The organism is Paraburkholderia gardini (assembly GCF_907164575.1).
In the GTDB taxonomy this organism is placed as follows: Bacteria; Pseudomonadota; Gammaproteobacteria; order Burkholderiales; family Burkholderiaceae; genus Paraburkholderia; species Paraburkholderia gardini.
The window spans coordinates 57,672-149,877 of record NZ_CAJQYY010000016.1; the positions used below are offsets into that span (position 1 = coordinate 57,672).

The window sequence follows — 92,206 nt, forward strand, 5'->3', positions numbered from 1 at the left end:
CAGGGAACGCATCGCGGAACGCTTCAAGCAGCGGATAGAACAGCAACGTCCCATATTGGGGCGGCTTGAATACCACCGTGTTGCCCATCAGAAGCGCCGGGATCAGCGTGGCGAACGTCTCGTTCAGCGGATAGTTGTAAGGCCCCATGCACAGCACGACGCCAAGCGGCGTGCGACGGATCTGGCCGATGGTGCCTTCCGCGATGACAAAGCGCGAATTGCTGTTGTCCTGCTCCTTGAGCGCCTCGATGGTGGCCGCCATGTATTCGACGGTGCGGTCGAATTCCTTGCGCGAATCGGCAAGGCTCTTGCCGATTTCCCACATGATGAGGTTAACAATCAGCTGACGCTGCGCAACCATCCGTTTGATGAAATCCTGCATGCACGCGATGCGCTGCGCGACGGCCATCGTCGGCCATTCGCCGCGACCGGAATCGTACGCCTTGACCGCTGCATCCAGCGCGGCCTCGCTTTCGGTGTCGCCCATTACCGGGTAGCTGCCGATCTCGACCTGTTGCACCGAGCCGTCCGGCTGTTTCACGCAAATCGGTGACAGTACGGTCTTGCATGTGCCGTCCCATTTGACGAACTCACCGTCGACGAGCGAAATGCGCTGATGGATCGGCGCCGCGAGACGAAACTCCTCAGGAATATCGCCGGACACGGGGAAGCGTTGCTTCAGCGTTTCGAAATCGATGGTGGACATGGCCTTACTCTCCGTTCGTTCGCGTGAACGGCCATTATCACGTCAAAGATTGATTATTTGCTGTCTCGACAGGCAGGAAATGACGGCCTCTCTCTGCTGCAGAAGTGTCGAAGCACGAGCCGGGCCCGCGTAACCGACGCAATGTTATGATCGGCAACACATTTCGCCTAAGAGCGCGCTTTCTGCATCGTTACATGGATACCCACACTCTCAAGCCGGCCGAATCGCCCACCTCCGATCTCGGACGGCGCGTCCGTGCCGCGCGGGTCGCACACGACCTGACGCTGGAGAACGCGAGTCGCCTGTGCGGCGTCTCGCGCTCGACACTGTCGAAAGTCGAAAACGGCCTGATGTCGCCGACGTTCGACGTGCTGCAGAAAATCGTGAACGGCCTGAAGATCGATCTGGGTGAACTGTTCGGCTCGACGCCGAAAGTCAGCGCGAGCGGGCGGCGCGCACTCACGCGCAAGGATGCGGGGCAACGTCACGCATATCGCGGCTATCAGATGGAACTGCTCGCCACCGATCTCGCGCACAAGGCGATGCTGCCTTTTCGTATCCGCATTTCCGCGCACACGCTGGACGCGTTCGACGACTGGGGTCGTCACGAAGGCGAGGAATTCCTGTATGTGATCAGCGGTAGCGTGTGCCTTTATTCCGAACTGTATGCACCCACGCATCTGAACGCTGGCGACAGTCTTTACTTCGATAGCCGCACAGGGCACGCAGCGGTGTCGACCAGCGAGGAAGATGCCGAAGTGCTATGGATGGCAACGGGATCGGATGTCCCGCAACCGCCCATCGAAGCCGCGGCAAGGAAATAAGGCGCCGCGCTTTAAGCCACCTTAAGGGTCCTGGCGCGCTTCGGCAAGCGCCTTAAGATTGCCTTCACCGAAACCGTGATGGCCACGCCGCTGCACGATTTCAAAGAAAATCTCACCCGCGTTGCGCCGGACAAAGGTCTGGAAGAAAAGCAGCGGCACGCCATCGGCACCGATCTCGCCATCGACGAGAATGCGGCCGCGCCGCAGCCGTCCGATATCGAGCCCATGGCCAGGAAGCCGCGCGTCGACCTGCTCGTAGTAGCGCGGCGGCGGCTCGACGAACGTCAGACCGTTCGCGCTCAGCGCCTCGACACACCCGAAAATATCGTCGGTGGCGAGCGCGATGTGCTGCACGCCTTCACCCGGATGATCGGGCAGGTAGTCGTGCATCAGGTTCGTACGCGGTGTGCCTTCCTCATAGAGCGGAATGCGGATCGCGCCGCATGGCGACACCATCACGCGCGAATCCGCCGAAACGTGCCAGTTCGCGTGCAATTCGTGAATCTCGCGGAAGTTGAGCAGCCCGCGATAGAAGTCGAGCCATTCCTGCATGCGGCCTGCGCCGACGGTCTGCGTCAGATGGTCGACCGCGACGAGCCCGGTTCCCGCGTGGCTCAGATCGGCATGCGCGGTGTCGACGTCGACGGGACGAAAGTCGATATCGAAGATCGAGATATCGCCAAGGCCGCCCTGCTGGCCACCCCGACCGCGCCAGCGGTCGACGAAATAAATGTGTGAATCGCCGATGCCCTGAATGGCGGGAATCCACAGTTCGTTTCTGCCGACGCTCTCGCCTTCGAATTCCCACGCACCGAACTCGATCGCGCGATCGAACGCCTGCTGCGCGTTCGCCACGCGAATGCCGATCGCGCACACGCCCGTGCCGTATTCCTCCGCGTAGCGCGAAGCGAACGAATCCGGCTCGGCGTTCAGCAGGAAATTCATCTCGCCCTGCCAGAACAGCGTGACATCCTTGCTGACGTGGCGGGCAATGGCCTTGAAGCCGAGTTGCGTGAACGTGCGGCCAAGCGCCTGCGGATCGCGCGCGGCGAATTCCACGAACTCGAGGCCGGCCGTGCCGAGCGGATTGTGTTCGACGTCGGCGATGGCGCGCCTGGCAGCGGTCGGACTGGGCAGATCGCTGGACATGGTTTTCTCCTTGACTGATACGGTAACGCCTGACTCTCGTGCGCGCCGGTGACCCATCACGCCCGGCGCCTTGTGAACCGTGTTTGTACACCGTTCGCGTGATCTCCCGCAACCCGCATTTTGTACCGGACGGTTCACGCCCGTCCAGATTCGCCAACGCCGTGCTGTTATGACAATCAAAAGCGATCAGCGCGCCGGACCGCCGCGTTTCCGCGCCCGCGGCGGCGTGGCGGCTGGCGCGATGCGCTGCCGCGTGACGGCGCGCACGGCGTCGATCAGCGCGCGCGCAACCGGCGAAGGCTGCGTATCCGTGCGCAGGACCAGTCCGACCGGCTCTTCTGTTCCCGTGAACGGCAACGCGAGGCGCACCAGCTCACCGCGCGACAGATCGTATTCGACCGCGCTGACGGGCACGAACCAGACCGCGTCGTTCTGGAGCGTCAACGCCCGCCCGACGGACACCGACAGCACCTCCACAAACGATTTTAGCGGCGGCACGCCCCACGCCGCGAGCAGGCTTTCCGCCGATTGCCGGATCAGCGTGCCGTACTGCGGCAACACGACCGGAAAGCCGTCGAGCAGCCCGGCGGGCGGCGCCGTGCGCGTCGCGAGCGGATGACCGGCGCGCACGACCGCGATCAGCGGCTCGCGATACAACTGCTCGAAGCTCAGACCGACCATCCGCTCCGGATCGGCGAGGCGCCCGATCGCGCATTCGATCGCACCCGCCTTCAGCCGAGCAAGCAAATCCGCGTTCGATGCCGTCATGAGCCGTACCACGACCTGCGGCCACTGCATCGCAAAGCGTTTCAGAACCGGTGGCACGAGTGCGTTTGCAACGGTCGGAAGAATACCGACGTCGAGCGTGGCGGGCGCCGCGCCCTCCTCGCGCGCCAGCAAATCAACGCCCTGACGCAGCGCGCTGACGCAGGCGCTCGCGTGCGGCATGAAAAGCTGCCCTTCGCGCGTGGGCACCGCGCCATGCCGGCCCCGCTCGAAGAGCCGTACGCCGAGAATCGATTCCAGTTCGGCGACCGTCTTCGAGACGGCGGGCTGCGTAATCGACAGGCTCTCCGCGGCCTTCTGCACGCCGCCAGACTGCGCGACGGCAAGAAAGCACTGGAGATGACGGAATTTGACGCGGCTGTCCGCGAGACTGCGTTGCATAACGACAGGTTATACGAAAGACGAGAAAACGTCATTTTGCATAACCGCTCAGGTTAGATAAAGTCGCAAACATCCCTAGTCATTAAATCAACATCAGGAGACACCCGATGGACGAGTCCCTCCTTTTAGCGCCGCGCGACTTCGCGTCCCATCCGGCGTATGTTTATCCCGGTTATGGATCTTCCGTTAAGCGTGGGCCGACCCGCCCGCTGATTCCGTTGAAGGAACGGCTACGCGACCAGCACGTTCCCGTCTATGGCGCCGAAGACCTTGGCGCGCTCGACAACGATCTCACCCGCAATGCAGCAAAAAACGGTGCACCGCTTGGCGAGCGCATCATCGTGACGGGCCGCGTGCTCGACGAAGGCGGCCGGCCGGTGCGCAACACGCTGGTCGAAGTGTGGCAGGCGAACGCCGCGGGCCGCTACGTCCACAAGACAGACCAGCACGACGCACCGCTCGATCCGAATTTCCTGGGCGCAGGACGCTGCCTGACCGACAACGACGGCCGCTATCGCTTCATGACGATCAAACCGGGCGCGTATCCGTGGGGTAACCATCCGAACGCGTGGCGTCCGAATCACATTCACTTCTCGCTCTTTGGCGACCACTTCGGTTCGCGCCTTGTGACGCAGATGTATTTCCCCGGCGACCCGTTGCTAGCGTTCGATCCGATTTTCCAGGGCACGCCGGAGCAGGCACGCGAGCGGCTGATTTCGCGCTTCTCGCTGGATGTGACTGAAGAAGGCTTCGCGCTGGGCTACGAATTCGATATCGTGCTGCGCGGCCGCGACGAAACACCGATGGAGCGTTGATCATGACACTCAAACAGACGCCTTCACAAACGGTCGGCCCGTACTTCGCTTATGGCCTGTGCCCGGAGCAATACAACTTCGATCTGAAGAGCCTGTTCGCTACAGCGCTCGTGGACCACGAAACGCCGGGCGAACACATCACGATCGTCGGGCAGGTATTCGACGGCGACGGCAAGCCGATCGGCGACGCGATGATCGAACTGTCGCAACTGGATGCCGCCGGAAACTACCCGAAATCGCAGGCCGATATCGAGCGCACGGGCTTTCGCGGCTTCGCGCGGGTGGGCACGGGAACGGACCCGGAAAAGCGCTTTATCGTGCAGACGGTGAAACCGGGTACGACGGGCAGCGATGACGCTCCGCATGTGAACGTGATCGTGCTGATGCGCGGGATGCTGCTGCACACGTTCACGCGACTCTATTTCGAGGACGAAGTGGAAGCGAACAAAACGGATGCCGTGCTGGCATCAGTACCGGCGGACCGTCGGCATACGCTGGTCGCGCGACGGGAGACCGGCGCGGGCAATACGGTGTACCGCTTTGACATCCACATGCAGGGCGAGAACGAGACCGTATTCTTCGACCTGTGATGAACGTAGCGGCGAGCGGTCAATAAAAACAGGCCGCGAACGCATTCACGAAAATTTCACACGCGCGCATCAGAATGCGGGTGCGAAAACTTCGCGAAACTCCAACGTAACCTTTAGCCCGCCGCGAGCGGGCTTTTTTTCGGGTCTTTGCGCGACCGGCAAAGAACAACACCTAGCCCCGGTAATCCACCGCCGCGTGATCGACAAGCCGCAACGCCGCCTGCCAGGCAAGCGCGGCGATCCCATCGGAGTCGTCGCGCTGAAACTGGTCGGCGGTAAGCCTGCAAACCGCTTCGGAAGGAAAGCTCAACTCAGCGCCGCCTGCAAGCGCCTGCACCTGGATCTGACATGCCCGCTCGAGAAAATGAATTTCCTGGAACGCGAGCGCGGCGGAACGTCCGCCCACCAGCAACCCATGGTTTCTCAGAATCATCGCGTTACAGGAACCCAGATCGGCAACCAGCCGCTCACGCTCGGCAAGATCCAGCGCGATGCCTTCATAGTCGTGATACGCGAGACATCCGTAAAACTTGAGCGCGTGCTGACTGATCGGCAGCAAACCCTGCTTCTGTGCGGAGACAGCCGAACCGGCAGCCGTATGCGTATGAATCACGAAATGAAGATCGGGCCGCGCGGCATGTACGGCGGAGTGAATCGTAAAACCCGCGGCATTCACGCGATATAAAGCGGGATCGCGCGCGGCGCTGTCCGCATCCACGACGCGCCCTTCGGCATCGATCTTCACCAGATCGGACGCACGCATTTCGTCGAACAGCACGCCATAGCGGTTAATCAGAAAGTGATGCCCGGGGCCCGGCACGCGCGCGGTGATATGCGTGTCGATGAGGTCCGTCATACGAAAATGGGCAATCAGGCGATAAAGCGCTGCAAGCTCACAGCGGGTAGCCCATTCTTCAGCGCTGAAAGCGTGCGAAGGCGCGACCGTTGCCATTTTGTCTCTCCGTTAATCGCGCACTGCCGGCGCGTTTAATTCAGCACCTGAAATGATCGATATTCTGTCCGGCGTGAATGGCGCGCGTCAGCCATTCCGGCCTTTCGCCTTCACCGTCCCAGGTATTTCCGTACGCATCCCGATACATCGGCGCCTTTAATGCGGCTGCGTCGGCTTCAATGGCCGCTGCGAGATCCGTCATTGTGATGCCGTACTCTTCCATGCGGCGGCGTATCCACACGATCAATCGATCGCGCGCTTCTCCGTCGGCGTCGAACATCCGCTGTTCCTCCCGCTCCATCATGATGCACCGCTTTCCTTGCAGAAAAGCGTGCGCTTGAAAGACAAAGGCCTCGCAATTGCCAGCGAAGCCTTTTGTTGGTGTTGACGCGGCCCCGGTGAATTTGATTCACGCGGCTATTCCGGCGAAACCGGGTTCCGGAGCCTCCGGAACGGTAGTGGGCCAGTCAGCATGTCAGAAAAAATCCGGTCGGCGTGGCGGAACCGGATGACCCCAGCGCTGCAATTGTAAAGCAACGCGCGCCGCGCCGCCGTTTCCGGCGTCACTATCGTTCCGGCGCGCGCCGCGCGGCACGCTTTCGTTCGATATAGCCGCGAATCGCGCGCGCCATCCGCGAATAATGGTACCCCGGCACCGCGAACAGCACGAGCGCGCCCAGCGCCAGCAGCCCGCAAAACACAAACGTGCCGCGATAACCGAACGTTCCGACGAGCAGCCCCGACAATACGCCCGACAAAATCGACCCCAACCGCGCCGCATTGAAGAACAGCGCAGTCGCCTTGCCCGGCGAGGCGGGCATCAGATCCTGCACGTAGGTCATGCCAAGACACGACGTGACGGCGACGACAAACGCGTTGAGCAGTTGCATCGGGATCAGCACGTTCACGTTGCCCGCGAGCGCCATCGCGACGAAATACACCGCATGCACCGCCGCGCACGCAGCCAGCCAGTTCAGCTTGTGCAACGTGGACGAGCGTGCGCCGAGCGCGAGCATCATTGGAATTTCGCTCAGCGCGCCGAGCCCGAGCATGATCGACACATCCAGCCGCGAGCCGTTCAGACCGTGCACGATATAGAGCGGCAGCACGATCATGGTCGCGTTCGCAGCGAGCCCGATCAGCGTCAGCGCGACGACCGCGCGCCAGATATCGTTCTGCGAGGCGACGGCAATTCCCGCTTCGTGGGCATCGTCGGCGGGCGCCTTCAGCGGTGGCACGGTAATCGAAGAGGCCGGCTCGGCCGCCGTATCCTCGACCGTATGATCGCCGAGGTGCCCGGTCGGCTCCTTCGTGCGCGAGACGATCGCCGCACAGGCCGCGAAGCTCGCGGCGGCGAACAGAAAGAGCCCGTAAAAGCCGGTGCCCGCCAGCACGAGCGCGCCCACGGCTGGCCCGAACACCCATGCGGCCGACAGGATCGTCCGTAACGACGCGCTCGCGAATGCCCGCCCGGCGTCGTCGGCCACGGGTAGCGCGGCGCGGCTGAACGAGAACACCAGCGAAATCGCCGAGCTGCCCGCGCCGATAAACACGACGCCCACCACCAGCAGCAGCCGGTAGTCCCGCACCACGCACAGGCACAGGTAACCGAGCATCGCCGCGGCGAGCGAGGCCAGCAAAAGTGGCCGGTGGCGCCCGCTTGCATCGCTCCAGCGGCCCGCGAGCGTGCTCGCCAGCACGCCGCTTGCCGCGATCAGCGTCATGAAAAGACCGAGGCGAAGCGGCGTCATACCTGCACGTTCGATACCGAACAGCGACAGATACGGGGCGGTAAACGACATCGCCACGCCGAGCATCAAGGTTGCGCCCGCAAGCGGTTTGAAACCGGGGATGCGCAACAGATCGAAAAAACGTGAGTTCTTCAGCACGGCGCGAAGGTCAGGTGAAGGCACAACAAAGGGCTCGGCATGGGGGCGACCGTCTGGAATACAGCGTCGACATGATCATCGCGGCACGGTGGCCACGCTCGATGACGAAGCATTATCGGGTGTACCGGTCCGATCGGTAAACCCGTATTCAATGCTCCCAACATGCGCGGTTGCGCGATGAATACATGTCGCGTCGAAGCGTCAGCGGGCTCGCCCGGCTGCACGCAGGCAACGGGCGGGTGCGTCATAATCCCGTGGGACGTTGCAGGCGCCCCGGATGGCGGCCGACTGGCACAGATTCCGCGGCACGGCCTCGATCATCGAACCTCAACCGGACTCACCATCATGCCAACATCATCTGTCAGCCGCCGCGCTGCGTTCCGACGCAGCGTGAATGAACGCCGGGGCCTCCTCGTACCCGGCGCGTTCAATGCGATGAGCGCACGCATCATCGAGGACGCCGGCTTCGAGGCCCTCTACCTCACGGGCGCGGGCGTCACGAACATGTCGCTCGGGTTGCCCGATCTGGGCTTCGTCGGACTGAACGAAATCGCCGAACACACGGCACGGGTGCGCGATGCGGTCTCGTTGCCGCTGATCGTCGATGCCGATACGGGCTTCGGCAACGCATTGAACGTGCGGCACACAGTGCGCACGCTGGAGCGCAGCGGCGCCGACGCGATCCAGTTCGAAGACCAGGTGATGCCGAAGAAATGCGGCCACTTCTCCGGCAAGGAAGTCGTCCCGACGGGCGAGATGACCGGCAAGATCCGCGCGGCCGTCGATGCGCGCGAAGACGGCAACCTGCAGATCATCGCGCGCACGGACGCAGCCGCGGTGGAAGGTATCGAAGCGGCGATCGAGCGCGGCCACCGGTTTATCGAAGCCGGTGCGGACATCCTCTTTATCGAGGCCACCGAATCGCTCGCCGACATCGAACGTCTGCCGGGTCTCTTCACGAACACGCCACAGCTCGTCAACATCGTGATCGGCGGCAAGACGCCGGTGCAGTCGCGCGAGGTGCTCGGCAAGCTCGGCTACGGCATCGTGCTGTACGCGAACGCCGCGCTTCAGGGCGCGGTGCTCGGCATGCAGCGCGCGCTCGGCGCGCTCAGGGAAAACGGCCGGCTCGATGAGGATCCTTCGCTCGTCGTGCCGTTCAACGAGCGCCAGCGGCTCGTCAACAAACCGCTCTACGACCAGCTCGACAAACAGTACGCCGCCGACGACAAATAAGACTCGCTTCACGACATGACCCACACGACCCCACCCGCTTCACCGGTTTCGCACATTGGCTGGCTGCCGTACATCGTCGCGGCGACGTTCTTCATGGAGTACCTCGACACGACGGTGATCGCCACGGCGCTGCCGCAGATGGCGCACTCGTTCGGCGTCGGGCCGAACAGCCTGAGTCTCGGCATGACGGCCTACATGCTCGCGCTCGCGATCTTCATTCCCGCGAGCGGCTGGGTGGCGGACCGGTGCGGCTCGCGCACCGTGTTCTTCAGCGCGATCGTCGTGTTCACGCTGGCTTCGGTGCTGTGCGGGGTATCGCAAAACGTGGTGCAGTTCACCGCGGCGCGCGTGTTGCAGGGTATCGGCGGCGCGATGATGGTGCCGGTCGGCCGGCTGATCGTCGTGCGCAGCACTGAGAAAAGCCGCCTCATGCAGGCGATTTCGACGATCACGTGGCCCGCGATCGTCGCACCCGTGGTCGGGCCGCCAATCGGCGGCTTCATCACGACTTACGCATCGTGGCGCTGGATCTTTCTGCTCAACGTGCCGTTCGGTCTTGCGGTACTGGCCGCCGTGGTCGCGCTCGTGCCGAACCTGCGTGGCGGCGAGAGGCGTCCGCTGGACGTCGTCGGGCTCGTGCTGAGCGGCACGGCGCTCACCGCGATCCTGTATGGCGCCGAGCTTGCGAGCCAGCCCGGCGACAACGCGTGGCAAGCCGCGGGGCTTGTCGTCGCGGGGGTCGTACTGGGATGGATCGCATTCCGGCACGCGCGCAATCATCCGCATCCGCTCATCGACGTGTCGACGCTGAAAATCCCGACGTTCTCCGTGACGATCGTGACGGGTTCGCTCACGCGTATCGGCATCGGCGCGGTGCCCTATCTGATGCCGCTGCTGTTCCAGATCGGCTTTGGGCTCTCCGCGTTCAAATCCGGGCTGCTGCTGCTTGCAAGCGCACTGGGCAATCTCACCATGAAGGCGCTCACGACGCGCATCCTGCGACGCTTCGGCTTTCGCTACGTGTCGATTGTCGACGTCGCGGTGGCGGGTCTTTTCGTCATCGCGATCGGCCTGCTCACGCCCGCTACGCCGCTCGCGCTGGTGCTGATCGTTATCTTTGTCTATGGCGTCGGGCGTTCGATGCAGTTTTCGCTGCTCGCGACGCTAGCCTATGCCGACGTCCCGCAACCGCAGATGAACGCAGCGAGCACGCTGTGGAGCGCGGCCGCGCAGATGACCATCGGTCTCGGCATCGCGTTTGGCGCGGTGTCGCTACGGGTCGGTGCGTTGTTGAACGGCGAAGCGAGCAGGCATGCGTTCACGCTCGACGACTTCCGCCTCGCCTTCCTGTTTGCCGGTGTCGTGACGCTCGTTTCCGTCATTGGCTATATGCGCATGGCACACGATGCAGGCCAAAGCGTCGGTGGCGGTACGCTCCGGCAGAACGCGTCATGATCGCGATAGCATGGCGACCGGCGCGGCGACAACCAGGAATAAGCGAATGGCGTTCGATGAGCGGGTGCTGAACGGAATGGGCGTGTTGACAGCGATCGTCGACACCGGCAGTTTTGCCGCGGCGGCCGAAACGCTCGATATGTCGCAGTCCGGCGTCAGCCGTTCCATCGCGCGGCTCGAAGCGCGGCTCGGTATCCGTCTCTTCGATCGCACGACGCGCGCGGTCACGCTCACCGACGAAGGCCGGCGCTTCTACCAGCAGATCATGCCGCTGCTGTCGGGTCTCGAAGAAGCCGCGGCATCGGCGGCGCTCGGTGCGACTGCCGTGCGCGGCCGTTTGCGTATCAACGTCGATCCGTTTTTCTCGCGGCTCTTTCTTGGACCGCGTCTCGGTGCGTTCATGGAACGCTATCCGGATCTGCACGTCGATCTCGTGACACGCGATCAGCTCGGCGATATGGTGGCGGACGGTTTCGATCTCGCGATCCGTTTCGGCGAGCCGCGTGCGTCGACACTGATTGCCCGCAAGTTGCTCGACACACGTATCGTCACGGTCGCATCGCCCACATACATCAAACGACACGGACGTCCGCTAGCGCCCACGGATCTCGAACGCGAACCGCATGTCTGCATCAAGTTTCGCGAGCCTGAAACGGGACGGCCGTTCCCGTGGGAGTTTCATCGCGGCAAGAGGAAGGTAGTTATCGAAGCACGCGGACATCTCACGATGAACGATGGCGGCACGCTGCACAGCGTGTGTCTCGCGGGCTATGGCATCGCGCAGATTTTCGCGCTGGGTGCGGAACAGCTGATAGCGAGCGGCAAGCTCGTCGACCTGTTTCCCGACTGGGCCGACGAATCGTATCCGCTCCATGCGATCTATCCTTCGCGTCAGCACGCGCCCGCCAGGGTGCGGGCGTTCTTCGAATTCATTTCCTCGCTGACGGGCGGCCCTTTCGATACGCCCGCGACGTAAACCCGGTGTGATTCACGTCGCGCGCGCCGCGGGTCAGTTCGTGCTCTTCGCAGCGGAAGCACCCGAGGGCGCGGTTCCGTCGGCCGTCAACTGCGCATACACATCATGCGACAGTTCAAGCAGCGTCTTGCGGTCGATCGCGCCCGACACCGCATAGCCGAAGTCGCCATCCACCCAGTAGAACACGTTCACCGACCCGTCCTGATAGAGCTTGAACGCGGTCGTATCGGCGCTCACCTTGCGGTGCGAAATGCACAGCGTGATGCGCTCGCCCTTCGCGTCGTGATACATGAACTGCGCAACCGGGCCATCGGCGCCCGGCAGCAGACGCCCGCCCATCAACTCGAAGCCAGTCCGCGTGAGAACCGGCGGGCGCACGTTCGTGCCTATCCGGTTCGACAGCCACGTCACCAGTTCCTGTTCACGGTCCGCGCCCACTTCCACCGGCCGCGTCACTTCGGGCGCGTACAGCACATGCGCGATCGCGGACTGCCGCGCGAACGATTCCGCGCCGTCCATACTCACCCGATGTCCGGCCACATTGCCGGCGTCGCCGGTCACGACGATGGCGGCCTGCCGGCCCATATTCGTCCCCACGCCGATGCCGACGCCAAGAATCAGCGCAGCGGCCATGCCGGCGAACTGCGGCCAGTTCAATGCGTCGCGCCAGCGCCGCTTCACTGCCAGACGCAGTCGCGCCGGCACCGGTTCGCTGAGCACGCGGTCATAGCGCTCATGAAACATGTTGTTCAGCGAGAAATAGTCGCTGACGCGCGCGGCCAGTTCGTCGTTCGTTTCGAGCAGCCGGTCGATTTCCTCGCGACGATGTGCGGCCAGCGATCCGTCGACGTAAGCGTGCAGTTCTTCTTCGCTGATCTGACGTGGATCGTTCATCGCACCACCTTCAATTTCGCACCCGGCTGTTTGCCCGACATCAGCGCACGCAACCGCTCGCGTCCCCGCGAAAGGCGCGACATCACGGTGCCGATCGGCACGCCGAGCGCCAGCGCCACATCGGCATAGCTCATTTCTTCCAGCCCTACCAGCAGCACGACTTCGCGCTGATCGTCCGGCAGGCGCTGCAATGCGAAGTCGAGATCGCGCACCTCCAGCGACTGCGACTGGTTGCCCGTCACTGCGAATTCGCTTTCCGGCAGTACGTCATCGTCGACCGACACATGGACCGCGCGTGCGCCAGCCTTGCGGACCTGGTTGATGAACACGTTGTGCATGATCGTGAAAAGCCACGCGCGCAGGTCCGATCCGGGCCGGAATTGTTCCGCATTGCGCAGCGCGCGCTCCAGCGTGTCCTGCACCAGATCGTCGGCCAGCTCGCGATTGTTGATCAGCGCGCGCGCGTAACGACGCAGCCGCGGCACCTGATCCATCAAACCATCACGGACGCTCATCGCGCTTCCTTTTCCTTTCAGTCCCGGCGCTGCGGGCTCGAACGCAAGATCCACACAGAGCAAACAGCGTATTCAGCACTTTATTCCGGCACGTTGCATTTTTTCTTCCCGATGCCTGCGCGCCTCATCGCGAAACCAGCAGATCGGCTGCGCGCATCAGACCGTGCGTCCTCGCGCCACCTGCAAGCGCGTACCGCCGGTGCCCCACGCTCCACTCCAGCACGCGGTTTTCGCCCACCCGGCGCGCCCGCCACTGCGGTTGCGCAGCCGCGGTCATATCGTGCACCGAAAGCAGTACCGCCCGCTCGCCCGCTGCATTGCAATAGACAAAGCCACGTGCCTCCACAAACCCGCCGACCGGCAACGTCGTGACCGCGACCGGCCGGAAACCGGCGCGGGAAAGATCGGGCGCCACGCCCAGTAACCGCGCGTCGCTTCGACCGTCGACGGACATATGCACGACGTTTGCCTGTTCGAGCGCCATGATCGCACCCGCTTCCAGTGCCGCGTCCGGCACGTGCATCGCGCACAGCACACCCGTTGCAACGACGCCAGCCAGAAGCAGACCCACTGCGATCCTGCGGGCGTGCTGCCGCAACCACCCGCTAAACGAGGCCCGGTACAGCGTGAACCTGGCGCGCCGCGAACGACCGCTCTCGTCACCCGCCTGAAACGTCGAATGCATGCGCCAGTTGAGTTTTCCGTAAAACGCCACGCGGCGCGCTTCGTCCGGCCGCTCCTCAAGATAGCGCCGGATTTGTGCGGCACGATCCGGCGCGAGCAGGCCATCGACGAACGCCTGAATGTCGGCTTCGGACACGACAGCATCGGAGGAATGTTGAACGGAGTACATACGGATTTCGAAAGAGGCATGGAGTCTTCAACGCACGAACACGCACGGGTGCCGTTTTATTCCATCGGCAAGCTGCTTTTTTTCGAGGCGCGGCGCGCTGGATATCGTCCAGGCCGCAGAGCGTTAACACCCGCTCCATCAGGTTTATTTCCAGTCAGTTCGACATCCTCTACAGATTTTTATTTTTTTCTATTCGACGCGTTTTACCGCGCTTTTGCGGGAATTTTCGAAAGAGTATGCGTGTTATCCCGAGTGCATCCCGCACAACCCACTCAGGAGTCGAACATGAAAACGCTTGTCATGATGTCTTTCTCGCTGGCCCTGCTCGCATCGTCGAGCGCATTTGCCGAAGGCAAGACGCGCGCCGAGGTTTACCAGGAACTGATCGAAGCACAACAGAATGGTCTTGCCTTCGTCACCGATGCATCGTATCCCGATGTCAGTCCCGTCTTTGCAGCGACCGTCGAGCGGATGAAGGCCGGGCGTCTCGCGAAACACGGAAAGACGACGGATATGGCGAGTAGCACCAGTGCCGTGCCCGGCGTGCAGTGAGCGTCGGGAGCACCCGACCGGCACGCTAACTACAGGCGCTGCCCTTCCAGCCAGAAGGACGATCTGTTCACTATGTGGTCAAGTCGCGACTGCAACAACAGGACGATATGTTCAGCCACGTGGCATTGCGCCATGAACCGTGGCATTGCGCGGCAGTCCGGTGCGGGTTTTCGCGCCGTCTGCCCCCGCACCTGCGCCTAACGCCCGCCGCCGGGCGGATGGCGCAGGTTATCGCGCACGCGTTTCGCGACGAGGACCGGAAGAAAGTCGCGAATCCGTGCGCCATCGTCGTACTGTGCCCACGTATCGGCGAACATCTTCGAGACGGTTTCGGGCGGCGTGCGGGTCTCTTCAGCGATTGCGTTTACAACTTCCTCGACGTTGGGTTGGGCCATGATCAGTGCGCGCTCCGGAACAGTGACGGAAGAAGGGAGAAGACAGGCAGAGCGTCCATTACAGGACGCTGCCGTGAATGTTGCAAATTGAATCCCTCTATCAACCGGCCGGTTGGCTTTTTGTGTTCCATCTGATGAAACGGACCTTACGAATACGCAAGACTTACATCTGCGGCGCTGCCGGAAAGTCGCGCCCGGCGAGCACGTCCTTCGCGGCGAGCGCGGCGTTGATCGCACGTGGAAATCCGGCATACACGGCGATCTGCGTGATCACTTCGACGAGCTGTTCGCGCGTTCCACCGACGTTGAGCAGGCCGTGCATATGGACCTTCAGTTGAGGCGTCGCCGAACCGGTTGCCGCGAGTGCAGCGACAGTCGCGAGTTCGCGCGACAGCAGGTCGAGACCCGGCCGCGTGTAGATGTCGCCGAATCCGAACTCGATGATGAAACGCCCCAGATCCGGCGCGATATCGCGCAGCGAATCGATCACGTGTTCACCTGCCGCGCCGTCGATTTCCCGCAGTCTCGTGAGACCGTCGTCGTAACGCGACGTGCCTGGCGCGGCCCGTGTAGTGTCCGCGACGACGCCCTTTTCGCCGAACACGGCCTTTGCCGCGAACACGCCGTTAAGCGCTGCGGGGAAGCCCGCATAAACGGCAAGATGCGTCATCAGTTCGACGACTTCTTCGGGCGAGGCGCCCGCGTTCAACGCACCTGCAATGTGGAACTTCAGTTGCGGTTCCGCGCCGCCCATCGATGCGAGCGCCGCGACCGTCACGAGCTGGCGCTGACGCAAATCGAGGCCCGGTCGCGAATAAACCTGGCCATACGCGAAGCTGATCGTCAGGCCTGCGAGATCGGGCGCGATATCCCCGAGTGCATCGATGATAGAAGGATGCGATGCACCTTCTATCATCGCGAGATAGTGAAGACCGACAGCCGTCGTGGAAAGTGCGTGGTTCATGGTGTCCTCGGAGCAAGAGGCCGAGCGTGATTGCCGGCCCGCTGAACACACGATATCGATCGCGCTTTCATCGCGCCAATTCATTCGGCGTGATACCTTTGGCGTATCAGAACGGGCAACGGACTTCACGAATGCAGACACGCGTCGAACTCTGGCAGTTGCAATACTTCGTCGCCGTCGCGGAAGAGTTGAGTTTTCGCCGCGCGGCAGAGTGTCTTTCGATCACGCAGCCGCCACTCACGCGGCAGATCCAGGCGCTGGAGGAAACGGTCGGCGCGCGGCTGTTCGAGCGTGACCGCAGCGGCGTGATGCTGACGGCAACAGGCACGCATCTGCTGAAGGAAGCGCGCAAGCTGCTGGGCGACGCCGACGCGATGCTCACCCGCATACGGCAGCGCGCGGAGCAACGGCTTGAACTCCGGCTCGGCATCACGACCGTGCTCGATCCCGCGCTCTTCACGTGGCTCGAAGGCGAGCTGAAGAGCCGCGATCCCGCGTTGCAACTGGCGCAAAAGCGCCAGTACTCGAAGCAGTCGGTAGCGGACCTGCGACGCGGCGCACTGGACGCGGCCCTGATCGGCCTGCCTTCCGAAGTCGCGGACCTGAAAGTGCAGCGTCTTTTCGTCGATCCACTCGTGGCGGCGTTACCGCGTGGACACGCGCTCGCCCGGAAAAAACGCATTTCGCTCCTCGACCTCTCCGCCGACACGCTCTTCTGGCCGCAGCGCCGCGCCAATCCCGCCTGGTTCGATCACTACGAGAAGCTGTTCAAGGCGTGGCAATTCGATCCTCCGCGCGCGGCGGAACCCGCCGATCATCATGTGCTGCTCAGCCTGATCGCCGCTGGCGAGGGTGTCGCGTTGATTCCGGCGTCGCTCAAGTCGATGGCGCGCGAGGGTGTCGTGTATTGCGAGCTGAAAGAGCAGGCGGATCTGCGCATCGATGTCGCGCTCGCGACGCTGCCGGATGCGGTGAACCCGGCGCTGTCTTTATTGATGACGGTCCTGCGGGCGCATTACGGCCAGGCGGCAAAACCGGCTTCCGGCAGGCGCTGATTTCAAAGCACCAGCCGTGTCGCGAGAAAATCGAGGAATGCACGCGCTCGTCCCGACATCGCCGCGCTCTGATAAAACACCGCACTCACCGGCTGACGCACATCGACGAGCACGTCGTCCAGTATCGTCCGCAACCTGCCCTCGCGCACATCCGTGGCGGTCATGAACCCGGCCAGACACGCAATGCCACCGCCCGCAACCGCCAGTTGCCGGATCGTTTCGCCACTGGACGCCTCGATTGCCGGTTCGATCTTGATGAAGCCGCGGCCCGCTTCCCGGAGCGGCCAGTCGTTCAGGCTTTCCGGCGCTGTAAAGCCGATCAGCCGGTGACCCGCCAGTTCCTGAATCGTGCGCGGTTCGCCGGATTGCGCGAGATACGCGGGGCTCGCCATCACGCGCAACCGGCTGCTGCCAAGCGAGCGCGCATGCAGCGTCGAATCCTGCAGCGCGCCGATGCGGATCGCGATGTCCACACGCTGTTCGAGCAGATCGACGATCCGCTCGTTACTGCTCAATTCAAGGGATATTTCCGGATACAGCGTGGCGAACTCCACCACGTGCGGCACGATGCAATGAAGCATGAACGGTGAAGCCGCGTCTACCCGTAACCGGCCGGCAGGCCGCTGACGCTGGCGAACGATCAGCTCTTCGGCGTCTTCCATCGCGGCGAGAATCGCACGCGCGCGCAGCAGGAACAGTTCGCCCTCGTCGGTGAGCTGAAGGCGGCGTGTCGTGCGATGTATCAAGGTCGCGTCGAGCTTCTTTTCCAGACGCGTCAGCGCGCGGCTCACGCCCGAGACAGTCTGCTGCAACGTCTCCGCAGCCGCGGTAATCGAGCCGGCATCGATCACCGAGACAAACGCCAGCAGTTCTTCCGTGGTGGTTTTCATTGTCGATGCGCGATTCGCGACAGTCGTTTTATTGATGCGTCGCTGGAAAGCTGGCGCTGTAAGAGCAGACTATAAATGAATGTCTGCTGGGTTTACGCGTGTCCTTCTGATCCGCTGGCGCCGTGGCACCCGGGATTGTTCGGTCTTTGTGGCACACTCTCACAAGAAAGATGGGAGTTTCATTTTGAAACCACGCTCCGGCGAAGGTTCACAATCGTGCCGATTGTTGCCACTGGAGCATTCCCAACCGGCGTGGCTCGACGGCTGGTCCATGCCGAAACCTGCGGACAGGTAACGGGACCTCTCGGCCGATGCCGTTGCAGGTGGCTTTCGTCAGAATCTGTTTTCGATTCTTCTATTCGTCTATTACCGGAGGCGAACGTGCCAGGTTTACTCCCCCATGTCGACCGCGAGGGACTCCTCGAATATTCGGTCGTGTACACCGACCGATCAATCAATCACATGTCGCAGCGCTTTCAAGGAGTCGTACGCGATATTTCCGGCGCCCTGAAAAAGGTCTACAACGCGAAGTCGGCGGTAATCGTCCCGGGCAGCGGGACTTTCGGCATGGAAGCCGTCGCCCGGCAGTTCGCAACGAACAGGAAGTGTCTCGTCATCCGCAATGGCTGGTTCAGTTTTCGATGGTCGCAGATTTTCGACATGGGCAGCATTCCGTCTGAATCGATGGTGTTGAAGGCGCGCCCGGTCGAACAAGGAAGGCAGGCCGCCTGGGCACCGGCTCCGATCGAAGAAGTGGTCGCTGCAATCAAGGAGAACAAGCCGGATCTGGTCTTTGCGCCGCATGTCGAAACGGCATCCGGGATGATGCTGCCCGATGCCTGGCTGCGTGCCGTGGCCGACGCTGTTCACGCCGTCGGCGGCATGTTCGTACTGGATTGCATCGCCTCCGGTACGATCTGGGTGGACATGCAGGCCAGTGGCATCGATGTCCTGATCAGCGCACCGCAAAAGGGATGGAGCGCGTCACCCTGCTGCGCACTGGTCATGCTCAGCCCTCTCGCTCGCGAAAGAATCGACGCAACAACCAGCACCAGTTTCGCCTGCGATCTCCGCAAGTGGCTGCAGATCATGGAAGCCTACGAGAACGGTGGGTTCGCGTACCACGCCACGATGCCCACGGACAGTCTCGCGACGCTGCGCGACGTCATGAAGGAAACCGGGGCATATGGCTTCGACAAAGTGAAAGCAGAGCAGCTTGAACTCGGCACGCGCGTTCGCTCACTCCTGGTTGCCAGGGGTTTCAAAAGCGTGGCGGCCGAAGGTTTTCAGGCTCCGGGCGTCGTGGTCAGCTACACGGACGATGACGGCATACGATCCGGCAAGAAATTCGCCGATGCCGGCTTGCAGATCGCGGCCGGCGTTCCCCTCCAATGCGACGAGCCTGAAGACTTCAAGACCTTCCGCGTCGGATTATTTGGTCTGGAAAAACTGCATGACGTCGAAGGCGCGGTCGCCAGACTCGCCAGGGCGTTGGACAGTATCCTTTAGGGCGCTTTTCCGGGGCATGTGCGCATGGCTCGCCCCCGCAACCGCATCGGCAGGAGGGTCCTGGGAACCTGCCGGAATAGCGATGCGCACGCTTCGGCCTTTGAGGACACTGGAGCCAGCTACGGTCTACGTCAGTACTGTGGCGGATTGCTGACGGTGGTGGCGTCGAACTGCGGGATAACGGCTTCCCGCGTCGACGAACTCACACTCCCGTTAAGGGTCGATGACTCCGGGCTTTATTGAGCGTCGCTGGACGCTACACAACATCGGTCCGGTCTGTTAGCGGTTCGGGTCAGGGCTCGTGGCCTGACGTTTGTCCACGGCGGTTTGACCATTTAACCGTTGCCCAATGACGATGGGAAAAACCCGTGATATCTGAAAGTTTTATCTGTGATGGACTGGTCGGGGCAAGCAACCGCGCCCACGGATGCGAGCGTCTCCATAGTGGTGGAACGATTGGAAACGAACGTCCATTGCGTCGGTTCGTCATCCGGCAGCGGTGACGCATGGCACCGCTCCAGGGCAGCTAGCAGGGCTTCGCGGTCCGGTGTATGAATCACGAACCCCTCGTTCGCCAGCGCCGCATGGTCGAGTCCGAGCTCGCGGCAAATCCGCATCCGCAAGGGCGTTTCCGACTGACTGGCAAGCCGCGACTGCTGGACGAGTTGATAGATCGTCGCATCGACAAGGACGCCTTGCTGTTGTAGTGGCGTCGTTTGCCACGCCTCCGGTGGACAGGCCTTGTTTTCCGGCACCCATGGTACGAAGGGGTTGATTTCAGCCGGATAGATCCTGCAGACCAACGGACGTTCATCGTAAATACCGCACAGCATGTCGGCGCGCAGGTTGGGACACGCGCCAGCGAACGCCGCAGTGAGAATGACCGAGACGCGCACCGGTAACGTTCCGCTCAAGACGGCTGACGAACGCGCCCGTTTGTACGCCGCCTGGACATTGCTGGCTTCTGGCTCGACCGGCCACGGAATTGCTTCGCAGAGGATCTCCAGTTGTCCGCCACGTTTTAGCCAGTCGATCGACTCGGCGATTGTTAGCGGCAGGCGCAAATCGTGGCAGCACTGGCCACATGTCGTACAGGCGAAATTGATATCGTCCACGCTGTTTGTCCCTTCAGGTTCGGTTGTGTCGTGCCTGGTCGGGCCAGCGCCGAAATTCTTACAGGGACACAAGAGAAATAGGTGAGGCGTTGTCGTGATCCAGTGGGCCGTGTGCGCTACGTCGGTTCTGTGGGTGGTATAGCGTCCGCGCCTGGATCGAACCGCGCGTATTTCCGTCGAACAGGCCGGGGCTCGGGCCTCTTGTGAGACCTCGCTCGAAACCCTACAAATCCATGACGCAAAACCTTCCTGAAAGATCCCGTTTCTTGACTCCGGTGAATTGTGCTGGCTCCTTGTGCTATCCGAAGGCGGATTTTCAGTTTTCGGGGCAAAAATGGCCAGGATCAAACACTTCAAGACCAACGGCTTCCGGGACCCCACCTGGAGTTACCGCGGGCTAGCATCTATCCTTTGTCTTACCCCTTTGGTTGCCAGTGGCGCCGACGATATCTTCCGCATTCGTCGATGGTGGCTACCGTCCAGCAAGGGCAAACCCAAAAAGGAGAAAATCAGATGTCACGATCCATCTCGCGGCGCGCTTTCATGGTATTCGCTGGCCTGGCCCTGATGGGCACGTTGAGCCTGGCGCAAGCTGCGCCGGTTTCATTTACGGTGCCGTTGACGGGCGCCCAACAGGTCCCGCCGGTGCAGACCTCAGGCACTGGCAGCGCTGACCTCACATACGACCCCAGCACGCGGGTCGTAACCTGGAACATCAGCTTCAGCGGATTGTCGAGCCAGGCCACGATGGCGCATTTCCACGGCCCCGCCCCGGCCGGCAAAAACGCCGGCGTGAAAGTCTGGCTCTCCCGGAAAGGCAGTATGGAGATGACGAGCCCGATCAGCGGCCAGGCCACGCTGTCCCCGGACGACGTCAAGATGTTCGAAGCCGGTGATATGTACATCAACGTTCACACAAAGAACAATCCGAACGGCGAAATCCGCGGCCAGGTCGTGCCGCCGAAGAGCAACTGACGCAACCCGCGAAGCGGCGCCCTGAGTTCGCGTTCGCGGCAAGCTCAGAGATAAGCCGCGAGCAGCATCACCACGGCAGCGCCGACGCCGAGCGGCAGCAGCGCCAGCAGCGCTGGCGTCTGCCGCGGCGCGTCGATGGATGACGGCAACAGCTTGTAGCCGGTCAGCATCGGACGCAGCAGGTCGTGTCCCTTCGCTATCGCGTAGAGCGCGATCACGAGCACGTGCAGCGCCACCGCGGCGAGCAGCATATCCCAGACAAGCCCGTGCAGCGTCGAGATAGCGTTGGCGAGCCACGCGGGCACCACTTCGCTCAACGGCCCTTCGTCGGCGATGTCGTTGTTGATGTAGATCCCGCTCAGCGTCTCGACCAGCAGCAAGGCAAGCAGCAGCAGGACCATCCAGCCGCCGGCCGCATTGTGGCCCACCTGCACATCCGGCTCGCGGCGAAACAGGTGCCGCAGATGACGAAGTGCCGCCGCGGGCGACGCCACGAAACTTCGAAACCGCGCGGTCTCACTGCCAAAACAGCCCCACAGCAGCCGGAAAATAACCAGCGCGAGCAGCGTCTCACCGACCCGGATGTGCCAGTCAATCCGGTTCAGCTTCAAGGTGACATAGGCCGCCGTGACCAGCATGACCACCAGCCAGTGAAACAGTCGCACCGACGCATCCCAGACCAGCACGGGGCGGCGGACAGGCTGTGTCGGCGGCGTGACCGGTTCGTGAGCGTCCATGTGTCGAGCCTCCGTCCACAAGCGGCCAGGCAGGCCCGCGATGAGCACCACGCCCGGGAATAGCAAAGCGATGACGCAATAGCCCAGTGTTCGGCCGAGCTGGATTGAAGCGGCCAGGAGGGTCCTTCACCAGCATGACGTCCATATAAAGGGAACATCACCCTCTTTTCCCCAACCGGCACGCCAGGCGTCATCTTGTACCCGGAACTTTGTCATGGCCTGCCGGGTGGCTCTTTACATGATCGATGAAGGCGCGCAGCTTCGGCATGACCTGCCGGCGGCCTGGATAGTAGAGAAACACTCCCGGTATCACCGGCGCGAACGGCTCCAGCACGTGCACCAGTTTTCCCGCTCGCAACCCTTCGACGACCATCGGTTCAGGTAGCTGTGCAAGCCCTGTGCCTTCGACTGCCGCGCCCAGCATGGTGGGAAAATCATGGGCGATGAGAGGACCCGATACGGCGATCTCGATCGCACGGCCGTCGTCGTTGAATGACCATGACGCGAGCGCGCCGCTGGATCGCCGCCATCGCAAGCATGCGTGCTGGCGCAGATCGTCCGTGCATCTGGGCCGGCTGCGCCCTGCGAAGTAGGCTGGGCTGCCGACGACGACGAGACGAAACGGTGGCGTCAACGGTACGGCGACCATGTCGGCATCGACGAACTGGCCCAGCCGGATACCGGCGTCGAACCCTTCCGCTGCAAGATCGATCAGCTCCTTGCTTGTGGCGATCTCCAGTTCGACCTCGGGATAAGCCTGGCAAAAGGATGCGATCAGTGGTTCCAGCAGGATTGGCACTACGGCGCGCGGCACTGAAAGACGCAACAATCCGGAGGGCCGCTGGCCGAGTCCACGCGCAACCTCACTCGCGGCGACAAGCTCCTCGAAGGCTGGCTTTGCGTGCGAAAGAAACCGTTCGCCAGCTTCGGTCAGGCCGACACTACGCGTGGTGCGTATGAAAAGCGCTGCGCCAATGCGCGCTTCAAGTACACGCACCGTCTGACTGATGGCCGACGGCGTGACCCCGAGTTCCGCGGCTGCCCGGCGAAAACTGCGATGCTGGGCAACGCTCAGGAACACCTCCACGCCATCGAGCGCGCCCTGCCTGACTGTGAAGTTCTGCTTCATAGCCCGTCAACATTGTGATGAATAGTCGCTCGCGAGAGGCCATGGTACACCTACGCCTGCAGATGAGGCGTCACGCCGACGTCGACTCGCAAGCCCTGAACAATCCGCCAGGACCGTGGAGGAACCGCCGATGACCGCAGCCCCTGTTCCTGCTGGTATCGCCTCGCCGCGTCCCGCCTGGCGCGGCCTGCTCTGGATTGTCCCGCTGACGGTCCTGTGGATTGTGTTGATCTACTGGCAACCGGTTATCCCGGCTAGCGGCGTTCCAACCACGGTCCACCAACTGGCGGCCCATGGGCTTATCGCGGTCGGGTTGTGGCTGGGCCTCGAAAGCACCGACCTGACGCGGGACCAACGCCGCACGACCTGGCTGGCGGTCATGATCCCGGACACGCTCTGGTTCGCTGTCGCCTGGAGCGCAGCGATCAATGGCGTCTTCCGCTCGGGCGTCTCACCCTTGCCGTTGTTGCCGCTGGCGATCTTCCTGCCGGTGATGACCGGCGCGCCGCTGTTGCTGCTGTCGAGACGGATGGGGCAGGTACTCGATGCGATGCCGGCGACATGGCTTGTCGCTCTTCAGCTTTACCGGGTATTCGGCAGCTGGGCTCTCGCAGCCTGGCTGCATGGGGCGCTGCCCACCGTGTTCGCGTTACCGGCGGGAATTGCCGATGTGTTGACCGGCCTGTTCGCCGTGCCGGCGGCAATCGCCGTGGCGAGCGGTACGGATCAGGGGCGGAAGGCGGCGATAGCCTGGAACATCTTTGGCCTCGCCGACTTCGCCGTCGCGATTACCTTGGGGATGATCACTTCGACCGGCCGGTTCCAGTTGATCGTTCCGGGCGTGCCGGGCATCGGCGCCGGCGCTTATCCGGATGTGCTGACCCCTGCTTTCGTGGTGCCGGGCTCGATCCTGCTGCACGCGCTGTCGCTGCGCCAGCTGATCCGACGACGCGCCGGCTGATCTCGTTCCTGTCCTTCAATGCGCCAGACCACACGTAACAGGAGGCAACATGTCAACGGAACGTCTCTTCCAGGTGCATCTCGTTCTGGGGTATCTCGCGTGGCTGCTTTGCCTGCGCGTATATGTCTGGCCCAGGCTCAAATCGATGGACCCGTTCGAAGCACAACGCGCCATCGCCACCTTGCACAGCTTCCGTTTCTTCGGGCTGGTCTTCATCCTGCCGGGCGTCGTCAGTCCCCATCTGCCTGCCAGCTTCGCCGTGTTCGCCGCATACGGTGACTTCGCAACGGGAGTTCTGGCGATGCTGGCGCTACTCACAGCACGGATACGCCCACTCTTCTGGTTGTTCGTCGTAGCCTTCAATCTTGTGGGAGCGACCGACCTCATCCTCGACTACTACCACGCTATCCAGTCCGGTCTTCCCGCGCGTGCGGGAGAGTTCGGCGCCACGTACGCGATTCCGGTCATCTACGTGCCTGTGCTGATGATCACGCATATTGCCGCCTTCTATCTGCTGCTGCGCCCTCAGCCCAGGCCGGCCCGGAGCTATTTATCCTTCCGCAAGCCATGACATGACCAAAACGTGGCTTGCTGCCAGCAGGCGGCGATGACCGAAAGACGTTTCTGCATGCTCTTGAGCATGTTGAGCGCGGGCAGCGTTCAATCCGGTGATGCTGCCCGGGCGGAATGCCGGGCGTCGCGATATCGGCCGCACGGATCCATGCCGCCAACTCGATGTGACGTGCGCGCTGAAGGTCCGCTTTTGCGCCGCACGGTTGTCTGCGCGGTTGCCTCCTTTGGGCCGAGCCCGGCCAGGCCAGCTACCAGCGGACCGTTGGCAACCAACCTCGAACGGGCACCGTCATAACAGCCGCAAGCCGCCGTCGCACTCGATCACCGCGCCCGTCATGAAGGTGTTCTCCATCAGGAACTGCAGCGCATGCGCGATGTCCTCGGCATGGCCGACGCGTCGCACCGGCAGGGTTTCGGCCTGCTGGCGGAACAGGTCCTCCTTGATGTCGGTGGGGAATCTGTCCCACCAGGCGGTATCGACCACGCCGGGTGAAACGGCGTTGACGCGCAGCGGCGACAGTTCGCGCGCAAGCGTGCCGATCATGCTTTCGAGCGCGCCGTTGATCGCGCCCAGTCCCGCAGTGCCGGGATTGGCAATACGCGCGGAAATGGCGGTCAGGAATGTCAAACTGCCGTCGCGGCGCAGGGACGGCAGGCCAGCTTGCGCGGCTTCGAGCTGCGGCCAGAACTTGGCCTCGAAGCCGCGACGCAAGGAAGCCAGATCGAGTGCGTTGAACTGGCCTGCGCCCTCGCCGCCGGAGAGCGTTAGCACCAGATGATCGATGCGACCCAGGCGGTCGAAGAAACGGTCGAGCGCAGCGCGGTCGGTGCAGTCGAGCGCTTCGCCGGTGACACGCCCACTTCCCTGAAGGCCGGCGAGCACCTTGTCCAGTTTGACCCGGTCTCGGCCGACCGCCACGACGTGCGCACCGGTTTCCTTCAGCCGCGCCACCGTCGCCAGCCCCATGCCCGACGACCCACCCAATACGACGACTTTCTGATCTTGCCAATCCATGTCGTTGCTCCTGTCGATGAAAGGAGGGGCGTCTGTCAATGTGCCGTCACATGTCTTGCAGCGCACCTCATGGCGATAGAATGCGTGTCAGACTCATATCATTCAAATCGTTTATATCGATGCCAAACATCATTGAAAATGATTTCAGGCGCTTCGACCTGAACCTGCTGCTGGCCTTTCGCGCGCTGCTGGAGGAGCGCAGCGTCACGCGCGCCGCGCAGCGGCTCTTCCTCGGCCAGCCGGCGGTGAGTGGCGCGCTCAAGCGGCTGCGAGAGGCATTCGGCGACGAACTGTTCGTGCGCACCCCGCACGGCATTACGCCGACGTCCCGCGCACTCGAACTGGCGCGACAGATCGAGCCCTTCCTTCAATCGCTGCATCAGGCGCTCACGCAGCCGCCGGCGTTCGATCCGGCACGCGCGCAGCGCGTGTTTCGCATTGGCTTGAGCGATTCGCTTGAGGTCCTGTTGACGCCGGAAATCATGGACCGCCTGGCCACCACGGCGCCCGGCGTGAAGCTGATCGCGCGCTCCACCGACTCAACGCGCGCGGCAGCGATGCTCGACGAGGGCACGATCGAACTGGCGATCGGTGTGTTCCCGGAATGCGTGCAGTGGCAGCGGCGCCAGCCGTTGTTTCAGTGGCGCTTTGTGAGCGTCTACAATCCGCGCCTCGTCAAGAGCCGCCGCAAGCACCTGTCAATGGATGAATTCCTGCGACACCGGCACGTGCTGACTTCGTTCAGCGCGGGCCTGCACGGCTTTATCGACGAGCAGCTGGCAATACAGGGCCTCAAGCGCGATGTGGTGTTCTCCAGCTCGAATTTCGCGACCAGCCCGTTCATCGTGCGGCGCACGCCGGCGATCGCCACGGTCCCCGACTTCATCGGCCGCGTCTGGCGCGACACATTGGACCTGGCGATGAGTCCACTGCCATTCGATGTGCCGCGCTATGAGGTCTCGCTGATGTGGGCTGCCGCGCGGGACCAGGATCCGGGACTCGCGTGGCTGGCGGCGGAGTTCATGAACGCGTTTGGTGTGGACAGAGCAAGAGCGGCCCATTCTTGATGCAGGCGTTATGCGACAGCGCACAGCGTTCCCCGGAATTCCGCGATGAACTTTTTCGCGAATGGCCGTTTTAAGTCGACAGGGAAGCTCGTCGTCGGATCGCGTTCGGCCATCTTCGGTCCCTGGTCACTGCATCTGCACCGACATTCGAACGTCGACTATGCGTTGCACTGCGGACATCAACTTGTCTATCGTGTTTGCAGTCTCGTTGGGTTCCTGTGAAGAAGGGGAGTTACAAGAGACAATCGCCCACTCAATTGGACATCACCTGATAGACGCGCATTTAGTCCAGAGCTGCTCGCACCTCACGAAGAATCTCTTCCGAAAGTTCAGGGTCATCAACCGCGCGAGCCAGAATGATGGCTCCGACGATGCTCGAAAGCGTATGAATCGCATCGCGACGGGCATTTTTCTTTTTTGCCTTTGCAAGTGGCTCGGCTAGACCTCTGAGCGTACCCTCCACATGCCGCGTGAATGCGGGTTGAGCCGCAGGCTCGCGCGCAATCTCGCTCCCCAATGCTGCGATCAGGCATCCGTTTCCCCTCTCGTCGCGGTGTTGTTCAGTGAGATATCCGTCGACATATTGAGTCATTGACCCACCAGAGGCCGCACTTTCCTTCATGAAGTCGAGCGCTTTGGCCGATGCATCTTCAATGCTCTCCGAAATCAGATTCTCCTTCGACTCGAAGTGATTGTAGAAGGCGCCGTGTGTAAGCCCCGTCGCCTTCATGATCTCGCTGAGGCTGACCCCGGAAAATCCGCGCTCGCGAAAGAGAATGGAAGCTTGTTCGAGGATGCGGGCATGCTTCTCCGCGGTCTCCTCTGGTGGGTAACGCATACGTCCTCCGGAAAAATGGCAAGAAAGGTGTTGACGACAAACAGTATATCCATCATGCTTCATTATCGAAAGCATGATGGTTGTCATGTTTGAGTGTTGCCCTTTCGGACGGACCGTCGATCGTGCGCTTTATAACATGATGACCATACTGCTTGAGTGGCAATTGCGGCATGCAGGCTTTGGCCAGGTTCCTTAAACTTTCGAGGTCTATATGAAGAAATTTCTCGTCACGGGTTCCACTGGCGCTACGGGCGCTCCCACCGTTCGCTTCCTGCTGGAGAACGGCCACCAGGTCGTCGCTCTTGTTCGCCGCGAAGACAACCGCTCGAAGGCACTGAAGGAACTGGGCGCGGAAATCGTGCTCGGTGACATGCTGAAGATCGAAGATGTCCGTGGCACGATGAAGGGTGTCGACGGCGCGTACTTCTGCTATCCGCTGACCCAGGGCGCAGTCGAAGCAACGGCGATCTTTGCTCAGGCTGCCAGCGAGCACAATGTGAAGCAGATCGTGTACATGTCGCACCGGCAGTCGCGCTCGCACGCACGCAGTCCGGCAACGATGAATCACTGGCTCTCCGAGCAGATCCTCGACCGCTCGGGCGTTCCGACCGCGCATCTGCGAGTCAACTTCTTCTCCGAATGGATGCTGTACACGGCGGCTGAAATCCGTGCCGGCCGTTATCTGACGCCGTTTGACCCGGAAAGCCGCTTCGTGCCCATCGCCGCTGTCGACATCGCACGTGTCGTTGTAAAGATTCTCGAGAATCCCGACGCGTTCGGTAGCAAGGTCATCCCGGTCACGGGCTCGCGTGAAGTGAGCCACATCGAACTGGCAGGCATCCTCGCGACCACGCTTGGAAAGGACGTGCGCTTCGAGCAGGTCACGCCGGACGAATTCGTCAAGATCCTCGGCTGGGATGGCGATCCTTCATTTGCGATCCATTTCAAGGCGATCAAGGTCGATCAGCAGGAACAGTTGCTGGCGGGCGTCGACAACAGCGCGGCTGAAATCGTTGGTCAGCCGCTGACGACGCCGGAACAGTTCATCGAACAGCATCGTCAACTCCTGGCGTAAAGGGTGATACGCCGTCAGTCTCGGGTGGGCATCGCGTCGTAAAGAGCGGGACGAGCGCCTCGTATCGGGAGGATTCTCCCTTTTGCGGAAGCGTGTGTCTTTGCACTCGCAACGACGGATCAGGGAATGTCGCCGTTCCTCTCGCCGCATTGGGCATGTCCGGAACAGGAACAGGACGGCCAGATATGGCCGTCGCCACAATCATGTCGATTCTCACCCTAAACTCCTCTGTCGAAGTCTTTCGTCACCCGAACGCTGAACCGGGGACCGCTGCTCGCCACGACGTGACGGTCCGCCAGAAGACTCCGGACCGCCGAGCATCGTCTTCAAGTCGTTCGATATTTTCTGGATCCAGATTGTCTACGTCTCCATTGATCCATGCGGCAGCACCCCAGCAGTCGTGACTATCGCGCCGGATGACCCGTGACACTGGCACCCGCCTGTCTGCGCCGGTAGCCAGTGTCCCGCGACGCAAGCCAGTAATACAGCGGCGACGTCAAAAGCAGCCCGATGACCCACGAGAGATCCGCGCCATCGAGATACTTCGGCACGGGACCTGCATACATCGGCGTGTTCATGAACGGAATCTGCACGACGATGCCGATCCCATAGGCAATCAGCGCCTGTGGATTGAAGCGGCCGTAGATGCCGCCGTCTGCCAGGAAGATCGACCGGATGTCGTATTTCCCCTTGTGAATCACGTAGAAGTCGATCAGGTTGATCGCGGTCCACGGCACGAGCACGACCAGCAGCGCAAGCACGAGATCGACCAGATTGCCCACGAAATTGGTCGAAGCGCCGATCGCTCCGTAGCAGCACGCGAAGAGTATCGCGATCGACAGCACGGCACGCGCCCTGGCAGTGGGAATCCAGCGCCAGGCGAATGTCTGCAGCGACGTGATGGCCGCGAGTACCGCGCCGTAGAGATTCAGTGCGTTATGGCTGATCACGCTCAGCAGGAAGAGGACAAGCATCGGCAGTCCGAGCGGTCCGGTGGCCTGCCTGACGGCGTCCATCGAGTCGGCGCCGGGCGGGACCGCGAGCACGGCCACCGCACCGAAGACGAACGCGAGCGTAGAGCCGATCGTGCAGCCGAGGTAGGTCGCCCAGAACGTCGATGCGACACCCACGTTCTCCGGCAGATAGCGCGAATAGTCGGAAACGTACGGGGCAAAAGCAATTTGCCAGAGGGCCGACAGCGAAACGGTCGCGAGCCAGCCGGCGACGTTGAATCCGCCCCGGGTCAGGAAATCGTCCGTGGAGATATGCGTGAGGATGTAGCCGAAACCGATGAAAATGCCAATGCCGAGCACCCAGGTTCCGATGCGGTTCAGGATATGGATGACCCGGTAACCGATAATCCCGATCAACCCCGATCCCATCGCGCCGATCACGATGCCGACCGGAACCGGGACGCTGTTGTTGATGCCATGCAAAGACTTGCCGGCAAGCACGATGTTGGATGCGAAGAAGCCCACGTACATCACGCCTGCGATCACTGTGACGAGCAGCGCGCCCCATGAACCGAATTGCGCGCGGCTCTGGATCATCTGCGGGATGCCCATCTGCGGGCCCTGCGCCGAATGCAACGCCATCAGCACGCCGCCGACAGCCTGGCCGACGACGATCGCCACGATGCCCCACAACACATTCAGGTGGAAGATCTGCACGCCGAGCGCCCCGGTGACGATGGGCAATGGAGCGATGTTGCCGCCGAACCATAGCGTGAAGAGATCGCGCACCTTGCCGTGGCGATCCTCGGGCGGCACATAACCGATGGTGTGTTTTTCGATCAACGATGAAGCGTTGCGTTCCGACGTATTCAAGTTTGTCTCCTGTATCGACCGGAGTTAGCGCGTTACTCCGGTCCCATGTGTGATCAGGCGTGTTCGGCCTGCTGAATCGCGATGCCTCGCGTTCAGGAGTATTTAAGTTGCGTGGTCTTGCGGATCGTCTTGCCCTGGCACGAGACAACGGCCTCGCTATTAGAAGGCCTGCCGCTACGGCAACACCCTCGATGCATACGTCTTACGACGCAGCCGAGAGGTAATCCGCCAGACGAGCCAGCATCGCATCGCAATTGTGCAATTGCTCGACCGTGACGAATTCGTCCGGCTTGTGCCCCTGGTCCATGCTGCCCGGTCCGCACACCACCGTGGGAATGCCCACCTGCTCGAAGAGCCCGCCCTCGGTGCCGAACGCGACCGTGCCGAAGTCGCTGGAGCCGCTGAGCAACGCCAGAAGACGCGCCGCTTCGCTGTCGGGTGAAGTAGCCAGTCCCGGATAGGTGGAGAGCGGCTGAAGGCGGATGTCGGTATCGGACTTCACTGCGCGCATCTTCGGCAGCAGCTCAGCCTCGACGTAGTGCTGCAAGTCGTCGGCGACCTGGCTGGCATCGAAGCCCGGCAGCGCGCGCACTTCGAAGTCGAATTCGCATTCGGCCGGCACGATGTTGAGCGCCCGCCCTCCCCTGATCACGCCTGTCTGCACGGTGGAAAACGGCGGATCGAATCGCTCGTCGTGATGCTCGGGCTGCGCCAGCTGCTCGCCGATCTCTTCCAGGCGACCGATCATCCGCGCCGCGTATTGAATCGCGTTGACTCCATACGGCGCATAGGCCGAATGGCAAGGCGCGCCTTTCACCTGGCAGCGCATCGCCAGCTTGCCCTTGTGGCCCAGCACCGGCTTAAGCCCGGTCGGCTCGCCAATCAGGCAAAGGGCCGGCTTGTGCGTGCGCCGCTCCAGTTCCGCCAGCATCGGCCGCACGCCGAGGCATCCCACTTCCTCGTCGTACGAAAAAGCGAGGTGCACGGGCAGCTTCAGATCGCACTCGAGGAACGCCGGTACCGCCGCCAGTACCGAAGCGATGAAGCCCTTCATGTCGGCCGTGCCGCGGCCATACAGACGCCCATCGCGTTCGGTGAGACGGAATGCATCGACGGTCCACGGCTGGCCGTCGACGGGCACCACGTCCGTATGACCAGACAGCACGATGCCGCCTCGCTCACGCGGACCGATGGTCGCGAACAGATTCGCCTTGGTGCGCTCGGCGTTGTAGAACAGCTCGCTTTCGACACCGAGTTCGTCGAGGTAGTCGCGAATGAATTCGACCATCTCAAGATTGGAGTCGCGGCTAACGGTGGCGAAGCCGATCAGCCGTTCAAGCAGCGCACGGCTGGATCTGTCATTCATTGCCGGGCACTCCGTAGCTGGGCGCGGCAGTCGGATTCAACGCCCGCGTCAGGTAGTCCTGCATCTGCGGCCGATACGCCTGCCACAGACGGTCGAGCTGGCCGATGGGATTGTCATCAGCCCAGTCGACCCGCAGATCCGCGATGGGCCAGATCACGTCGCCCACGATCCTGAGCGCCGCCGAATGCACGGGCCCCGCTTCGCCGCCGGCAGCCATCGCGGCATGCATGGCCGCGAGCAGGCGGTCGGCAAGCGTGCCGGATGCCTGCTCGAACGCCGGAACCATTGCCTCGATCACTTCGACGCCGGTCAGCATGTTGCCCGCAGCTACGCATTGCTTGCCAGCGACGGCGTGATACGTGCCCAGCGCTTCCTTGCCGCTGAAGAACGCCGTGCGACCCTGGCCGTCGATCACCGTCACCTGCCGATACTCACTCCACTCGCTCGCACCGAGCACACGGTCCAGCGCTGCGGCGGGATCGAGTTGCCCGCTCTCCAGAAGATCGAGAATCCGCGGGCCGAGCGCAGGCAGCGTGACGTTCTGCGTCGCCACCGCGCCCACACCTGCACGCAGCCATGGGCATCGAGCGCCTACCGCGATGCTGGACGAACTGATCGCGATTCCGAGCTGCCCGGATTCCTGACAACGTCCGACGATAGAAAATGTCATGTCCCGCTCCTCAGGCTTTCGGCGACGTCCATCCATCCGGAATGACCGCGATAACGTCGATCTCCATCAACCACTGCGGCTGACCCAACGCGACCACGACGAGGCCCGTGGAAATGGGAAACACGCCCTTCAACCACTTGCCGACTTCCTGATAGACCGGCTCACGGTAGCGGATGTCGGTCAGGAACGTCGTCGTCTTGACGATGTGAGACAGGTCGCTGCCCGCCTCTTCCAGCAACTGCTTGACGTTCTTCATCGCCTGTTCGGCCTGGGCGCGTGGATCGCCGAGGCCGACGAGGCGGCCTTCGAAATCCGTTGCCACCTGACCGCGCACATAGACGGTATTGCCAGCGCGCACGGCCTGACAAAGATCGTTGTCGAGCGTCTGGTTCGGATATGTATCCTTCGTGTTGAACATGCGGATACGGGTATGCGTGGGTTGGCTCATCAGTGCACCTTAATGCCTGGAAGAAATGGATTGCGGATCAAGGAAGCGTATGCATCAACTGACGCTCATCTCGCTGACTTTATGGGGGCGTGGACCGGTGGACGTGTCTTCAATGTTTTCCTCGCCGCGGCGATGTGCCTCGCGTTGCGATTCATCGTAATACGCCAGGTATTTACGCTGCGTAACGATGTGATCGGCGATGTGCCTCGCGTCGTGCCACACGCCCCAGATAAATGCTGAGCCGCGGCGCGACAGCCAGGGCAGACCGAGGAAATAGATGCCAGACTCCTTCGACACGCCGCGCTGATGTTTCGGCTTGCCTTTCTCATCGAAGGCGTCGACGTTCAACCAGCTGAAATCGACGGCATACCCGGTCGCCCAGACAATCGACGTCACGCCGGCTTTCGCCAGATCGAGATCGTGCAACGGGTTCGTCACGCATTCCGGGTCCGCGGGAATGATGCGGGCTTCGGGTTCTTCGGGGAGATCGAGACCGTTGCGCCCGGCATACGCGTCGGCTGCGTCCAGCAGCGACAGATAGTTCTCGTCGCCCCGCGCGATGTTCTCCGCAAGATCCGCTTCGAAGGTCACAACGCCATCGTGGAACGATTTCGTCAGACCAACCAGCGTGATGCCCTGATGTGCAAGACGCCGGAAGTCCACGGTATGGCCGCCACGCGAACCGCTCACCGCAATCGTGACGTGTTCCCTGCCGGGTTTCATGACCTCCGCGTCCCATTCGCCGAGCACGCCCAGCCACCAGCAGAAATCGCGACCGCGATAGGCGCGCGGCGGGCGATCATGCGCACCGACCGACAGATAGACGCGCTTGCCCGCGCGTTGCAACTCGTCCGCGATCTGCACGCCCGACGATCCTGCACCCACTACCAGCACGCCGCCTTCAGGTAATTGCGCGGGATTGCGATAGCCGGCGGAATGAATCTGCGTGAGGCTCGAATCCTGCGGTGCGATCGGTGGAATGACGGGGCGCTGGAAGGGTCCCGTCGCGACGACCACGCGATCAGCCTCGATCGTGCCCTCCGATGTTTCGACGGTGAAGCCCTGCCGCCCCGCATTGCGCACGACCTTCTTTACTTCCACGCCGGTACGGATCGGCGCTTCAAACTTCTTCGCATAGGCGACGAAATAGTCGGCGACCTGTTCCTTCGAAGCGAATGCGTTCGGGTCGAAATCCGCGAACTCGAGATTCGGGAATCGATCGTGCCACGCGGGGCCATTGGCAACCAGCGAATCCCAACGCCCCGTGCGCCAGCGCTCGGCGATCCGGGCGCGTTCCAGCACGAGATGCGGCACGCCGAGCCGGCTCAAATGTTCACTCATGGCGACGCCGGCCTGACCGGCGCCGACCACAAGCGTATCGATTGACGTTACGTCCACTGTCATGGCTGTGTCCTTGAAAAGGCGGAATGTTTCGATCCGGTTGCGGCCTCGCGGTCTTTGAGCGCTCGCGGCCGTTGCGCGGACCCAGTCGTGTTTCCCGCAGCGCGCTGCTGCCCGGTCCGTTCGTCTGGATGAAAATCTACGCGCCCCTTCAGAATCTGAAAAATATATTTAAAAAATGCATGGCATCGGATTTACCTATGCAAGCCTTTTTGACCGCTCCACAATGCCGCTCATCAATGCGGTCCAATGAAGGCCTTGAACATGGAGCGTCGTCGATGGAAAGTCACCTGTTGCGGTACTCGTTGCGACAGTTGCGTTATTTCGTGGTCACTGCGGAAGCGCTGTCCTTCACTGCCGCCGCGAAGCGTCTGCACATCTCGCAGCCATCGATTTCGACGGCGCTCGCAGACCTCGAAGTGTCGTTCGGCGTGCAACTCTTCATACGACATCACGCGAGCGGTCTGTCGCTCACGCAGGCCGGACGCGATCTGCTCGGGCAGGCGCGCAATCTGCTGAAGATGGCGGAGGAATTGCAGACGACCGCCAAGGAAATGGACGGCGGCATGACGGGCACCATCACGCTCGGCTGCCTCGTGTCGCTCGCGCCGCCACTCATGCCGGGGCTCATCAGCCGCTTCACGGACGAGCACGCAGGCATCTCGTTTCGCACTGTCGAGGCGAATCAGGATGGTCTCTTGCGCGGCCTGCACGACGGCTCGCTCGACATCGTTCTCACCTACAGCCTCGACCTGACGGAGGACATCGCCTTCACGCCGCTGCTCTCGCTGCCGCCGTATGCGATCCTGCCGAAGACGCATCGTCTCGCGCGCGCCCGCAAGGTATCGCTCGCGGATCTCCTGCCCGAGCCGTACGTGATGCTCGATCTGCCGCACAGCCGCGAGTATTTCGCCGCACTCTTCGATGCGGTGGGCAGCCGCCCCGTACCGGCCTTTCGTTCATGGCAGCCAGAGGTCGTGCGCGGCATGGTGGCCAATGGCCTCGGCTATAGCATCCTGAACTTTCCGCTTAAATCGAATCGCACCGTGGATGGGGAAGAGTTCGTCATCAGGCGCTTCAAGGACAACGTCAACGCAACGATGCTCGGCATCGCGCAATCGCGAACGATGAAGCCGCGCCAGGTCGTGCAGCGCTTCGCGTCGTTCTGCGAAACCTATATCCAGCGGCTGCATATCGACGCATGATCAGGCAAGACGCAATCGTCTGCACCAGGCCTGCGCGCGCTGCATAGGTAAAAACTTTGCTTTGTATCTAAAAACAATATTCTGGCTTGCAATTTGGCTTGATAGATTGGTGTCCATGTTGAGCGCTACGCTGCAATACCTGGCGTTGGCGTTCCCACCGTGAGAAATCAAGGAGGACGCATGGCCAGTCCAGCAGGGACGATCGCAGTGCAAGCGCTTGTTGACGCGCTACAGACGGGTTGCGAACGACCATTCAGCGATGCGCATGCGATGCCGCCTGGTGTCTATACGTCGCCCGAATTCCTTGCGCTCGAGGAGCGCGCTATCTTCGAGCGTGAATGGCAATGCATTGGCCGCGCCAGTGCGCTCAAGGCGCCCGGCGATTACATGACGGCGCGCATTGGCGCGCAACCGGTCGTCATCCTGCGCGACGAACAGATGCAGCTCAAGGCGATGTCGAACGTGTGCCTGCATCGCATGTCGGTACTACTCGAAGGACGCGGCAACGTGCGTCGCATCGTCTGCCCGTATCACGCGTGGAACTATTCGCTGGACGGCGCGCTGCAAGGCGCGCCGCTCATGGACCGGCAAGAGGGCTTCTGCAAGGAAAGCTACCGGCTGCCCGCCGTGCGCTGCGAAGAATGGCAGGGCTGGCTTTACGTGACGCTCGACGAAAACGCGCCGTCTGTGCAGACGCAACTCGCCGCGCTGGGCGAACTCATCGGCGCGTACGGCATGTCGGACTACATCGAAACGTTCCATGAGGAGCACGTGTGGGACACGAACTGGAAGATCCTCGCGGAAAACTTCATGGAAAGCTATCACCTGCCCATGCTGCATCGCGCGACAGTAGGACCTCATTCGCGACTCGATGAAATGGAATGCCCGCCGGGCCACCCAGCCTTTAACTATCACTGGATCACAAAGGAAGCGTCCTTGCCCATCGGCAACGCGCATCCGGACAACTCGCGTCTCACGGGACACTGGCGCAAGACCACGGCGTTGCTCGCGATCTACCCGACGCATCTCGTCACGCTCACGCCGGGTTACTTCTGGTATCTCGTGCTGCAGCCTCAAGGCGTGGACCGCGTGCATATCCGCTTCGGCGGCGGGCTTGCGCCGGAGTTCATCGCGGATCCTGAAGCCAACGCGCACATGACGACGTTGAAGAAGCTGCTCGACGAAGTGAACGCGGAAGACAAACGCGGCGTGGAAACCGTCTTTCGCGGCGTGCACGCGCCGCTCGCGAAGCCCGGACACTTGAGCCCTCTCGAACGTCCCAACTATGACTTCGCGCGCTATATCGCCGGCAAACTCGTCGCGATGCAACCCCCCACGCATTGATTACGACGCACCGTAAACAGGACGCGATCACGATGTCGAACCCTTCCTTCATCTCATTCTCGGGCGTGAGCAAGTCGTACGACGGCGCGCAATACGTCGTCGATGGCCTGAACCTCGACGTGCGCAAGGGAGAATTCCTGTCGCTGCTGGGTCCATCCGGTTCGGGCAAGACGACGACGCTCATGATGCTCGCGGGATTCGAATCGCCCACGCACGGCGAGATACGCCTCGACGGACGGCGGCTCGACGACAAGCCTCCGCATCAGCGCGACATCGGCATGGTGTTTCAGAACTACGCGCTCTTTCCGCATCTGACGATTGCGGAAAACGTCGCGTTTCCGCTCTCTGTTCGACACGTAAGCCGCGCCGAACAGAAGACGCGCGTGAAGCGCGCGCTCGAGATGATCGAACTGCCGCATCTGGCGAACCGGCGGCCCGCGCAGCTCTCCGGCGGGCAGCAGCAGCGCGTGGCGCTCGCGCGCGCGCTCGTGTTCGAGCCGAGCGTCGTGTTGATGGACGAACCGCTCGGCGCGCTCGACAAACACCTGCGCGAAACCATGCAATACGAAATCATGCGTCTGCATCGCGAACTGTCGCTCACGGTCGTCTACGTGACGCACGACCAGGCCGAAGCGCTAACCATGTCGGATCGCGTGGCCGTGTTCTCCGATGGCCGTATCCAGCAGGTCGCGACACCAAGCGAACTCTATGAGAACGCGCAGAACGCGTTCGTCGCGAACTTCGTCGGCGAGAACAACGGGCTGACTGGACGCGTCGTCAATGCGGGTGAGGACTGGGCGACGCTCGCGCTTTCGGACGGCAGCGTGATTCGTGGCCGTTGCGAACCCGGCCTGCGCGCGGGCGACGAAGCGATGCTCGCGCTGCGCCCCGAACGTGCGCATATCCCGAGCGCCGAAGGCGCGCACGTCGACGAACACAGCAACGTGGTGCGCGCACGCGTCGAGGAACTGGTGTACTGCGGCGATCATCATCGCGTGCATCTCGCGCTCGGTTCGCGCGATTCCTTCGTCGTGAAAGTGCCTAATACGCAGCGCCATGCGCTGCCCTCGCCCGGCAGCACGATCGAGATCGCCTGGCGCCACGATGACTGCAAGATTCTCGCGATGAGCGTGCCACGCAGCGCGCCCACGCTTCACGTATCCACGCCGCCCTCACCTTCCCTCATCACGACCGCACCTGCAGGAGCCAACTGACATGCGCACCCACATCAAAGCACAAAGCGCCGCCCTCGCTGTACTCGCCGCAGCCGCATTCACCACCGTGACCACGCAGGCAGCGGAGACGCTTTCCGTCGTGACCTTCGGCGGCGCGTATGAAGCTGCGGCCAGAAAGGCCTATTTCGAACCGTTCACGCAGGCCACGGGCATCGGCTTCTCGACCGAATCGTATGACGGCGGCCTCGCGAAACTCTCCGCGATGGAGCAGGCGAAAAACACCACGTGGGACCTGATCGACCTCGAGACGAACGACGCGATCACCGCCTGCGACGAAGGTCTCCTGCAGAAGTTCGACAGGAAGACGATCGGCAAGACGAGCGATTTCATCCCCGGCTCGATCAGCGATTGCGCGGTTGCGAGCATGGTCTGGTCGACGATCTATGCCTACGATGCGAGCAAGCTCAAGACCGCGCCAACGACCGTCAATGACTTCTTCGATCTGAAGAAATTCCCCGGCAAGCGCGGCCTGCGCAAGTCGCCGAAGGTGACGATGGAATGGGCGCTGATCGCCGACGGCGTCGACCCGAAGGATGTCTACAAGGTGCTGGGCACGCCCGCGGGCGTGGATCGCGCGTTCAAAAAGCTCGACACGATCAAGCAGAATATCGTGTGGTGGGAGTCGGGTGCGCAGGCGCCGCAGCTGCTCGCGGACGGCGCGGTCGTGATGACGCAGGCCTACAACGGCCGCATCGACGACGCCGCGAAGAAGGACAACAAGCCGTTCAAGGCCGTCTGGGACGCGCAGGTCTATGACTACGACTGGTGGGGTGTGCCGACGGGCGCGAAGCACACCGACGCCGCAATGAAATTCATCGTCTCTGCCTCGCAGCCAAAGGCCTATGCGAACCTGTCGAAGTACATCGCCTATGCTCCGCCGCGCAAGGACGCGATCGCGCTCATCGACAAGCAGCGCCTCGCCGATCTGCCGACCTCACCCGAAAACTTCAAGCGCGCGTTACAGATCAACGCGAACTTCTGGGCCGACAACGCGGACCAGATCAACAAGCGCTTCCAGGTGTGGCTGACGCAGTAACATCTTCGTCCGACGAGAGCCCAACTTGACTACTCACATGCCCGCTTCGGCCCCCACCAGGGGCCCGGGCTCTCCGATGAGAGCCGACGGCCGCGCGTCGTTTCAGAAGGCACACCGACGCGCATCGATGCAGGCTCTGTTGCTTGCACTGCCGCTACTTGTGTTTCTGCTTTCGACGTTCATCGCGCCGATCGCGCTCCTGCTCGCGCGCAGCGTGGAGAATCGCGAAGTGTCCGACAGCATGCCCGCGCTCACGCGCGCGCTCGATGCGTGGGATGGACGCGGCGTGCCGGACGAGCGCACGTTCGCCCTGCTCGCCACGGGGCTCCGGGAGGCGCAGCAAAGCGGGCAGCTCGGTACTGTCGCGCGGCGGCTGAACTTCGCTCAGGCCGGGTTCCGCAGCCTGTTGATACGCACCGCGCGCCAGTTGCCCACCGATGCACCGCCCGCGTGGAAACCGGCGCTCGTTGAACTCGATGAACGCTGGAATTCGCCGGAGACGTGGCGCCTGCTGAAGCGGGCCGCCGCGTCGCCGACACCGGACTTTCTGCTCGCCGCCGTCGATGCGCAAGTGACACCACAAGGCTCAGTCGCGTTCGTACCGGACAACACTTCCGTCTATCGGCAGGCGTTCGCCCGCACCATCTCGATCAGCGCGACCGTCACGCTGCTGTGCCTCGTGCTCGGCTATCCGGTCGCCTGGCTGCTCGCGAATCTGCCTGCGAAAAGCAGCAACCGGCTGATGCTTCTCGTGATCGTGCCGTTCTGGACTTCGCTGCTCGTGCGCACGACCGCATGGTACGTTCTGCTGCAACCGGGCGGCGTCATCAACAGCCTGCTGATGGGTCTCGGGCTCGCCACGCATCCGCTGCCGCTCATCTTCAACCGCACGGGCGTGCTCATCGGCATGACACACGTACTCCTGCCTTACATGATTCTCGCGATCTACTCGGTGATGAAAAGCGTATCGCCCGTGTACGTACGGGCCGCGCAATCGCTTGGAGCGCACCCGTTCACCGCGTTCGTGCGGGTCTACATTCCACAGACGCTGCCGGGTGTGGGTGCGGGCTGCTTCCTCGTGTTCGTGCTCGCGCTCGGCTACTACATCACGCCCGCGCTGCTCGGCGGCGCCGGCGACGAGATGATCAGTCAGCTCATCGCGATACAGACCAACACGCAACTGAACTGGGGCCTCGCCGGTGCGCTCTCGGCGTATCTCGTGATCTTCACGGCGATCTTCTATTTCCTGTTCAACCGCATCGTCGGCATCGACCGCCTGCGCTTCGGTTGAATCACGGCTGAAACCAGGTCGAAACACGCGGACGCGACGAAGGAACGACATGCAGGGTCAACGCAACAGAGTACTGACGGAACGCATCGCCGCGCGCTGGGTATGGCTACATGCAGCGCTTGTGCTGTTCTTCCTGATTGCGCCGATTCTCGCGATCATCCCGCTCTCGTTCAATTCGGGATCGTACTTCTCCTACCCGTTGCAGGGCTTTTCGCTGCGCTGGTATGAGCAGGCGCTCACGAGCCCGGACTGGCAACGGGCGCTGCTGAACAGCATCGGTATCGGCGCGGCATCGACGCTGATCGCCACGTGTCTCGGTACGCTCGCCGCGCTGGGCATTTCGCGCGCGCAGTTTCCGCTGCGCTCGCTGATCATGCCGATCATCATCTCGCCGATGATCGTGCCGATCGTCGTCGTGGCCGCGGGCTTTTATCTGATCTTCGCGCCGCTCGGCCTCGTGAACTCGTATCCCGGCGTGGTGCTGGCGCATGCGGCGCTCGGCACGCCATTCGTCGTGATCACCGTGACGGCATCCCTGCTTTCGTTCGATCAGAGTCTGTTGCGCGCCGCTTCCGGGCTCGGCGCGACGCCCTGGATCACATTCAGGCGCGTGATCTTGCCGCTCATCACGCCGGCGGTCGCGACCGGCAGCGTCTTCGCCTTCGCGACCTCGTTCGACGAAGTGATCGTCATTCTGTTCATCGGCGGCCCGGATCAAACAACCGTGCCGCGACAGATGTGGAGCGGCATTCGCGACTCGATCGACCCGTCGATCCTCGCCGTGGCGACGATGCTGATCGTGTTCGCAGTGCTGCTCTTCGCGAGCATTAACTGGCTGCGTGGGAGCAGGGTAACGGGATGAAGCGCCCACGCTGGTAAATTCAGCCTTACGGGTGTTTTCACGCTGTAGTGCCGGACCGCTCCCCCCATCCATATCGGGTCGCCCCCGAGACCTTCAGAGACGCATTCGCGTCGGTTCATTACCCACGCAGTTGTAAAGCCACATCCCTGCACTAGCCGCGAAGACATGCTTTCAGTTTCGGCCAGGCTGTTCATGCCGCAGCTGGCATTCCGGCCCGGCTGCCGCAAACCCCCTCCCGCGCGCCACCAGCGTCGACCATGCCTCAAAGGCATGACCATAAGCCTGGAAAGTCTTTTCCACTGCCATGATAACCAGCTAGATTACGCTTCAAGGCAGCGGCAAAAGACAAACAGCGCACTTCGTCCCGCCGGCTGCTGGCACATCACCATCATGCATTTCATCTATGCCAGAAAGGGATCCAAAATGAGCAAACCCGTCGTTTTGATCACAGGCGCACTGACCGGAATCGGCCGCGCCACCGCCTTCGCGTTTGCCGACAGCGGCGCGAAACTCGTCATCTCGGGCCGCCGCGAAGCGGAAGGCAAAGCGCTCGAAGCAGAACTGCGCGAGCGCGGCGCCGATGCCGTCTTCATCCAGGCCGACGTTCGCCGTGACGAAGAAGTCGCGAGCCTCGTCGATGCCACGGTTTCGCGCTTCGGCGGTATCGATGCCGCCGTCAACAACGCCGGCACGGAAGGCACGCCCGGCCCGATTACCAGCCAGAACGCGGAGAGCTACGCCGCGACATTCGACACCAACGTTCTGGGTACGCTGCTCAGCATGAAGCACGAACTGCGCGTGATGCTCGAGCAGAAGCGCGGCAGCATCGTGAACGTGTCGTCGACGTACGGTCACGAGGGCGCTGCCTTTGCATCCGTGTACGCGGGCAGCAAGCACGCCGTCGAAGGCATGACGAAGTCGGCGGCGCTGGAAACGGCCGGCGCGGGCGTGCGTGTCAATGCGGTCGCGCCGGGTCCCACCGATACCGGCATGCTCGACCGCTTCACCGGCACGGCCGAACGCAAGGCGGCGCTCGCTTCGACCGTGCCGCTCGGACGGGTCGGCAAGCCCGACGATGTGGCCCGCGCGATTGTGTTTCTCGCGTCGGAAGCGGCATCGTTCGTGACGGGCCAGATCCTGACCGTCGACGGCGGCAAGACCGCGGGCTGAAGCCGCGCCATCCTGGCGGTGACAGCGTGCGCGCGCTGACGGTCCAACCCGGCCGTCAGCGAGAATCCCGCAGCGGCTTTATGCTCACGGAACGCGCACTTCTGTCACGCGGCGGGACACATGCCGGCATGCCCGACCGCGCTGCCGGCCAGCCGGCTTTAATGCAAGCTCCTGATCCTGATTGATCCACCTTACGAGGTCGACATGTCGAACACTACGCAGCCCGCACGCACCGTGAAAATTCCGGGTCCCGATCACCCGATCACCATCGAGCGCAACGCCACGCGCGTGGTGGTTTCCATCGCGGGCCGCACGCTCGCCGACACGCGTCGCGCGATGAAACTGCGCGAGGCCAGCTATCCTGCTGTGCTGTATATCCCGAGGGAAGACGTGGACATGACGCTGCTCGAACGCACCGATCACGCCACTTACTGCCCGCACAAGGGCGAATGCGCGTACTACTCGATTCCGCTCGGCGGCGAGCGCTCGGTCAACTCGGTATGGACGTACGAGAATCCGTACGATGCGGTCGCGTCGATCAAGGACCACGTCGCGTTCTATCCGGACCGGGTCGACGCGATCGAGGAACTGGATTCCGCTGCCTGAGCACGCCAACCCGTGCCACTCCGCCCGATCAAAGGCGCGCCGCGAGTTGCGCTTTCCAGTCGTCGGGCATCATCTGACCGCGCCGCGCGTAGTAGTCGCAGCGTGCCCATTCGATATGCTGGTAGTCGAACGCGATATCGAAGCGCCGGCTGACCGCGTCGAGCGCGCGCAACGCTTCTGGCATCACGTCCTTGCCGATGCCGTCACCTGGGATCACAGCGATGCGGTATGCAGTGCGGGGCATGCGAGTCTCCCTATATCGCTGTTTCGGTCCGACATTCAGTGTGGCAAGCCATGAATGGCTGCCACACTGAATCATCCTGCAAGATCAGGCAGCGGGAACGTCTCGCGCATCAAGTCGCTATAAGCGCGCTCGATCAGCGCAATATCGCGCGCCTGATTGCTCGCGTGGATACCGCACAGTTGCGGTAACGACAGTTCGACCGCGCGGCACGCCGGATAATCGCGCACGCGCAGCGCAGGTTCGATCGTCGTAAAGAATGCGGTCGTGGGCACATCGAAGCCCGCTGCGGCATGCACGGCCGCTGTGTCGCAGGTCAGCACACAGCGCGCGCCCCGGATCAGCGCGAGAAAATGCGCGGTATCGACGGCTGCGGACTGCACATCGACATAACGTGCGTGGTCGACCGGACCAAACCCGAGTACCGGCAGATCGTATCGCTGCACCAACCGGTCAACGAGATCCGCGCGGACGTGCCGGGGAATGCTGCGCACCGGCGTGCTCGCGGACGCGCAGAACAGGACGTATGGCTGGTTCCGCCATTGAGCTGGCAACGCCGGCAGCGATACACTGGCAAGCCAGCGGTTTGCTTTCTGGCTCGACGGGACACTCGATGCATCGACGCCCAGCGCGCCCAGAAAAAAATCGATCATGGGCAGTGCGGCGAAGTCCGGCCAGAAGAGATGATTGCCGACATCGATGACGGTGGCGCTGTCGGGAACTTCGCTCAGGGAAAACGGCAGCATGATGCGCGCCGACAGCAAAGGTCCCGCGAGCGCATACAGTTCTTCCACGAATGCAGGCGCGCGGCCTGGGCGGTAGAGCGTGAACTTCACGCCGGGGAACGCGTGCTTCACGGCCGACATCGCCGTTAGCCCGATAATCGAATCGCCGAGCGTCACACCCATTCCGTTGACGACGTGAACGTCGGGTGTCGTGCGGTAGTCGATACTGAAACGCTTTATACCGGCGTTGAAAATCCCTGGCTGATACGCCACTGTCCGGTAGCCCTCGATGCTGTCCTCGCCCGTTTCCAGATCGTACGAAGCCACGAGGCGTCCGTCCGGAGAAAGAAGCGAACCGGGAAACGTCAACGCATCGGCCGGGCTTAGAGGTTTCATGCGTCGATTCGCCTTGTATGTGTCAGCAGGGAAGAGCCAACATGATAAGGCACGACATCAAGACCGGAATGTCCGGCGACTACCCGCGGTTACAGCCGGTTACGGAATACCGGCGTGCGTCGCGATTACCGTGCTCGATCAGGGATCAGTAGTACGGGTACGGGGCGTACATGACCGGCGGCGCCACGTAGCGCGGCGGCGGTGCCATGTACATCGGTTGCGGTGCGTAGACCGGCATCTGCGGCTGCGCGATGGTGTTGCCTTTGGACGTCATGCACTGCGCGTAGGCCGCGTCGTAACGCGCCTGCAGACCGGCCGCGGAATACTGCGCGCCGTTTGCGCCCGCCGCGCCGCCGACCAGCAGGCCGCTGCCCGCGCCGATCGCCGCGCCGGCGCCAGGATTGCCCGCCGCCGCGCCCAGCAACGCGCCCACGGCAGCGCCGCCGAGCGTGCCGACCGCGGCGCTGCCCACGCCGTTCGCCGTTGCGTTCTGCGACGCCGCGGCGGCGTCGCTGGAGCGGAACGCGTAGTCGCGGCACGCGTAATCGTCCTGCTGGAACTGGTTGAGCGACTCGCCGCTACGCGGCAGCGCGACGATGCTCGGGCCGCTCGGCGGCACCACCGCGCAGCCGCCGAGTGCCAGTGCGACGAGGACCGCCGGGAGTGCGACGCGATTCATTTTCGGGCTGTGAATCATGTTGGCCTGGATGGAGTGACTCAGAGTCTCCACGTTAGGCGAATCGCCGCGATTTGTGGTTACCAGATCGTTACTGAAAGTTTTTTCGCTTACATTTGGCCGCTGCCGCCCGCGTGTGGAAATGCCGGTAGCACTTCACGTGCTCACGCCAGGATCTTGCGGTACTGCACGAATCCCGAGCGGTCCGCGATACGGTCGTACAGTTGCATCGCGTCCTGATTTGTTTCGTGCGTCAACCGCCGACCACCACACGCGCGAGCAATGCGCCGCGGCCGCCCTTGCATACACTTCCTCGATCAGCTTCCGGCCGATTCCGGCACCGCGCACGTCGCTTTCCACGAACAGGTCCTGCAGGTAGCAATAGTCGCCAGCCGTCCAGCAGGACCGGTGCATGATCCAGTGCACCATGCCAACCGCCCGGCCATCGAGCAGCGCGAGCGCGCCGAATACCGGCTCCGCGGGATCCAGAATCCGGTCCCACGTGAGCTTCGTGGTTCCGGCGGGAATATCGGTTTTATAGAACGCCTGATAGCCGCGCCACAGCGGCAACCACGCATCGAAATCTTCCGGCGACAACAGTTTGATCTGCGTTTTTTCTTCGGATGTCATAGGGCGTTTTCCCGTGGTTGAATCCATGCGTGAAGTGCATGGATGCAAGGCAGGTTACGCGCGTCGTGACGACAGGAACAGTACCAGTGGACGCCATTTCATGGTGCCACCGTATTCGCAACCGGGCGGCTGCGGCATGCGGATGAAAAGAGCGGCGCCCGCCCGTTGCGGCCGGGCGCCGGATAACATTACTTGCCGATACTGATCAGCTCGACTTCGAACGTCAGGTCGCTGTTCGGCGGAATCGTGCCGACACCGCGGTCGCCGTAAGCGGTTGCCGCCGGGCACGTAAGCTTTGCCTTTTCGCCCACCTTCATCTTTTGCACGCCTTCCGTCCAGCACGGAATCACGCGGTTCAGCGGGAAGCTCGCCGGGCCGCCGTGTTTCGACGAAGCATCGAACTCGGTGCCGTTCGCCAGCGTGCCGCGATAATTGACCGTCACGACATCGGTGGCCTTGGGTTGCGCGCCATTACCTGCTGTCAGGTGCTCGACGACCACGCCCGAGGGAAGCTTTTCGGTGGTGCCCGCCATGGCGGGTGCTGCGATGAAAGCCGTCGAAGCGAGAACGGCGGCGGCGAATGTGACGACGATAGATTTCAAATGAACCTCCAGTTAGATGCGTCGCTATTGTAAAAGACGTCGCACGGCAATTCTGTGAGCGGATGTTGCAGGCTGCCGCCCGATAGCGGCAGCCTGCAAGCCAAATCCGGCGGACAGTGTAGAGGATCACATGCCATCGCCCCGAAAAAACGCCGAAATCAGGCGATTTTTGCGTCGGACAGGGTCTGCTCGCGCAGCCGCATGTAGTCGAGCTTGTCGACCGGCGTGGCGCTTCGTTCACCCAGATCGTTCAGGTGAATCCGGTACGTTTCCCTCACGCTGTATGCGGCGATCGCGGAGATGACCGTGACGCCGAGCGTGATCGAGCCGATCATCACTGGAACGTTAGTCGATCCCGGCGGCGCGACGGTTGCGAACAGGGCCGGCAGCAACGCGGTAATCGTCGTGCCGATGTTCTGCGCAATCGCCATCGCGGAAACCCGCGAACGCGTCGGGAAAAGCTCCGGATAGAAGCTCGGGAAAATCGCGTTGTACCCCTGATAGACCACGCCCCACATGAGCAGCGACATCAGGATCGCAAGCGGCACACTGTGAATGCTGATGGCGTACAGATAGCCGAACGACAGCAGCCCTGAACCCAGCGCGCCACCGATGATGAGCGGCCGGCGGCCGATTTTGTCGGAGAGGTTGCCGACATACGGGATCACGAGCACGGCCAGGATGTTGCCGAGCACGGGAATCCACAGATAAACGCTCTTGGGAAAGCCGATCCCGTACGACGGTTGCACTGCGTAGGCCCCACCGAAAACCGTCGCGACCACCGGAATGACGTTCATCAGCGAGCAGCACGCGACGGCGATCATCTCCTTCCAGCCGAACTTGAAAGCCTCGATGATCGGCGCGCGCGGTGCGCCACCTTCGGTCTCGAAAGCCGGTGTTTCCTTGACGTCGCGACGGATGATGTAGCCCGCGATCAGAACCAGTGCGCTCAGCAGAAACGGAATGCGCCAGCCCCACGCGTTGAACGCGTCTTCAGGCATGAATCGCGCGAGCGGCAGGAACACAGCGGCCGCGAGAATCTGACCGGCCTGCACGCCCTGCAGCGTAAAGCTCGCGTAATAGCCGCGCCGCCCGAACGGAGCGTGTTCGAGAATCATCGAGCTCGCGCCCGAAATCTCGCCAGCCACCGCGAAGCCCTGGATCAGGCGCAGCACGACCAGCAGCACCGGCGCAAGCATGCCGACCTGATGGTAAGTCGGCAGCAGACCCACGGCCATCGTCGAAAAGCCCATCATGAACATGCAGACCAGCAGCACGTTCTTGCGGCCTTTGGTGTCGCCCCAGTGTCCAAGGAAGAACGCACCGATGGGTCGCGCGACATAACCCACGCCATACGTCGCCAGTGAAGCGACGATCGCGATCTTCGGATTGCCCGAAGGAAAGAACAGCTGCGGGAAAATCAGTGCCGCCGCGGTCGCATAGATGAAGAAGTCGTAGTATTCGAGCGCGGAGCCAATCCAGCCGCTCGCGGTCGCCTTTCGTGTCTGATGTGTGCCGTGAGGCTCATGCTCGGTCGTGCTGCCAGCCATTTCTGTCTCCCATATTGATATGTAACCACGGTGATTCCATACTGCAACGTCAGCTAAAGCCAGAACTAAAACTAAAGCAAGAACAAAAGCCAAACCACGCTTAAAGCTCCGCGTCCGGTCAGTAATGGTGGATATGCATGCCGCCATCCACCTGAATCGCGGTGCCTGTCGTGAACGGCAGGTCGCCGGCGGCCAGCGTCGCCACCGCGCGGCCGACGTCTTCCGGCATGCCCCAGCGGTTGATCGGCGTGAAGCCCCCGGCAAGCAGATTGTCGAAGCGCTCCTGAGCGACCTGCGTCATCGGCGTACTGATCAGCCCTGGTCGCACTTCATACACCGCAATCCCGTGCGCCGCAAGCCTGAGCGCGTAAAGCTTCGAGGTCATCGCGATGGCGGCCTTCGACATGGCGTACTCGCCGCGCTCGGGCGCCGCGATCGCCGCATTCGACGACGACACGAAAATGATCGACCGCGCGCTTTCCACACCGGCCGGCTCCACTTCGAGCATCCGGCGGCTGACGGCCTGCGTGAGAAAGAACGTGCCGCGCGTGTTCACGCTGAAGTTCAGGTCGTAACTGTCGGGCGACACGTCCAGCAGATCGCCCCGCGATAAAACCGACACCCCTGCGTTGTTCACCAGCACATCGAGACGGCCGAACGCGTCGAATGCCGCATTCACGAACCGCGGATGATCGTCGAGATCGGCAAGATCGCCTTCGACGAAAGCAACGCGCGCGGACGCGGGAAACGCCGTCCGCAATCCGTCTGCGCGAGCCGGGTCGATGCGGCGGTCGGCGACCACGACACCGAAGCCGCGCGCGGCGAGCGCAAGCGCGATGCCCTTGCCGATCCCGCCCATGCCGCCGGTTACCAGCGCAACCCGTGAACCCGAATCCTGAATATCCATGACGTGCAATCTGTAGAACATCTGGGATGACCTTCCCTCGCCTGCTGCTTCGACCGTGCTTCGAGCGGGAAGACGAATCTGCACGATCAGGGTTCGTGCAGCGCATGCCGGGAAATTACGCTTTCGGGCCGTGCACGACAACGGCGCCCAGCATAAAATGCGCGCTATTCGCGCACGGCGCGCGAACTTCGCCCGTAACCCGGGTTTCTACGGAGCAGCACCGTGAACGACAAAGACCGAATTGCAGGTGCGACGAAGGCGCTGGCTGTCATTGAAGCGTTCGATGAAGATCATCCCCGCATGAATCCGGCGGGCGTCGCGGAGCTGACCGGGCTGACCCGCACCGCCGCGCGCCGCTACCTGCTGACGCTCGCCGAGGCCGGTTACGCGGAGACCGACGGCCGGCTCTTCTGGCTCGCGCCGCGCGTGCTACGTCTCGGTACGGCCTGGTTCTCGTCGGCACGTCTGCCGCGTATCGCGCAGCCCTTCCTGCAGCGCATCACCGCCGCCGTGCAGGAAAGCGCATTGCTGGCGGTGCTCGATGGCGACGACGTCGTCTACGTGGCGCGCAACGGCAGCAGCCGGGTCACGACAGTCGGCTTCGTGCTCGGCTCGCGGGCGGCTCCGCCGCTTTCGTCGGCGGGCATGATCGTGCTCGCCTACCAGCCACCCGAGCGCGTGACGGCATTCCTCGAACGATACGAACCCAAGGTGTTCACGCCGCACACGATCGTCGACAAGGCGCGCCTGCGAGCACAGATCGACCAGGTGCTTCAGTATGGCTACGCGTTGTCGGAGGAACAGCTCGAAGTCGGCATGCGGGGTGTCGCGGTGCCGCTGCGCAATCACAACGGCGTCGTGATCGGGGCGATCAGCGTCAGCATGCAGACAGGCAAGGAGTCAGGCAGCGAAGCGCTCGCGCGCGTGCTGCCGGTGTTGCAGGAAACCGCTGCCCTGTTGCGCGCCGTGGTCTAGGCGCGCGACGCCAGGGAACGCTAAAGCGCCGCGTCCATGCCGATCGCCTCGACGGCCTTGCGCTGGTAACCGCCCGTCGCCAGCAGCAGGCTGCGCGTGTAATCGTTGTCCACCTGCTGCGCGCGAATCGCTTCAATACCCAGTTCCTCGACGATCTCGCCGTTGCGCATCACCGCCACGCGCGAGCAGAGAAAGCCGATCACCGCGAGATTGTGGCTCACGAGGATCATCGTCAGGTTGCGCTCGCGGTGCAGCCGTCGCAGCAGGTTGAGAATTTCGGCCTGGACAGATACGTCGAGCGCGGACGTCGGCTCGTCGAGCAGCAGCACGCGCGGCTCGACAATCAGCGCCCGCGCGATCGCCACGCGTTGCCGCTGGCCGCCCGAAAGCTGATGCGGATAGCGAAACCGGAACGCCGCGCCGAGCCCCACCTCCTGCAACGCAGCGACGATCCGGTCGTCCTGCCGGTCGATGCCGTTGATCGCCAGCGGTTCGCGCAAGGTCTGGTCGACGGTGAAGCGCGGATGCAGCGAGCCGTACGGATCCTGAAACACCATCTGCACGTCGCGGCGAAACGCGCGGCCAGCCTTTTCGCCGGACACATGCGCGCCGGTCTTCATCGTGCCCGAAACAGCGGGCACGAGACCCGTCAGCGCGCGCAGGATCGTCGACTTGCCCGAGCCCGATTCGCCGACGATCCCGAACACTTCGCCTTCGCCCACATGGAAGGTCGCGTCGCGCACGGCGTCGAAGTAACCGGTCTTCGTCTTGAAGCGGACCGTCAGGGCGCTGACATCGATCATTCGAACACTCCCGGCGATTGTGCGAGCCACGCCGGGTCGCGCTTCAGCACCGCCAGTTCTTCCGGCGGATTCACGAGTGGCGGACTGGCTGCCAGCAGCCCGCGCGTATAAGGGTGCTGTGCATGCACGAGATCGCGCGCCGCGCACGTTTCCACCACGCGCCCCGCGTACATCACCACGACGCGGTCGCAGAACGACATCACGAGCGGCAGGTCGTGACTGATGAAAAGGAGCCCCGTATCGTGCTTTTCGATCATCTCGTCGAGAATGCCGAGCACCTGCATCGAGACGAGCACGTCGAGCGCGCTGGTCGGTTCGTCGGCAACCAGAAGGCGCGGCCCGGACGACACCATCATCGCGATCATCACGCGCTGCCCCATGCCGCCCGACAGTTCGTGCGGGTAAGCATCGGCGACACGCTCGGGCGCGCGGATATGCACCGCTTCGAGCGCGGCGACGATCTTCCCGCGCATCTCGCGACGGGAAACCTTCGGGCCATGCAGCGCGAACGCTTCGGCCATCTGCTGCGCGACGGTCATCACCGGATTCAGCGAGTATTTCGGGTCCTGCAGGATCATGCCCATCTGCCGGCCGCACAGCTTGCGGCGCTTCGCTGCGGACATCGCCAGCAGATCCTCGCCGTCGAACCTGAGCGCCTTCGCGGTGCAGTGCACGGCAGGCGGCAGGAGGCCGAGCAGCGCCCGCCCCGTCAGCGATTTCCCGGAACCCGATTCGCCGACGATGCCAAGCCTCTCGCCGCGCCTGAGCGACAGCGACAGGCCGCGCACGGCGTCGACCGGCGTGCCGTCGTGCCCGCGAAAACCGATGCGAAGATCGTCGATTTCGCACAGGGGCTGCGTGGTACCGGATTGCATGTCAGCTTCCATGATGCGGGTCGAAGACGTCGCGCAGACCGTCTCCAAGCAGATTGAACGCGAGGCTCACCAGCAGGATCGCGAAGCCGGGAATCGTCGCGACCCACCACGCGTCGAGCAGCACGTTGCGGCCCGACGCGACCATGAAGCCCCACTCCGGCGCGGGCGGCTGTGCGCCGAGCCCGAGAAAGCCGAGACCGGCGACGGTCAGGATGATGCCGGCCATGTCGAGCGTCGCGCGAACGATCACCGACGACGAGCACAGCGGCACGATATACCTCAACAGGATGCGCAACCGCGACGCGCCCTGCAGACGCGCAACGTGGATGAAATCGGCCTCGACGAGCCGCAACGTCTCGGCACGCGAAAGACGTGCATACGCCGGCCACGCGGTAATCGAAATCGCGATCACCGCGTTGATGACGCCCGGCCCGAGCGCGGCGGCGAACGCCAGTGCCAGCACGATCTTCGGAAACGCGAGTGCGACGTCGGTGATCCGCATCAGCACGTTATCGACCCAGCCGCCGAAGAAACCGGCGGTGGTGCCGATCATCAGGCCCACCGGCACGACGATGACCACCACCAGGATCGCAATCGAAAGCGTGAGACGCGAGCCGTAAACCAGGCGCGAGAGAATATCGCGCCCAAGCTGGTCCGTGCCGAACCAGTGGAACGCGGAGCCCGGCGGCATGAGCCGGTCGGAAAGCACCTGCTGCAACGGATCGTGTGGCGCGATCAGCGGGCCGATTGCCGCGATGACGATCAGCACCGCGAGAATCACGAAGCCGAATACCGACAGTGGATTGCCTGCAAAACGCTGCCAGCGTCGATACGCGAGGCCGAGCGCGGCCTGCTTGCGGGAAGCCGGCGTATCGGTCAGCAGCCAGCTTTTCCAGTGTCGGGGTGCAGCGTTCATCGAAAATTCCGGGGTTTCTGTAGCGTGATCGGAAGGCGGCGGCACGAAAGGGATCTCCGGGTCATCAGCGGATCAGCGGGCGCGCGGATCGAACACGCGATACAGCGCGTCCGTGAGCAGGTTGAGCGCGATGAACGTGGCGCCGATCACGAGCGTGCTGCCGAGCACGGCGTTCATGTCGGCGTTCAGCAGCGCGCCCGTGAGGTATGACCCGATGCCGGGCCACGCAAAGACGATCTCGGTCAGCACCGAGCCTTCCAGCAGATAGCTGTACGTGAGCGCGATCACCGTCAGAAGCGGCACCGCGATATTGCCGAACGCGTGACGCCAGATCACGCGCCGCTCGGGCAGCCCTTTCGCGCGCGCGGTCGTGATGTATTCCTGGCTCAGCTGTTCGAGCATGAACGAGCGTGTCATCCGGCTCAGATACGCAACGGAGTAGTAACCGAGAATCGCCGCCGGCAGCGCGATGTGCGAGAACGCGTTGAAGAACACGTCCCACTCGCCGGCGATGATCGAATCGATCAGCAAACTGCCGGTGTGCGTATCGACCATCCCGTCGAACATCGGATCGATACGCCCTGGCCCCGACACCCAGTGCAGCTTCGCGTAGAACAGCAGCAGCCCCATCAGGCCGAGCCAGAATACGGGCACCGAACTGCCCACCAGACCCACGAAACGCGCGACGTGATCGATCCACCGGTTATGACGCACGGCCGCGATCACGCCGAGCGGCACGCCGACCAGCACGCCGAGTATCGTCGAGAGCGTCGCGAGTTCGAGCGTCGCCGGGAATACGCGCCGGATGTCTTCGATGACAGGATGCGCGGTCAGCAGCGACATGCCGAAGTTGCCATGCAGCACATCACGCGCGTAGATCAGGAACTGCACCACGAGCGGCCGGTCCAGACCAAGCTGAAGACGCGCGGCCGCGTAGGCGGTCGCCGACGCGCGATCGCCGAGAATCGCCAGCACCGGATCGATCGGCACCTTGCGGCCGATCACGAACGTGACCGCGAGCAGGCCCGTGAACGTGATCACGAGCGTCACGATCCAGCGCAACAGGCGCAGCGTCCAGCGGATACCGGGGCTTCGCGCGGAAAGCGCACGCACGCGCGCGGGAGTGGTGGCAGGCGTCGACATAGGGATTCCCCGGGCAAAGGAAACGAACCGGCGAAGCCGCGGCGGCTTCGCCTTCGTACCCCTTCGCCCGATACGTTACTGCTTCTTCAGGTTCCGGTACGACACGAGGTCGTTGATCGGACCCACTTCAAGACCCGTCACGCCCGGGCGCGCCGCCACCTGTGAAACCTGCTGGAACATGATCACGAACGGCGAGCGGGCCAGCATCTGCTTTTGCATCGTCTGGTACATCTCAGCGCGCTTTGTCGGCGACGATTCGGCCAGCGCCGCGTTCGTTTCCCTGGTCAGTTCGGGGATGTCCCACGAATTGCGCCACGCGAGCATCTTGTAGCTCGACTTGTCGGAGTTGTCCGGATTCCACGCGAAGCCCTGCGCGTTGCTGTGCGGATCGATGTAATCCGCCGACCATTCGCCGATATAAATGTCATGCGAGCGCGAGCGGTATTTCGCCAGCGTCTGCTTGTTGTCGCCCGGGATGATCTGAACCTTGATGCCGCCCTGCGCCAGATTCGCCTGCACCGCTTCGGCGATTTCGCTGTACGGATAGCCGTTGCGCACGTCCATCGTCACGGAGAAACCGTTGGGGAGGCCGGCCTTGGCAAGCAGCGCCTTCGCCTTCGCGACGTCCTGATGATACGGATTCGAATTGAGCGCGCCGAGGAAGCCTTCGGGGAGGAACGTTTGGTGCACCTTGTACGTCGTCTTGGCGATGTTGGTCTGGATGCCCTTGTAGTCGATCAGCCATTTCATCGCTTCCTGGACTTCCGGCTTCGCGAGATCCGGGTTCTTGACGTTCAGTCCGAGGTACAGCAACGTCGCCTGCGGCACGGCGCTCGTATGCGCCTTGCCCGACTTCGTCAGCGCGGCGAGATCGTCCGGGCTCAGGTTGCGCGCAACGTCGACGTCGCCGTTTTCAAGCAGCAGACGCTGGCTCGATGCCTCCGGCACGTGACGCAGCACGATGCGCTTCATCGCGAGCGGCACACGGTAGCCGTCAAAACGCTGCAGCACGATGCTGTCGTTCGCGGTCCATTTCACGAGCTTGTAGGCGCCGGACCCCGCCTCGTTCGTACGCAGCCAGTCGTTGCCGAAGTCATTGCCCTTCTGGTGCGACATCAGCAACTGCTTGTCCAGCACCGATGCCGGCCACGCGCCGAGCACGTTCAGCACGAACGTCGGCGCATATTTCTGGTCGGTCGTGACGCTCACGGTGGAGTCGTCGATCTTCTTCACGTTGCGAAGCGCGTTGTCTTTAGTGAGGCCGATACCTTGCAGCACGGCCGCCGCACCCTTGTCGAGCAGGACCGTCCGCTGGATCGACCACGCGACGTCATCCGCGCTCAACGGGTTGCCCGAGTGGAATTTCAGGCCCGGGCGAATCTTGAACGTGAACGTCAGGCCGTCAGGGCTAACCGTCCACGACTGCGCTACGTCACCGTTGAATTTCGACGGGTCTTTCAGATCGACGCGCACGAGCCTGTCGTAGGTATTCGCCACGTACTCCTCGGGCACCAGTTCGTACACCTCGCCCGGATCGAGCGTGGTGAACTCGTCGAGGAACGTGGCCATCACGAACATATCCTTCGGCGTCGCGGCCGCCGCGGGACCCGCTGCCATAACCGACACCGCGAGGACAGAAGCCACCGTCGCCGCTGCCAGCGCATTGCGCAAGACCAGTTTCATACTCGCTCCGTGAGAAGTGTTGGAGAGTCTTTAAGCGAACTGCGGATGCTGGAAACCGCATCCATTACATGAGACGCAACGGGCCGCTCTCGCTGTTATCGATCAGCCGCAGCGAACGGGAACCGGGCAGCTCGTAATGCCACCATTCGCTCTTGATGTGCGTGAAGCCCGCGGCATGCATCACGCCCAGCAGCAGCAGGCGATTGCGCTGCACATGCTCGGGCAGGCCGGGATGAAAGTGTCCGGATTCGACGGTCATCGCGTCGAATCCGGTGCCCATGTCGAGTGCGTTGCCGCTCGCGTCGAGCAGCGTCAGATCGATCGCCGTGCCGCGGCTGTGATTCGAGCCGAGGCCAAGATCGGCGATATAAGCCGGATCGGGCAGGAAATCCCACAGCACCTGCTGCGCCTGCGGCGGCCGGTACGCGTCGAAAATCCTCAGCTTCAGGCCGACGGTCCGCGCGATTCCGACGGCTTTGCGCAAACCCGCTTCGGCAGGCGTAAGCAGCAGGCAATGCGCGGCCTTGTAGATCGGCTTGCCGGTCAGGTTGCGGTCCGTGGCGTAGACGAGGTCGATGTCGACATCGTGCGTTTCGGGTGTGATGGGGATCAGTCGGTGGGTTTCTGTCATGGGGTGCGCGTGGATGGTTTCAGCCTGAACATGGCAAAACGGGCTAAAGGTCGAATTGATCGAGCTCGCGCTGCAATTCACGATTGCGCGCGACGTGTTCGTCGATGGCCGGGCCGAGCCGCTCGACGACCGACGTGATCAACAGGTTGAACAGGCACGTGAGCGGCGCGAGCGAATCCCAGAACTGGCCGACGTCGGTCCGGGCCTGCAGCAGGTCGCACGGGAAATCGCGGGCCCACGGGCAGTACAGGTCGGTGACCAGTGCGAACGGCAAGCCGCGCCGCGTGGCCGCCTCGCAGTAGCTGCGCGCGATGCGCGAGTAAGCGCGGGTATCGGTGACGACAAGATACGGCGCCGCAAAGCCGGAGTTAAGCGAATCGACGTACGAACCTGACATGCCGTCTGAATAGAACACACGCGGACGGATGTATTCGAGGTAGCTCGAAAACGCGTTGCTGATCCCGCGAGTCGACTGGATGCCGAGGATGTACACCGCGTCGGCGTTCGCCAGACGTTCGGCGATGCGCGCGAATGCGGGCGTCCGCGCAAGCTGGTAGACGTACTGGACAGCGTCGAGTTCGAGATCGAGGGACCGCCCGAGCGTGCTGCCCGCGCCGCCGCCCGCGCCGGTCGCCACGCCGTCGGGTCTGACAGCCGGCTCCCGCGGCAGGATATGCCGCGCCTGATCCGATAACCGGCGATATTCCTCCAGCCGGTCCGTGATCATCCACGGACGCTCCTGCACGCCGCGCAGTTCTCGCTTGAGGTCGTCCAGGTTGCGATAGCCCACGCTGCGCAGGAAGCGCCCCACGGAAATACCGCTGGTGCAGGTTTGCCGCGCGATCTGGTCGGCGGTTTCGAGCCCCAGCCGCTCGAGATTCGCCAGCATGTAGCTCGCGATACGCTTCGCGGTCGGGGTAAGCCCGGCGTAACGCGACTCGACAGTCTGTGCAAACGCGCTCGGCATCGTGGCTGGCGACATGGGTTAGTTATCTGTCATTCTTTTCTCGATTGACATCCATCTGACAAAACCAATAAAGTCAGCGCCAGCTTAAAAAATCAATCGGAAGAGATCTCCCGATAGCGTACCGCCTCGCCGCAGGCCTTTTCGACCGTATCGGCATCGCACGAACCGCCCATCCGGCCGGGCGTCCGATGCGTGGAGAGTCCCCCGGCATTCAGGAGGTATTTAGTTATATGTCATCGTATAACTATCTAACGGACTGAAATATTCGCCACGTATTCAACGCGCCCGCCTTGCGGCGCGTGGCATCGCCCCGTTTTCCCGGATTCTCGCGGGCGAAAAAGGAACGCGGCGTGAGCGAATCTTCAGCGCGTTCGCTCACGCTATACGGGTAATTACCCGGTGTACATCCGGTATCTCATATCGATAGACTCTCGCAGTCATAGGACAACATACAAATCCAACCAGCTTTTTGCCTCGTGCAAGGCCGGATGGCCGAATGACCGGAGACCACGCCATCTCCAGCGCCACATTCCCTGTGGCGGCTGGTCGAGGAAACGACGGTGGGGATACGGGCGATGACCGTATCGCAGCATTCGCAATCGATCGATGGTTTATTTTCAGAGGAAATAGCGCGATGAAAAACAACTTTAACCTTTCCCGTATTTCGATGATCGCCGCGGCGTCGGTGCTGGCCCTGAGCACGGGTGCCGCACAGGCGCGCGTGTTCCGCTCGGCCGACGTGCATGGCGACACGTTCCCGACCAACATGGCCGTGAAGTTCATGGGCGACGAGATCTCGAAGGCGACCAACGGCAAGGATTCCGTGAAGGTCTTCGGCAACAGCTCGCTCGGCTCTGAAAACGACACGATCGACCAGGTCCGTATCGGCGCGCTCGACATGACCCGCGCGAACGGCGCGGCGTTCAACGAGATCGTGCCGGAATCGATGATTCCGTCGCTGCCGTTCCTGTTCCGCGACATCAACCATTTCCGCAAGGCGATGTACGGCCCGGCAGGCCAGCAGATCCTCGACGCCTTCAAGGCGAAGGGCCTGATCGCGCTGACCTTCTATGAAAGCGGCGCGCGTTCGATGTACGCGAAGAAAGCCATCCATTCGCCGGCCGACATGAAGGGCCTCAAGGTCCGCGTCCAGCCGTCCGACCTGATGGTCGACGAAATCCGCGCGATGGGCGGCACGCCGACGCCGATGCCGTTCGCCGAGGTCTACACGGGCCTGAAGACGGGTCTCGTCGATGCAGCGGAGAACAATCTCCCCTCCTACGACGAAACCAAGCATTTCGAAGTCGCACAGGTGTACTCGGAAACCGATCACGCGATGACGCCGGAAGTGCTCGTGTTCTCGAAGAAGGTCTGGGACACGCTGACGCCGCAGGAACAGACCATCATCAAGAAGGCCGCGGACGACTCGGTGCCCTACTACGAGAAGCTGTGGACGGCGCGTGAAGCCGAGGCCGCGAAGACCGTGACGAAGGGTGGCGCGACGATCGTTCCGGCGTCGCAGATCGATCGCGCGGCATTCGTGAAGGCCATGCAGCCGGTCTGGGCCAAGTACGAAAAAACGCCGCAGATGAAGCAGATCGTCGACGAAATCCAGGCAGTCAAGTAAGTCTCACCCCGCTGGTGATGGCGGAATGTCCCGCAGAGCGTTCTTTCTGCCGGCATTCCGCCGCAAGCATTTCCTCGTGAGCCGGCAACCGGCTGGCGAGGCAGTCTGAATGGGCAGGACAAGTCCGTTGTATGGAAGGATGGAATAGATGACCTTCATGAAACGCCCGAATGATTTTCTTTCCCGCGTGCTGGCCATAGTGGCGTCGATCAGCCTTGCCGTGTTGACCGTGCTGGTCTTTTACGGCGTGGTCATGCGCTATGTCTTTAACGATGCACCCGATTTCGTCGAGCCGATCGCACTTTTGCTGGTGGTCGTCATCGCCATGTTCGGGGCCTCGCTCAAGGTTCGCGAGAGCGGTCATATCGGGCTCGATTCGCTCGTCAAGAAACTGTCGCCCAAAGGGCAGATCGTGGCCGAAGCCTTTCAGCATCTGTGCCTGATCGCGCTTTCCATCGCGATTTTCGTGGGCTGCATGCAAATGGCGGAAACGACGATGGACGACCGGATTCCGATTCTCGGCCTGCCGGAAGCCCTCCGCTACTTCATTCCGGTCGCAGCCAGCGTCTGCATCATTTCTTTCTCGTTCGAACATCTGCTGAAGCTGTTCGCGCGGAAGCATACCTAGAGCAATCATGGAACTTGCCATTCTCTTTGTCAGTTTTATCGTGTTCCTCGCTCTCGGGGTTCCGGTCTCGTTCGGGTTGGGGCTCTCGTGCGTCCTGACCTATCTGTATGAAGGCCTGCCAGCGGCAACGGCCATGCAGTCGATGATCTCGGGCATGAACGCGTTCTCGTTTCTCGCGGTCCCGTTCTTCATCTTTTCCGGCGAACTGATGCTCCACGGCGGCATCGCCGACCGCATCCTGCGTTTCGCCCAGGCGACCGTCGGGCATTTCCGCGGCGGTCTCGGCATGGCCAACGTCGTCGCGTGCACGCTGTTCGGCGGTGTGTCCGGTTCGCCGACGGCCGATACGTCGGCGATGGGCGGCGTCGTGATTCCGCTGATGAAGCGCGAAGGCTATAGCGCGGCGTATGCGGTCAATGTGACGACCCACTCGTCGCTGGCCGGCGCGCTGATGCCGACGTCGACGAACATGATCATCTATGCGTTCGCCGCACAGGGGATCACGGGCACGTTGAACGGCCAGACGCTGAGCGGCGTCTCGATCGGCGACCTGCTGTTCTCCGGACTGCTGCCGGTGCTGTGGGTGATGGGTTTCGTGCTGATCGCAGCCTACTGGCAAGCGGTTCGTTTCGGCTACCCGCAGCGCCCCGACGGTTCGACGGGCGTGCAGAAGTTTCCCGGCTGGTTCGCGGTAGGCAGGACGTTCCTTGGCGCATTGCCCGGCCTGATGGTGATCGCGATCATCCTGGTGTGCGTGGCAAGGGGCATTGCGACAGCGACAGAAGCCGCGGCGATCGCGGTGGTCTATTCGCTGGTGCTGACACTGGTCGTCTATCGCTCGATGACGAGAAAGAAGCTCTTCGTGGCGCTTTCAAGCGCGACCAAGACAACGGGTGTGGTGCTGCTGCTGATCGCCGTGTCGAACATGCTGCGCTTCCAGATGGCTTATCTGGAGATTCCCGACGCGATCGAGCGCCTGCTCGAACATGCAACGACGCTTCCGTGGCTGATGCTGCTGTATATCAACGTCCTCCAGGTTTTCCTCGGCACGTTCGTCGACATGGCCGCGCACATCCTGATCACGACGCCGCTGTTCCTGCCGCTCGCGATGCATGCCGGTGTGGGCCCCGTGCAGTTCGGCATCATGATTCTGCTGAACTGCTCGCTGGGTCTGGTTCACCCGCCGATCGGCTCGGTGCAGTTCGTCGGTTGCGCGATCGGCAACGTCTCGATCGGTGAAACGACGAAAATCGCGTGGCCGTACTATCTGGCCATCTTCAGTGCGATCAACGTCGTCACCTATCTGCCGTTCTTCTCGACCTGGTTGCCGAGCCTGATTAACGGACACCCGGTGTATTGAGATTCAGGGTCTTCCCATGCAGGTATGAGCAGTCCCGCATGTGCGGGGCTGCCGGCTAACCCCACGTTTTCCGGAACGTGGGGTTTTGTTTTTCAGGCGAGGCAAGTGTTGACGTGAGGTGATCCAGGTAGAAGAAACTCGCGGGCCTGTCATCGCGAACGGTTTGTAGCGTGAGAGAACTAAGGTCTCGCCGCTTCACCCGCTTTAAGAAAATCGACAAACGCGCGCAGCGGTGCGGGCAAATGACGGTGCCCGGGATAGTAGAGAAACGGGCCCGAAAAGCGTTCCCACCACGGCTCCAGGATCGGTTCGAGTGCGCCGCTATCGAGATGCGGGCGCAGCATGTCCTCGAAAAGATGAACGATGCCCACGCCTGCCATCGCTGTGCTGACGGCAAGATCGACCGCCGCGCCGGGCCTGACCACGAGTGGCCCCGGCGGGTCCAGCTGGACGCGCTCGCCGTCGCGCTCGAAGTTCCAGGTTGCCATGGCGCCCCCCGCGAACTGGATACGCATGCACGCATGCCCGAGCAGATCACGCGGGTGTCCGGGCCTGCCGTGCGTGTCGAGATAGTCCGGCGTCGCAGCGGTAGCGAAACGCTGCACACGCGGCCCGATCGGAATCGCGATCATGTCCTGCTCAAGACGCTCGTCGTAGCGAATGCCTGCGTCGCAACCGATCGAAAGCACATCGACAAAACCATCCTCGACGACGACTTCCACCCGGATGTCGGGATAAGCCTTCAGAAACGACGCGATCACGCCTGGCAGGTCAATGCGCGCCACGCTCGCAGGCACGTTGAGTTTGAGCGTGCCCGACGGCTTGTCGCGAAAGCCGTTCAGGACGTCGAGCGCCGCTTCCATTTCGCTGAAGAGCGGCGTGAGCTTTTCGATGAGACGCAGCCCCGCTTCGGTCGGCGCGACGCTGCGTGTGGTCCGGTTGAGCAGGCGCAGACCCAGCTTCGCTTCCAGCCGGCGCACCGCAATGCTGAGGCTCGATGCGGAAACACCGCTGATCCGGGCGGCATCGCGAAAGCCGCCTGAGCGTGCGACCGAGATGAATGCGGAAAGATCGTTCAGTTCCATGGCGATTGTGCAATTTTTTGAACAACCCGTACAACTTAAACCGGATTATTTAACAGCGCAATCGCCGTCATACTGGCGTTCAATCTTCTTCGAGGAGCACGTCATGTCAAAGTCCACAGCCGCGGCCACCTACTCTCTCGCCGGCCACACGGTGCGCCGGATGGGCTACGGTGCCATGCAACTTGCCGGCCCCGGCGTATTCGGGCCGCCGAAGGATCGTGAAGCCGCGATCGCCGTTCTTCGCGAGGCGGTGGCGTCGGGCGTCAATCACATCGATACGAGCGACTTCTACGGACCGCACGTCACCAACCAGATCATCCGGGAAGCGCTCCATCCCTACCCGGACGACCTCGTGATCGTCACCAAGGTCGGCGCCGTGCGGGGCGACGACGCTTCATGGCTACCCGCGATGGAGCCGCAGGACATCGAGCGCGGCGTTCACGACAACCTGCGCAATCTCGGGCTCGACGCGATCGAAATCGTCAATCTGCGGATCATGGGCAAGGTCCACGCGCCATCCGAAGGAACGATCGCGAGACAGGTCGAGGCACTCGCCGGGCTTCAGCGCAAGGGACTCGTGCGCCACATCGGTCTGAGCAACGCGACGTCGGCTCAGGTCGCCGAGGCACAGGGGATCGTGGAAATCGTCTGCGTGCAGAACCATTACAACCTGGTCCAGCGGGAAGACGATGCGCTCGTCGACGAACTTGCCGCCAAAGGCATCGCTTATGTGCCGTTCTTTCCGCTTGGGGGATTCACGCCGCTGCAGTCGTCGGTGCTGTCAGAGGTCGCCAGGAAGCTCAGCGCCACGCCGATGCAGGTGGCACTTGCCTGGCTTCTGCATCGCTCGCCTAACATCCTGCTGATTCCGGGCACGTCGTCGTCAGGCCATCTGCGTGAAAACATGCAGGCGGCGCAATTGAGCCTGTCTGAAGCAGTGCTTGAAGAACTTGAAGGGATCGGGCGGGCTGCTTAAGGACATTGAGGGTTGGGCGATTGTGACGGCATTCGCCCCAGACACCTCATTCGCGAGCCATCGCGTTCCCTACGTTCGTGTCGGACTCGTGTGTTGCCTGGCTGTAGAATTTCAACACGTCTATTTTCAGCCGGAAGGTCATTGCCATGAACAGGATCGATCTCTCCAGTGTCTACCGGAACTACATTGCCTGCCTGAACAGGCAGGACTGGCAGAAGCTGGAGCAGTTCGTTCATGACGATGTGCGCTACAACGATCAGCGGACTGGATTGCCGGGTTATCGCGAGATGCTGGAGCGGGACTTCAATGAAATTCCAGACCTTCATTTCAACATCCAGTTGCTGATTGCCGATTCGCATTACGTAGCCAGCCGGCTGGCCTTCTCCTGTTCGCCAAAGGGAACGTTCCTTGGGCTCGCTGTGAACGGGAAGAAGGTTTTCTTTACGGAAAACGTCTTTTATCGATTCCGCAACGACAGGATCGAGCAGGTATGGTCGGTCATCGACAAGGCAGCGATCGAAGCCCAGCTTTAATGCAGGGCCCATGCAGGAAGATCCCGCGCATAACACCTTGAGAACACGGGCAGAACGTCTCACCCGCGGTCGCAGGGTCGCCAGAAAACCAGATATTCACTTTGCCGTTAATCCGGAATACACTGAATTCACCATTTTCCTCCACCTTACCTCCGCCACGCTTCGGTAACAGATGCTTTTGTCGTGCTCCGCGAGCCGAAGCAAGCCGGGTCGGTTCGTGCCCAACACTATTTGAACGGGACGACTCATCATGGCTGATACGAGCTACATGGCACGGAAATCCGTCGCCGATATTGTAGGAAGCGCAGGCGAGGAGGGGAGCCAGGCGCTATCGAAAACACTTGGCGCCACCAGCATCACGGCGATGGGCATCGGCGCCATCATCGGCGCCGGCATCTTTGTCCTGACCGGCACGGCCGCGGCGCAGTTCGCCGGCCCAGGCATCGTACTGTCCTTCGTACTCGGCGGCATCGCGTGCGCGTTCGTCGGGCTTTGCTATTCGGAACTGGCAGCCATGTTGCCCGTATGCGGCAGCAGTTACACCTACACCTATGCCACGCTGGGTGAGATTTTCGCGTGGATCATCGGCTGGGATCTGATACTCGAATACGCGATGGGCGCCGCCACTGTCGCGGTCGGATGGTCCGGTTATATCGTGAGCCTGCTGCATAACGTGGGAATCAATATCCCGCCCATTCTGGCCGCCGCACCCGGCACCGTCGTCAAGCTGGCCGACGGCACCACCGCGACGGGCCTCATCAATCTGCCCGCGGTGTTGATCATCGCCATTCTGACCACCCTGCTCGTACTCGGTACAAAGGAATCCGCGCGGCTCAACAACATCATGGTGGCAGTCAAGCTGACCGTGGTGGTGGCCTTCATCGCGCTCGGTGTGTTTTTCATCAAGCCGGCAAACTGGCATCCGTTTATTCCGGCGAATACGGGTGAATTCGGTAACTTCGGCATGAGCGGGATTCTGCGCGGGTCGGCCGTGGTGTTCTTCGCGTTCATCGGTTTCGATGCGGTTTCCACTGCCGCGCAAGAAGCGAGAAAACCGCAACGGGACATGCCGATCGGCATCCTGGGATCGCTGATCATCTGTACCGTGTTGTACATCCTCGTCGCGGGGGTTCTAACCGGACTCGTACCTTATGGTGAGCTGAATGTTCCTGATCCGATCGCCAAAGGCGTCGACGCGATCGGTCTCACCTGGTTCTCCATCCTGATCAAGATCGGTGCGCTGACGGGACTGACCACTGTGATTCTCGTGCTGCTGTACGGACAGAGCCGCATCTTCTTCACGATGTCGAAGGACGGCTTGCTGCCGCCTCTTTTCGCACGGGTTCATCCGCGTCTTCAGACGCCTCATCTGAGTCAGATCCTGATCGGAACCGTCGTCGCGATCGTCGCGGCCCTTACGCCGATCAGCGTACTCGGGGAGATGGTCAGCATTGGTACGCTGTTCGCGTTCATCCTCGTGTGCGGCGCCGTGATCTATCTGCGGCGCAGCGACTCCGATGCCTCACGCCCTTTCCGGGTCCCCGCCGTACCGGTCGTGCCGGTCCTCGGAATCCTGTTTTGCCTGTTGCTGATGGCGGGACTGCCGCTCGTCACCTGGGTACGGCTCGTGGTATGGCTGGTGATCGGGTTGATCATCTATGTTTCCTACGGCCGGCATCATTCGGCCCTGCGCTTCCCCGAGCGCCGGTGAAAACAGGTAGCACCGGATTGACGCTACCGCAATTTTTCTCACATCCCGACGAAAAATTCTCGTTTTGACGTCTGGTTCCACCCACCTAAACTGGGACGTGAACTGTAGCCATGACGCAGCGGCGCTGCGTCATGGCTACTCGCGGACGATGAGGAGTTTCCCGTGAACATGATCTTGTTTGAGATTCCAGCTGTAGTGGTTATTTTAGGTATCGTTTGTATCGCAATGGTCAGGGCGTTTGTGCCGTCACGGTCGGATAACGTCGATCTTTTCGTGAGGCGGGACATGACGGGTGGCCAGGGAAGAAATTTTTAGGGAATGCCTGCATCGGCGTGACATTTCAATCCGACGATCCAGATTAAAGCGCGCCGCCCAGATGAAGCAGGACGAATAACGTCGCAGCGCCCGCGATGAGGATCAGCGCGTTGATTCTTGTTGTCATGACGATCACGGTCGCGACCAGGGCGGTGACCTGAGCAATCCAGCCGCCATCCAGCTCTTTCACCAGCACATAGACGGCTGCCAGGATCAGTCCCGCCGCCACGGGGCGAAGACCGGACTGCAACGCGTTTTGCCAGCGTGCGCCACGATGCTTCGTCCACAGATGCGCGACGCCGTACATCATGAATGCAGTCGGACCAAAGAGCGCAAGTGTCGCGACAACCGCGCCCGAAAGTCCGCCAACCTGCCAGCCGATCAGGGTCGCGAGCAGCGAGCCTGGCCCCGGTGCCAGCCGTGCGATTGCGAAGTCGCTGACAAACTGTGCATGCGTCATCCAGTGATGCACGTCGACGACCTGTCTCTGGAGATCCGCGATGATCGACTGGCCGCCCCCGATCGTCACGATCGACAGCGGCGCGAAGACGGAGAAAAGCGCGATGAGTGTTCGGGACAAGGGTTATCGCTCGTGGAAAGACAAGGGCCGTCGATTACTCATGTCGGGACAAACGCACATATTCCAGGCCGACGCCAAGTGTTCCTGCTACCAGCACAGTCCAGATGAGTGGCACGGCGAGGATCGCGACCGCAATGAACGTTACGACGAAGATCAGAATCGGAACGACGCGCCGCGGCAACCGGCGCACCGCGGTGATCGCCATTGAGAGGGAAAGGCCGATTGCGCCGGCCGCTGCGCCAGCCAGTGCAAAACGCGTCAACGGGAAACCCGCCATCGCCGAGAAAAAGACACCCAGGATGACGATCGACACCGCTGGCGGAAAGATGATGCCGCAAAACCCGGCCACCGCGCCTCGCCAGCCAAGCAGACGATGCCCAATCCAGATCGCCAGGTTTTTTATGTTGACACCCGGAAGCGCCTGCGACAGCGCGAGTCCATCAAGGAACTCTTCCTCCGTGAGCCAGTGCCGCTCGTACACAAACTCACGCAAAAACCATCCGCTCAGTCCGCCACCAAAACTCGTGAGCCCGATCCGCGCAAAAATCAGAAAGAGTTCGAGCGTCGTCGGCATTGCAGCCGGGCGCGCAGCCGGCTCGCCCATCGTTCCATTTGATGGACTCCGTTCATCTGGCGCTCGCGTGTCAACATTCCTGGTCAAGGCTAATCCTCCCGCACGCATCGGTCGCGCTCAAGACATGACATCCGGGCGCCGCCGTGCCGATCGAAGAAGTATCCCACAGTGACTGATCCAATGACCGGAGCAATGGCGAGACGATATGCCAGCATCACGTCTTTTAGCCTTTCTCCGCTTTAGTCCGGGTATTCGCGGACGCTTTCTTCTTCAGTTTGCTCTGATTGAAATCAATAGCGGCACGGACGAGATTTTTTAGCGCACGGTCATTAATCCTGTCGCCCTCGAAAAAATCGATTGCGCGTCTCGCGTTGCCTTCGAGGCCCGCATTGAAGAGTCCGTCAGGATCCGGGATGCTTGCCCCATGGACAAACGTAAGCTTCACCTTCCCTTTGTGCGCGTCGGCGACCGCGATCATTCCGTCGCGGGACCACACCGGGCTTCCCATCCACTTCCATTCCTCGATGATCTCCCGGTCCGCCTCAAGGATGCTCTTGCGGATGCTGGCAAACGTCTTGCCACGCCAGTCCGTGAGTTTCCCGATCAGCTGGTCAATACTTTCCGATGGATTCACTGGATCTCCATGCCTCGAATTCGGGTTCAGTTTCAAGCGATCACCACGACCCAACCATTGTAGCCACCCGTATTCCCGAAAATAAGGACACCGCACGCCACGCATAAACGGATATCCAGGCAACAAGCATATTCAATCACAAGAGACCGGATTGAAATTGCGCTTGCGATACAGCGCAGCCATACTATGGTTCAGATCGAACAGACTGGCGCATGACCTCCCCCTTTATCAGCACCGGCAAGCTCCGCGGGCCTCGGCCAGAGCGCCCGGCGCTGCGCAACTGTGGCAGCCCGCATGTCGGCCTTTTTTGCATCGATAGCCAGGGTACATATGTTGAAAAAATCGAAATTCGCAGCAGGCGTGATTTTATTTTCATCGACAATAACGATGTTGGGCACGGCAATCGAAGCCAAAGCCCAGGCCACTGATCCGCATGGCTGGGCCGGTACCGGATCGATTACCTCGCGTTATGGAAATCTTGATTTCGTCGGCGGCTATCCGACGGCGGACACGGGACGCAAGCTGGACGATCTGCTGATCGTGAACCGCGCGATTGAAGCCTATCTGACGCAAATGCCCACTGTGTCCTGGTACCGGGTCTGGAAGGGCGTTGCGGAAGCGGGCCCGGCAACGCCGAATCAGATGGTCGTGTGGGAGAGCCTGATGAACGCGCAGACGCTGCTCCTGACGGGCAACACTGAAACGGTCTACGCCATGAGCGCGCTGGATTTGAAGCGCGACGGCCCGACGGTTGTCGAAGCGCCACCCATGCTGCTCGGTGGCGTATCGGATCTCAGGCAAAGCGAACTGGTCGGCATTGGTCCAACGGGAGCCGACAAAGGCAAGGGAGGCAAGTTTCTCTTTCTGCCGCCCGGCTACACCGGCACTGTTCCCAAAGGTTATATCGTCGCCCGATCTCCTACCTACAAGGCCGTGTTCGGCGTGCGCGGCTTTCTCGTGGACGGCAAACCCGACAAAGCTGTCGCCTTGATGAAGTCGACGAAGATCTATCCTTTGGCGCAGGCCGCGAAGCCACCCAGAACGACATTTGTCGATGGCTCCACCTCGCCTGTCGACACGGTTTTCGACGACAACTATCAGTACTTCGACGACCTCGCCAACATTATTGCCTCGGAGCCTGCGGGCATCATTTCGTCGAGTGACCGCTTCACGCTCGCCAGCATTGGCATCGCGAACGGGACACCCTTTTCCCCCGATGCAAACCGAAGGGCACTCCTTGGCGAAGCCGCGCGTCTTGGCGGCGCCATTGCGCGTGAAAATACCTATGCGTCAAGCGATCCCGCACGCCTCGTCTATCCTGATCGTCGCTGGGAACTGCTGTTTGTCGGCGGTAGCGCGACCTGGGATTCGCAAGGTTATCTGAACACCGACCGGCGCGCGGGATTCGCCTATGCGGCGATCGGCATGTCGCCCGCCATGGTGGACAAAGTGGTTGGCAAAGGATCGCAGTACATCTGGACGCCACGGGACTCGAACGGCGCGTGGCTCGACGGAGCAAAAAGTTATCGGCTGCACCTGCCACCCGATATTCCCGTCAAGAACTTCTGGTCCGTCGTTGTCTACGATGCGCAAAGCCGTTCAATGCTGCAAAACGGAGAAAAATTCCCGAGTATCAGCCAGTACACGAATCCCGTGATCAATGCCGATCGATCGGTCGACATCTATTTCGGGCCGGCTGCGCCAAAGGAACAGCATGTGAACTGGATCAGGACGGTACCCGGCAAGGGATGGTTTCCGATCATCCGCTTCTATGGTCCTTCGCAGGCCTTCTTCGACAAGACCTGGCAGCCCGACGACATCGTTCCTGCGCAATGAATGGCGGTCGGAAAACATACGGGTAGCTAAGTATTCGCTACCAGCAGTTCTTCCGCATTGTCTGGCGGGCGCAGATCATCGGTCCTGCCCGCGAAGTAGCGCCGGGCAAGGTCGGCCGCCGGGACGTGCCGTGCTTCTTCAAAACCCGCTTCGTGGGCTAGCGCCAGGATTTCCCGCGGGGTGAAGAAACTGAGAAAAGGTGTTCCGCCTGCTCGCGCGCCCTTCTCCGCCATCTCAAGCCCGGGACGCACCTCGGGGTCCGCCAGTTCCAGCGGCAGCAGGAACGTCATGGCGAACGTCGACCCCGGGGCGAAGGCCGCGACCTCGCGCAGCGTGGCCGCGTTCGCGTCCCGGGTGAGATACATGCTGACGCCCGTGGAGACCACGATTGCCGGCTTGCTGTCATCGAAGCCGGCCGCCACGAGCCGGTCGCGCCAGCGCTCCCCTGCCTCGAAATCGACCGGCACGAAACGCAGCCAGTCCGGGACGCCGAAGCCAAGCTCGATCAAACGCCGACGCTTCCATGCCTGAGGACCTGGCCGGTCGATCTCGAACACCCTGAGGCGGCACGCGATCTCCGGCCTGCGCTGCGCGAAGCTGTCAAGGCCGGCGCCGAGGATGACGTACTGACTCACCCCGCGGGCGGCCTCCTCCACGACCAGGTCTTCAATGAAGCGGGCACGCGCCACGATGGAGGCGCGAAAGGGTCGCGTGAACTGCGGGTCCATGTCGCCGCGGTGGCGCCAGCTCTCGTCCGGAGACAGCAGCCTGAGACCGACTTCGTCTTCCAGTACATGCGGCGGAGGGTCGGCCTCGACATGCAGCGCGCGCCACAAGGCGACTCGCGCTGCTGTGCTGTCTGGCACTTCATCTCGCTTGTCGTTCATGACTTTCAATCCTGTTTGTCCGTCTTCGCCTGAAGCTGACCTGCCGGTACTGTGCCGCGCTACGCAAGGAAGAAAGAGTGGTCGCTTTGGCCTCTGGCAATTGACGGAGAACGCTTCACACAGCATCCGCATGTAGACATGCGCCGAGCAGGAAGAATATCAAATGTTGCATGGGAGACACCGCATCGCAGCTTGCGAGTCAGACCGATTTGACTTCCCCGCCATCCATCCTCAACGCCGAGCCTGTCATCCAGCGGGCGGCAGGCGACACGATGAACGCCATCAGTTCAGCGATCTCCTCCGGCGTGCCATACCGCGCGATACCCGCTTCAACGGGAAATTTCGCCGTCGCCTCTTCAACGGTCATGTTGTGCAGCGGCGCCCAATGTTCCAGATAGGACTGTCGCCGGCCGGTCATCACGGGCCCTGGCAGCACACTGTTGACCTGCACGCCGTCGGCGATACCGCGGTCCGAGAACGCTTTCGCGAGCGCCATGATCGCCGCGTTGATCGTGCCCACAGCCGCATAGGGTGCTTTGGGAAACAGCGCCGAATTGCCCGACATCAGCACGACCGACCCTGACGTCTCCTTCAACGACGGCCACGCCGCGACCGTCAACCGTCGCGCGCCGTGAAGCTTCAGCGCGAGACCGCGGTCCCATTGCTCGTCGGTCATTTCAAGTACGTCGATTTGCGGCACCGCGCCCGCGATGTTGAGCAACGCGTCGATCTGCCCGAACGCCGCGAGCGTCTCATCGACGACTTGCTGTGCGGCATCGGGTTGAGACAGATCGACATCGATGACAAGAGACTCCGCACCGGCCCTCTTCACCTCGATTGCGGTCTGTTCGAGGTTCCCGCGGTCGCGCGCGACGAGGACGAGCGAATCAAAATCCCGCGCGAGCCTGATGGCGGTCGAACGACCGATCCCCTGGCTCGCGCCTGTGACGATTGCGACTTTCCTGGACATTTCACATCTCCTTGTATTGCAAATTGACGACGGGTCAATGCACGCCCATCCTCTTTCCACCGGCCGCACCGGCTTCCATCACGCGATGTCGATGTCGACCCTGGACGCGTCAGCGAATGAGAAAATCCGCAATGGCCGCCGCGATCTCCGCCGCATGCGTCTCCAGCGCGAAGTGGCCGGTATCGAAGAAGCGCACAACGGCGTCCGGCATGTCGCGCCTGAATGCGTCGGCGCCCGCGGGCAGGAAGAACGGATCGTTCTTTCCCCACACGGCGAGGAACGGAGGCTGATGCGTGCGGAAATACTGCTGGAACGCGGGGTATAGCGCGACGTTGCTTCGATAGTCGCCGAACAGATCGAGCTGGATGTCGTCCGCACCGGGCCGGCTCAGATAGAAGTCGTCGAGCGAGTAGCCGTCTGGCGAAACGGAAGCCGTGTCCTGAACGCCGTGGGTGTACTGCCAGACCGTTGTCTCGTGCGTGAGCAGCGCACGCAGCGCTTCACGATTGACCGACGAAGCGTCTTGCCAATAGGCGCGGATCGGATTCCAGCCGTCGCTCAATCCTTCTTCGTAAGCGTTGCCGTTCTGCGAAATGATCGCGGTGATCCGCTCGGGATGCCCGAGCGCAAGCCGGAAGCCGGTTGGCGCGCCGTAATCGAATACGTAGAGCGCAAAGCGATCGAAACCGATCGTCCCGGTGAAGCGGTCGATGACATTGGCGAGATTGTCGAACGTGTACGTAAAACTGCTCCGGCTGGGCATGTCGGACTGCCCGAATCCGGGCAGATCCGGCGCGACGATATGAAAACGGTCGGCAAGCATCGGAATCAGGTCGCGAAACATGTGACTCGAAGTCGGAAAGCCGTGCAGGAGCAGCAGCTTCGGAGCGCCAGGGCGGCCGGCTTCGCGATAGAACACCTTGAAACCGTCGACGTCGGCATGGCGATACGCAATTGAACTCATGATTTGCCTCCACAGGAGAAAAAGATCTGGCGAGTGATGAAAGGCACCTTGCGATTCACGGCATCGCAGGCGACAGGCACGGCTAGCGTGCGGAAACCGACTGGACCGCTTCGACAATCACATCGGTCACGGCGTCCGGCGCCGTGACCAGCGGCGTGTGATCGACCTGGTACGACCGCACGTTTGCATTCATGCGACGTGCCATGAAGCGCTGGGTGTCGGGGTTGATCATCCGGTCCTGGCCGGCGATCAGGAACCAGTTCGGGCGGTCTCTCCACAGCGGACGCCCGACCGCTTCGCCGATGCACGACACCGCAATGGGACGCTGCACCGCGGCAAGCACCGCCAGCTCCCGCGGTGTTCCATCCTGCGCAAACGCAGCAGCGAACGCGTCGTGCGGCAGCCATATCAATCCGTGCAGATCCGGAGCGAGTTGCGGCGCCTGCGGGTGCGCCTCGTCGCGGTAGAACACGTCGCCAACGGTCTCCCCTTCGTCGGGCGCGAGCGCCGCCACGTAGACCAACGCCGCGACGCGGTCTGAACGGGTCGATCCGATCACGGCGCCCGCATACGCATGGCCGGCCACCACCACCGGACCTTCGATCCGTTCGAGCGTCCGGTCGAGCGCGGCCACGTCGTCACCCAGCGAAGTGAGCGGCAGCGGCGCCGCGATTGCATCGATACCCCGCTCCTTCAGGCGATCGATCACCTTGCTCCAGCTTGATCCATCCGCCCATGCGCCATGCACAAGCACCGCGCTCACGTTGCCAGAAGACATGTCTTGCTCCTTTCAGGAAAGTAGATGTCACCTGTGATGTAAAGCTCTCTTACATCACACCATGTAACCCGTCTATCAATATTTTATAGGTTACTCATCGAATAGGTAACTTGTCAACAGCATTTTTAGTGGTTACAGTGTGGCTATCGTCATTCACTTTCGTCACGACAGATGGACTACCGTCAGATTCCCGCGATATTTCTGGCCGACGCGCCGGGCCTCGATTTCCTGAACTCGGTGGCGACGCCGGTAGATGAAGAAGTCGACTGGATCAGCGATGGAGAAGGCCTGCTGGCCTGGCTGGAACAGGCTGAACTGGTGCCTCGCGCCACGCTCGCGGCGATGCGGTCGCAGTCCACGCCGGCCGAACTCGACGCGGTTGCGGCACAGGCACGCGCACTGCGCGAATGGTTCAGGGGATTTGTCCAGAAGAGAAAAGGACGTCCGCTGTCCGCCAGGGATTTGCGCGAGCTCGAACCGCTGAATCAACTATTCGAGCGGGACGAACAATATGCAGAAATCGTCGCCGATGCCACGGGCGGGACGTCGATCCTTGAATTGCGGGCGAACCGGCGCTGGAAGTCGCCGGAGTCGCTGCTGATGCCCATCGTCGAGGCGCTGGCGAAACTGGTGTGCGACGAGGACTTCACGCACGTGAAGGCATGTGAAGGTCCGCGCTGCACGTTGATGTTTGCCGATCACACGCGGGGTCATGCGCGCCGGTGGTGCAGCATGGCGATCTGCGGTAACCGCGCGAAGGTTGCGGCCCATCGGAAGCGGCTCAAGGAACGTGAGCGTTGACGTGACGTCCGCGGAAACCCGGCCATTGTGGTGATGTTTTTTCTGGAGAGACGATATGGATCACATCAAGGCAATTGCATTCGATCTGTACGGCACACTGTACGACGTCCATTCGGTTGTTGCCCGATGCGATGAGCAATTCCCAGGACGTGGACGTGAAATCAGCGCGATCTGGAGACAGAAGCAGCTCGAATATACGTGGCTGCGCAGCCTGATGAACCGTTACGTCACATTCGAGCAGGCGACGGAAGACGCATTGCGCTTTACCTGCCGGCACCTGCGGCTCGATCTGGATAACGATGCATGCAAGGTGCTCTGCGAAGCGTACCTGCGACTGCAGCCGTTCCCCGAAGTGGCCGATACGCTGCGTGAATTGCGCCGGCGCGGACTGAAGCTGGCGGTGCTGTCGAACGGTTCGCCGCATTCGATCGGCGCCGTGGTGGGAAACTCCGGACTTCGCGCCGAATTCGATCATCTGCTTAGCGTCGATCCGGTGCGCGTGTACAAACCGGACGATCGCGCCTACCTGCTTGCGGAAACGGCCTTCGGAGTTACGCGATCGTCGATACTGTTCGTGTCGTCGAATGCGTGGGATGCGACGGGGGCGCGTTATTTCGGCTTTCCGACGTGCTGGATCAATCGCAGCGGCAATGTCTTCGAAGAAATGGGCCAGACGCCGGACTGGCAGCTGGGCGGTCTCGACGAATTGTTGCCGCTATTCGATAGCCGTGGTTCTGCCCTCAGCCGAACGTGAACGAGTACGCCTCGACGCCAGGGTCCAGAAACTCGATCGAAAACGTGTGGTCCTTGATGTCGCCCGTTTGCCGCACCAGTTGATAGAGCCGTTGCTCCGTCACCGTGCCCATGCCGTCGGCGCTCACATCGCTGCCGTGCGCATTGCCCGGCGCGGCGCCGTCGATGCTGACGCGAAACCGCACGGGTTTGCCGTCCTTGTCCGGGCCCAGCACCAGATGCAGATCGCGAGCGTGGAAGCGGTAGACGATCTCTCCCGACGGCGCCGCGAGCGTCGCGTGTTCGGCACCGACGCGCCACTTGCCGGCGAGGCCCCAGTCGTTCAGCGCAGGCTGCATGGGCGCGGTGTACGTATGGAGCCTGTCACCGGTTTCGCCGCCGGGTGAGGCGAAGTTCCCGGCACGTGCATAGCCGATGTAGGTTTCCGGTGACTGCATGTCGTGATTGTCGGCAGCCGCCTCCACGCCTGTCACGCTGGTACGGGTGAGCCCTGTCGCGATCTTCGCCGCATCCGCGTGACCTGCTTCCGTCAGCAGCTGCTGGATAACCTTCTCCGACTGCGCGTAGTCGCCTTCGCCGAAATGGTGGTAGCGGATACGCCCCTGAGCATCGACGAAATAATGCGCCGGCCAGTACTGGTTGTTCAGTGAGCGCCAGATGGCGTAGTTGTTGTCGATCGCAACCGGATAATCGACACCCAGGTCGTGTACCGCCTTCTTCACGTTGTCGATATTGCGCTCGAAGGCGAACTCCGGCGCATGCACCCCGATCACAACCAGCCCCTGATCCTTGTACTTCTCCGCCCACGCCTTCACGTACGGCAGCGAACGCAGGCAGTTGATGCACGAGTAAGTCCAGAAATCGATCAGCACCACCTTGCCGCGCAAGCTTTGTGCACTGAGCGGCGGCGAGTTGAGCCATTGAACCGCGCCGTTCAGCGACGGCAGCACGCCCTCGACCGGCAGCGGCGGCACATTCCCGGGCACGACTTGCGCCGCACGCATCATCGCGCCCGACGAAGCAGCCATCGCGCCGCCCGTGCCTTTATCCGCGTCAGCGGAAGTGCCTGAACCCGCGGCATCATTCGCCGCCATCATGGCGCCGCCGTTCGCCGTACTGTCAACCGTGCTGCTCGACGAAGCGACGCCAGCCGGCGTCGCACCGGGCGACAGCCTGTCGACCAGCTTCTGTTCGATGCCGCCGGTCGCAACCGTCGAGATCCGCGTGAGAACCCCCGTGTCGAGTCCGAACGCGATCGCCACCACTCCACCCAGCATCGCCGCGCCGATGCCACGGCGAATCCACTCGCCGGCGCCCAGCGAACGTTTCATCGCCGTGAAGACGCGGCCGCCGATCAGCAACGCGATCGCGAGCGAGGTTGCCGCGCCGGCCGCATAGGCGACCAGCAGCAGCGTCGTGCCGACGCTCGCGCCACGCAGCGCGGCGCCGGTCAGCACCAGACCCAGAATGGGACCGGCGCACGGCGCCCACAGCAAGCCCGTGGCAATGCCGAGCAGAAACGACGAACCCGCGCGCACCTGCTGGCCGTCGGCCTGGGCGAAGTTCGAAAGCCGGTTGCCGGCGCTCACCAGGGGCCGCATCAGATGGTCGGCAAAGCGCGGGAACAGCAGCGTCAGGCCGAATACGGCGAGCAGCGCGATGGCGAGCCAGCGGCCATACTGGTTGGCCTGCGTGACCCACCCCCCGCCGACGGCAGCGAGCGTCGCCACGAGGGCGAACGTCAGCGCCATGCCGGCGAGCAACGGCAGCCCGCTGCGGACGAAGGGCTGATCGGCGCGCGCGAAGACGAACGGCAGTACCGGCAGGATGCAGGGGCTGAGAATCGTCAGGGCACCGCCAAGGTAGGCGAGAACGATGAGTAGCATGACTGTTCCAGTGCGTTATTTCAGGGGTTATGGGGGTGTCGCCAGGATTCGGATTCAGACTCAGGCTGCCGCCGGTGTAAAGCGCATGGCGAGCCCGTTCATGCAATAGCGCAGGCCGGTGGGTTTCGGACCGTCGTCGAATACGTGCCCGAGGTGGCCGCCGCAGCGCCGGCAATGCACTTCCGTGCGTGACATGCCGAATGAGCCGTCTTCGCGCGTCGCCACCGCGTGCTCGAGCGGCGCCCAGAAACTCGGCCAGCCTGTGTGGCTCTCGAACTTCGTGCGCGACGAAAACAGGTCGAGCCGGCAGCCGGCGCATGCGAAGACGCCCGCGCGATGCTCGCTGTTCAGCGGACTGCTGTAAGGCCGCTCGGTGCCTTCATCCCGCAGAACGGTGTACTGTGCCGGCGTGAGCAACTGGTGCCATTGCTCGTCCGTGCGCGTGAATTCGAAGCTTTGAGCGGGCTTGCCGGCCTTTGCCGGCGCCGCGGCCAGCCGCGGCCAGCGGCTCACGGCAGCCAGCGCCGCCACGGCCGCACCGCCCGAAAGCAGGAAGCGTCTACGACTTTGCATGATGTGCTCCTTGGTGCCAGTCTGCGGATAGTGGCCACATGCTAGGGCGCGGGCGGTGTCAAAGTCCTCACGAAAAGTTAAATTAAATGTGATAACTCGCCGCCGGGAAATTTTGCACAATGGCGCAACGGCCGCTTTCCGGCGTCAGTTCCCGCAACCACCCTGAACCACCCCTCACCGCTCGAGACCGCGACTTCCATGGATCATCAAAAGCGCATCCTGATCGTCGAAGACGATGTCGACATCGCCAACGTGCTGGCTCTGCATCTGCGCGATGAACGCTATGAGGTCGTGCACAGCGCCGACGGCAACGAAGGACTTCGGCTGCTTGAACAGGGCGGCTGGGATGCACTGATCCTCGACCTGATGCTGCCTGGCGTCGACGGACTGGAGATTTGCCGGCGCGCCCGCGCGATGACGCGTTACACCCCGATCATCATCACCAGCGCCCGTTCGAGCGAAGTACACCGGATTCTCGGCCTCGAACTCGGTGCCGACGACTACCTCGCCAAGCCGTTCTCCGTGCTCGAACTGGTCGCACGCGTGAAAGCGCTGCTGCGCCGCGTCGAAGCGATGGCGAAAGATTCGCGGATCGACGCAGGCACCCTGCAGACAGCCGGCCTCACCATCGATCCGCTGACACGCGAGGCCGCCGTCGAGGGCCGGCGAATCGAGCTGACGCCGCGCGAATTCGATCTGCTGTATTTCTTCGCGCAACAGCCGGGCAAGGTGTTTTCGCGGATGGACCTGCTCAACGCGGTGTGGGGTTACCGGCACGAAGGATACGAACATACCGTGAACACCCACATCAACCGGTTGCGCGCGAAGATCGAAGCCGACCCGGCTGAGCCCACGCGGATACTGACCGTCTGGGGACGCGGCTACAAGTTTGCCGCGCCTTCCGACGGCACCCCGGCGCAGGACATCCCGTCCACGGACGCGCCATGAACCTCACCCTCACCCAGCGGCTTTCGATCGTGTTCTCGGTGCTGCTGCTTGCGTGCTGCGGCGCATCGGCATGGCTGCAAATCCGCTCAAGCGACCTGCACGACAAGGAAGTGATCCAGGGCCTTTCGCGCGGACTGGCCGGTCACATCGTCCGCAGCACGCCGTTGATGGATGGGAACGGCCTGAGGCCCGACGCCGTGCGGCAACTGTTCGGCCAGTTGATGGTGGTCAATCCGAGCGTCGAGGTGTATCTGCTCGACAATCAAGGACGCATCAAGGGCGACGACGCGCCCGCAGGACATGTGAAGCGCGAGCAGGTGGACCTCGCGCCGGTTCGCCGCTTCATCGCCGGCGACGCGCTCCCGATCCTCGGCGACGATCCGCGCAGCACCGACGCGCGCAAGGTGTTCAGCGCCGCGCCACTGCAGGCGGACGGGAAAGCGCCATCGGGCTATATCTACGTGGTGCTGCTCGGCGAGGCACACGACGCACTCGCCGCACAGGTGAACGCCAGCTCGGTATTGCGCACCACGCTGTGGTACATGGCGCTCGTGACCCTGCTTGGGCTACTCGCGGGTCTCATGGCATTCGGGCTGATCACGCGTCCCCTGCGACGGCTGTCTGCCGCGATGCTTCGCTTCGACGTCAACGGTGAACCGGATACGCAGCCGAAGGTACCGCGCTCGTCTTCAGCGGGAACGCGTGATGAAATCGCCGTGCTGGAGACCGCCTTCGCGCAGATGGCAGAACGGATCGGCGAACAGTGGCGCGCGCTGACGCGGCTGGACCAGCAGCGGCGCGAGCTGCTTGCCAATATTTCGCACGACCTGCGCACGCCGCTGACGTCGCTGCACGGCTACCTTGAAACGTTGTCGCTAAAGGCCGACACCCTCGGCGAAACGGAGCGCAAACGCTATCTGGCAATCGCGCTCGCGCAAAGCGTCAAGGTTGGGCGGCTCGCTCAGGCACTGTTCGAACTGGCGAGGCTCGAACATGGCAACGTGCAACCGGCGCTGGAAGAATTCTCGATGGTGGATCTGGTGCAGGACGTCTTCCAGAAATTCGAGTTGCCGGCCGAAGCGCGGCATATCCATCTGCGCGCCGGGATTCCGCAGCGCCTGCCCGCTGTCTTCGCCGATCTCGGGATGATCGAGCGTGTGCTGACCAACCTGCTCGACAACGCGATTCGCCATACGCCCGCTCATGGCACGATCGGGGTCGATCTCGCGTATCGCGACGCGAACGTGTCGGTCACTGTCAGCGACAGCGGCCCAGGCATTCCGGCGAATCTGCGCGACGGGCTGTTCGAGCGGCCTTTCAGCACCGGCGGTGCGCACCGTGGCGGCGGGTTCGGGCTGCTGATCGTACAGCGCATGCTGCAACTGCATCACAGCCAGATACGTCTGGTCGAACACGCGGGCACGGGGGCGACATTCTGCTTCGAGCTTCCGGTGAGCGGAGTTTCGCAGGCGGCCGGGGCGGCGGGTTCGTCGCAGTCGTCTTCGTGGATGACCGGGCGGCGACAAAAATAGAGCGGAACGCGGTCTGCTCACCCATCCCTCGCTGAATACGATGAAGGCCGGCTACAGCGCAAATAACCGCCCACGATGCGGCTCGCGATCTTCCACGCCGGCAAGCCGCAACGCGTGCCAGGCCATCGCGAAGTTGCTGGATATCACCGGTTTGCCGATCCTCGCTTCAAGCGCTGAAACGCGTTCCGCGATGCGCAAGCTTGTGCATGACACGAACACTGCTTCCACGTCGGGGTTCTGCCCGAGGCGCTCGACGGCGGCTTGCAGCGAGGCCGTGTCAATCCGTGCGACCTCGTTGTCGTTCGCATGCTCGAACGAGGCGATGCGTGTGACGCGCACGCCACGTGCCTCGATGTAACTTCGCATGTAGTCGTTGATCGAGCGCACATAAGGTGTCAGCAGCGCGGCGCGCTGGACGCCAAGGGCGCGTAGCGCGGCCAGCGCAGCGGTAATCGGCGTGGTACACGCGACGCCCGGGCGCGCCTCGCGGATACGCGCGAATACGTTTTCCTCGCCGATTACCATCGACGCCGACGTGCAGCCAAACGCCACCACATCGATTCGCTCGGCAGGCCGGATCAGTGCGACCGCCGGCGCGATGCGCCCATCCATCTCCGCCAGACGGTCGGGCGTGATGTCCGGCGAATTGAGGATGCGGCTCTCGTAGAAGGCCACTCCGTCCTGCGTCAGCAGTTTGCGCCATTCGTGTTCGATCGTGTGATCGGTGGCGAGCACCACCAACCCAATGGCGGCACGCCGGCAGATGCCGTCGTCCAGCGTGAAATCCAGCCTGGCGTACGCGTCACCCTGCAATGAAATCGTGCTCATTTCAGTGTCATCCCTGTCATGTCGAGTTCAGGCTGGCGACCGGCCATGATGTCGACCAGCAGTTTCGCGGTTCCACACGACATGGTCCATCCCATGTGTCCGTGGCCCGTGTTCAGATACAGGTTCCTGTGCCGCGTGCGACCAATCAACGGCGTTCCTTCGGGCGTCATCGGACGCAGGCCTGCCCAGTAAGACGGGCGGCCATAGTCGGCGCCGTTCGGGAACAGCTCGCCGGCCACCTGCAGCATCGACTTGAAGTCAGCGGGGGTATGGCGGGTGTCGTAGCCGGTGAATTCGGCGGTCGCGGTGAAGCGCAGCCGTTTGCCAAAGCGCGCCCAAGCGACGAGATTGTTCTCGTCGACGCCGCCCAGCTCCGGCGGACGGTGGTCCGGCCCAACCGGAAACGTGGCGGAATAGCCCTTGACCGGATACACCGGCAGCCGGTAGCCCAGTTGACGCGCCAGAACCGGCGACCAGGAACCGAGCGCAAGCACGAACTCGTCGCCGCGAACGAGTCCGGCCGGCGTGCGCACTCCGATGACCCGATCGCCAGACGCCTCGATCGCGCTAATGGCGGCATCGAAATCGAAACGCACGCCAAGACGCTCGCACGCCGCTTTCAGCGCGCGGGTGAACAGGTGGGCATCGCCGCTTTCATCGGTCGGACAATAAATCGCTCCAGCGAGGCTGTCGCGCGCATGGGCAAGCGCCGGCTCACGCGCAATCGCCTGCGCCGCGTCGAGCGTTTCGAGCGACAGTCCGTTGGCCACGAGGATCGACATATTCTGTGTGCCCCGCGCGAAAGAAGCTTCGTCGCGATAGAGATACAGCAGACCGCAGCTGATGCGGTCGTACTGCAAACGCTCGGCTTCGGTCAGCTGCTGCAATTGACTCTGTGCGTAGCGGCAAAGCCTCACCTTGCGCGTGGTGTTCTGGCGGGAGCGCTCCGCCGTGCAGTTGCGCAGGAACTGGAAACACCACGCCCACATGTGCGGGTCCGCGTTGAGCTTGAGCCTCAGCGCCTGCCCGTCGACGAAGAGTGATTTCAGCAGGATTTTCGGCGCTCGCGGAGACGCCCACGTGTATGAATGCCCCGGCGCGACGAGACCGGCGTTGGCAAAGCTGGTCTCGAGCGCGACACCTGGCTGACGGTCGATCACGGTGACCTCGCGGCCCTCTCTGGCAAGGTAATACGCGGCCGTGACGCCAGCGATTCCGCCTCCCAGCACAACGCTTTTCATACGTGACTCCCGTGTCGACCAGAGTTAGCGCTTTAGCTGTCGACCGGAGTTCGCGCTTCAGCGCGTTACTCCGGTCCCATGCAAAGCATTTACTCGGGTCCCATGCAATCTGCGCCCATGCAATCCCCGCCCATGCAAAGCTGCTTGCCGTTCAGGAAATGCAAACCCGCTGACGCTTCAGGTATGACGTTCTATAAGCGCATACCCTATACCGCTCAAATGTGCGGCGAGACCTATCATGAAAAAACACTTTCATAGTAGCGCTGCGATGCGTCCGATACCGGGTTGTTGAACTGACAGATTACAACTTGTATGCGACGTACGTTTTCAACCGTTTTCCGATGTCATCGGTTCAGTCGTGTGGCGGATCGCTCCAGTCCTTTTCACAATAAGGAGTCACAAACATGATTGTTCAGAAAAATAGCTCGCCGGACGCAGGTCGCGTCTTGCGGCAGACAACAATCGCGGCACTGGCCGCGCTGGCCGTGCTCGCTGGCATTGTCCCGGGGTCGGCGCAAAGCCAGACCATCAAGATCGGCGTGCCCGCGCCGCTGTCGGGCAGCAGCGCCAATGCCGGCATCGACATCGTCAACGGCGCGAAGCTTGCCGCCGCCAGAATCAATGCGGCGGGCGGCGTACTCGGCAAGCAGATCGAACTGGTGCCGGAGGATGACGCCTGCGACGCGCAGACCGCCGTGCAGGCGGCACAGAAACTCGTCGATGCGGGGGTCGTCGCCGTGGCCGGCGGCTACTGCTCCAGCGCGGCCCTGCCGGAATTGACGACGTTTCATCGCGCCGGAATTCCCTACGTGATGGACGCCTCGACCAATCCCAAACTGACCGAGATGGGCTACGACAATGTGTTCCGCACGATCGGCCGTGATGACGAGCAAGGTCCATTTGCCGCCGGATTCATGAAGAATTCGCTCCATGCCCGGCGCGCCGCCGTGATCCACGACAACACGACCTATGCCAAGGGCCTCGCCGACAACACCGTGGAAGCCCTGAAAAAGGATGGCGTCGACGTCGTCTACAACGACGCGATCACACCGGGGCAAATGGACTATTCGCCAACGCTGACCCACGTCGCCTCGCTGAAGCCTGACGTCATCTACTACACCGGCTATTTCTCCGAAGCCGGCCTGCTGGTGAAGGAGGCACGGCAACTGGGCCTGAAGATGACCCTGATGGGCGGCGACGGCACCAACGACCCGACACTGATGAAAACAGCCGGCCCGGCTGCCGAGGGCATGATCATCACCACGGCGCCGCTGGCGCAGTTCCTGAGCGGCGCGCACGATTTCGTCGACGGTTATACGAAGGCCTACGGGCAAGGGCCAGGGCCGTATTCGGTCTACGAATACGACGCCGTCGGCGTCACCGCGAAAGCGATCGTAGACGGGAAGTCGGCGACGCCCGCCGCGATCACGGCCGCCTTGCACAAGATGTCGAACTATCAGGGCGCGACCGGAACGATCGGTTTCAACGCGAAGGGTGACCGCAGCAAGGCGGTCTACATCACCATCATCGTGCACGGCGACAATTTCACGCCCTATCAAAGGCAGGATGCCAGCGGACACTGGGTGGCGATGAAATAGCATCCGCCGCGCCGCGCGCCGCCATGAGCACCTTCTTCCAGTTCGTTATCGAAGGGCTGACGACCGGCTCGTTCTATGCGCTCGTCGCCCTCGGCTACACGATGGTCTACGGGATCATCCGGCTGATCAACTTCGCCCACGGCGACCTGTTCATGGTCGGCGCGTTCATCGGCTGGACCAGTCTGACAGTGCTTGCTGCAGCGCACATACCGCTCGCCCTGGCGCTGCTGATCGCACTGGTGGCCGCCATGGCGGTCACTGGCGCACTGGGCCTCGCGATCGAACGGCTCGCCTACCAGCCGCTGCTGCGCGCGCCGCGGCTGTCGATCCTGATCACGGCCCTCGGCGTTTCGCTGGCGCTGGAGAATGGTGTGCTGCTGATCTACGGCGCCGGTTTCAGCACCTATCCCCACGTCCTCAGCCAGGCAGGGCTCGAATTCCACGACGTTCAGATCACGTTCGCACAGATCGGCATCATCGTGACCAGCCTTGTGCTGATGCTCGCGTTGTATTTCTTCGTTCACGGCACCTTCATCGGCACCGCGATGCGCGCGCTGGCGATCGATCAGGACGCAGCACGTCTGATGGGCATCGATGTCGAGCGGCTGATCCAGCTCACCTTCTTCCTGGGCTCCGCGCTGGCCGCGGTAGCAGGGGTCATGGAAGGCATCTACTACACGCAGATCAATTTCTTCATGGGCTTCGTGCTGGGCCTGCGCGCCTTCACCGCCGCGGTTCTCGGCGGCATCGGCAACATTCCGGGCGCGATGGCCGGCGGCATCCTGATTGGTCTGCTGGAATCCTTTGGCGCTGGCTATGTCTCCTCGCGATGGACCGATGTGTTCGTGTTCGGCGTGCTGATCGGCGTACTCGTGATCAAGCCGACCGGGTTGTTCGGCGAACGCGTCGTCGAGAGAATGTAGCCCATGAGCACGACGGGGTTGTCATCGCGTTGGTCCTGGCCTGCCGGCGTCGCGCTTCTTGTCGCTGCCGCCGCACTGCCCGCGCTCGCCAGCAACTATATTGTCGATGTCGGCCTGACCATCGCCACCTATTCGATCCTGGGCCTCGGGCTGAACGTGGTGGTGGGTTATGCCGGGTTGCTGGATCTCGGCTATGCGGCCTTTTTTGCTATCGGCGCCTATACCACGGCACTGCTGGAAACATTGCAGCATTTCCCGTTCTGGGAAACGCTGCCGTTCAGCCTGGCGTTTGCGGGGGCTTCGGGTATCGTCATCGGCTACCCGACCCTTCGCCTGCGCAGCGACTATCTGGCGATTGTCACGCTTGGCTTCGGCGAGATCACGCGCATCATCGCCACCAATCTCGACATCACCGGCGGCCCGAACGGTATTTTCGGCATCGAAAGTCCAAGCCTGTTCGGGTATGAAATCAGCTCTCCGAAGGCGGTCTACGAACTGGGCGTCGCGTTTCTCGTGCTGGTGCTGGGGTTCGCGATCCGGCTAGGCCAGTCGCGGCTCGGGCGCGCCTGGACCAGCATCCGCGAGGATGAGGCGGCCGCCGAGGCGGTCGGCGTGCCGACCCTGCGCGTCAAGATGCTCGCCTACGTCATGGGTGCGCTGATCGGCGGCTTTGCGGGCAGCCTGTTCGCCGCCCGCTTCGGCACCATCGATCCGACCGGCTTCACGTATCTGCAATCCGTCACCATCCTGATCGTCGTCGTACTCGGCGGCCGGGGGAGCATTCCCGGCGTGATACTCGGCGCTGTCATCGTGGCCGGCCTGCCCGAATTGCTGCGCTTTCTCAACCTCTGGCGCATCTTCGCCTTTGCGATCGGACTCGTGATCCTGATGCTGCTCCGGCCGCAAGGGCTATGGCCGGCACCGCTGCGCCGCGTGACACCGCCGCGCGAGGATGCCGGCCGTGCTGAAACATTCGCGTCCCGGGCGATGGCCGGCGACGCGATCCTGCTCGATGTGCGCGACATGCAACGCCACTTCGGCGGTGTGCGGGCGGTCGGCGGTATCAGCTTCACGGTGCGCAATGGTGAGATCCTCAGCCTGATCGGCCCCAACGGCGCCGGAAAGACAACGGTGTTCAACTGCCTGACCGGCGTGATCCGCCCGACCGGCGGCAAGGTGCTCTGGCGCGGCACGTCGCTCGTCGGAGGCGCACCCCATCGCATCGTCCATGCCGGTATGGCGCGCACCTTCCAGGGTATCCGCCTGTTTGCCAACATGACGGCTTTCGAGAACGTATTGACCGGCATGGATCACCGGCTGCGCACGCTGCTCGTCGTCGAACTGCTCGGGTTGCCTTCGGCGCGTGCCGAGGCTGCCAGTCACGCGGCAGAAGGCCTGCGCTGGCTTGGCTTCGTCGGTCTCATGGCGCGTGCGGGGGAGCGCGCAGCCGACCTGCCCTATGGCGATCAACGCCGGCTGGAGATAGCCCGTGCACTGGCCAGCAACCCGCAACTCCTGCTGCTGGACGAGCCGGCCGCGGGGATGAACCCGACCGAAAAGCACGCGCTGATGGAATTGATCCGGCGTATCCGGGATCTTGGCGTGACGGTGCTGCTGATCGAACACGACATGATGCTGGTGATGGGCGTGTCGGACCGGATCATTGTCATGGACCATGGCGTCATCATCGCCGCGGGAACGCCCGCCGAAATCCAGGCCGACCCGCACGTGATCGACGCCTATCTGGGTACGGCTGAAACAGACGAAGCGGCTGACGATGCCGCCGGGGAGAAATCGTTGTGGGACTCCTAGAAATCCGCGACCTGCAGGTGAGCTACGGGAACGTGGAGGTCCTGCATGGCATCTCCCTCGATGTCGCCGGGGGTGAGATCGTGGCGTTGCTCGGCAGTAACGGAGCGGGCAAGACAACGACACTACGCGCCATTTCCGGCCTGATCCGCCCGCGCGCGGGACAAATCACGCTGGATGGACACCCGCTCATCGGGATGCGGGCCCACCAGATTGTCGCGCTGGGTCTCGGCCACGCGCCGGAGGGCCGTCGCATGTTCGGATCGCTGACGGTCGAGGAAAATCTGCGCCTCGGCGGCTACCTGATCCGCGGCGACCGTGCCGTGCTGGACCAGCGGATGGCCGGGGTCTACCAGACTTTTCCGCGCCTCGGTGAACGGCGCAGCCAGCTGGCAGGGACGCTCAGCGGCGGCGAACAGCAGATGCTGGCGATCGCACGCGCCCTGATGTTGCGGCCACGTATCGTCGTGCTGGATGAGCCGTCCATGGGACTGGCGCCGAAACTGGTTCGCGTGATCTTCGGCATGATTTCCGACATCTGCGCAGACGGCACGTCGGTCCTCCTTGTCGAGCAGAACGCGCGCCAGGCGCTTCGCATCGCGCATCGGGCCTACGTGCTGGAAAGCGGGCGCATCGCGCTAGCCGGCCCGGCCCACGAACTGGCACGGGATAGCCGGGTTCGCGCGGCGTACCTGGGCGGCAGCGCTGTCGCCACGGACTGACACCGCCTGATGAACTGCCTGCGCGTCAGGATGGTTGACCCGCGCCAGAACCGCCGGGTGCTGTTGGAGGCGCGGTCAGGTCGTCGTCTGAAGACGGGTATGCCGCCACCTTGCCAGGCGGCATACCGCCTGACTCCGCAATTTCAACCCGCAGGCTCCCGTGATTATTCCAGTACGCCCAGCTGGCATCGTTAGCAAAGCAATACAGATAACCCGAGCATGGCGCCTTGATCTCCACTTCCCTGCCAATCCGGAAGTAGAAGGGTTGAGGTGGCACACCTGCCTGGCCCTGTTGCCCTGGCGTTGAGATCGCTCCGCAGAGTTCGAACCAGTTCGCCCCCCTGACCCGCCGGGACCAGGCAAACAGACGTTGTATCCAGGTACCAGGTGTCCCCTCCGCGCCCCATGCACTGTCCCCATCCAGCCACGTTTGACCTTCAGGCACCTTGAAGCGGTAGCTCACACCCTCATTCATGAAAATACCGGTCCAGTTCCACAACGGGCTGGCGAAAACCCGCACCTCGACAGTCACCGCAGGGTCTATGTTCGGTCGATAGGGCGCCTGAAAGATTGGCGGATTAACCTGTCGTGCCAATGCCAGATCCGATATCGATTCGGAACATCTTCGTGAACCCTTCGCCAGATACGGAAAGGACCGGGGACGAAAGCCGGCTTCCCTGTAAAAACCGGTGAGTGAGTTGTGAAGAACACCGTGTATTGCAGAGGGCGACGACTGATCCGCGTGGGCCAGCTGGTTCAACATGTCCGACTCGAACACCGCACCGCACTTCGCAGCCTCGCCAATCATCCATTTGAGCGTGGCATCAGAAAGTCCGGTCTCTTTGTAGCCGCCCCCAACGTCAGCGTGAACACCAGGGAACCACACCTGCAACACGCGTGTCAGGTCGCAACCATCCGAATCCGTCCACAACGTTGGAAAGAAGTTATTCCGCTGCTCATCGATTGCAAGGGCCTGTACCGCGCGTTCAACTTCTGGCGGAAGTCTTGTGTCATGAAATTCGAAGCGCTTTCTGCCGAAGCCGAACAAGTCCACGATTTCGGGAATGCCGAGCGCGCCCACCGTCTCCCACACCCCCAGGAAGCGAATGGGCGGAGGTTTGCCATGCGCGTCGCGGAACCGTTCCTGCTGGCTGACGCTTTCCGGCATCTCCGGGTCAAGCCGGTACAGGTTCCATGCCTGCCTTACCAGCGCCCAGGTTGCCTCGTGAGGAAGTCCACAATGGTGAAGCATGCCGACCAGGCTGCGAGCCGTGAACGCGCCACGAGAGAAGCCAATGACAAAGATTTCGGAACCTTCTTCGTAGTGGTCGGACAGCCACTTGTACGCGGTTCGAATGTCACGGGAGAGGCCTAAACCTAGCGCACCGTCGATGAGGCGACGCACCCGGCCTTCGTTAGCGCCGATGCCGACGTGATAGTACCGAAGCTGCTCGACGCCATCGTCGCCGCGCTCACTCAATGCGTTGAAAAAGCGAACGACATTGGTTGGAACGGGCACCCCCTGAAACTGGTCGCTATCCGAGTTCCATGTGCCATCACAGCAAACGAAAAGTCTCTTCATGTTTTTGGCCCGTCTCGTTCCGCGAGATTCTCATCATGCAGTGGAGCAACTGCGCCCTCGACACCTGCGAGTCACCCGTTCATATGTCAGCGTGGTCCGCCACATCAATAAAGTGCACGAAAGCATTACCATGTTACCCAGATCCGGGGATGCTCAACGTACGCCCGAATTCCTGTCATAAGCGTTCCAGGCGTGGTTCAGAACCGGCAGAATCCGGGTGACACGCACAGGCAGCATCGTCCCGCCTGTCAAGGCAAGGTTAGTGAACGATGCCGTTCAAGTTTCAAGCGGTGGTCAGGAACCTCCACGCGTCAGGTCTTCACGCAGCACCCGCCCACACTGTCACTCCATCTGGATCGATGGCGAGCCGGCACTGCCCGTTTTCACGAAAACCGCCGTCCTGGCTGGCAAACTCGAAGCTCACCCCTTTGACCTTTGCGTTGACATAGCGCTCACCGTGACGCGTGCCGATTGCACTGATGGTTCCCGTATGTGGCCCGCTCACTGACGGCGTTATCGAGCGCGAACCAACACGCCACATCACCTGTTGTCCGGGGTGAAAGGACCGGTCCGATGTTTGCAGCGTGAATCCTTCGGCGATCTCGATCTCGCCTGGCGTTTTGACGATCCCCGTCCCGACATTGTGCAGACCCAGCAGATCAGCAACCCGCATCGTGCACGGCCGCTCGAAAACTTCCTCGACGGGTCCGGTTTGCAGAACGCGCCCCTGTTCGATCACCAGTACCTCATCAGCGAGCAACGCGGCTTCGTCAGGATCATGCGTGACGATGACTGTTATCGCGGCGATCTCGCGCTGCAGGTCCCTGAGCGATTGCTGCAGGCGGCGACGGCGCGGCGTATCGAGCGCGGCGAAGGGCTCATCGAAGAGCAGCAGTTGACTATGGCGCGACAGCGCACGCGCGAGCGCGACCCGCTGGCGCTGACCGAACGATAGCTGCTGCGGAAGACGACCGGTCAGCGTCGCAAGGCCCAGATGCTCGACCCAGAAACGCGCGCTCGCCCGGTCCGCGCCTACAGGAAACGCAAGCTGCTGGTCCACCGTCATGTGAGGGAACAGACCATAATCCTGCGGCATATAGCCAATCTGGCGCCGCTCCGGTGGCAGCGTGCCGAGATCCAGCTGGCCGAGCCTCACCGCGCCACGCTCATTGGATTCCAGGCCTGCGATCAGCCGCAGCGCCATTGACTTGCCGGAACCCGACGGGCCGATGATCGCGAGCCGTCGCGAAGAAGGCGCCCAGGCGATGTCGAGACTGAATGTGCCGATATGTCTCGCTAGCCGTATCGCAAGCGTCAGACCGGCATCGGCGGAAAGCGTGGTGCCGGCCGTTGCGACGACGGCGGGTTCGTCGCCATTGTCTGGCAGCTCGCTTGCAACAGCACGGGCGCCGCGGCTATAAACCGAAAGCGCCGCGCACACCACTGCGATGCCGAGCGTCGGCAGCAGAAGCGGCATCATCGCAGGCAGACCCTGTCCACCGAATACGACGTAGGTGTACACCGGCAGCGAATACGGGTGATAAGCGACCATCACCGTCGCGCCAAATTCGCCGAATGCGCGCAACCACGCTAACGCAAGGCCGGCCCGGATGGCCGGCCATGCAATCGGCAGTGTCACGCGAAAAAAACGGCTGCCCGGATGATGTCCGAGCGTCGCGGCAACGTCGTCGAAAACCGGATCGACCGACAGAAACGCGGAGCGCGCGGCGACGATCAGAAAAGGGGCGGCGACGAACGTTTCGGCGAGCACGATGCCCGCGAACGAATCGGTCAGCGTACCGCCGACCGCGCGGCCGATCCAGCTATAGGGCCCAAGCAGGAACAACAGCAACACACCGCTCGTGAGCGGTGGCAGTGCGAGCGGCAACTGGACGACAAAGCCGAGCAATGCTGTCCAGCGCGACGATGAACGGGCGAGCCAGTAGCCCAGCGGCACACCGCCCACGAGTATCACGAGCGCGGCGACGCTTGCACTGCCTATGGAGACGCCAACCGCCGACCAGGTGGCGTGCCAGTCGACACCCGCCCAGTCGGCATGACTGATCTGCGGGATACTCGCGAGAAACGGCGCGCACAGATACGCTGCAAGCAGTACGGCGAGCCAGAGCAGCGGCTGCGCCGCTGGCTGCTTCATTGGGCTGCGTCGATGACAGCATGCAATGACGACGGTACGGCTTGCGCATTGCCGGTCACCGTCGGTTTGATCACGTCGACGCCATGCTCCTTAAGCAACGCACGCCCGCTCGCGCCAAGCAGAAAATCGACGAAGCGCGTTGCGCCGTTAGCGTTCGGCGCATCGTTAAGGATGGTCAGCGTATAGCTCGCCCTGGCCTGCAGTTCAGGCGCGGGGCGGAACGCAGGAATCTTCAGATCCGACGTTTCTGTCGAGTAGAAAAAGCCCGCATCAAGCTGGCCTGACTGAAGACGCCCAACCAGCGTCTCTTCCGGCAGCACCTGCTCGGGATTGTCGGGCGCGCCGAGCGTCTTCTGGACGAGGTCGGGCTGATGATAGAGCTCCGCTGCCTTCGTCATCATCTGGACGGTGAATGCGCCCTTTGGATCGAGCTTCGGATCGGTGCGGCCGATACGGATACCCGGCTCCTGCAGTACCTGATCCCAGCGCTTCTTCTTGAAATCGGCGGCAAAGCGGCTTTGCGGGTTGTAGCCGATCATCAGCGGCGATTCGGCGAAGTTGACGTACCAGCTCACATGATCACCGTTTGTCGCACCCATCAGGGCGGTGTTCACCTTCGGACTCGCGCTGATGAACACGTCGCCGCGGCGCAGCTTGCCTTTGATCTCATTGGCGATCTTGTTCGATCCGGCAGCGTAGCCCTGAAAATGCAGACCCGTCTCCTTCTCGAACGCCGGTCCGACACTACGTTCCATCAGGTTGACGAGCGAACCCGCATACAAAACGTTGACGGTGCCCTCATCGGCAGCACAGAGGTTTGCGGTCAACAGGCCTGTCAGCACGGCACCCGACACCAGAAGCTTGCGCAACATGTGATTCCCCGAATCGTTATAAAGGCCCATATATTACGATGTGCGCTTCAACTCCGCATCGATTTAAAAAGTCGCACGCGCAAAACATTCATGCGCGAACCATGCGCGCTACACGAGCAGATCTTCGTAAAACGCACCGAATGGCCGCGTCGGATGGGCCAGCTGTATTTCGAGAATCCAGAGCCCCGCGTCCGGACAGTCGGCGAAGTCTCCAAGATCGCCTGCCTTGTAGATCGCATGCGGAAAATCGCTGACACGGTGGCCCTTGATATCCAGATTCAGACGCCATCCGAGCGCCGATGCACGCTCTTCGGCGAAGTCATAGAGTGCTTTGCCGCCCGCGCCGGATGAACGCCAGTGCTGCTCCACTTCGGCGAACACGGTCTTCGCGGCATCGGCACACGCCTTCATATCCACGTCGTCGCCGACCACAAAGGTGGCGCCCGCATCGCCTTCGTGCCGGTTCCAGACGACACCAAGATCGACGAAGTAAATGTCGTCCTCCTTGAGTCGCGGGTCGCCAGCCGACGGCTGCTTGAATGTCTTCAGCGTGTTCTCGCCGAAACGGACCAGCACCGGATGCCAGATCCGGTCCATGCCGAGCTGCGTCAGGAGGCGCGTGCATTCCGCTCTCGCCTGCGACTCGAGCATGCCCGGCTCAATCCGCTCCCTGATCTGCCCGACAGCCTCCCAGGTTCTGTCACGGGCGAGCTTCATCGATTCGAGCACGTAGACACTGCCAACCGCCTGATTCATCGCTGCTTCCATCAATCCTCTCCAGTTATATCCCGGTGAATATAGCGTCCGGAAACCTGAGTGTCCATGCCACACCGTGAATCCATTTGTGTCAGAAAGACGACAATTCCCCAACAGGAGCGTTTACGAATATATAACGTGTCGTTATATTTCGCACGATACAACGGAACAGGGCACTTCATCCTGTTCGAAGTCGACCCTATGCCAGGAAGACTCTCACTGACCGGCACCGTTCTCACGAAGCGACGGATGCTGCGTCCTGCGATTTTCGCCTCAACACGCGTTTGATCGCCCGATGCTGACATTGACCTGCATGCCACGCGTGACGCTGTACGGGTTGATCGATGCCGGTATCAGTTACGTGAACAATGCCCGTTCCGGCACGAGCCATGACAGCCTCGTCAAGTATGACGACGGTGTAGCGTCTGGCAGCCGTTGGGGCCTGCGTGGCACCGAAGATCTCGGTGGCGGCCTGAAGGCGATTTTCGTACTCGAAAGCGGCTTCAATAGCGGCAACGGAACACTCGGCCAGGGCGGCGCGATGTTTGGCCGCCAGGCATATGTCGGCGTGACGAAGGACAACATCGGCTCGTTCACGATGGGTCGTCAGTACACGTTCAGCACCGACTATCCCGGCGCCAACTATTCGACCGGCAGCCAGACCGTCGCGGGTAACTACGCTTACCACATCAACGATATCGACCAGCTGACGTCCAGC

At 62.2% G+C, this 92,206-nt stretch carries 89 protein-coding genes and 2 pseudogenes (1 of these 91 running past the window's edge); 39 read left to right on the forward strand and 52 right to left on the reverse strand.

Annotation, left to right across the window (positions count from 1 at the left end; genetic code table 11):
* Nucleotides 1-706: the 5' end (the start) of an NADP-dependent glyceraldehyde-3-phosphate dehydrogenase gene (locus tag LPA34_RS14810; protein ID WP_228979349.1), read on the reverse strand. The gene continues 929 nt to the left of window position 1, outside the view; 706 of the gene's 1,635 nt are visible here — the first part of the coding sequence; its start codon is at nucleotides 704-706; its stop codon lies off the left edge, out of view.
* A gap of 194 nt (nucleotides 707-900) precedes the next feature.
* On the opposite strand from LPA34_RS14810, the gene LPA34_RS14815 reads away from it, so the two are divergent.
* Entirely contained in the window at nucleotides 901-1,530 is a 630-nt protein-coding gene (locus LPA34_RS14815) for a helix-turn-helix domain-containing protein (protein ID WP_228979350.1), read from the forward strand.
* 21 nt (nucleotides 1,531-1,551) lie between these two features.
* Here the strand turns inward: LPA34_RS14815 and LPA34_RS14820 are convergent, their stop codons facing one another.
* Together LPA34_RS14820 and pcaQ are read right to left on the reverse strand one after the other, a co-directional pair.
* Nucleotides 1,552-2,679, reverse strand: coding sequence for a 4-hydroxyphenylpyruvate dioxygenase family protein (locus LPA34_RS14820; RefSeq protein ID WP_228979352.1), 1,128 nt, complete (start codon nucleotides 2,677-2,679; stop codon nucleotides 1,552-1,554).
* Between the two features lie 186 nt (nucleotides 2,680-2,865).
* Nucleotides 2,866-3,846, reverse strand: coding sequence for a pca operon transcription factor PcaQ (gene pcaQ, locus LPA34_RS14825; RefSeq protein ID WP_228979354.1), 981 nt, complete (start codon nucleotides 3,844-3,846; stop codon nucleotides 2,866-2,868).
* A gap of 107 nt (nucleotides 3,847-3,953) precedes the next feature.
* On the opposite strand from pcaQ, the gene pcaH reads away from it, so the two are divergent.
* Nucleotides 3,954-4,661, forward strand: coding sequence for a protocatechuate 3,4-dioxygenase subunit beta (pcaH, locus tag LPA34_RS14830; protein ID WP_228979356.1), 708 nt, complete (start codon nucleotides 3,954-3,956; stop codon nucleotides 4,659-4,661).
* A complete protein-coding gene (pcaG, locus tag LPA34_RS14835; RefSeq protein ID WP_228979500.1) occupies nucleotides 4,661-5,251 on the forward strand; it encodes a protocatechuate 3,4-dioxygenase subunit alpha in 591 nt (196 codons plus the stop codon). The genes pcaH and pcaG overlap by 1 nt, the downstream gene beginning before the upstream one ends.
* A gap of 172 nt (nucleotides 5,252-5,423) precedes the next feature.
* On the opposite strand, the gene LPA34_RS14840 is transcribed toward pcaG, so the two are convergent.
* The 3 genes from LPA34_RS14840 to LPA34_RS14850 all read right to left on the reverse strand — a co-directional run bounded on the left by LPA34_RS14840 (nucleotide 5,424) and on the right by LPA34_RS14850 (nucleotide 8,092).
* Nucleotides 5,424-6,203 carry a class II aldolase/adducin family protein gene (locus tag LPA34_RS14840; protein ID WP_228979358.1) on the reverse strand — a complete coding sequence of 260 codons (780 nt, stop codon included), beginning with the start codon at nucleotides 6,201-6,203 and terminating at the stop codon, nucleotides 5,424-5,426.
* A gap of 40 nt (nucleotides 6,204-6,243) precedes the next feature.
* The gene (locus LPA34_RS14845) at nucleotides 6,244-6,507 is read right to left on the reverse strand and encodes an H-NS family nucleoid-associated regulatory protein (protein ID WP_228979359.1); all 264 of its coding nucleotides are present in this window, start codon (nucleotides 6,505-6,507) and stop codon (nucleotides 6,244-6,246) included.
* Nucleotides 6,508-6,769: 262 nt separating this feature from the next.
* The gene (locus tag LPA34_RS14850; protein ID WP_228979502.1) at nucleotides 6,770-8,092 is read right to left on the reverse strand and encodes a sugar efflux transporter; all 1,323 of its coding nucleotides are present in this window, start codon (nucleotides 8,090-8,092) and stop codon (nucleotides 6,770-6,772) included.
* Between the two features lie 345 nt (nucleotides 8,093-8,437).
* On the opposite strand from LPA34_RS14850, the gene LPA34_RS14855 reads away from it, so the two are divergent.
* The 3 genes from LPA34_RS14855 to LPA34_RS14865 are packed head-to-tail and all read left to right on the forward strand — an operon-like array spanning nucleotide 8,438 to nucleotide 11,759.
* Nucleotides 8,438-9,328: an isocitrate lyase/PEP mutase family protein gene (locus LPA34_RS14855; RefSeq protein WP_228979361.1), complete on the forward strand. Its 891-nt coding sequence runs from the start codon at nucleotides 8,438-8,440 to the stop codon at nucleotides 9,326-9,328.
* Between the two features lie 15 nt (nucleotides 9,329-9,343).
* Nucleotides 9,344-10,783, forward strand: a complete 1,440-nt coding sequence (locus tag LPA34_RS14860) for an MFS transporter (protein WP_228979364.1) — start codon at nucleotides 9,344-9,346, stop codon at nucleotides 10,781-10,783.
* A gap of 46 nt (nucleotides 10,784-10,829) precedes the next feature.
* A complete protein-coding gene (locus tag LPA34_RS14865; protein ID WP_228979365.1) occupies nucleotides 10,830-11,759 on the forward strand; it encodes a LysR family transcriptional regulator in 930 nt (309 codons plus the stop codon).
* 33 nt (nucleotides 11,760-11,792) lie between these two features.
* Here LPA34_RS14865 and LPA34_RS14870 read toward each other — a convergent pair whose 3' ends face one another.
* From LPA34_RS14870 to LPA34_RS14880, 3 genes are all read right to left on the reverse strand, one after another.
* Complete coding sequence (locus LPA34_RS14870; RefSeq protein ID WP_228979367.1) at nucleotides 11,793-12,653, reverse strand: anti-sigma factor family protein; 861 nt, start codon at nucleotides 12,651-12,653, stop codon at nucleotides 11,793-11,795.
* The gene (locus LPA34_RS14875) at nucleotides 12,650-13,168 is read right to left on the reverse strand and encodes an RNA polymerase sigma factor (RefSeq protein ID WP_228979369.1); all 519 of its coding nucleotides are present in this window, start codon (nucleotides 13,166-13,168) and stop codon (nucleotides 12,650-12,652) included. Before LPA34_RS14875 ends, LPA34_RS14870 begins: the two co-directional genes overlap by 4 nt.
* 124 nt (nucleotides 13,169-13,292) lie before the next feature.
* Entirely contained in the window at nucleotides 13,293-14,021 is a 729-nt protein-coding gene (locus tag LPA34_RS14880; RefSeq protein ID WP_228979370.1) for an anti-sigma factor family protein, read from the reverse strand.
* A 285-nt stretch (nucleotides 14,022-14,306) separates the two neighbouring features.
* Between LPA34_RS14880 and LPA34_RS14885 the strand changes: the two genes are divergently transcribed.
* Nucleotides 14,307-14,573, forward strand: a complete 267-nt coding sequence (locus LPA34_RS14885) for a DUF4148 domain-containing protein (protein ID WP_228979503.1) — start codon at nucleotides 14,307-14,309, stop codon at nucleotides 14,571-14,573.
* A gap of 197 nt (nucleotides 14,574-14,770) precedes the next feature.
* Here the strand turns inward: LPA34_RS14885 and LPA34_RS14890 are convergent, their stop codons facing one another.
* Together LPA34_RS14890 and LPA34_RS14895 are read right to left on the reverse strand one after the other, a co-directional pair.
* Nucleotides 14,771-14,968, reverse strand: coding sequence for a DUF3562 domain-containing protein (locus LPA34_RS14890; RefSeq protein ID WP_228979371.1), 198 nt, complete (start codon nucleotides 14,966-14,968; stop codon nucleotides 14,771-14,773).
* A 163-nt stretch (nucleotides 14,969-15,131) separates the two neighbouring features.
* Nucleotides 15,132-15,932: a carboxymuconolactone decarboxylase family protein gene (locus LPA34_RS14895; protein ID WP_228979372.1), complete on the reverse strand. Its 801-nt coding sequence runs from the start codon at nucleotides 15,930-15,932 to the stop codon at nucleotides 15,132-15,134.
* A gap of 131 nt (nucleotides 15,933-16,063) precedes the next feature.
* On the opposite strand from LPA34_RS14895, the gene LPA34_RS14900 reads away from it, so the two are divergent.
* Nucleotides 16,064-16,987 (forward strand): LysR family transcriptional regulator, encoded by a 924-nt coding sequence (locus LPA34_RS14900; protein WP_228979373.1) that lies wholly within the window; start codon nucleotides 16,064-16,066, stop codon nucleotides 16,985-16,987.
* A 2-nt stretch (nucleotides 16,988-16,989) separates the two neighbouring features.
* On the opposite strand, the gene LPA34_RS14905 is transcribed toward LPA34_RS14900, so the two are convergent.
* Complete coding sequence (locus LPA34_RS14905) at nucleotides 16,990-17,877, reverse strand: LysR family transcriptional regulator (protein WP_228979374.1); 888 nt, start codon at nucleotides 17,875-17,877, stop codon at nucleotides 16,990-16,992.
* A 381-nt stretch (nucleotides 17,878-18,258) separates the two neighbouring features.
* Here LPA34_RS14905 and LPA34_RS14910 point away from each other — a divergent pair, with 381 nt between their 5' ends.
* On the forward strand, nucleotides 18,259-19,386 hold the full coding sequence (locus tag LPA34_RS14910; protein ID WP_228979376.1) for an aminotransferase class V-fold PLP-dependent enzyme: 1,128 nt from the start codon (nucleotides 18,259-18,261) through the stop codon (nucleotides 19,384-19,386).
* 335 nt (nucleotides 19,387-19,721) lie between these two features.
* Here the strand turns inward: LPA34_RS14910 and LPA34_RS14915 are convergent, their stop codons facing one another.
* The gene (locus tag LPA34_RS14915) at nucleotides 19,722-20,501 is read right to left on the reverse strand and encodes a YkgJ family cysteine cluster protein (protein ID WP_228979378.1); all 780 of its coding nucleotides are present in this window, start codon (nucleotides 20,499-20,501) and stop codon (nucleotides 19,722-19,724) included.
* A 513-nt stretch (nucleotides 20,502-21,014) separates the two neighbouring features.
* On the opposite strand from LPA34_RS14915, the gene LPA34_RS14920 reads away from it, so the two are divergent.
* Entirely contained in the window at nucleotides 21,015-21,476 is a 462-nt protein-coding gene (locus LPA34_RS14920) for a CHRD domain-containing protein (protein ID WP_228979505.1), read from the forward strand.
* A 44-nt stretch (nucleotides 21,477-21,520) separates the two neighbouring features.
* On the opposite strand, the gene LPA34_RS14925 is transcribed toward LPA34_RS14920, so the two are convergent.
* Both LPA34_RS14925 and LPA34_RS14930 read right to left on the reverse strand, forming a co-directional pair.
* Entirely contained in the window at nucleotides 21,521-22,213 is a 693-nt protein-coding gene (locus tag LPA34_RS14925; protein WP_228979380.1) for a cytochrome b/b6 domain-containing protein, read from the reverse strand.
* A 190-nt stretch (nucleotides 22,214-22,403) separates the two neighbouring features.
* On the reverse strand, nucleotides 22,404-23,342 hold the full coding sequence (locus tag LPA34_RS14930) for a LysR family transcriptional regulator (RefSeq protein ID WP_228979383.1): 939 nt from the start codon (nucleotides 23,340-23,342) through the stop codon (nucleotides 22,404-22,406).
* 130 nt (nucleotides 23,343-23,472) lie between these two features.
* On the opposite strand from LPA34_RS14930, the gene LPA34_RS14935 reads away from it, so the two are divergent.
* A complete protein-coding gene (locus LPA34_RS14935; protein WP_228979386.1) occupies nucleotides 23,473-24,303 on the forward strand; it encodes an MFS transporter in 831 nt (276 codons plus the stop codon).
* 49 nt (nucleotides 24,304-24,352) lie between these two features.
* Entirely contained in the window at nucleotides 24,353-24,874 is a 522-nt protein-coding gene (locus LPA34_RS14940; RefSeq protein ID WP_228979388.1) for a hypothetical protein, read from the forward strand.
* A gap of 291 nt (nucleotides 24,875-25,165) precedes the next feature.
* On the opposite strand, the gene LPA34_RS14945 is transcribed toward LPA34_RS14940, so the two are convergent.
* Nucleotides 25,166-25,930 carry an SDR family oxidoreductase gene (locus tag LPA34_RS14945; RefSeq protein ID WP_228979390.1) on the reverse strand — a complete coding sequence of 255 codons (765 nt, stop codon included), beginning with the start codon at nucleotides 25,928-25,930 and terminating at the stop codon, nucleotides 25,166-25,168.
* 80 nt (nucleotides 25,931-26,010) lie between these two features.
* Between LPA34_RS14945 and LPA34_RS14950 the strand changes: the two genes are divergently transcribed.
* A complete protein-coding gene (locus LPA34_RS14950; RefSeq protein WP_228979392.1) occupies nucleotides 26,011-26,958 on the forward strand; it encodes a LysR family transcriptional regulator in 948 nt (315 codons plus the stop codon).
* Nucleotides 26,959-27,241: 283 nt separating this feature from the next.
* Here LPA34_RS14950 and LPA34_RS14955 read toward each other — a convergent pair whose 3' ends face one another.
* The gene (locus LPA34_RS14955) at nucleotides 27,242-27,883 is read right to left on the reverse strand and encodes a TetR/AcrR family transcriptional regulator (protein WP_228979394.1); all 642 of its coding nucleotides are present in this window, start codon (nucleotides 27,881-27,883) and stop codon (nucleotides 27,242-27,244) included.
* Between the two features lie 124 nt (nucleotides 27,884-28,007).
* Between LPA34_RS14955 and LPA34_RS14960 the strand changes: the two genes are divergently transcribed.
* Nucleotides 28,008-28,871, forward strand: a complete 864-nt coding sequence (locus LPA34_RS14960; RefSeq protein ID WP_228979397.1) for an NmrA family NAD(P)-binding protein — start codon at nucleotides 28,008-28,010, stop codon at nucleotides 28,869-28,871.
* A 404-nt stretch (nucleotides 28,872-29,275) separates the two neighbouring features.
* On the opposite strand, the gene LPA34_RS14965 is transcribed toward LPA34_RS14960, so the two are convergent.
* The 5 genes from LPA34_RS14965 to LPA34_RS14985 form a co-directional block, all read right to left on the reverse strand.
* Complete coding sequence (locus tag LPA34_RS14965) at nucleotides 29,276-30,697, reverse strand: purine-cytosine permease family protein (RefSeq protein ID WP_228979399.1); 1,422 nt, start codon at nucleotides 30,695-30,697, stop codon at nucleotides 29,276-29,278.
* Between the two features lie 202 nt (nucleotides 30,698-30,899).
* Complete coding sequence (gene argE / locus LPA34_RS14970; RefSeq protein ID WP_228979400.1) at nucleotides 30,900-32,063, reverse strand: acetylornithine deacetylase; 1,164 nt, start codon at nucleotides 32,061-32,063, stop codon at nucleotides 30,900-30,902.
* Nucleotides 32,056-32,733 (reverse strand): DUF1028 domain-containing protein, encoded by a 678-nt coding sequence (locus LPA34_RS14975; RefSeq protein WP_228979401.1) that lies wholly within the window; start codon nucleotides 32,731-32,733, stop codon nucleotides 32,056-32,058. The genes argE and LPA34_RS14975 overlap by 8 nt, the downstream gene beginning before the upstream one ends.
* A gap of 10 nt (nucleotides 32,734-32,743) precedes the next feature.
* A complete protein-coding gene (locus tag LPA34_RS14980) occupies nucleotides 32,744-33,181 on the reverse strand; it encodes a RidA family protein (RefSeq protein ID WP_090536120.1) in 438 nt (145 codons plus the stop codon).
* A gap of 54 nt (nucleotides 33,182-33,235) precedes the next feature.
* Complete coding sequence (locus LPA34_RS14985) at nucleotides 33,236-34,585, reverse strand: flavin-containing monooxygenase (RefSeq protein WP_228979402.1); 1,350 nt, start codon at nucleotides 34,583-34,585, stop codon at nucleotides 33,236-33,238.
* A 275-nt stretch (nucleotides 34,586-34,860) separates the two neighbouring features.
* Here LPA34_RS14985 and LPA34_RS14990 point away from each other — a divergent pair, with 275 nt between their 5' ends.
* The 8 genes from LPA34_RS14990 (at nucleotide 34,861) to LPA34_RS15025 (ending at nucleotide 43,331) form a co-directional block, all read left to right on the forward strand.
* A complete protein-coding gene (locus LPA34_RS14990) occupies nucleotides 34,861-35,787 on the forward strand; it encodes a LysR family transcriptional regulator (protein WP_228979403.1) in 927 nt (308 codons plus the stop codon).
* 180 nt (nucleotides 35,788-35,967) lie between these two features.
* Nucleotides 35,968-37,131, forward strand: a complete 1,164-nt coding sequence (locus tag LPA34_RS14995; protein WP_228979404.1) for an aromatic ring-hydroxylating oxygenase subunit alpha — start codon at nucleotides 35,968-35,970, stop codon at nucleotides 37,129-37,131.
* Nucleotides 37,132-37,163: 32 nt separating this feature from the next.
* Nucleotides 37,164-38,345, forward strand: a complete 1,182-nt coding sequence (locus tag LPA34_RS15000) for an ABC transporter ATP-binding protein (RefSeq protein WP_228979406.1) — start codon at nucleotides 37,164-37,166, stop codon at nucleotides 38,343-38,345.
* A gap of 1 nt (nucleotide 38,346) precedes the next feature.
* Nucleotides 38,347-39,402, forward strand: coding sequence for an ABC transporter substrate-binding protein (locus LPA34_RS15005; RefSeq protein ID WP_228979407.1), 1,056 nt, complete (start codon nucleotides 38,347-38,349; stop codon nucleotides 39,400-39,402).
* Nucleotides 39,403-39,439: 37 nt separating this feature from the next.
* Complete coding sequence (locus LPA34_RS15010; RefSeq protein ID WP_228979506.1) at nucleotides 39,440-40,693, forward strand: ABC transporter permease; 1,254 nt, start codon at nucleotides 39,440-39,442, stop codon at nucleotides 40,691-40,693.
* Nucleotides 40,694-40,742: 49 nt separating this feature from the next.
* On the forward strand, nucleotides 40,743-41,555 hold the full coding sequence (locus LPA34_RS15015; RefSeq protein WP_228979408.1) for an ABC transporter permease: 813 nt from the start codon (nucleotides 40,743-40,745) through the stop codon (nucleotides 41,553-41,555).
* A gap of 423 nt (nucleotides 41,556-41,978) precedes the next feature.
* Nucleotides 41,979-42,725 (forward strand): SDR family NAD(P)-dependent oxidoreductase, encoded by a 747-nt coding sequence (locus LPA34_RS15020; RefSeq protein ID WP_228979410.1) that lies wholly within the window; start codon nucleotides 41,979-41,981, stop codon nucleotides 42,723-42,725.
* 204 nt (nucleotides 42,726-42,929) lie between these two features.
* Entirely contained in the window at nucleotides 42,930-43,331 is a 402-nt protein-coding gene (locus tag LPA34_RS15025) for a DUF427 domain-containing protein (protein WP_228979411.1), read from the forward strand.
* A gap of 40 nt (nucleotides 43,332-43,371) precedes the next feature.
* On the opposite strand, the pseudogene LPA34_RS15030 reads toward LPA34_RS15025, so the two are convergent.
* The 7 genes and pseudogenes from LPA34_RS15030 to LPA34_RS15060 all read right to left on the reverse strand — a co-directional run.
* Nucleotides 43,372-43,575, reverse strand: a pseudogene (locus LPA34_RS15030) (isocitrate/isopropylmalate family dehydrogenase); the annotation flags it as partial.
* 71 nt (nucleotides 43,576-43,646) lie between these two features.
* On the reverse strand, nucleotides 43,647-44,693 hold the full coding sequence (locus LPA34_RS15035; protein WP_228979413.1) for a glycosyltransferase family 9 protein: 1,047 nt from the start codon (nucleotides 44,691-44,693) through the stop codon (nucleotides 43,647-43,649).
* A 145-nt stretch (nucleotides 44,694-44,838) separates the two neighbouring features.
* Nucleotides 44,839-45,390 carry a glycine zipper family protein gene (locus LPA34_RS15040; RefSeq protein ID WP_228979508.1) on the reverse strand — a complete coding sequence of 184 codons (552 nt, stop codon included), beginning with the start codon at nucleotides 45,388-45,390 and terminating at the stop codon, nucleotides 44,839-44,841.
* Between the two features lie 143 nt (nucleotides 45,391-45,533).
* Nucleotides 45,534-45,999: pseudogene (locus LPA34_RS15045) on the reverse strand (N-acetyltransferase family protein).
* A 188-nt stretch (nucleotides 46,000-46,187) separates the two neighbouring features.
* Complete coding sequence (locus LPA34_RS15050; protein WP_228979415.1) at nucleotides 46,188-46,601, reverse strand: FKBP-type peptidyl-prolyl cis-trans isomerase; 414 nt, start codon at nucleotides 46,599-46,601, stop codon at nucleotides 46,188-46,190.
* Nucleotides 46,602-46,759: 158 nt separating this feature from the next.
* Nucleotides 46,760-48,151 (reverse strand): MFS transporter, encoded by a 1,392-nt coding sequence (locus LPA34_RS15055; RefSeq protein ID WP_228979418.1) that lies wholly within the window; start codon nucleotides 48,149-48,151, stop codon nucleotides 46,760-46,762.
* Nucleotides 48,152-48,269: 118 nt separating this feature from the next.
* Complete coding sequence (locus tag LPA34_RS15060) at nucleotides 48,270-49,079, reverse strand: 3-ketoacyl-ACP reductase (protein WP_228979419.1); 810 nt, start codon at nucleotides 49,077-49,079, stop codon at nucleotides 48,270-48,272.
* 201 nt (nucleotides 49,080-49,280) lie between these two features.
* Here LPA34_RS15060 and LPA34_RS15065 point away from each other — a divergent pair, with 201 nt between their 5' ends.
* On the forward strand, nucleotides 49,281-50,033 hold the full coding sequence (locus tag LPA34_RS15065; RefSeq protein WP_228979421.1) for an IclR family transcriptional regulator domain-containing protein: 753 nt from the start codon (nucleotides 49,281-49,283) through the stop codon (nucleotides 50,031-50,033).
* Between the two features lie 20 nt (nucleotides 50,034-50,053).
* Here LPA34_RS15065 and LPA34_RS15070 read toward each other — a convergent pair whose 3' ends face one another.
* The 7 genes from LPA34_RS15070 to sapR form a co-directional block, all read right to left on the reverse strand.
* Nucleotides 50,054-50,836, reverse strand: a complete 783-nt coding sequence (locus tag LPA34_RS15070; RefSeq protein ID WP_228979423.1) for an ABC transporter ATP-binding protein — start codon at nucleotides 50,834-50,836, stop codon at nucleotides 50,054-50,056.
* A complete protein-coding gene (locus tag LPA34_RS15075) occupies nucleotides 50,833-51,711 on the reverse strand; it encodes an ABC transporter ATP-binding protein (RefSeq protein WP_228979425.1) in 879 nt (292 codons plus the stop codon). The genes LPA34_RS15070 and LPA34_RS15075 overlap by 4 nt, the downstream gene beginning before the upstream one ends.
* Nucleotide 51,712: 1 nt before the next feature.
* Nucleotides 51,713-52,627, reverse strand: coding sequence for a nickel transporter permease (gene nikC, locus LPA34_RS15080; RefSeq protein ID WP_228979426.1), 915 nt, complete (start codon nucleotides 52,625-52,627; stop codon nucleotides 51,713-51,715).
* Nucleotides 52,628-52,699: 72 nt separating this feature from the next.
* On the reverse strand, nucleotides 52,700-53,770 hold the full coding sequence (locus LPA34_RS15085; RefSeq protein WP_228979428.1) for an ABC transporter permease: 1,071 nt from the start codon (nucleotides 53,768-53,770) through the stop codon (nucleotides 52,700-52,702).
* Between the two features lie 75 nt (nucleotides 53,771-53,845).
* Nucleotides 53,846-55,453 (reverse strand): ABC transporter substrate-binding protein, encoded by a 1,608-nt coding sequence (locus tag LPA34_RS15090; RefSeq protein WP_228979430.1) that lies wholly within the window; start codon nucleotides 55,451-55,453, stop codon nucleotides 53,846-53,848.
* 64 nt (nucleotides 55,454-55,517) lie between these two features.
* Nucleotides 55,518-56,084: a D-alanyl-D-alanine dipeptidase gene (gene ddpX / locus LPA34_RS15095; RefSeq protein WP_228979431.1), complete on the reverse strand. Its 567-nt coding sequence runs from the start codon at nucleotides 56,082-56,084 to the stop codon at nucleotides 55,518-55,520.
* A 43-nt stretch (nucleotides 56,085-56,127) separates the two neighbouring features.
* A complete protein-coding gene (gene sapR, locus LPA34_RS15100; protein WP_407672544.1) occupies nucleotides 56,128-57,066 on the reverse strand; it encodes a sap1 transcriptional regulator SapR in 939 nt (312 codons plus the stop codon).
* A gap of 619 nt (nucleotides 57,067-57,685) precedes the next feature.
* Here sapR and LPA34_RS15105 point away from each other — a divergent pair.
* The 3 genes from LPA34_RS15105 to LPA34_RS15115 all read left to right on the forward strand — a co-directional run bounded on the left by LPA34_RS15105 (nucleotide 57,686) and on the right by LPA34_RS15115 (nucleotide 60,666).
* Nucleotides 57,686-58,678 carry a TRAP transporter substrate-binding protein gene (locus LPA34_RS15105; protein ID WP_228979432.1) on the forward strand — a complete coding sequence of 331 codons (993 nt, stop codon included), beginning with the start codon at nucleotides 57,686-57,688 and terminating at the stop codon, nucleotides 58,676-58,678.
* Nucleotides 58,679-58,826: 148 nt separating this feature from the next.
* Complete coding sequence (locus LPA34_RS15110; RefSeq protein WP_228979434.1) at nucleotides 58,827-59,306, forward strand: TRAP transporter small permease; 480 nt, start codon at nucleotides 58,827-58,829, stop codon at nucleotides 59,304-59,306.
* Between the two features lie 7 nt (nucleotides 59,307-59,313).
* Complete coding sequence (locus tag LPA34_RS15115; RefSeq protein WP_228979436.1) at nucleotides 59,314-60,666, forward strand: TRAP transporter large permease; 1,353 nt, start codon at nucleotides 59,314-59,316, stop codon at nucleotides 60,664-60,666.
* A 179-nt stretch (nucleotides 60,667-60,845) separates the two neighbouring features.
* On the opposite strand, the gene LPA34_RS15120 is transcribed toward LPA34_RS15115, so the two are convergent.
* Nucleotides 60,846-61,751 carry a LysR family transcriptional regulator gene (locus tag LPA34_RS15120; protein ID WP_228979438.1) on the reverse strand — a complete coding sequence of 302 codons (906 nt, stop codon included), beginning with the start codon at nucleotides 61,749-61,751 and terminating at the stop codon, nucleotides 60,846-60,848.
* 103 nt (nucleotides 61,752-61,854) lie between these two features.
* Here LPA34_RS15120 and LPA34_RS15125 point away from each other — a divergent pair, with 103 nt between their 5' ends.
* The 3 genes from LPA34_RS15125 (at nucleotide 61,855) to LPA34_RS15135 (ending at nucleotide 64,971) form a co-directional block, all read left to right on the forward strand.
* Nucleotides 61,855-62,727, forward strand: a complete 873-nt coding sequence (locus tag LPA34_RS15125; RefSeq protein WP_228979440.1) for an aldo/keto reductase family oxidoreductase — start codon at nucleotides 61,855-61,857, stop codon at nucleotides 62,725-62,727.
* Nucleotides 62,728-62,873: 146 nt separating this feature from the next.
* The gene (locus LPA34_RS15130) at nucleotides 62,874-63,260 is read left to right on the forward strand and encodes an ester cyclase (protein WP_228979442.1); all 387 of its coding nucleotides are present in this window, start codon (nucleotides 62,874-62,876) and stop codon (nucleotides 63,258-63,260) included.
* Nucleotides 63,261-63,510: 250 nt separating this feature from the next.
* Nucleotides 63,511-64,971 (forward strand): amino acid permease, encoded by a 1,461-nt coding sequence (locus LPA34_RS15135; RefSeq protein ID WP_228979445.1) that lies wholly within the window; start codon nucleotides 63,511-63,513, stop codon nucleotides 64,969-64,971.
* Nucleotides 64,972-65,329: 358 nt separating this feature from the next.
* Here LPA34_RS15135 and LPA34_RS15140 read toward each other — a convergent pair whose 3' ends face one another.
* The 3 genes from LPA34_RS15140 to LPA34_RS15150 all read right to left on the reverse strand — a co-directional run bounded on the left by LPA34_RS15140 (nucleotide 65,330) and on the right by LPA34_RS15150 (nucleotide 67,074).
* Complete coding sequence (locus LPA34_RS15140) at nucleotides 65,330-65,866, reverse strand: chromate transporter (protein WP_228979448.1); 537 nt, start codon at nucleotides 65,864-65,866, stop codon at nucleotides 65,330-65,332.
* 34 nt (nucleotides 65,867-65,900) lie between these two features.
* Complete coding sequence (locus LPA34_RS15145) at nucleotides 65,901-66,470, reverse strand: chromate transporter (protein WP_228979512.1); 570 nt, start codon at nucleotides 66,468-66,470, stop codon at nucleotides 65,901-65,903.
* A gap of 193 nt (nucleotides 66,471-66,663) precedes the next feature.
* Entirely contained in the window at nucleotides 66,664-67,074 is a 411-nt protein-coding gene (locus LPA34_RS15150) for a DUF1801 domain-containing protein (protein ID WP_228979450.1), read from the reverse strand.
* Nucleotides 67,075-67,368: 294 nt separating this feature from the next.
* On the opposite strand from LPA34_RS15150, the gene LPA34_RS15155 reads away from it, so the two are divergent.
* Complete coding sequence (locus tag LPA34_RS15155) at nucleotides 67,369-68,910, forward strand: DUF1254 domain-containing protein (RefSeq protein ID WP_228979452.1); 1,542 nt, start codon at nucleotides 67,369-67,371, stop codon at nucleotides 68,908-68,910.
* A gap of 26 nt (nucleotides 68,911-68,936) precedes the next feature.
* Here LPA34_RS15155 and LPA34_RS15160 read toward each other — a convergent pair whose 3' ends face one another.
* From LPA34_RS15160 to LPA34_RS15175, 4 genes are all read right to left on the reverse strand, one after another.
* Nucleotides 68,937-69,797 (reverse strand): class I SAM-dependent methyltransferase, encoded by an 861-nt coding sequence (locus tag LPA34_RS15160; RefSeq protein ID WP_228979453.1) that lies wholly within the window; start codon nucleotides 69,795-69,797, stop codon nucleotides 68,937-68,939.
* Nucleotides 69,798-69,996: 199 nt separating this feature from the next.
* On the reverse strand, nucleotides 69,997-70,767 hold the full coding sequence (locus LPA34_RS15165; RefSeq protein ID WP_228979455.1) for an SDR family oxidoreductase: 771 nt from the start codon (nucleotides 70,765-70,767) through the stop codon (nucleotides 69,997-69,999).
* A 109-nt stretch (nucleotides 70,768-70,876) separates the two neighbouring features.
* The gene (locus LPA34_RS15170) at nucleotides 70,877-71,731 is read right to left on the reverse strand and encodes an alpha/beta fold hydrolase (RefSeq protein WP_228979457.1); all 855 of its coding nucleotides are present in this window, start codon (nucleotides 71,729-71,731) and stop codon (nucleotides 70,877-70,879) included.
* 82 nt (nucleotides 71,732-71,813) lie between these two features.
* A complete protein-coding gene (locus LPA34_RS15175) occupies nucleotides 71,814-72,509 on the reverse strand; it encodes an alpha/beta fold hydrolase (RefSeq protein ID WP_228979459.1) in 696 nt (231 codons plus the stop codon).
* A 171-nt stretch (nucleotides 72,510-72,680) separates the two neighbouring features.
* Between LPA34_RS15175 and LPA34_RS15180 the strand changes: the two genes are divergently transcribed.
* Nucleotides 72,681-73,310, forward strand: coding sequence for a CGNR zinc finger domain-containing protein (locus LPA34_RS15180; RefSeq protein ID WP_228979462.1), 630 nt, complete (start codon nucleotides 72,681-72,683; stop codon nucleotides 73,308-73,310).
* Nucleotides 73,311-73,365: 55 nt separating this feature from the next.
* The gene (locus tag LPA34_RS15185; protein WP_228979464.1) at nucleotides 73,366-74,064 is read left to right on the forward strand and encodes a haloacid dehalogenase type II; all 699 of its coding nucleotides are present in this window, start codon (nucleotides 73,366-73,368) and stop codon (nucleotides 74,062-74,064) included.
* Here the strand turns inward: LPA34_RS15185 and LPA34_RS15190 are convergent.
* A complete protein-coding gene (locus LPA34_RS15190; protein ID WP_228979468.1) occupies nucleotides 74,051-75,949 on the reverse strand; it encodes a cytochrome c biogenesis protein DipZ in 1,899 nt (632 codons plus the stop codon). The two genes, LPA34_RS15185 and LPA34_RS15190, sit on opposite strands and share 14 nt — an antisense overlap.
* Before the next feature lie 60 nt (nucleotides 75,950-76,009).
* On the reverse strand, nucleotides 76,010-76,522 hold the full coding sequence (msrB, locus tag LPA34_RS15195; RefSeq protein ID WP_228979470.1) for a peptide-methionine (R)-S-oxide reductase MsrB: 513 nt from the start codon (nucleotides 76,520-76,522) through the stop codon (nucleotides 76,010-76,012).
* A gap of 198 nt (nucleotides 76,523-76,720) precedes the next feature.
* On the opposite strand from msrB, the gene LPA34_RS15200 reads away from it, so the two are divergent.
* Both LPA34_RS15200 and LPA34_RS15205 read left to right on the forward strand, forming a co-directional pair.
* The gene (locus tag LPA34_RS15200; RefSeq protein ID WP_228979473.1) at nucleotides 76,721-77,470 is read left to right on the forward strand and encodes a response regulator transcription factor; all 750 of its coding nucleotides are present in this window, start codon (nucleotides 76,721-76,723) and stop codon (nucleotides 77,468-77,470) included.
* Complete coding sequence (locus LPA34_RS15205) at nucleotides 77,467-79,002, forward strand: sensor histidine kinase (protein WP_228979475.1); 1,536 nt, start codon at nucleotides 77,467-77,469, stop codon at nucleotides 79,000-79,002. Before LPA34_RS15200 ends, LPA34_RS15205 begins: the two co-directional genes overlap by 4 nt.
* Nucleotides 79,003-79,053: 51 nt before the next feature.
* On the opposite strand, the gene LPA34_RS15210 is transcribed toward LPA34_RS15205, so the two are convergent.
* Both LPA34_RS15210 and LPA34_RS15215 read right to left on the reverse strand, forming a co-directional pair.
* Nucleotides 79,054-79,830, reverse strand: a complete 777-nt coding sequence (locus LPA34_RS15210; RefSeq protein WP_228979476.1) for a maleate cis-trans isomerase family protein — start codon at nucleotides 79,828-79,830, stop codon at nucleotides 79,054-79,056.
* A complete protein-coding gene (locus tag LPA34_RS15215) occupies nucleotides 79,827-81,071 on the reverse strand; it encodes a D-amino acid dehydrogenase (protein WP_228979477.1) in 1,245 nt (414 codons plus the stop codon). The genes LPA34_RS15210 and LPA34_RS15215 overlap by 4 nt, the downstream gene beginning before the upstream one ends.
* A gap of 404 nt (nucleotides 81,072-81,475) precedes the next feature.
* On the opposite strand from LPA34_RS15215, the gene LPA34_RS15220 reads away from it, so the two are divergent.
* Genes LPA34_RS15220 through LPA34_RS15235 form a run of 4 tightly spaced genes read left to right on the forward strand, consistent with a single transcriptional unit; the run spans nucleotide 81,476 to nucleotide 86,123 of the window.
* Nucleotides 81,476-82,669: a branched-chain amino acid ABC transporter substrate-binding protein gene (locus LPA34_RS15220; protein WP_267478872.1), complete on the forward strand. Its 1,194-nt coding sequence runs from the start codon at nucleotides 81,476-81,478 to the stop codon at nucleotides 82,667-82,669.
* Nucleotides 82,670-82,692: 23 nt separating this feature from the next.
* Nucleotides 82,693-83,592, forward strand: coding sequence for a branched-chain amino acid ABC transporter permease (locus tag LPA34_RS15225; protein WP_228979479.1), 900 nt, complete (start codon nucleotides 82,693-82,695; stop codon nucleotides 83,590-83,592).
* Between the two features lie 3 nt (nucleotides 83,593-83,595).
* Entirely contained in the window at nucleotides 83,596-85,404 is a 1,809-nt protein-coding gene (locus LPA34_RS15230; RefSeq protein WP_228979481.1) for a branched-chain amino acid ABC transporter ATP-binding protein/permease, read from the forward strand.
* Nucleotides 85,392-86,123, forward strand: coding sequence for an ABC transporter ATP-binding protein (locus LPA34_RS15235; RefSeq protein ID WP_228979483.1), 732 nt, complete (start codon nucleotides 85,392-85,394; stop codon nucleotides 86,121-86,123). Before LPA34_RS15230 ends, LPA34_RS15235 begins: the two co-directional genes overlap by 13 nt.
* Before the next feature lie 25 nt (nucleotides 86,124-86,148).
* Here the strand turns inward: LPA34_RS15235 and LPA34_RS15240 are convergent, their stop codons facing one another.
* From LPA34_RS15240 to LPA34_RS15255, 4 genes are all read right to left on the reverse strand, one after another.
* Entirely contained in the window at nucleotides 86,149-87,705 is a 1,557-nt protein-coding gene (locus LPA34_RS15240; protein WP_228979484.1) for a DUF2235 domain-containing protein, read from the reverse strand.
* Nucleotides 87,706-88,024: 319 nt separating this feature from the next.
* Nucleotides 88,025-89,860: an ABC transporter ATP-binding protein/permease gene (locus LPA34_RS15245; RefSeq protein ID WP_228979486.1), complete on the reverse strand. Its 1,836-nt coding sequence runs from the start codon at nucleotides 89,858-89,860 to the stop codon at nucleotides 88,025-88,027.
* Complete coding sequence (locus LPA34_RS15250) at nucleotides 89,857-90,732, reverse strand: extracellular solute-binding protein (RefSeq protein WP_228979488.1); 876 nt, start codon at nucleotides 90,730-90,732, stop codon at nucleotides 89,857-89,859. The genes LPA34_RS15245 and LPA34_RS15250 overlap by 4 nt, the downstream gene beginning before the upstream one ends.
* A 108-nt stretch (nucleotides 90,733-90,840) precedes the next feature.
* Nucleotides 90,841-91,500: a M24 family metallopeptidase gene (locus tag LPA34_RS15255; protein WP_228979490.1), complete on the reverse strand. Its 660-nt coding sequence runs from the start codon at nucleotides 91,498-91,500 to the stop codon at nucleotides 90,841-90,843.
* Between the two features lie 283 nt (nucleotides 91,501-91,783).
* Between LPA34_RS15255 and LPA34_RS15260 the strand changes: the two genes are divergently transcribed.
* The coding region (locus LPA34_RS15260) for a porin (protein WP_228979491.1) at nucleotides 91,784-92,206 on the forward strand (423 nt) is incomplete at its 3' end.

What these genes read in the sequence shown, in the direction of transcription:
- LPA34_RS14815 (WP_228979350.1), top strand. Translation starts at nt 901, where the DNA reads ATGGATACCCACACTCTCAAGCCGGCCGAATCGCCCACCTCCGATCTC.
- LPA34_RS14820 (WP_228979352.1), bottom strand. Translation starts at nt 2,679, where the DNA reads ATGTCCAGCGATCTGCCCAGTCCGACCGCTGCCAGGCGCGCCATCGCC.
- pcaQ (WP_228979354.1), bottom strand. Translation starts at nt 3,846, where the DNA reads ATGCAACGCAGTCTCGCGGACAGCCGCGTCAAATTCCGTCATCTCCAG.
- pcaH (WP_228979356.1), top strand. Translation starts at nt 3,954, where the DNA reads ATGGACGAGTCCCTCCTTTTAGCGCCGCGCGACTTCGCGTCCCATCCG.
- LPA34_RS14840 (WP_228979358.1), bottom strand. Translation starts at nt 6,203, where the DNA reads ATGGCAACGGTCGCGCCTTCGCACGCTTTCAGCGCTGAAGAATGGGCT.
- LPA34_RS14845 (WP_228979359.1), bottom strand. Translation starts at nt 6,507, where the DNA reads ATGATGGAGCGGGAGGAACAGCGGATGTTCGACGCCGACGGAGAAGCG.
- LPA34_RS14855 (WP_228979361.1), top strand. Translation starts at nt 8,438, where the DNA reads ATGCCAACATCATCTGTCAGCCGCCGCGCTGCGTTCCGACGCAGCGTG.
- LPA34_RS14860 (WP_228979364.1), top strand. Translation starts at nt 9,344, where the DNA reads ATGACCCACACGACCCCACCCGCTTCACCGGTTTCGCACATTGGCTGG.
- LPA34_RS14865 (WP_228979365.1), top strand. Translation starts at nt 10,830, where the DNA reads ATGGCGTTCGATGAGCGGGTGCTGAACGGAATGGGCGTGTTGACAGCG.
- LPA34_RS14870 (WP_228979367.1), bottom strand. Translation starts at nt 12,653, where the DNA reads ATGAACGATCCACGTCAGATCAGCGAAGAAGAACTGCACGCTTACGTC.
- LPA34_RS14875 (WP_228979369.1), bottom strand. Translation starts at nt 13,168, where the DNA reads ATGAGCGTCCGTGATGGTTTGATGGATCAGGTGCCGCGGCTGCGTCGT.
- LPA34_RS14880 (WP_228979370.1), bottom strand. Translation starts at nt 14,021, where the DNA reads ATGTACTCCGTTCAACATTCCTCCGATGCTGTCGTGTCCGAAGCCGAC.
- LPA34_RS14885 (WP_228979503.1), top strand. Translation starts at nt 14,307, where the DNA reads ATGAAAACGCTTGTCATGATGTCTTTCTCGCTGGCCCTGCTCGCATCG.
- LPA34_RS14890 (WP_228979371.1), bottom strand. Translation starts at nt 14,968, where the DNA reads ATGGCCCAACCCAACGTCGAGGAAGTTGTAAACGCAATCGCTGAAGAG.
- LPA34_RS14895 (WP_228979372.1), bottom strand. Translation starts at nt 15,932, where the DNA reads ATGAACCACGCACTTTCCACGACGGCTGTCGGTCTTCACTATCTCGCG.
- LPA34_RS14900 (WP_228979373.1), top strand. Translation starts at nt 16,064, where the DNA reads ATGCAGACACGCGTCGAACTCTGGCAGTTGCAATACTTCGTCGCCGTC.
- LPA34_RS14905 (WP_228979374.1), bottom strand. Translation starts at nt 17,877, where the DNA reads ATGAAAACCACCACGGAAGAACTGCTGGCGTTTGTCTCGGTGATCGAT.
- LPA34_RS14920 (WP_228979505.1), top strand. Translation starts at nt 21,015, where the DNA reads ATGTCACGATCCATCTCGCGGCGCGCTTTCATGGTATTCGCTGGCCTG.
- LPA34_RS14925 (WP_228979380.1), bottom strand. Translation starts at nt 22,213, where the DNA reads ATGGACGCTCACGAACCGGTCACGCCGCCGACACAGCCTGTCCGCCGC.
- LPA34_RS14930 (WP_228979383.1), bottom strand. Translation starts at nt 23,342, where the DNA reads ATGAAGCAGAACTTCACAGTCAGGCAGGGCGCGCTCGATGGCGTGGAG.
- LPA34_RS14935 (WP_228979386.1), top strand. Translation starts at nt 23,473, where the DNA reads ATGACCGCAGCCCCTGTTCCTGCTGGTATCGCCTCGCCGCGTCCCGCC.
- LPA34_RS14940 (WP_228979388.1), top strand. Translation starts at nt 24,353, where the DNA reads ATGTCAACGGAACGTCTCTTCCAGGTGCATCTCGTTCTGGGGTATCTC.
- LPA34_RS14950 (WP_228979392.1), top strand. Translation starts at nt 26,011, where the DNA reads ATGCCAAACATCATTGAAAATGATTTCAGGCGCTTCGACCTGAACCTG.
- LPA34_RS14955 (WP_228979394.1), bottom strand. Translation starts at nt 27,883, where the DNA reads ATGACAACCATCATGCTTTCGATAATGAAGCATGATGGATATACTGTT.
- LPA34_RS14960 (WP_228979397.1), top strand. Translation starts at nt 28,008, where the DNA reads ATGAAGAAATTTCTCGTCACGGGTTCCACTGGCGCTACGGGCGCTCCC.
- argE (WP_228979400.1), bottom strand. Translation starts at nt 32,063, where the DNA reads ATGAATGACAGATCCAGCCGTGCGCTGCTTGAACGGCTGATCGGCTTC.
- LPA34_RS14975 (WP_228979401.1), bottom strand. Translation starts at nt 32,733, where the DNA reads ATGACATTTTCTATCGTCGGACGTTGTCAGGAATCCGGGCAGCTCGGA.
- LPA34_RS14980 (WP_090536120.1), bottom strand. Translation starts at nt 33,181, where the DNA reads ATGAGCCAACCCACGCATACCCGTATCCGCATGTTCAACACGAAGGAT.
- LPA34_RS14985 (WP_228979402.1), bottom strand. Translation starts at nt 34,585, where the DNA reads ATGACAGTGGACGTAACGTCAATCGATACGCTTGTGGTCGGCGCCGGT.
- LPA34_RS14990 (WP_228979403.1), top strand. Translation starts at nt 34,861, where the DNA reads ATGGAAAGTCACCTGTTGCGGTACTCGTTGCGACAGTTGCGTTATTTC.
- LPA34_RS14995 (WP_228979404.1), top strand. Translation starts at nt 35,968, where the DNA reads ATGGCCAGTCCAGCAGGGACGATCGCAGTGCAAGCGCTTGTTGACGCG.
- LPA34_RS15000 (WP_228979406.1), top strand. Translation starts at nt 37,164, where the DNA reads ATGTCGAACCCTTCCTTCATCTCATTCTCGGGCGTGAGCAAGTCGTAC.
- LPA34_RS15005 (WP_228979407.1), top strand. Translation starts at nt 38,347, where the DNA reads ATGCGCACCCACATCAAAGCACAAAGCGCCGCCCTCGCTGTACTCGCC.
- LPA34_RS15010 (WP_228979506.1), top strand. Translation starts at nt 39,440, where the DNA reads ATGCCCGCTTCGGCCCCCACCAGGGGCCCGGGCTCTCCGATGAGAGCC.
- LPA34_RS15015 (WP_228979408.1), top strand. Translation starts at nt 40,743, where the DNA reads ATGCAGGGTCAACGCAACAGAGTACTGACGGAACGCATCGCCGCGCGC.
- LPA34_RS15020 (WP_228979410.1), top strand. Translation starts at nt 41,979, where the DNA reads ATGAGCAAACCCGTCGTTTTGATCACAGGCGCACTGACCGGAATCGGC.
- LPA34_RS15025 (WP_228979411.1), top strand. Translation starts at nt 42,930, where the DNA reads ATGTCGAACACTACGCAGCCCGCACGCACCGTGAAAATTCCGGGTCCC.
- LPA34_RS15035 (WP_228979413.1), bottom strand. Translation starts at nt 44,693, where the DNA reads ATGAAACCTCTAAGCCCGGCCGATGCGTTGACGTTTCCCGGTTCGCTT.
- LPA34_RS15040 (WP_228979508.1), bottom strand. Translation starts at nt 45,390, where the DNA reads ATGATTCACAGCCCGAAAATGAATCGCGTCGCACTCCCGGCGGTCCTC.
- LPA34_RS15055 (WP_228979418.1), bottom strand. Translation starts at nt 48,151, where the DNA reads ATGGCTGGCAGCACGACCGAGCATGAGCCTCACGGCACACATCAGACA.
- LPA34_RS15060 (WP_228979419.1), bottom strand. Translation starts at nt 49,079, where the DNA reads ATGTTCTACAGATTGCACGTCATGGATATTCAGGATTCGGGTTCACGG.
- LPA34_RS15070 (WP_228979423.1), bottom strand. Translation starts at nt 50,836, where the DNA reads ATGATCGATGTCAGCGCCCTGACGGTCCGCTTCAAGACGAAGACCGGT.
- LPA34_RS15075 (WP_228979425.1), bottom strand. Translation starts at nt 51,711, where the DNA reads ATGCAATCCGGTACCACGCAGCCCCTGTGCGAAATCGACGATCTTCGC.
- nikC (WP_228979426.1), bottom strand. Translation starts at nt 52,627, where the DNA reads ATGAACGCTGCACCCCGACACTGGAAAAGCTGGCTGCTGACCGATACG.
- LPA34_RS15085 (WP_228979428.1), bottom strand. Translation starts at nt 53,770, where the DNA reads ATGTCGACGCCTGCCACCACTCCCGCGCGCGTGCGTGCGCTTTCCGCG.
- LPA34_RS15090 (WP_228979430.1), bottom strand. Translation starts at nt 55,453, where the DNA reads ATGAAACTGGTCTTGCGCAATGCGCTGGCAGCGGCGACGGTGGCTTCT.
- ddpX (WP_228979431.1), bottom strand. Translation starts at nt 56,084, where the DNA reads ATGACAGAAACCCACCGACTGATCCCCATCACACCCGAAACGCACGAT.
- sapR (WP_407672544.1), bottom strand. Translation starts at nt 57,066, where the DNA reads ATGTCGCCAGCCACGATGCCGAGCGCGTTTGCACAGACTGTCGAGTCG.
- LPA34_RS15105 (WP_228979432.1), top strand. Translation starts at nt 57,686, where the DNA reads ATGAAAAACAACTTTAACCTTTCCCGTATTTCGATGATCGCCGCGGCG.
- LPA34_RS15110 (WP_228979434.1), top strand. Translation starts at nt 58,827, where the DNA reads ATGACCTTCATGAAACGCCCGAATGATTTTCTTTCCCGCGTGCTGGCC.
- LPA34_RS15115 (WP_228979436.1), top strand. Translation starts at nt 59,314, where the DNA reads ATGGAACTTGCCATTCTCTTTGTCAGTTTTATCGTGTTCCTCGCTCTC.
- LPA34_RS15120 (WP_228979438.1), bottom strand. Translation starts at nt 61,751, where the DNA reads ATGGAACTGAACGATCTTTCCGCATTCATCTCGGTCGCACGCTCAGGC.
- LPA34_RS15125 (WP_228979440.1), top strand. Translation starts at nt 61,855, where the DNA reads ATGTCAAAGTCCACAGCCGCGGCCACCTACTCTCTCGCCGGCCACACG.
- LPA34_RS15130 (WP_228979442.1), top strand. Translation starts at nt 62,874, where the DNA reads ATGAACAGGATCGATCTCTCCAGTGTCTACCGGAACTACATTGCCTGC.
- LPA34_RS15135 (WP_228979445.1), top strand. Translation starts at nt 63,511, where the DNA reads ATGGCTGATACGAGCTACATGGCACGGAAATCCGTCGCCGATATTGTA.
- LPA34_RS15145 (WP_228979512.1), bottom strand. Translation starts at nt 66,470, where the DNA reads ATGGGCGAGCCGGCTGCGCGCCCGGCTGCAATGCCGACGACGCTCGAA.
- LPA34_RS15155 (WP_228979452.1), top strand. Translation starts at nt 67,369, where the DNA reads ATGTCGGCCTTTTTTGCATCGATAGCCAGGGTACATATGTTGAAAAAA.
- LPA34_RS15160 (WP_228979453.1), bottom strand. Translation starts at nt 69,797, where the DNA reads ATGAACGACAAGCGAGATGAAGTGCCAGACAGCACAGCAGCGCGAGTC.
- LPA34_RS15165 (WP_228979455.1), bottom strand. Translation starts at nt 70,767, where the DNA reads ATGTCCAGGAAAGTCGCAATCGTCACAGGCGCGAGCCAGGGGATCGGT.
- LPA34_RS15170 (WP_228979457.1), bottom strand. Translation starts at nt 71,731, where the DNA reads ATGAGTTCAATTGCGTATCGCCATGCCGACGTCGACGGTTTCAAGGTG.
- LPA34_RS15175 (WP_228979459.1), bottom strand. Translation starts at nt 72,509, where the DNA reads ATGTCTTCTGGCAACGTGAGCGCGGTGCTTGTGCATGGCGCATGGGCG.
- LPA34_RS15180 (WP_228979462.1), top strand. Translation starts at nt 72,681, where the DNA reads ATGGACTACCGTCAGATTCCCGCGATATTTCTGGCCGACGCGCCGGGC.
- LPA34_RS15185 (WP_228979464.1), top strand. Translation starts at nt 73,366, where the DNA reads ATGGATCACATCAAGGCAATTGCATTCGATCTGTACGGCACACTGTAC.
- LPA34_RS15190 (WP_228979468.1), bottom strand. Translation starts at nt 75,949, where the DNA reads ATGCTACTCATCGTTCTCGCCTACCTTGGCGGTGCCCTGACGATTCTC.
- msrB (WP_228979470.1), bottom strand. Translation starts at nt 76,522, where the DNA reads ATGCAAAGTCGTAGACGCTTCCTGCTTTCGGGCGGTGCGGCCGTGGCG.
- LPA34_RS15200 (WP_228979473.1), top strand. Translation starts at nt 76,721, where the DNA reads ATGGATCATCAAAAGCGCATCCTGATCGTCGAAGACGATGTCGACATC.
- LPA34_RS15205 (WP_228979475.1), top strand. Translation starts at nt 77,467, where the DNA reads ATGAACCTCACCCTCACCCAGCGGCTTTCGATCGTGTTCTCGGTGCTG.
- LPA34_RS15210 (WP_228979476.1), bottom strand. Translation starts at nt 79,830, where the DNA reads ATGAGCACGATTTCATTGCAGGGTGACGCGTACGCCAGGCTGGATTTC.
- LPA34_RS15215 (WP_228979477.1), bottom strand. Translation starts at nt 81,071, where the DNA reads ATGAAAAGCGTTGTGCTGGGAGGCGGAATCGCTGGCGTCACGGCCGCG.
- LPA34_RS15220 (WP_267478872.1), top strand. Translation starts at nt 81,476, where the DNA reads ATGATTGTTCAGAAAAATAGCTCGCCGGACGCAGGTCGCGTCTTGCGG.
- LPA34_RS15225 (WP_228979479.1), top strand. Translation starts at nt 82,693, where the DNA reads ATGAGCACCTTCTTCCAGTTCGTTATCGAAGGGCTGACGACCGGCTCG.
- LPA34_RS15230 (WP_228979481.1), top strand. Translation starts at nt 83,596, where the DNA reads ATGAGCACGACGGGGTTGTCATCGCGTTGGTCCTGGCCTGCCGGCGTC.
- LPA34_RS15240 (WP_228979484.1), bottom strand. Translation starts at nt 87,705, where the DNA reads ATGAAGAGACTTTTCGTTTGCTGTGATGGCACATGGAACTCGGATAGC.
- LPA34_RS15245 (WP_228979486.1), bottom strand. Translation starts at nt 89,860, where the DNA reads ATGAAGCAGCCAGCGGCGCAGCCGCTGCTCTGGCTCGCCGTACTGCTT.
- LPA34_RS15250 (WP_228979488.1), bottom strand. Translation starts at nt 90,732, where the DNA reads ATGTTGCGCAAGCTTCTGGTGTCGGGTGCCGTGCTGACAGGCCTGTTG.
- LPA34_RS15255 (WP_228979490.1), bottom strand. Translation starts at nt 91,500, where the DNA reads ATGGAAGCAGCGATGAATCAGGCGGTTGGCAGTGTCTACGTGCTCGAA.